Source organism: Paenibacillus sp. CAA11, from assembly GCF_003060825.1.
Lineage (GTDB): Bacteria > Bacillota > Bacilli > Paenibacillales > Paenibacillaceae > Fontibacillus.
Window position 1 is genome coordinate 4,761,716 of the sequence record NZ_CP028922.1, and the last position, 114,201, is coordinate 4,875,916.

At 47.0% G+C, this 114,201-nt stretch carries 119 protein-coding genes, 1 tRNA gene and 1 pseudogene (2 of these 121 only partly in view); 30 read left to right on the top strand and 91 right to left on the bottom strand.

Annotation, left to right across the window (positions count from 1 at the left end):
• Together DCC85_RS22175 and DCC85_RS22180 are read right to left on the bottom strand one after the other, a co-directional pair.
• Positions 1 to 2,075: the 5' portion of a GH39 family glycosyl hydrolase gene (locus DCC85_RS22175; RefSeq protein ID WP_108467525.1), read on the bottom strand. The gene continues 460 nt to the left of window position 1, outside the view; only the first 2,075 of its 2,535 coding nucleotides appear in the window; it begins with the start codon at positions 2,073 to 2,075; its stop codon lies beyond the left edge, outside the window.
• A 37-nt stretch (positions 2,076 to 2,112) separates the two neighbouring features.
• Positions 2,113 to 4,416, bottom strand: coding sequence for a glycoside hydrolase family 3 C-terminal domain-containing protein (locus DCC85_RS22180; protein WP_108467526.1), 2,304 nt, complete (start codon positions 4,414 to 4,416; stop codon positions 2,113 to 2,115).
• 201 nt (positions 4,417 to 4,617) lie between these two features.
• On the opposite strand from DCC85_RS22180, the gene DCC85_RS22185 reads away from it, so the two are divergent.
• Positions 4,618 to 5,862 (top strand): AraC family transcriptional regulator, encoded by a 1,245-nt coding sequence (locus DCC85_RS22185; protein ID WP_108467527.1) that lies wholly within the window; start codon positions 4,618 to 4,620, stop codon positions 5,860 to 5,862.
• Between the two features lie 347 nt (positions 5,863 to 6,209).
• Here the strand turns inward: DCC85_RS22185 and secA2 are convergent, their stop codons facing one another.
• The 5 genes from secA2 to DCC85_RS22210 all read right to left on the bottom strand — a co-directional run bounded on the left by secA2 (position 6,210) and on the right by DCC85_RS22210 (position 12,179).
• The gene (gene secA2 / locus DCC85_RS22190) at positions 6,210 to 8,504 is read right to left on the bottom strand and encodes an accessory Sec system translocase SecA2 (RefSeq protein ID WP_108467528.1); all 2,295 of its coding nucleotides are present in this window, start codon (positions 8,502 to 8,504) and stop codon (positions 6,210 to 6,212) included.
• A gap of 92 nt (positions 8,505 to 8,596) precedes the next feature.
• Complete coding sequence (locus DCC85_RS22195) at positions 8,597 to 9,307, bottom strand: ABC transporter permease subunit (protein WP_108467529.1); 711 nt, start codon at positions 9,305 to 9,307, stop codon at positions 8,597 to 8,599.
• Entirely contained in the window at positions 9,304 to 10,149 is an 846-nt protein-coding gene (locus DCC85_RS22200) for an ABC transporter ATP-binding protein (RefSeq protein ID WP_108467530.1), read from the bottom strand. The genes DCC85_RS22195 and DCC85_RS22200 overlap by 4 nt, the downstream gene beginning before the upstream one ends.
• 138 nt (positions 10,150 to 10,287) lie before the next feature.
• The gene (locus DCC85_RS22205; protein WP_234414276.1) at positions 10,288 to 11,127 is read right to left on the bottom strand and encodes a LytTR family transcriptional regulator DNA-binding domain-containing protein; all 840 of its coding nucleotides are present in this window, start codon (positions 11,125 to 11,127) and stop codon (positions 10,288 to 10,290) included.
• A 173-nt stretch (positions 11,128 to 11,300) separates the two neighbouring features.
• Positions 11,301 to 12,179, bottom strand: coding sequence for a helix-turn-helix transcriptional regulator (locus DCC85_RS22210; RefSeq protein WP_108467532.1), 879 nt, complete (start codon positions 12,177 to 12,179; stop codon positions 11,301 to 11,303).
• 280 nt (positions 12,180 to 12,459) lie between these two features.
• On the opposite strand from DCC85_RS22210, the gene DCC85_RS22215 reads away from it, so the two are divergent.
• Complete coding sequence (locus DCC85_RS22215; RefSeq protein WP_108467533.1) at positions 12,460 to 13,203, top strand: SDR family oxidoreductase; 744 nt, start codon at positions 12,460 to 12,462, stop codon at positions 13,201 to 13,203.
• A 91-nt stretch (positions 13,204 to 13,294) separates the two neighbouring features.
• Here DCC85_RS22215 and DCC85_RS22220 read toward each other — a convergent pair whose 3' ends face one another.
• Entirely contained in the window at positions 13,295 to 14,032 is a 738-nt protein-coding gene (locus tag DCC85_RS22220) for a histidine phosphatase family protein (RefSeq protein WP_325048396.1), read from the bottom strand.
• Positions 14,033 to 14,188: 156 nt separating this feature from the next.
• Here DCC85_RS22220 and ant(6) point away from each other — a divergent pair, with 156 nt between their 5' ends.
• Positions 14,189 to 15,043 carry an aminoglycoside 6-adenylyltransferase gene (gene ant(6), locus DCC85_RS22225; RefSeq protein WP_108468016.1) on the top strand — a complete coding sequence of 285 codons (855 nt, stop codon included), beginning with the start codon at positions 14,189 to 14,191 and terminating at the stop codon, positions 15,041 to 15,043.
• Positions 15,044 to 15,216: 173 nt separating this feature from the next.
• Here the strand turns inward: ant(6) and srtB are convergent, their stop codons facing one another.
• The 3 genes from srtB to DCC85_RS22240 all read right to left on the bottom strand — a co-directional run bounded on the left by srtB (position 15,217) and on the right by DCC85_RS22240 (position 23,049).
• Positions 15,217 to 15,996 carry a class B sortase gene (srtB, locus tag DCC85_RS22230; RefSeq protein ID WP_108467535.1) on the bottom strand — a complete coding sequence of 260 codons (780 nt, stop codon included), beginning with the start codon at positions 15,994 to 15,996 and terminating at the stop codon, positions 15,217 to 15,219.
• Positions 15,997 to 16,015: 19 nt separating this feature from the next.
• A complete protein-coding gene (locus DCC85_RS22235) occupies positions 16,016 to 22,039 on the bottom strand; it encodes an MSCRAMM family protein (protein ID WP_108468017.1) in 6,024 nt (2,007 codons plus the stop codon).
• Between the two features lie 428 nt (positions 22,040 to 22,467).
• A complete protein-coding gene (locus DCC85_RS22240) occupies positions 22,468 to 23,049 on the bottom strand; it encodes an NAD(P)H oxidoreductase (protein ID WP_108467536.1) in 582 nt (193 codons plus the stop codon).
• A gap of 247 nt (positions 23,050 to 23,296) precedes the next feature.
• Between DCC85_RS22240 and DCC85_RS22245 the strand changes: the two genes are divergently transcribed.
• Positions 23,297 to 23,677, top strand: a complete 381-nt coding sequence (locus DCC85_RS22245; protein WP_108467537.1) for a winged helix-turn-helix transcriptional regulator — start codon at positions 23,297 to 23,299, stop codon at positions 23,675 to 23,677.
• A gap of 217 nt (positions 23,678 to 23,894) precedes the next feature.
• Positions 23,895 to 24,710, top strand: a complete 816-nt coding sequence (locus DCC85_RS22250) for an AAC(3) family N-acetyltransferase (RefSeq protein WP_234414278.1) — start codon at positions 23,895 to 23,897, stop codon at positions 24,708 to 24,710.
• 131 nt (positions 24,711 to 24,841) lie between these two features.
• On the opposite strand, the gene DCC85_RS23510 is transcribed toward DCC85_RS22250, so the two are convergent.
• From DCC85_RS23510 to DCC85_RS22275, 6 genes are all read right to left on the bottom strand, one after another.
• Positions 24,842 to 25,843 (bottom strand): 5'-nucleotidase C-terminal domain-containing protein, encoded by a 1,002-nt coding sequence (locus DCC85_RS23510; RefSeq protein ID WP_234414279.1) that lies wholly within the window; start codon positions 25,841 to 25,843, stop codon positions 24,842 to 24,844.
• The gene (locus DCC85_RS23515) at positions 25,821 to 26,972 is read right to left on the bottom strand and encodes a metallophosphoesterase (RefSeq protein ID WP_234414280.1); all 1,152 of its coding nucleotides are present in this window, start codon (positions 26,970 to 26,972) and stop codon (positions 25,821 to 25,823) included. Before DCC85_RS23515 ends, DCC85_RS23510 begins: the two co-directional genes overlap by 23 nt.
• A 129-nt stretch (positions 26,973 to 27,101) precedes the next feature.
• Entirely contained in the window at positions 27,102 to 27,935 is an 834-nt protein-coding gene (locus DCC85_RS22260; protein ID WP_108467538.1) for a DUF6544 family protein, read from the bottom strand.
• Positions 27,929 to 28,411, bottom strand: coding sequence for a MarR family winged helix-turn-helix transcriptional regulator (locus tag DCC85_RS22265; RefSeq protein ID WP_234414281.1), 483 nt, complete (start codon positions 28,409 to 28,411; stop codon positions 27,929 to 27,931). Before DCC85_RS22265 ends, DCC85_RS22260 begins: the two co-directional genes overlap by 7 nt.
• A 213-nt stretch (positions 28,412 to 28,624) precedes the next feature.
• On the bottom strand, positions 28,625 to 29,581 hold the full coding sequence (locus DCC85_RS22270; protein WP_108467539.1) for a hypothetical protein: 957 nt from the start codon (positions 29,579 to 29,581) through the stop codon (positions 28,625 to 28,627).
• Entirely contained in the window at positions 29,578 to 30,135 is a 558-nt protein-coding gene (locus DCC85_RS22275; RefSeq protein WP_108467540.1) for an RNA polymerase sigma factor, read from the bottom strand. The genes DCC85_RS22270 and DCC85_RS22275 overlap by 4 nt, the downstream gene beginning before the upstream one ends.
• A 294-nt stretch (positions 30,136 to 30,429) precedes the next feature.
• Here DCC85_RS22275 and DCC85_RS22280 point away from each other — a divergent pair, with 294 nt between their 5' ends.
• Positions 30,430 to 31,965: a serine hydrolase domain-containing protein gene (locus tag DCC85_RS22280; RefSeq protein ID WP_108467541.1), complete on the top strand. Its 1,536-nt coding sequence runs from the start codon at positions 30,430 to 30,432 to the stop codon at positions 31,963 to 31,965.
• Positions 31,966 to 32,178: 213 nt separating this feature from the next.
• Here DCC85_RS22280 and DCC85_RS22285 read toward each other — a convergent pair whose 3' ends face one another.
• The 5 genes from DCC85_RS22285 to DCC85_RS22305 are packed head-to-tail and all read right to left on the bottom strand — an operon-like array spanning position 32,179 to position 34,497.
• Positions 32,179 to 32,475: a spore coat protein gene (locus DCC85_RS22285; RefSeq protein ID WP_108467542.1), complete on the bottom strand. Its 297-nt coding sequence runs from the start codon at positions 32,473 to 32,475 to the stop codon at positions 32,179 to 32,181.
• Positions 32,476 to 32,488: 13 nt separating this feature from the next.
• Entirely contained in the window at positions 32,489 to 32,692 is a 204-nt protein-coding gene (locus tag DCC85_RS22290; protein WP_108467543.1) for a hypothetical protein, read from the bottom strand.
• A gap of 31 nt (positions 32,693 to 32,723) precedes the next feature.
• A complete protein-coding gene (locus tag DCC85_RS22295) occupies positions 32,724 to 33,860 on the bottom strand; it encodes a zinc-dependent alcohol dehydrogenase (RefSeq protein ID WP_108467544.1) in 1,137 nt (378 codons plus the stop codon).
• Positions 33,857 to 34,243 (bottom strand): spore coat protein, encoded by a 387-nt coding sequence (locus DCC85_RS22300; RefSeq protein ID WP_108467545.1) that lies wholly within the window; start codon positions 34,241 to 34,243, stop codon positions 33,857 to 33,859. The genes DCC85_RS22295 and DCC85_RS22300 overlap by 4 nt, the downstream gene beginning before the upstream one ends.
• Before the next feature lie 11 nt (positions 34,244 to 34,254).
• A complete protein-coding gene (locus tag DCC85_RS22305) occupies positions 34,255 to 34,497 on the bottom strand; it encodes a spore gernimation protein GerQ (protein WP_108467546.1) in 243 nt (80 codons plus the stop codon).
• 187 nt (positions 34,498 to 34,684) lie between these two features.
• Here DCC85_RS22305 and DCC85_RS22310 point away from each other — a divergent pair, with 187 nt between their 5' ends.
• The 3 genes from DCC85_RS22310 to DCC85_RS22315 all read left to right on the top strand — a co-directional run bounded on the left by DCC85_RS22310 (position 34,685) and on the right by DCC85_RS22315 (position 36,484).
• Positions 34,685 to 34,975, top strand: coding sequence for a hypothetical protein (locus DCC85_RS22310; protein ID WP_108467547.1), 291 nt, complete (start codon positions 34,685 to 34,687; stop codon positions 34,973 to 34,975).
• Positions 34,972 to 35,133, top strand: coding sequence for a hypothetical protein (locus DCC85_RS23520; RefSeq protein WP_234414282.1), 162 nt, complete (start codon positions 34,972 to 34,974; stop codon positions 35,131 to 35,133). Before DCC85_RS22310 ends, DCC85_RS23520 begins: the two co-directional genes overlap by 4 nt.
• Before the next feature lie 256 nt (positions 35,134 to 35,389).
• Positions 35,390 to 36,484: an L-dopachrome tautomerase-related protein gene (locus tag DCC85_RS22315; protein WP_108467548.1), complete on the top strand. Its 1,095-nt coding sequence runs from the start codon at positions 35,390 to 35,392 to the stop codon at positions 36,482 to 36,484.
• Here DCC85_RS22315 and DCC85_RS23770 read toward each other — a convergent pair.
• Positions 36,474 to 36,674 carry a JAB domain-containing protein gene (locus tag DCC85_RS23770; RefSeq protein WP_442789506.1) on the bottom strand — a complete coding sequence of 67 codons (201 nt, stop codon included), beginning with the start codon at positions 36,672 to 36,674 and terminating at the stop codon, positions 36,474 to 36,476. The two genes, DCC85_RS22315 and DCC85_RS23770, sit on opposite strands and share 11 nt — an antisense overlap.
• Before the next feature lie 197 nt (positions 36,675 to 36,871).
• Here DCC85_RS23770 and DCC85_RS22325 point away from each other — a divergent pair, with 197 nt between their 5' ends.
• Positions 36,872 to 37,270 carry a nuclear transport factor 2 family protein gene (locus DCC85_RS22325; RefSeq protein ID WP_108467550.1) on the top strand — a complete coding sequence of 133 codons (399 nt, stop codon included), beginning with the start codon at positions 36,872 to 36,874 and terminating at the stop codon, positions 37,268 to 37,270.
• Positions 37,271 to 37,305: 35 nt separating this feature from the next.
• On the top strand, positions 37,306 to 38,196 hold the full coding sequence (locus tag DCC85_RS22330) for an NmrA family NAD(P)-binding protein (RefSeq protein ID WP_108467551.1): 891 nt from the start codon (positions 37,306 to 37,308) through the stop codon (positions 38,194 to 38,196).
• A 64-nt stretch (positions 38,197 to 38,260) separates the two neighbouring features.
• Here DCC85_RS22330 and DCC85_RS22335 read toward each other — a convergent pair whose 3' ends face one another.
• The 3 genes from DCC85_RS22335 to DCC85_RS22345 all read right to left on the bottom strand — a co-directional run bounded on the left by DCC85_RS22335 (position 38,261) and on the right by DCC85_RS22345 (position 39,776).
• The gene (locus tag DCC85_RS22335) at positions 38,261 to 38,881 is read right to left on the bottom strand and encodes a TetR/AcrR family transcriptional regulator (RefSeq protein WP_108467552.1); all 621 of its coding nucleotides are present in this window, start codon (positions 38,879 to 38,881) and stop codon (positions 38,261 to 38,263) included.
• A 65-nt stretch (positions 38,882 to 38,946) separates the two neighbouring features.
• Complete coding sequence (csaA, locus tag DCC85_RS22340) at positions 38,947 to 39,279, bottom strand: chaperone CsaA (RefSeq protein ID WP_108467553.1); 333 nt, start codon at positions 39,277 to 39,279, stop codon at positions 38,947 to 38,949.
• Positions 39,280 to 39,323: 44 nt separating this feature from the next.
• Positions 39,324 to 39,776 carry a MerR family transcriptional regulator gene (locus DCC85_RS22345; RefSeq protein ID WP_108467554.1) on the bottom strand — a complete coding sequence of 151 codons (453 nt, stop codon included), beginning with the start codon at positions 39,774 to 39,776 and terminating at the stop codon, positions 39,324 to 39,326.
• Between the two features lie 176 nt (positions 39,777 to 39,952).
• Between DCC85_RS22345 and DCC85_RS22350 the strand changes: the two genes are divergently transcribed.
• The 3 genes from DCC85_RS22350 (at position 39,953) to DCC85_RS22360 (ending at position 42,751) form a co-directional block, all read left to right on the top strand.
• Entirely contained in the window at positions 39,953 to 40,804 is an 852-nt protein-coding gene (locus DCC85_RS22350) for an aldo/keto reductase (RefSeq protein WP_108467555.1), read from the top strand.
• A gap of 246 nt (positions 40,805 to 41,050) precedes the next feature.
• Complete coding sequence (locus DCC85_RS22355; RefSeq protein WP_108467556.1) at positions 41,051 to 41,593, top strand: GNAT family N-acetyltransferase; 543 nt, start codon at positions 41,051 to 41,053, stop codon at positions 41,591 to 41,593.
• 150 nt (positions 41,594 to 41,743) lie between these two features.
• Complete coding sequence (locus tag DCC85_RS22360) at positions 41,744 to 42,751, top strand: carbohydrate deacetylase (protein WP_108467557.1); 1,008 nt, start codon at positions 41,744 to 41,746, stop codon at positions 42,749 to 42,751.
• A gap of 38 nt (positions 42,752 to 42,789) precedes the next feature.
• Here the strand turns inward: DCC85_RS22360 and DCC85_RS22365 are convergent, their stop codons facing one another.
• From DCC85_RS22365 to DCC85_RS22420, 13 genes are all read right to left on the bottom strand, one after another.
• Positions 42,790 to 43,194, bottom strand: coding sequence for a VOC family protein (locus DCC85_RS22365; protein ID WP_108467558.1), 405 nt, complete (start codon positions 43,192 to 43,194; stop codon positions 42,790 to 42,792).
• Positions 43,195 to 43,326: 132 nt separating this feature from the next.
• Positions 43,327 to 44,028 (bottom strand): alpha/beta hydrolase, encoded by a 702-nt coding sequence (locus DCC85_RS22370; protein ID WP_108467559.1) that lies wholly within the window; start codon positions 44,026 to 44,028, stop codon positions 43,327 to 43,329.
• A gap of 94 nt (positions 44,029 to 44,122) precedes the next feature.
• Complete coding sequence (locus tag DCC85_RS23215; RefSeq protein ID WP_199909952.1) at positions 44,123 to 44,491, bottom strand: hypothetical protein; 369 nt, start codon at positions 44,489 to 44,491, stop codon at positions 44,123 to 44,125.
• A gap of 82 nt (positions 44,492 to 44,573) precedes the next feature.
• Positions 44,574 to 45,185, bottom strand: coding sequence for a hypothetical protein (locus DCC85_RS22375; protein ID WP_108467560.1), 612 nt, complete (start codon positions 45,183 to 45,185; stop codon positions 44,574 to 44,576).
• Between the two features lie 269 nt (positions 45,186 to 45,454).
• Complete coding sequence (abc-f, locus tag DCC85_RS22380) at positions 45,455 to 47,365, bottom strand: ribosomal protection-like ABC-F family protein (protein WP_108467561.1); 1,911 nt, start codon at positions 47,363 to 47,365, stop codon at positions 45,455 to 45,457.
• 97 nt (positions 47,366 to 47,462) lie between these two features.
• The gene (locus tag DCC85_RS23220; RefSeq protein ID WP_199909953.1) at positions 47,463 to 47,606 is read right to left on the bottom strand and encodes a hypothetical protein; all 144 of its coding nucleotides are present in this window, start codon (positions 47,604 to 47,606) and stop codon (positions 47,463 to 47,465) included.
• Positions 47,607 to 47,960: 354 nt separating this feature from the next.
• Positions 47,961 to 48,284: a putative quinol monooxygenase gene (locus tag DCC85_RS22385; RefSeq protein ID WP_024629571.1), complete on the bottom strand. Its 324-nt coding sequence runs from the start codon at positions 48,282 to 48,284 to the stop codon at positions 47,961 to 47,963.
• 116 nt (positions 48,285 to 48,400) lie between these two features.
• Positions 48,401 to 48,688, bottom strand: a complete 288-nt coding sequence (locus DCC85_RS22390) for an FAD-dependent oxidoreductase (protein ID WP_108467562.1) — start codon at positions 48,686 to 48,688, stop codon at positions 48,401 to 48,403.
• 53 nt (positions 48,689 to 48,741) lie between these two features.
• Positions 48,742 to 49,593 (bottom strand): SDR family oxidoreductase, encoded by an 852-nt coding sequence (locus DCC85_RS22395; RefSeq protein WP_108467563.1) that lies wholly within the window; start codon positions 49,591 to 49,593, stop codon positions 48,742 to 48,744.
• A 360-nt stretch (positions 49,594 to 49,953) separates the two neighbouring features.
• On the bottom strand, positions 49,954 to 50,529 hold the full coding sequence (locus DCC85_RS22405) for a TetR/AcrR family transcriptional regulator (RefSeq protein WP_108467565.1): 576 nt from the start codon (positions 50,527 to 50,529) through the stop codon (positions 49,954 to 49,956).
• 60 nt (positions 50,530 to 50,589) lie between these two features.
• Positions 50,590 to 51,543, bottom strand: coding sequence for an alpha/beta hydrolase (locus tag DCC85_RS22410; protein ID WP_108467566.1), 954 nt, complete (start codon positions 51,541 to 51,543; stop codon positions 50,590 to 50,592).
• 72 nt (positions 51,544 to 51,615) lie between these two features.
• Positions 51,616 to 52,254 (bottom strand): peroxiredoxin-like family protein, encoded by a 639-nt coding sequence (locus tag DCC85_RS22415; RefSeq protein WP_108467567.1) that lies wholly within the window; start codon positions 52,252 to 52,254, stop codon positions 51,616 to 51,618.
• Between the two features lie 18 nt (positions 52,255 to 52,272).
• Positions 52,273 to 52,704: a MarR family winged helix-turn-helix transcriptional regulator gene (locus DCC85_RS22420; RefSeq protein ID WP_108467568.1), complete on the bottom strand. Its 432-nt coding sequence runs from the start codon at positions 52,702 to 52,704 to the stop codon at positions 52,273 to 52,275.
• Positions 52,705 to 53,183: 479 nt separating this feature from the next.
• Between DCC85_RS22420 and DCC85_RS22425 the strand changes: the two genes are divergently transcribed.
• The 4 genes and pseudogenes from DCC85_RS22425 to DCC85_RS23530 form a co-directional block, all read left to right on the top strand.
• Positions 53,184 to 53,867: a response regulator transcription factor gene (locus DCC85_RS22425; RefSeq protein ID WP_108467569.1), complete on the top strand. Its 684-nt coding sequence runs from the start codon at positions 53,184 to 53,186 to the stop codon at positions 53,865 to 53,867.
• Positions 53,860 to 55,230 carry a sensor histidine kinase gene (locus DCC85_RS22430; RefSeq protein WP_108467570.1) on the top strand — a complete coding sequence of 457 codons (1,371 nt, stop codon included), beginning with the start codon at positions 53,860 to 53,862 and terminating at the stop codon, positions 55,228 to 55,230. The genes DCC85_RS22425 and DCC85_RS22430 overlap by 8 nt, the downstream gene beginning before the upstream one ends.
• Before the next feature lie 88 nt (positions 55,231 to 55,318).
• The gene (locus DCC85_RS22435) at positions 55,319 to 56,686 is read left to right on the top strand and encodes a S41 family peptidase (RefSeq protein WP_108467571.1); all 1,368 of its coding nucleotides are present in this window, start codon (positions 55,319 to 55,321) and stop codon (positions 56,684 to 56,686) included.
• A 287-nt stretch (positions 56,687 to 56,973) separates the two neighbouring features.
• Positions 56,974 to 57,138 (top strand): annotated as a pseudogene (locus DCC85_RS23530) (DNA-binding protein); the annotation flags it as partial.
• Here DCC85_RS23530 and DCC85_RS23535 read toward each other — a convergent pair.
• The 3 genes from DCC85_RS23535 to DCC85_RS22455 form a co-directional block, all read right to left on the bottom strand.
• A complete protein-coding gene (locus tag DCC85_RS23535) occupies positions 57,135 to 57,257 on the bottom strand; it encodes a helix-turn-helix domain-containing protein (protein WP_234414497.1) in 123 nt (40 codons plus the stop codon). The pseudogene DCC85_RS23530 and the gene DCC85_RS23535 overlap by 4 nt on opposite strands.
• A gap of 154 nt (positions 57,258 to 57,411) precedes the next feature.
• Positions 57,412 to 58,971, bottom strand: a complete 1,560-nt coding sequence (locus tag DCC85_RS22450; RefSeq protein WP_108467572.1) for a hypothetical protein — start codon at positions 58,969 to 58,971, stop codon at positions 57,412 to 57,414.
• Positions 58,972 to 59,070: 99 nt separating this feature from the next.
• Entirely contained in the window at positions 59,071 to 59,955 is an 885-nt protein-coding gene (locus DCC85_RS22455) for a TetR/AcrR family transcriptional regulator (RefSeq protein WP_159081952.1), read from the bottom strand.
• A gap of 140 nt (positions 59,956 to 60,095) precedes the next feature.
• On the opposite strand from DCC85_RS22455, the gene DCC85_RS22460 reads away from it, so the two are divergent.
• The 3 genes from DCC85_RS22460 (at position 60,096) to DCC85_RS22470 (ending at position 62,373) form a co-directional block, all read left to right on the top strand.
• Positions 60,096 to 60,689 (top strand): isochorismatase family protein, encoded by a 594-nt coding sequence (locus tag DCC85_RS22460; protein WP_108467574.1) that lies wholly within the window; start codon positions 60,096 to 60,098, stop codon positions 60,687 to 60,689.
• A 387-nt stretch (positions 60,690 to 61,076) separates the two neighbouring features.
• Positions 61,077 to 61,442 (top strand): RidA family protein, encoded by a 366-nt coding sequence (locus tag DCC85_RS22465; RefSeq protein ID WP_108467575.1) that lies wholly within the window; start codon positions 61,077 to 61,079, stop codon positions 61,440 to 61,442.
• Positions 61,443 to 61,566: 124 nt separating this feature from the next.
• Positions 61,567 to 62,373: a class I SAM-dependent methyltransferase gene (locus tag DCC85_RS22470; RefSeq protein ID WP_108467576.1), complete on the top strand. Its 807-nt coding sequence runs from the start codon at positions 61,567 to 61,569 to the stop codon at positions 62,371 to 62,373.
• Positions 62,374 to 62,574: 201 nt separating this feature from the next.
• Here the strand turns inward: DCC85_RS22470 and DCC85_RS22475 are convergent, their stop codons facing one another.
• Positions 62,575 to 62,910, bottom strand: a complete 336-nt coding sequence (locus DCC85_RS22475) for a winged helix-turn-helix transcriptional regulator (protein WP_108467577.1) — start codon at positions 62,908 to 62,910, stop codon at positions 62,575 to 62,577.
• A gap of 105 nt (positions 62,911 to 63,015) precedes the next feature.
• Between DCC85_RS22475 and DCC85_RS22480 the strand changes: the two genes are divergently transcribed.
• Complete coding sequence (locus DCC85_RS22480; protein WP_108467578.1) at positions 63,016 to 63,399, top strand: RidA family protein; 384 nt, start codon at positions 63,016 to 63,018, stop codon at positions 63,397 to 63,399.
• Positions 63,400 to 63,449: 50 nt separating this feature from the next.
• Here the strand turns inward: DCC85_RS22480 and DCC85_RS22485 are convergent, their stop codons facing one another.
• Positions 63,450 to 63,758, bottom strand: coding sequence for a YbaK/EbsC family protein (locus DCC85_RS22485; protein ID WP_234414283.1), 309 nt, complete (start codon positions 63,756 to 63,758; stop codon positions 63,450 to 63,452).
• 133 nt (positions 63,759 to 63,891) lie between these two features.
• Positions 63,892 to 64,368, bottom strand: coding sequence for a MerR family transcriptional regulator (locus DCC85_RS22490; protein ID WP_108467580.1), 477 nt, complete (start codon positions 64,366 to 64,368; stop codon positions 63,892 to 63,894).
• Between the two features lie 176 nt (positions 64,369 to 64,544).
• Between DCC85_RS22490 and DCC85_RS22495 the strand changes: the two genes are divergently transcribed.
• A complete protein-coding gene (locus DCC85_RS22495) occupies positions 64,545 to 65,402 on the top strand; it encodes an SDR family NAD(P)-dependent oxidoreductase (RefSeq protein WP_108467581.1) in 858 nt (285 codons plus the stop codon).
• 75 nt (positions 65,403 to 65,477) lie between these two features.
• On the opposite strand, the gene DCC85_RS22500 is transcribed toward DCC85_RS22495, so the two are convergent.
• Positions 65,478 to 66,302: an NAD(P)-dependent oxidoreductase gene (locus tag DCC85_RS22500; protein WP_108467582.1), complete on the bottom strand. Its 825-nt coding sequence runs from the start codon at positions 66,300 to 66,302 to the stop codon at positions 65,478 to 65,480.
• Positions 66,303 to 66,361: 59 nt separating this feature from the next.
• Positions 66,362 to 66,748, bottom strand: a complete 387-nt coding sequence (locus DCC85_RS22505) for a MerR family transcriptional regulator (protein ID WP_108467583.1) — start codon at positions 66,746 to 66,748, stop codon at positions 66,362 to 66,364.
• Positions 66,749 to 67,075: 327 nt separating this feature from the next.
• Between DCC85_RS22505 and DCC85_RS23225 the strand changes: the two genes are divergently transcribed.
• Positions 67,076 to 67,741, top strand: a complete 666-nt coding sequence (locus DCC85_RS23225) for a hypothetical protein (RefSeq protein WP_199909954.1) — start codon at positions 67,076 to 67,078, stop codon at positions 67,739 to 67,741.
• 257 nt (positions 67,742 to 67,998) lie between these two features.
• Here the strand turns inward: DCC85_RS23225 and DCC85_RS22515 are convergent, their stop codons facing one another.
• On the bottom strand, positions 67,999 to 69,396 hold the full coding sequence (locus tag DCC85_RS22515; RefSeq protein WP_108467584.1) for an MFS transporter: 1,398 nt from the start codon (positions 69,394 to 69,396) through the stop codon (positions 67,999 to 68,001).
• 114 nt (positions 69,397 to 69,510) lie between these two features.
• Between DCC85_RS22515 and DCC85_RS22520 the strand changes: the two genes are divergently transcribed.
• Positions 69,511 to 70,398 carry a LysR family transcriptional regulator gene (locus DCC85_RS22520; protein ID WP_108467585.1) on the top strand — a complete coding sequence of 296 codons (888 nt, stop codon included), beginning with the start codon at positions 69,511 to 69,513 and terminating at the stop codon, positions 70,396 to 70,398.
• Between the two features lie 281 nt (positions 70,399 to 70,679).
• Here DCC85_RS22520 and DCC85_RS22525 read toward each other — a convergent pair whose 3' ends face one another.
• From DCC85_RS22525 to DCC85_RS22540, 3 genes are all read right to left on the bottom strand, one after another.
• Positions 70,680 to 70,871: a MerR family transcriptional regulator gene (locus DCC85_RS22525; RefSeq protein WP_159081954.1), complete on the bottom strand. Its 192-nt coding sequence runs from the start codon at positions 70,869 to 70,871 to the stop codon at positions 70,680 to 70,682.
• 593 nt (positions 70,872 to 71,464) lie between these two features.
• Positions 71,465 to 71,746, bottom strand: a complete 282-nt coding sequence (locus DCC85_RS22535) for an alpha/beta-type small acid-soluble spore protein (protein WP_442789507.1) — start codon at positions 71,744 to 71,746, stop codon at positions 71,465 to 71,467.
• 390 nt (positions 71,747 to 72,136) lie between these two features.
• Entirely contained in the window at positions 72,137 to 72,571 is a 435-nt protein-coding gene (locus tag DCC85_RS22540; RefSeq protein WP_108467588.1) for an Lrp/AsnC family transcriptional regulator, read from the bottom strand.
• Positions 72,572 to 72,741: 170 nt separating this feature from the next.
• Here DCC85_RS22540 and DCC85_RS22545 point away from each other — a divergent pair, with 170 nt between their 5' ends.
• Both DCC85_RS22545 and DCC85_RS22550 read left to right on the top strand, forming a co-directional pair.
• Positions 72,742 to 73,206, top strand: coding sequence for a VOC family protein (locus tag DCC85_RS22545; RefSeq protein WP_108467589.1), 465 nt, complete (start codon positions 72,742 to 72,744; stop codon positions 73,204 to 73,206).
• A gap of 706 nt (positions 73,207 to 73,912) precedes the next feature.
• A complete protein-coding gene (locus DCC85_RS22550; protein ID WP_108468021.1) occupies positions 73,913 to 75,361 on the top strand; it encodes a serine hydrolase domain-containing protein in 1,449 nt (482 codons plus the stop codon).
• 100 nt (positions 75,362 to 75,461) lie between these two features.
• Here the strand turns inward: DCC85_RS22550 and rlmH are convergent, their stop codons facing one another.
• From rlmH to DCC85_RS22570, 4 genes are all read right to left on the bottom strand, one after another.
• Positions 75,462 to 75,941, bottom strand: a complete 480-nt coding sequence (rlmH, locus tag DCC85_RS22555; protein WP_108467590.1) for a 23S rRNA (pseudouridine(1915)-N(3))-methyltransferase RlmH — start codon at positions 75,939 to 75,941, stop codon at positions 75,462 to 75,464.
• Positions 75,942 to 76,114: 173 nt separating this feature from the next.
• Positions 76,115 to 76,840 carry a hypothetical protein gene (locus DCC85_RS22560; protein ID WP_108467591.1) on the bottom strand — a complete coding sequence of 242 codons (726 nt, stop codon included), beginning with the start codon at positions 76,838 to 76,840 and terminating at the stop codon, positions 76,115 to 76,117.
• A 102-nt stretch (positions 76,841 to 76,942) separates the two neighbouring features.
• The gene (locus tag DCC85_RS22565) at positions 76,943 to 77,110 is read right to left on the bottom strand and encodes a CxxH/CxxC protein (RefSeq protein WP_108467592.1); all 168 of its coding nucleotides are present in this window, start codon (positions 77,108 to 77,110) and stop codon (positions 76,943 to 76,945) included.
• 98 nt (positions 77,111 to 77,208) lie between these two features.
• Positions 77,209 to 78,510, bottom strand: coding sequence for a S1C family serine protease (locus tag DCC85_RS22570; RefSeq protein WP_108467593.1), 1,302 nt, complete (start codon positions 78,508 to 78,510; stop codon positions 77,209 to 77,211).
• Positions 78,511 to 79,087: 577 nt separating this feature from the next.
• Between DCC85_RS22570 and DCC85_RS22575 the strand changes: the two genes are divergently transcribed.
• The gene (locus tag DCC85_RS22575; protein ID WP_108467594.1) at positions 79,088 to 79,294 is read left to right on the top strand and encodes a hypothetical protein; all 207 of its coding nucleotides are present in this window, start codon (positions 79,088 to 79,090) and stop codon (positions 79,292 to 79,294) included.
• On the opposite strand, the gene DCC85_RS22580 is transcribed toward DCC85_RS22575, so the two are convergent.
• The 25 genes from DCC85_RS22580 to rpsF form a co-directional block, all read right to left on the bottom strand.
• Positions 79,263 to 80,069 (bottom strand): MBL fold metallo-hydrolase, encoded by an 807-nt coding sequence (locus DCC85_RS22580; protein ID WP_108467595.1) that lies wholly within the window; start codon positions 80,067 to 80,069, stop codon positions 79,263 to 79,265. The genes DCC85_RS22575 and DCC85_RS22580 overlap by 32 nt on opposite strands.
• 20 nt (positions 80,070 to 80,089) lie before the next feature.
• On the bottom strand, positions 80,090 to 80,833 hold the full coding sequence (gene yycI / locus DCC85_RS22585) for a two-component system regulatory protein YycI (RefSeq protein WP_108467596.1): 744 nt from the start codon (positions 80,831 to 80,833) through the stop codon (positions 80,090 to 80,092).
• A gap of 19 nt (positions 80,834 to 80,852) precedes the next feature.
• The gene (locus tag DCC85_RS22590) at positions 80,853 to 82,130 is read right to left on the bottom strand and encodes a YycH family regulatory protein (RefSeq protein WP_108467597.1); all 1,278 of its coding nucleotides are present in this window, start codon (positions 82,128 to 82,130) and stop codon (positions 80,853 to 80,855) included.
• Entirely contained in the window at positions 82,127 to 83,959 is a 1,833-nt protein-coding gene (gene walK / locus DCC85_RS22595) for a cell wall metabolism sensor histidine kinase WalK (RefSeq protein WP_108467598.1), read from the bottom strand. The genes DCC85_RS22590 and walK overlap by 4 nt, the downstream gene beginning before the upstream one ends.
• A 1-nt stretch (position 83,960) precedes the next feature.
• The gene (yycF, locus tag DCC85_RS22600) at positions 83,961 to 84,671 is read right to left on the bottom strand and encodes a response regulator YycF (RefSeq protein WP_108467599.1); all 711 of its coding nucleotides are present in this window, start codon (positions 84,669 to 84,671) and stop codon (positions 83,961 to 83,963) included.
• 164 nt (positions 84,672 to 84,835) lie between these two features.
• The gene (locus DCC85_RS22605) at positions 84,836 to 86,344 is read right to left on the bottom strand and encodes a M23 family metallopeptidase (protein WP_108467600.1); all 1,509 of its coding nucleotides are present in this window, start codon (positions 86,342 to 86,344) and stop codon (positions 84,836 to 84,838) included.
• A 349-nt stretch (positions 86,345 to 86,693) separates the two neighbouring features.
• A complete protein-coding gene (locus DCC85_RS22610; protein WP_108467601.1) occupies positions 86,694 to 87,359 on the bottom strand; it encodes a hypothetical protein in 666 nt (221 codons plus the stop codon).
• 109 nt (positions 87,360 to 87,468) lie between these two features.
• A complete protein-coding gene (locus DCC85_RS22615; RefSeq protein WP_108467602.1) occupies positions 87,469 to 89,202 on the bottom strand; it encodes an ABC transporter ATP-binding protein in 1,734 nt (577 codons plus the stop codon).
• Between the two features lie 167 nt (positions 89,203 to 89,369).
• Positions 89,370 to 89,699, bottom strand: coding sequence for a hypothetical protein (locus tag DCC85_RS22620; RefSeq protein WP_108467603.1), 330 nt, complete (start codon positions 89,697 to 89,699; stop codon positions 89,370 to 89,372).
• Between the two features lie 143 nt (positions 89,700 to 89,842).
• Entirely contained in the window at positions 89,843 to 91,126 is a 1,284-nt protein-coding gene (locus DCC85_RS22625; protein WP_108467604.1) for an adenylosuccinate synthase, read from the bottom strand.
• A 400-nt stretch (positions 91,127 to 91,526) separates the two neighbouring features.
• Entirely contained in the window at positions 91,527 to 92,888 is a 1,362-nt protein-coding gene (gene dnaB, locus DCC85_RS22630; RefSeq protein WP_108467605.1) for a replicative DNA helicase, read from the bottom strand.
• Positions 92,889 to 92,890: 2 nt separating this feature from the next.
• Complete coding sequence (rplI, locus tag DCC85_RS22635) at positions 92,891 to 93,334, bottom strand: 50S ribosomal protein L9 (protein WP_108467606.1); 444 nt, start codon at positions 93,332 to 93,334, stop codon at positions 92,891 to 92,893.
• Positions 93,331 to 95,307, bottom strand: a complete 1,977-nt coding sequence (locus tag DCC85_RS22640) for a DHH family phosphoesterase (protein WP_108467607.1) — start codon at positions 95,305 to 95,307, stop codon at positions 93,331 to 93,333. The genes rplI and DCC85_RS22640 overlap by 4 nt, the downstream gene beginning before the upstream one ends.
• Positions 95,308 to 95,318: 11 nt before the next feature.
• Positions 95,319 to 96,236: a DUF2232 domain-containing protein gene (locus DCC85_RS22645; RefSeq protein ID WP_108467608.1), complete on the bottom strand. Its 918-nt coding sequence runs from the start codon at positions 96,234 to 96,236 to the stop codon at positions 95,319 to 95,321.
• A gap of 6 nt (positions 96,237 to 96,242) precedes the next feature.
• A complete protein-coding gene (locus DCC85_RS22650; RefSeq protein ID WP_108467609.1) occupies positions 96,243 to 96,545 on the bottom strand; it encodes a MazG-like family protein in 303 nt (100 codons plus the stop codon).
• A 104-nt stretch (positions 96,546 to 96,649) separates the two neighbouring features.
• Complete coding sequence (locus DCC85_RS22655; RefSeq protein ID WP_108467610.1) at positions 96,650 to 97,078, bottom strand: CBS domain-containing protein; 429 nt, start codon at positions 97,076 to 97,078, stop codon at positions 96,650 to 96,652.
• Positions 97,079 to 97,243: 165 nt separating this feature from the next.
• Positions 97,244 to 98,260 (bottom strand): LCP family protein, encoded by a 1,017-nt coding sequence (locus DCC85_RS22660; RefSeq protein WP_108467611.1) that lies wholly within the window; start codon positions 98,258 to 98,260, stop codon positions 97,244 to 97,246.
• 309 nt (positions 98,261 to 98,569) lie between these two features.
• Positions 98,570 to 99,535, bottom strand: a complete 966-nt coding sequence (locus tag DCC85_RS22665; RefSeq protein WP_108467612.1) for an ABC transporter ATP-binding protein — start codon at positions 99,533 to 99,535, stop codon at positions 98,570 to 98,572.
• Entirely contained in the window at positions 99,532 to 100,521 is a 990-nt protein-coding gene (locus DCC85_RS22670) for an ABC transporter ATP-binding protein (RefSeq protein WP_108467613.1), read from the bottom strand. The genes DCC85_RS22665 and DCC85_RS22670 overlap by 4 nt, the downstream gene beginning before the upstream one ends.
• 13 nt (positions 100,522 to 100,534) lie before the next feature.
• Positions 100,535 to 101,458, bottom strand: coding sequence for an oligopeptide ABC transporter permease (gene opp4C, locus DCC85_RS22675; protein ID WP_108467614.1), 924 nt, complete (start codon positions 101,456 to 101,458; stop codon positions 100,535 to 100,537).
• 12 nt (positions 101,459 to 101,470) lie between these two features.
• Positions 101,471 to 102,433 (bottom strand): ABC transporter permease, encoded by a 963-nt coding sequence (locus DCC85_RS22680; RefSeq protein WP_108467615.1) that lies wholly within the window; start codon positions 102,431 to 102,433, stop codon positions 101,471 to 101,473.
• Positions 102,434 to 102,503: 70 nt separating this feature from the next.
• A complete protein-coding gene (locus DCC85_RS22685) occupies positions 102,504 to 104,252 on the bottom strand; it encodes an ABC transporter substrate-binding protein (RefSeq protein WP_108467616.1) in 1,749 nt (582 codons plus the stop codon).
• An 814-nt stretch (positions 104,253 to 105,066) separates the two neighbouring features.
• Positions 105,067 to 105,339, bottom strand: coding sequence for a 30S ribosomal protein S18 (gene rpsR, locus DCC85_RS22690; protein WP_108467617.1), 273 nt, complete (start codon positions 105,337 to 105,339; stop codon positions 105,067 to 105,069).
• Positions 105,340 to 105,360: 21 nt separating this feature from the next.
• Positions 105,361 to 105,843, bottom strand: coding sequence for a single-stranded DNA-binding protein (ssb, locus tag DCC85_RS22695; RefSeq protein WP_108467618.1), 483 nt, complete (start codon positions 105,841 to 105,843; stop codon positions 105,361 to 105,363).
• Positions 105,844 to 105,882: 39 nt separating this feature from the next.
• The gene (gene rpsF, locus DCC85_RS22700; protein ID WP_108467619.1) at positions 105,883 to 106,167 is read right to left on the bottom strand and encodes a 30S ribosomal protein S6; all 285 of its coding nucleotides are present in this window, start codon (positions 106,165 to 106,167) and stop codon (positions 105,883 to 105,885) included.
• Between the two features lie 219 nt (positions 106,168 to 106,386).
• On the opposite strand from rpsF, the gene DCC85_RS22705 reads away from it, so the two are divergent.
• The gene (locus DCC85_RS22705) at positions 106,387 to 106,584 is read left to right on the top strand and encodes a YjzC family protein (RefSeq protein WP_108467620.1); all 198 of its coding nucleotides are present in this window, start codon (positions 106,387 to 106,389) and stop codon (positions 106,582 to 106,584) included.
• A gap of 526 nt (positions 106,585 to 107,110) precedes the next feature.
• On the opposite strand, the gene DCC85_RS22710 is transcribed toward DCC85_RS22705, so the two are convergent.
• From DCC85_RS22710 to DCC85_RS22735, 6 genes are all read right to left on the bottom strand, one after another.
• The gene (locus DCC85_RS22710; RefSeq protein ID WP_108467621.1) at positions 107,111 to 107,464 is read right to left on the bottom strand and encodes a hypothetical protein; all 354 of its coding nucleotides are present in this window, start codon (positions 107,462 to 107,464) and stop codon (positions 107,111 to 107,113) included.
• A gap of 402 nt (positions 107,465 to 107,866) precedes the next feature.
• Positions 107,867 to 108,070 carry a hypothetical protein gene (locus tag DCC85_RS22715; RefSeq protein ID WP_108467622.1) on the bottom strand — a complete coding sequence of 68 codons (204 nt, stop codon included), beginning with the start codon at positions 108,068 to 108,070 and terminating at the stop codon, positions 107,867 to 107,869.
• A gap of 137 nt (positions 108,071 to 108,207) precedes the next feature.
• Positions 108,208 to 108,298, bottom strand: a tRNA-Ser gene (locus DCC85_RS22720).
• A gap of 67 nt (positions 108,299 to 108,365) precedes the next feature.
• On the bottom strand, positions 108,366 to 108,590 hold the full coding sequence (locus tag DCC85_RS22725) for a DUF951 domain-containing protein (RefSeq protein WP_108467623.1): 225 nt from the start codon (positions 108,588 to 108,590) through the stop codon (positions 108,366 to 108,368).
• 19 nt (positions 108,591 to 108,609) lie between these two features.
• Complete coding sequence (locus tag DCC85_RS22730; protein WP_442789508.1) at positions 108,610 to 109,512, bottom strand: mechanosensitive ion channel family protein; 903 nt, start codon at positions 109,510 to 109,512, stop codon at positions 108,610 to 108,612.
• Positions 109,513 to 109,515: 3 nt separating this feature from the next.
• The gene (locus DCC85_RS22735) at positions 109,516 to 109,758 is read right to left on the bottom strand and encodes a putative Se/S carrier protein (RefSeq protein ID WP_108468023.1); all 243 of its coding nucleotides are present in this window, start codon (positions 109,756 to 109,758) and stop codon (positions 109,516 to 109,518) included.
• A 213-nt stretch (positions 109,759 to 109,971) separates the two neighbouring features.
• On the opposite strand from DCC85_RS22735, the gene yyaC reads away from it, so the two are divergent.
• On the top strand, positions 109,972 to 110,583 hold the full coding sequence (yyaC, locus tag DCC85_RS22740) for a spore protease YyaC (RefSeq protein WP_108467624.1): 612 nt from the start codon (positions 109,972 to 109,974) through the stop codon (positions 110,581 to 110,583).
• Here the strand turns inward: yyaC and DCC85_RS22745 are convergent.
• The 5 genes from DCC85_RS22745 to noc form a co-directional block, all read right to left on the bottom strand.
• Positions 110,558 to 111,058, bottom strand: coding sequence for a DUF4446 family protein (locus DCC85_RS22745; protein WP_108467625.1), 501 nt, complete (start codon positions 111,056 to 111,058; stop codon positions 110,558 to 110,560). The genes yyaC and DCC85_RS22745 overlap by 26 nt on opposite strands.
• A 64-nt stretch (positions 111,059 to 111,122) precedes the next feature.
• Positions 111,123 to 112,283: an aminotransferase class V-fold PLP-dependent enzyme gene (locus tag DCC85_RS22750; protein ID WP_108467626.1), complete on the bottom strand. Its 1,161-nt coding sequence runs from the start codon at positions 112,281 to 112,283 to the stop codon at positions 111,123 to 111,125.
• A gap of 76 nt (positions 112,284 to 112,359) precedes the next feature.
• A complete protein-coding gene (locus tag DCC85_RS22755) occupies positions 112,360 to 113,199 on the bottom strand; it encodes a ParB/RepB/Spo0J family partition protein (RefSeq protein WP_108467627.1) in 840 nt (279 codons plus the stop codon).
• Positions 113,192 to 113,953 (bottom strand): ParA family protein, encoded by a 762-nt coding sequence (locus DCC85_RS22760; protein ID WP_108467628.1) that lies wholly within the window; start codon positions 113,951 to 113,953, stop codon positions 113,192 to 113,194. Before DCC85_RS22760 ends, DCC85_RS22755 begins: the two co-directional genes overlap by 8 nt.
• A gap of 125 nt (positions 113,954 to 114,078) precedes the next feature.
• A protein-coding gene (gene noc, locus DCC85_RS22765) for a nucleoid occlusion protein (protein ID WP_108467629.1) crosses the window boundary here: on the bottom strand, positions 114,079 to 114,201 show its end. The gene runs 693 nt beyond the window's last position; only the last 123 of its 816 coding nucleotides appear in the window; its start codon lies off the right edge, out of view; its stop codon occupies positions 114,079 to 114,081.

The following is a 114,201-nucleotide window of genomic DNA, read 5'->3' on the forward strand; positions in this document are numbered from 1 at the left end:
GCGAGCATTGCGGGCTTCGGTATGCCAAATTGAGTCATTAAACCAAGACCTCCATGGAATAATTTTGGGGATCCTGCTGTCTCCTCAATATTGTCGCTTAATACCCAGTAGCCGAAGCCGGAAATTTGGTCAAAATTTTCTACGATATTCTTAACAATATAAGAGGATTTATATAAGGTATCATTCGTTAAGTCCCGATGGTAAGTTGTAGAGTTCCATTCTGTTAAATAAACATCGAGATGAGATAAACCCAGCTCAGCTACTCTCCCTTTTTCCTGTTCGAGCGAAGTCTTTAGGAAATCAGGGTTAGGCGATATACCTGAAAAATTGCTCAGCATATTCTCATAGGTTTGAGTAATGAACATTTGATTCGCATTATCTGAATTCAAATTCAATTCTTCGTGCGGATAGAAGTGAATCGGGAGGAAATCCGGGAGGCAGGAATGTTCCTCACAATAAGCGAAAAAGTCAGCACCATACTCGTTGGACTTAAAGGTAATGATTCGGCCAGGGGCCCCAATTTGGAGCTTTGGTGATATTCCTTTCAGTGTCTCATAAGTCCTCCGGTAAAATTCCTGATATTCCTCTTTGCTCCCCGACCAAAATACATAAAATTCAGGTTCATTCCAAAACTCAAACCGCCAGCTTTCGACTTCCCTTCTTCCATATCGATTAAAGCAGTTGTAAATAAACGCCTCTATTAATTTGCACCACTTGTCTAATGACCTTGGAGGACTCGTATAACTCGGTTTATAGAATACGGTCTTTGTCGGATCACTTGCTAATGCTGAAGGCATAAATCCAAGCTCAACGAAGGGTTTCAAACCCATCGATAATAAGAAATCAAACAGCTCATTGACATAACGAAAATTAAGCAGAGGATTCCCTTTGGAATCCTCCTGATAAACCAACATGTCGTCATCAAAGATCCCATGGAAACGCAGATACTCAAAGGGACACTTCTCCTGAACATAACGTAATTGCTGCTGCACATCCGCATAAAGCCCTTCTTTAGCCTTACCTATCGTAATCAAAGCCTTCCATGTGTGCCTCAGCCTCTTGGCCGAATGAGAAGAGACCATCACCTCATGACTTTTGGTGGTCGTGGCAGGTAAATAAGGTCCTTCAAAAGACGTCTCCCGCTGCAAGTATTTACTGATGATCCCCAGCGCATTGGATTGGTTGAAGGCCAAGTAATTGGGCATTCCATGATTTTGTTGCCTTTTCCGGGCATGATCCGGTAACGAGTATTGTTGTCTCCTATAGTCACTTGGAGTCATATGGTATTTATTCTTGAAGGCTTTATAAAACGACTTGGTTGTAGGAAAACCATGTTTCTCCGCAATCGTAGTGATAGGAAGGTGTTCGTTATAAAAGAGATCCTCAACAGCATTCTTTAGACGTATATCTGTTAAGTAGGTTTGAAAATTCAACCCGATATTGTTTTTTATAAAGTTGGACAGATATGGCACAGATAAATACTCTTGTTCGGCAATGGTTTGAAGGGAAATGGGCTCTTTGTAATGCTCTTCAATATAGCTTACAATTCTCAGCATTCTGTCTTTATTCTTTTCGCTGATGGAACCCTCTGCATTCAAGCTTTTAAATTGATGGATCAAAATGGACAATACACTTAGCATTCGTGAAGACATATCCAGGGAATAGGTTTCTTCGTGTTTATATTTGAGCTGGACCATTTCCGCAATAAGCTTACGGATTGCATACAAGGCCACCTTGTTATCTTTGTCTACGGAGTTAGAGTTGAGTTCAAAATTAAAGGAGTCAGCACCTCTTATATTTTCCCTTAGATAAGGCAGCGGAAGCTGAATAGTCACAATAATATTAGGCTCTTTCTCAATGACCTCATGGACATGGCCAATATTAATAAGGAAAATATCCCCCTCGTATAAATGGGCTGTATCGTTATTTACATTGACCTCAAGGGAGCCTTTCAGCACAAAGATAATTTCTATACTATTGTGCCAGTGGCTTGGAACATAATTGACCGAGTGAAGGGCCAAATCAAAAGGGAGATTGTTATCTTTCTCAACTAGCTCAAAAATCGAATTCTTCATTTCTTCATGGCTCCTCACTCGTTTTTTCTTGTTGTTCTTACTTCGCCGTGCCCTGGCTCTCCTTGACATCGTTCAGTTGTTGAATCATTTCAGTCAGCATTTGTTCCGTGAAATGCCCCGCACTAAAGTTGGACAGCGCGCGCAGCGGCATATATTTCATCATGGCTGCCGTCATTTCGGCTGCCTCATCATCCTCATCCGGAATATTGGCCAGAGGGTTATTTTCATTGACCTTAGCCAGTAATTCAGTGGCTACGGGGTTGAGAACAGGATCATCTAATAGATCACCGACAGTTGTGTTACGGTCAATCTTTTGCTCAATTGACACAGTAGAGATAACGGTAATACTTTCACTTAAGCGGATGTCTTTAGAAGAAGCACCCACTAACAGTTCGAATTCACCGGATTCGACATGCCAATCCTTCAGGCCCGTGTTATAGTAAGCAAACGCCCTTTTATCCAATGTAAAAGTGACGGCCTTTTCTTCCCCTGGCGCAAGGTCAACTTTGACAAAGCCTTTTAATTCCTTCTCCGGGCGAACAACCGTACTTTCTACGTCCTTTACATAAAGCTGTACAATTTCTTTGCCGGCTGTCGTTCCTGTATTTTTGATGGTAAGCATAACTTCTACCGTATCCGTATCACGAATGGTTTTCTTATTCACAGAAAGGCCGCTATACTCAAAGCTGGTGTAGCTCAATCCGTGGCCGAACGGGAACAGCGGCTCCACATGTTTCGTATCGTAATAACGATAGCCAACAAAGATGCCCTCTCTATATTCCACTTTGTCGCCTTCACCCGGGAAGAATAGGTAAGAAGGATTGTCGCTTAATTTTCTCGGAAAAGTTTCAGCCAGTTTCCCGTTTGGGTTAGCATCCCCGAATAACAGGTCCGCAACTGCCCCGCCGAGAGCTTGCCCGCCAAGATACCCTTCAATTAATCCCTTCACCCGGTCAACCCACGGCATTTCAATCGGCGCCCCGTTGCTAATGACTACAACAAGATTTTGCTGTACTTCAGAAACGGCTTCGATTAAGGCGATTTGATTGGCAGGAATGCTTAAATGCTCACGATCATACCCTTCTGATTCATAGCGATCAGGCAGACCGACAAAGAGAACCGAAACATCAGACTTCTGAGCAGCTTCTTTGGCTTCTGCCAGCAAGTCAGCATCGATCTTGTCGCTTTCCACATCAAATCCCGGAGCATACAGGACTTTTCCCTTGCCCTCAAGTTTCCTTTCAATCTCTCCCAAGCTATGTTCAAGTTGAGTTGGATTGACGTGAGAGCTGCCGCCGCCCTGATAACGAGGGTTTTTCGCAAACGCACCAATAACAGCAACGGTACCCTTTTTTTCAAGAGGAAGAATCTGAGCCTCATTTTTGAGAAGGACCATACTCTCCCGTGCGACTTTACGTGCAAGCTGATGATGGCCTTCTTGATCATAGGTTGCATTAGGCTTCTTCTCATCCACTGCGTTAAAAATAATGCGAAGCAGACGCTCTGCAGCACGGTCCAGGACTTCCTCAGGAAGCTCACCTGCCTTAACAGCCGCTATGATCTTCGCTTCCCCAATTCCGAAGCTTGCAGGCATCTCAAGCTCCAGCCCGGCTAGCAAGGAGGCAACGCGCTCGTTAACCGCCCCCCAGTCGGAGACCACAATGCCTTCAAAGCCCCATTCTTCTCTTAAGATATCACCAAGTAAGGTTTTACTCTCTGAAGCATAGACACCGTTAACCCTGTTATAGGAGCTCATTACGGTCCAAGGCTGAGCCTCCCTGACAGCGGTTTCAAAGCTGGCCAGATAAATTTCTCTTAAAGTCCGCTCATCAATCTGAGCATCTACAGACATCCGCCGGTGCTCCTGGTTATTGGCCGCAAAGTGCTTCAGGGAAGAACCCACCCCCTGACTTTGAACACCCTTAATGTGGCTTGCTGCCATTTGGGAGGATAAATACGGGTCTTCGGAGAAATATTCAAAGTTCCGACCGCAAAGCGGGGAACGTTTAATGTTGGCACCAGGTCCAAGCAGAACAGCGACATCCTCAGCCTGACACTCCTCACCAAGCGCCTGCCCGACCTGATAAATCAGATCCCGATCCCATGAACAAGCAAGACCAGCAGCTGATGGGAAACAAGTTGCTGGGACACTGGCATAAATCCCTAGATGGTCAGCACCTTCTGCTTGCTTTCTGAGGCCATGGGGACCATCCGTTACCATCAAAGATGGAATCCCTAATCTTTCAATTCCTTTCGTATGCCAAAAGTCCAGTCCGGAGAAGAGGCTTGCCTTTTCCTGCAAAGTCATTTTTTTTATGAGGTCGCTAAGATTACGGGTCATTTTTGAATCCTCCCTGTCCATAGATGAGTACTAATTAGAAAGAAAGCGTTTTCTTTTGTTAAATTTTAATGATTTTTAGACTTCATTTATGGTATCTTTTTTATAAAATTTGTATTAATTTTAGATCATTTACTTACAAAAAGACGGTTTAACTTAGGGCGAGTCCAGATTTAGACTTTAACCTTTTAGGAGGAAAGTTCAATGAGCTTCGGATTTAAGAGCACTCATAAGGTATGGGAGATTTGTCAGCTGCTTTCAGAGTCTTTTGATATTCCCTATGCCTTTTTTGATAAAAATAAGGATCTGATCTTTAAATGGCCGATAGGAAGCAACCTTCCATACTTTGAGTCAGCAATCACCAAAACCCATCCTGAATATTTAACCATGGAAGTTACCTGGCCGGTCATTGTAACCCTGAATCATTTTGAGACCTTTATCTTTTTGCGATTAATTGAAGATACCAGAGATTTTGGTACCCTTGTTATAGGGCCAACCCTCCCTTTTAGACTTCGGGAGGACCAGCTCACTGGATTTTTAAATGATCTCGGGGGCCAATTGAATAAGGTAACGTACTTTTCTTATTACAATTCGTTAACTGTGATCGGTCAGGAACAGCTCAAGTCAATCGGGATGATGGTCTACTACATGATCTATGGGAAACTCATTACTAAAGACAAGGTGGAGACGCGGAAAATTACTGAGGAATTTGAAGCGCAGGTAGAAAATCCGGATGTTGTGGTTGCAAGAAATCGGGAAAGGAACACCTTACATCATGACCCGGCCTATGACGCAAAGCTTTTTCAGACCATTGAAAGGGGAAATAAGGAGGAACTGCTGAGCTTAATCAACCGGCTCCCTGAAGGCCAATTAGGTACGTTATCCAAGAGCAGCTTTTTGCGGAGTAAAAAAAATCTCGCTATCTCTGCCATAGCCATAGGAACTAGAGTTGCGATCCGCGGAGGGCTGTATTCCGAAATTGCTTTTACTCTTAGCGACCTTTATATACAGAAGGTAGAAGACGTTACCCACCCTGAAGGGGTAGATCAGCTGTTGGAAGAGGCTTTATGTACATTTGCAGACCGGGTCAAACAGTCCATCGAACATCTCTACTCCAAGCCCATTTCAAAGTGCCACAACTTTATTTTCACCCACTTATATGAGCCTATTTCGCTTGATGATCTGGTCCACCATGTCCATCTTCATCCGAGTTATCTATCCACCTTGTTCAAGAAAGAGGTTGGGATGACCGTCAGTGAATACATTCAGGAAGCCAAAATTAAGGAGGCGAAGCATTTACTGGATTGGACAGATTATTCATTAACGAAAATCAGTACCTTACTCAACTTTACAGATCAGAGTCACTTTACAAAAGTATTTAAAAAAATTACAGGCATTACCCCTAAAAAATACCGGCTAACGGGCAATGAGCGTTCTATCTCTAATTAGAACTAAAACCTATGTGGTGTCAGGCTATTTAGAATTGTTTAGAACTCATATTCATGTTACAGAGCTTAATACACTCTTGGTATCTTCCAATTCAACTGTGCCTTTATTGGATATTAGAGTAATTGTGACCAAAATATTACTGTGGTTCCAGAAATGAAAGGATGCCATATGCAATGAAAAATCTTGCACTTGACCGCTACTCGGATATATCCGCCTTCCTATACAGCCATCACTTTGCCGTCCGGTTTCAGCGCAACGTATAACGGCGACCCGCCCCTAGGGTAACTTTAGGCCCTCGTTTCACCTTTAGCATCGCTTCTTTCAGTGAATTGTCTTTCAGACCTGCATCAAAATTTTGACCACCGGAATACCGGCCTCAACATCTTGCGTATCCAAAAAGCGATGATCGTCCCTGGGCCCCATGAACTGGGATTCTGCAAGTACTCCTTGTATTGATCGTTGATGATATAAGTTCGAGTGGAAGCAGGATTTCTCAGCCCGAACTTTTCCCACATCCCCGGATCATTCGAACCTCGGAGCTTTGCAAGCATATTCGCCGACTCTCTTTCTATTTTAGCCTCGATTTGCTCATAGGCTTGGATGATTTGCGCATGGAATTCGGCGATCGGATTGCGATTAACAAGGCTCGTCAAATGAATGCCTTCGCGAATGTAAGAGACGTATGCCAGATGGTCAGCCCAGAACTTGTCGATATAATAGAGCCGTACCCGCTGCTCCGAAGGGCTCATAGGCATCTCCCCTTTCAAAATTCCGAGCCGCTCCTTGTATAGCATCCGCCTCTGTTCCTCCACCATATCCGAATAACAGTTCAGTTCCTGGTGGATATCGAAGTTTTGGCCCATAATCACGCGCTGAATATGGTCAATTTTGCTGCGGAGTACCGGCTCTTCGAGAGCCTCATCCTGCCTGAGATTGCGATAGGCAGGCGGAATCGCCTTATCGATGCCGAACTGAAGGAGCAGCTCGTCCTCCAAGCTTACGAAGATAACGGAAGCTCCCGGGTCGCCTTGGCGGCCGGATCGTCCGCGCAGTTGGTTGTCGATCCGCACGCTTTGGTGCATATGTGTACCAATCACGTACAAGCCGCCCAGCTTGGCGGCAACTTCCGCTTGCGTAGGGTTGCCCCCGCCGAGCCGAATGTCAACGCCGCGTCCCGCCATATTTGTAGACACCGTCACGGCGCCGATTTCTCCCGCCTTGGCGATGATCTCTGCTTCTTTTGCGTCGTTCTTTGCATTGAGAACGTGGCAAGGTACGCTGGCAACCGCTAGCGCCTCCGCCAGCATGTCAGACTCTTCGACGCTTGATGTACCAATCAGAATCGGACGTCCCGTCCTATGGACGGATGATATTTCTTGTACAAGCGCCTTGAATTTGGCTTCTTTATGGGTATAAATCCGATGCGGATGATCGATCCGTATGTTTGGCCGGTTCGGTGGGATTTGCACGACTTGCAGCGCATAAATAGCTTCGAATTCCATTGCAGAAACTTGCGCGGTCGCCGTCATTCCACAAATCTTCGGGTATAGACTAAGGAAGTGTTGAAGGGTGATCGTACCGAGGATTTTCCCGCCAGCTAAGGGCTGCAGCCCCTCTTTGGCCGCGAGCGCAGCTTGCAGCCCGTCCGGCAGATGCCTGTTCTCTGCCACACGGCCGGTATATTCGTCGATCAGCTCAATTTTCCCGTCCCGAACGATGTAATCGGCGTCTTTTCTTAATAGCAACTCCGCATGCAGCGCGCAATTTAACGACGATAACAAATGACTATTATGGCTTTCGTACAAATTGCCACATCCCAGCAGCGACTCCACTCTTGCAGCGCCCGCTTCATTCAAATAAACATTCCGCTTGAATTCATCGAAGTCGTAATGCTCGTCTTGCTTAAGCTGCTTAACCACTTCTGCGAAGTGAATGCCATCGCTCTTGGAAGAGCCCGGCTCACCGGCGATGACCAGCGGTACTCGCGCTTCGTCGAGAAGCAGCGAATCCGCTTCGTCGACGATGACGTAGTGAAAAGGACGATGCACAATATCGGCTTCATCCATTGCGATCGAATCGCGCAAATAATCAAATCCCGCTTCTTTGGCTGTAACATAGGTTATATCCGCGGCGTACGCTTCCCGTTTATCAGACAAACTCATACCCGCTTGCACCGATTTTACCGTTAACCCGAGAAAGCGATAGATCGGGCCCATCCAATCCGCATCTCGACTTGCCAAATAATCGTTAAAGGTCAGCACATGAACGCCTTCTCCAGTTAGCGCATTTAGATATGCAGGCATAACTGCAGAGAGCGTTTTTCCTTCGCCCGTATGCTGCTCGATCAAAAATCCCTCGTGCAGAGCGATGGCAGCTATAATCTGGACATCATAGGGCTTCAATCCGAGCGTTCTCTTGGCTGCCTCACAGACTAGCGCATAAGCATCAACAAGCAGCTCGTCCAAAGGCGTACCCGATTTCGCTTCCTTTCTCAGCTGAAGGGACTCCGCTCGCAGCTGCTTTTCGTCCCATGCTTCTAAATTCCGTTTCCTGATGAGCTCCACTTTATCCCGATAGCCTTTCAGCTTATACTGGTTGCCACGGTCTTTAAGTTCTCGCATGAACTTGACGGCTAAATTCATCTGAACTGGCTCCCTCCTCAGTAGAAATGCACGATTCTATAGATATAGAGGCTACCCAGCATGAAGTCAGATGAACTTTTGTATTCTCCCCTCTACTCATCCTTTAACCGTCGTTGGTACAGAACCACAGATACAACCGTTAGCACAACCGCCCATACCAAAATAATAAGGAGGGATTTTAATAAATCTCCCATCGTAAAGACGGTACTACGTATTTCTAACAAATGCACAAGTTGGACGCTTGGCGCGTACTCCAGCATTTTGAAGATCGGAAAATGATCCGCCAGTAACACCCCCCACGGTGCCCCAGTAAATACGAGCGCCACAGGCATTATAGATAATGAGGCTTCAAGAACCGTCTTGGAGAATAAACCACAGATCGTCCCGGCGGCTATGTATAGAATAATCGAAAGAATTACTGCTGCCACAAACGCCCACATACTAGCTGGCTCATAGCCCAAGATATACGTAGAAACTGCCAGAACAACAGCAGACATTACAAAGACTAAAGCACTTTTACCGATTAAAACATCCATGGTCGTGGCCGGCGTCATCATTAAAGATCGTAAAGTGTTACGCTCCTTTTCCTCCGCAATCAAGCATGCTTGTGCTAAACTCGTTAGTATCACAAACGAAGTATTTAGGAGAAAGCCGATCGCTCCTGGCAAGGACGGGCCTGCACTTCGAAAAAGAAATGCGAAGAGAATAGGAAAAATCAGAATAATGGAGATCGCATAATTGCGTGAAAATTCTTTGTAATCCTTCACGAATATCGCACGCATACGTTTTATTGAGATACTCATAGTAACTCACTTCCTGTCATTTTAATGAAGATATCGCCCAGGCTTGGCTCTTTCGTTTCCAACCGATCAATGAATCCTCGCTTCATCCAATCAGCGATTTGATCGGCCGTTCGCTCATTGATTGGAAGCTCATAGGCCTCCCCATTGAGTAGCTCAACACAAATTACGTTCTCCCGATGCTGCTTCTTAAGTTCCTTTGGAGAGCCGATGGCTTGAATTTGTCCCTGATACAAAATCGCTACCCGGTTACATATCAATTCTGCCTCAGCCATATCATGCGTTGTTAAAAAAATTGTTGTCCCCTTCTCATTTAAGTAGCGTAAGCCTTTATAAATATGTGCTGAGTTTACTGGATCTAAAGCCGAAGTAGGCTCATCCAAAAATAATAACTCCGGCTCATGAATCACCGCACATGCCAATAAGACACGTTGACGCATCCCTTTCGATAAGCGATTGACTTTCTTGTTGCGCTCTCCGCTTAAGTTAACAAACTGCAGCACCTTATCAATTGAAGATTTAGGAAGATCATATAACCTACGATACAGCTCCAGATTTTCCTCGATCGTTAATCGCTCATATAAACCGCTGTTATCCGTCAGAATCCCAAAGCGCATCTTCTGTGCAGACTGATGCATCCTCTCTGCCGGCTGGTTAAATACGCTTGCCTGTCCGCTTGTCGGATTTAATTGCGCCGTTAAAATCTTAATTAATGTCGTTTTCCCCGAGCCGCTCGGACCCAGGAAACCAAAGACTTCCCCTTTCGGAATGGAAAAGGTCACGTCTGCTAAGGCATCCTTATTTCCAAATCTCTTTCGAATACGTTCTACTTGGATAACATCCATGAATACCACTTCCTTGAAGTTGATGCCTTAAGCATATAAAGACTGCATGCTTCCAGCCATCAAAACCCGCCGAAATGTAGCTGAAATCGCCTGAATGGTACCCTGGAATGCTTGACCGGTTCGATATTGCCCCGGAAATTAAATGTTAAGCAGTGCTTTTAATTCCTGCAATTTTGAACGGGATAACGGAACCACAGCATCTTTCCCCGTATTTAATCGCAAGCTGTAGCTATTCTTCGTCCATGTAATAATCTCTCTTACTTTTTGCAGATTAACGATGTAGGATCGATGGCACCTAAAAAATCCGAAGTTTAATAATCTCTTCTCAAGCTCGGTTAGCGTCAAAGCACAGACATAATTTTCTCCACCTACATGTACAAGGATCGAACCATCTACACTCTCTATGTAATCAATTTCAGGTGGATCAAATAAAATCACTTTGTCATTTCTTTTCGTATGAATCTTCTGCAAGGTAATATTGGCCCGATCTTGTTCCTGCTCTTCCTGCTTATCCTCTTCCGAGTCCCGAATATCCAGTGGATGAAATCCGAGCTCGTTCAATCGATAAATAGCAGCACAGGAAATCATGGCATCCTCTAAATTCGAAGTTAATATTAAAATCTGCTTTTCTTGTGAGAGGTCATCCAAAATCCGTATAAAATGACGACGTTCTTCTTCCTCCAAGTAAAAATAGGGTTCCTCCAACACAACTGTAGGCTGATGCGCAAAAAAGACACGCAGCAATGTCACATACATCCGTTTCGAGGGACTTAGATTCTTGACTTTTACTTTACGCTCTTCCCTTAGGGCAAAATAGTCCAATAAAAAAGCAACGCTCTCATTCCTCTCCGTCACATGGATTAGAAAAGTAACCAGCTCTTCCACCGTTAGACGCATATACTCGTTTTGCCCAGCTCGGAATAAATAATATTGGGAATGATCTGCTAATTGGTTCATTAAAAGCTGCTTGCGCTTCAAGTCTGTTATAATGCCAATCGATTGGTTTGATGTCATATTTAATTCGATCTTCGGTAGAAGTAATTCCCCGTCATCATATATAGGTTGTAATTGCATGCCGTCCTCCTAGTCAGTGCCGCTATAGGATATATATAACAATTATAATCTTACCTAAAATGACCGATTGCCTCATGCTAAACTCTTTGAGAGGATTCAAGCTGCTCTGAAAGCTGGACTCGATAGTCCATTAACAGCCGCTGCATCTTTTCCACCGTGCCATCTTGATGGGGGACATGGATAGAAACGGTCAAATTGGAATCGTTCAAATACTGGAACGATACAAAATCAAAGTTCAAAATCCCAAGATTCGGACACTGCAGTGCCTTTATAGCATCAATGGCATCGAGAACCTCATGGGCGTCCCAAAATTCCCGAAACTCGCGGCTAGCCTGGCAAAGCGCCTCGAACTGCTCAGACCACCAAGGGTCGTCCACATGCCTGGCATACCCGGCATGGAATTTTGCAGCGATCCGCCGTGCATGCAGCTCCCATAGATCCCCCTTGAGGAAGCGAAAACGGGGAGAAGTAAAAGTCATCCAGACAAAATTCCGCTCCCTCTCAGACATAGCCTCAAGGTCCCCGTTCAATGCGCAATAGGCTTCATTCCAAGCAATAATGTTCATACGCCCATCCATAGCATTCGCTGGAGACAGATTTTGGCTATCCAAAAAATGTTGAAGCGCAGGTGTTATCTTAGAAGGCTGCTTTGTTTCGATCAAGGGAATCTGCTTACGTGCAAGATAGAACAGGTGCCTGCGTTCCGATTCATCCAACCGCAGCACTTCCGCTATTCGTTCCAGAACCTCGGTAGATGCGTTAATATGACGCCCTTGTTCCAAGTAGGTGTACCAATCCAATCCTACATCTGCCAACATAGCAACCTCGCCACGGCGAAGTCCGGGTGTCCGTCGTCGTCCGCTCTCCGGCAATCCTGCTTGCTTAGGCGTTATTCGTTCACGGCGTGTGCGTAAAAAACGGGACAATTCCTCGTAACGATCTAATTTGTTAGACATAATCCCCAATCCTCCTATCTATTCATGAACATAGGATTCCCGATCCTACGATAACCAGATCTCTCCCTAACCTCGTTATATCCCTATACACTAGTCTATGTTCACTTTAAGGGGAATAGCAAGAATGGACCATTCAATCCAATCTCATTGAGGGAGAAAGAAGATGCGGTAAAACGCGCGTATGATTTCAAAGGGGACATTTCGGGGATCGTAGATAATGGATTACCCGATTGCTTAACGCGCGCCCCTTATAAATTTTTTAACAAAGGAGATAACAGAAATGGATAAGAAGCTTGCCGGTAAAGTTGCTTTGGTCACCGGAGCATCCAGAGGAATCGGCAGAACCATAGCCGAGTATTTAGCCCATCATGGCGCCAAGGTGGTCATCAATTTTGCCAATCGTGCAGATCAGGCCGCAGAGGTTGTACAGCATATTCAAGAAAATGGCGGAGAAGCGGCGGCGATTCAAGCCGATATTAGCCGTTTGAGCGAGTTGGAGAGACTCTATCAAGAAACACTTGAGACGTTCGGAAAGCTTGATATTGTGGTGAATAACGCGGGGATTATCATCACAAAACCTATAGGCGATATTACGGAGGCGGATTACGACCAGCTATTTGCGATTAATGTCAAAGGGACCTATTTCTCATGCCAGCTTGCCGCCAAGCATCTAAGTCCCAATGGCCGCATCATCAATTTCTCCACATCAGTGGCAGGTCAGATGTTCCCGGCCTACAGTCTGTACGCTGGCTCTAAAGGAGCCGTCGAACAATTCACGCGTCAATTGGCTAAAGAGCTTGGAAAGAAAAATATCACGATTAATGCTATAGCGCCAGGCCCTATTCATACCGAGCTTTTTACGGTTGGCAAAACACCCGAACAAATCCAGGGGCTTGCCAACATGAACGCATTCGGGCGTATCGGAGAAACCGAAGACATTGCAGGTATAGTCCTCTTTCTGGCGAGCGCAGAATCACAGTGGATTACGGGGCAAACACTCCGCGTGAATGGCGGTTTTATTTAAATGGCCCGATAGCTCAAATTGAGCTGTCGGACCACGTCTTGTCACACTGAAGTCTTGGATTTGCTGAACAGCAAAATAACGGCAGCTATGCCTATCTATAAAGTAGACCTAACAATTCGTCTAAAGTGAACCTGCCTACAACTTCAAACCCATTGCCCTGCCCTCTTGGTTTTATAACTACAGTGCCTAAGTTTGGGATTTCCCCTAATCCAATACCTTGAGGGAAACTGTGAGCAACGATCACCTTGTTGGTCTTAGGAGGCGGTGATGCTTCCAATTTAGAAGTTAAGTCATTCAAAGTCGCTTGCTGCTCGGCAGGAGGCAAAGAACCACTTAAATTATATATTTTAACCCAGAATGGATCAGCCTGAACTTTGTCCTCACCAAAAGCCAATGCTGCGGTTTCCTTTGTCCGGCAGAAGGGACTTGCGAGAACAGGGGTCTGGATCGGAATTTGCAAACTACGCAGTGCCTCGCCAAATTTTACAGCCTGCCTTCTTCCAGCCTCGGGGAGATTTCTTTGGGTGGAGCAATCATTGAAATTGATATTCGGTGAATCCTCTCCTACTGTGGCATCCCCATGCCTTACATAAAGAATATAACCTCCCTGTCGAAGTGAATTTAGCAACGAGGGGTCTACTGGCCTTGACTTCAAAGCACCTCCTGACGCTCCAATCGGTTGTGTGAGAATCATGAGGAGTACACAAAAGATACTTATGGAAAAAAATCTTTTCATTTCTTCAAAATCTCCTTTAGGCACGTATTTACCATGAAATAGTGTCTGCAAAAGGGCGGAAATTAAAACAGGTACAGGAATATAAGCAACCAAGGATCTGGAACCTTATTTAGCTTGGTTCCATTACTTTAGAACAGCAAGGAGTACGAGAACACCATGTCGAATAAGGAAGGCATGATCGTGGGTTCATGCATGTCTTTTCACGATAAATTTCACAAAAAGAACACGTCTAGAAAGGAGCTAACTGTATTGAGAAGTGAACAAGAAATGATGAATATCCTTCTAGACTTTGCTAAAAATGATGATAGGATTCGATTGGTGACTTTGGAAGGGTCACGTACTAACAAAAATATTACACCTGATACATTCCAAGATTATGACATTTGTTACTTTGTAACAGATATGGACTCTTTCAAGATGAATGATCAATGGCTTCAGGTTTTTGGGAATCGTGTTATGATGCAAAAACCTGAGGATATGGAGCTCTTCCCCCCGGAATTAGGTACTTGGTTTTCATATTTAATGCTTTTTGAGGATGGAACTAAAGTGGACTTAACACTTATCCCCATTCATGAGGTGGAAGACTACTTTACCCATAACGACGGGTTAGTCGAGGTGTTGCTCGATAAGGATGCTCTAATCAAAAATGAAGTGATCGCAACTGATCGCCAATACTGGATTAAGAAGCCAACTGCAAGGGAATTTGATGATTGTTGTAATGAGTTCTGGATGGTTTCGACTTACGTTGTAAAAGGATTAGCGAGAAAAGAAATACTGTTTGCTATTGATCATTTAAACGAAATTGCAAGGCCAAATTTATTGAGAATGATGGCTTGGAAAATCGGATCAGAGCAAGGATACACCTTTAGTTTAGGAAAGAACTATAAATTTATAAATCGTTACCTCCCAAATGAGGATTGGGAGAAACTCCTATCAACCTATTCTGAAAATGGGTATCAGAGAATGTGGAAGTCTTTATTAACTTGTTATGAGTTATTTAGAAAATATTCAAAGGTTGTATCAGAAGATCTCGGATATAAGTATCCAGATTACGATGAAGCCATTACCAAGTATACGGATCGTGTCAAATCGCCTTACTTATGAAAGGTTCAGCTTAACGGATCCACCGGCAAAAAATAAGGGCACCTAAATGGGCGCCCAGATGGATCAAAAGAAGCTAAAAAAAACGCGTCCTCCAAGGGAGAACGCCTTTTTTAAACAGCTATATAGAATGAACTATTGAAATGAATGTTGTAGACTCCAATGTTTCAACATCGTCATGTAAGCTTTCGGGCAACCACCGCTAACCGGCCGTTCTCGGTCGAGTACTCACACGTGGACAGCACAATAAGCTTGTCGCCATAACGGGGTGTTATACCCGTTTCGTAAAGAGCAAGTTTTTTGATGTTCTGAACATACGAATCGAACTCGGCAGGCGTACTAACCTTCTCAATCTGGTAGTATTTAAATACATCATCCGATTTACGATAAACTTGTGACACAATAACGGCAACAATCTCATACTCTTCCTTTTCGTAAAGCGTACTGAACTGGAACGTAGCATGTTCTTTATAGAAGCTTTCTTCTTTATACTTCATCAAATCCTTGAACATCCAGCCGTTTTTCATATGATGTCCGTGAATCAGCAAAATGTCAGAACCGTTGATCCGGCTGTGCTCGTCCAAAAAGGGGAGACCGAGTTTGCTCTCCTGTTTATCGAAATCATGATCGAGATAGTACTGCTCATCTTGTGGGTTCTGCATGACCGGATACTCAATTCGAGTGCCGTCCATCTTCAACCAACCGACGATGTCCGGGTTTCTCTTGTAAAGCTCTCGAAATTCGGGAAGCATCACCAGCTCATTTCCTTTTGTAATCAAAGAGGAGGGGACTTCCTCCCCTCCTCCTTTGTCCGACTTTTCCTCCCAAACCTTTGCCAGCTCTTCGATCTTCTGCTGATCCGTATAACCCCACAGAAGAATTCTCGCTATATTAGCGAGGGAAAATACCAACACAAGGAAGGAAACGGCGATAAGAACTTTTTTCATTTTACTCATTTTCTTACCGCCTTTCCGGTTACTGAATGTGCTTCTTCTTGCTGCTGTGTAGACAGAATCCAATTGTAATCAAGGACATCAGCGCCAATACCATATAGAGGGTTGGCGACGGACTGCTATCCCCTGTTTTCGGAGCATCATCCAGCTCGTAATCGACACTCGCGGCTTCATTGTCGACGTTGCCGCCTGCATTGTTGCCTTTGCTGTTATCGCTGTCGGCGTCATCCATTCCGTTGTCAATGTCACCAGCTCCGTTGTTAACGTCATCGGTTCCATTGTCGATGCTGCCGATTCCGTTATCAACGTTGTCGGTTCCATTGTCAATGTTATCGCTGCCATTGGCGACTTGGTCGGTTCCATTATCGGTGTTATCGGTTCCGCCGTTGACACTGCCGGGCTTAGGACTTTCAGGTTCCGGTTTGCTTGGCTCAGGCACCGGGGTCACCGGAGCTGGCCCAGGATCTACGGGAACCGTACCTCCACCGCCGCCGCCGGAACTTATCGGCTTCAACTGTAAATCGTGGCGTACGACATCTGTATCGACCGAGAGTATCGGACTCGTATACGTCTCATAGCCAGCTTTCGTTACAACTAGATAGTAATCCGTATACGGGAACACCATGTATGCATAGGCACCATTAGCGTCGCTGTTCTGACTTGGGCTGGCGTTATCGTTTGGTGCAAAGCCCGGAATCGCTGGCAGCGTTACTTTCGTACCTGGTACAATGCCGTTGGCCTTGTTTCTCGGCGTATCCGCATAGTACAGCGTCACTTCTGCACCTTCAATCGTCCTGCCGTTTGTTGCATCCGTAATGATACCATACGGGTCAACGAGCCCTTGGGAAATATTCAATTCCCCATTCGCCTTCACATCCAGATCCGCATGAAGGACCGTTAATTCTTGGCCTGGCGCCACTTCGTAGCGCACTTCCATCTTGTACTTCTCCGCAGCTAAACCCTCCGCTGAGAAGACACCGTTCGGCTGCAGGCTGAACGCTTTAGGCTTGCCGTTCTCATCCGTCACATATTGACCTCCGGCATTCCGCAGGTAAATGCGCATCTTGCCAGCCAGCTCGCTGCCGAGCAGCGAATCCTGCCCGTCAGGCTGCTTCAGAAGCACAATGCCTACGGCTGTAATATTCGCCGGAACGGTCTCGTTCGTCACACTGCTGTTCACATTCGCTTTTTGCGTGAACTCGACAGGCACATCTTTCCCGCCTACCTGATATCTCTTCGTAAATGTGATCGTATAGTCGGTATCGGCCTCGGCAATGACCGAATATTCACCCTTCTCATTCGTCCGAATCGTCTGCTTCTCGCCTGTCTTCAGATTGGTCACCGTGATGGACGCATTCGGAATGACTTCACCTGTGTTGTTGTCCCGCAGCACGCCTTCCAGAACCGGAAGCTGCCTTTTATTGACAAAGCGGGCTTCAGCCGCATCTTTCGCCGGAATGGTACCCGTGCGATTGAGACTTTCAGGATCCGTCTCATAGCCGTCGTTCGTATAATTATCCTCGGTTACCTTATACTGCAGATTCGTAGGAAGTTCTTGTACAAGGAACGTCTGGCCGTCTCTAAGCTCAAAGGTATCTCCACTTGTGATGGTGCCTTTGCTGCCATCCGACTTCTCATAAGGATAGGAACCATCCGCTCCCTCACCTGTAAAGGTGACCTTGTACTTGAACGCCTTCGTCTTGTCGCCGCCATTCCCTTGAACCGTGTTGCCGATTAACAGGCTGCCTGTCAAGACGCGTACGTTCGTGAACGGGGCAGTTTCATCCTTACCCTTCATGACTCCGGTATAATACCGCTCCACAGGAGTAGTCATGTATTCATCGGTTGTGTAGTCTTTCTGGGTAACTGTATATTTTAGATTGTTAGGCAGGTCCAAAATATCCAGTGTCTCCCCGTCCTTGAGCCGGAAGATACCGCCAGACTTGATCAGACCTTTATCCCCGTCCGACTTCTCGTAAGCGTAGCTTTCGTCCTTACCTGTACCCTCAAAGCGGACGGTGTACTCGAACTCCTTCGACTTGTCGCCGCCGTTGCCCATAACCGCATTGCTGATGGTCAGCTTGCTGACGATCCGTTCGTTGATGAAGTCCGCCTTGTGATCGCCTTTATTCACAATGGTGCCGGACCATTCTCTCGTTCCCGGATCAGTCGTGTAACCATCAACGGTCGTATAATCGCCTTCGGTTACGGTATAAACCAGACCCGCAGGCAATATCGGCAGCGTGGCAGTTTGTCCGTGCTTGAGGATAATCTTGTCCCCGCTCTTAATTTTGCCATCCGTATGATCTGGCTTCTTGTAAGTGTACTCTCCATCCTTGCCCTCGCCGCTGAAGGTCACGGCGTACTCGAACTCTTTGTTCGGATCGCTCCCGTTACCTTCCACCTTATTGCTGATGGTCAGCTTGCCTTGGGCCGGTGTAGGCACAATCAGCGGAGTGTTTGAATCCACCTTTATACCGTCTACAAGGACAGGCTTGCCCGGCGAATCAATGACACGCACCCGGTATACTGTAGTCGTAGGCAAGTAAGTGTTGGTATCAATATACGTCTGCTTGAGCAAATAATCCCCAGCCAGCTGAATAATGAAATTCGTCTTACCGTCTACACCTGTTGTTTTTTCCTCCATTACATTTCCATCTTTATCCTTGGCCGGTGTACCGTCAGAATTAAACAACTTGAACTTTACGTCCTTCAACACTGTTGTGCCGTCGGGCCCAACCTTCTTGAGATAGAGCAGGCCGTTTTCATTTGCACTTCCCGCCACATCGTTCGCGTCCAGCGTAATGCTGCTCTGCGCTCCGATTGGCGGAAGGGTATTATCGCCCATCAGCTTGATGGAGTTCCCAGCCGTTCCCGGCTGCATGCCCTGGGATTCGGTCTGGTAAACGAGCTGATAGAGCTTATTCGGATCGGCAAAGTCAAACCTAAGCGTCGATCCCCCTGTTGCTGGGTCTGTGCCTGCAGTGACCTTCACTTCACTATTCGGATCCGCAAGATTTAGCGGACCTCCTTCACGCTCCAAAGTGCCATCCGGCTTTAACTTGCCAGGATAGACAGCGATGTCGGAAGGATCGAGAGATAGGCCACCTGCTGCATTCTGGCGCAGCTTCAGTCCCTTGCCAAGGGTATCCAGCAAATAGACACCTTTCTTCATCTGGAACGGAGGCGTGTAATTCACCGTCCATTCCTGTACCCCTGAAACAGGCTTTTGTACTGTCTTGCTCAGAGACTGCACAGGCACAATAATTTTGTGGACTTCGGTCGCGCTGTACGGCTTGTCTCCCCATTTCATGGAGAACACAGCCTGATTCTCACCGGCATTATTGTTACCCAACTGGTAGGTCGCAAGCGCGGCATGGGTCGGACGCGCCTTCACCAGAATGACGTAAGGACTCTCCAGCTTGGAGAAAGTGAAGGTGCCCTTATTGCCATTCTGGGTGAAGCTCACTACATGCTGAGGCGTACCCGGATCAATAACAGAAACGGCCTGAGCGTACCTACCATTTCCGCCTTTACCATCCGTTCTATAGCCCGTACTACCTTTATAAAGTCTATAAGCCTCGCCAGGAGCATAATCTACAAACTCCCAGCCCTCCGGCAACGTATCCACCAGCTTGATGTCGCTGGCAACACGGGTGCCGCCATCCTTGGCCATCTCCTCCGTATTGAAGCCTGGCATGTTCACCGCCAGCCGGAAGGTGACCGTTTGATCCTTGCGGTCATAGCCTGCCAGGATGTAATTGTCAGGACGAGAGTTGTCCGTATACCAGTTTGGATCGTTGGCAACGGGCGTTCTTTTCCATATGCTGTCACTCCATTGGCCTGAATAGTTGCGGTTCCAGTCGGCTGCAACCCCTTCTAAACCCGCCGTGTTCGCATACAGCATTTCCTTGTTCAGCATCCGCACAAAATTCGAGGTGTTGGCCTCTGCGCGGCTCATATAATCGTCCCCATCGAAGAGCAGCCCCCGGTTGCTCCATGTGTTTCCGACATTATCCTGTCGGAACAGGTTATCCGGGTTGGTTGTGACGGCCTCAAAAGAAACGCTCCCCGATACATCTCCTTTGTACCCGGTCACTTTGATCAGGTCCGCCACCCGCTCGCCGTTGACCGTCAAGGGGATCACTTCACCCGTTAACCCATTACTCACGGTCAGCGTATTCTCGCGGTACTTCTGCCACAACTGCTTGGTGTCGATTTGACTCTTAATAGCATCCAGAGTTGTCGACGTTACCTTAGGATTGGCGTCCAGATTATCCAGTACGTCGAGAGAACCGCCGTAAACTAGCAAATCATAGACGACCGGAGCATCCAGATCGTATTGCAGCTTCAAGTTGATCGTCCACTTGGTGCCTGCAATGTTGTGCAGCGCGGTGGTTGTAGTGGCACTTTTCGTGAAGGCATGTGCGCCAATTCTAACCTGTGCATTTTCCATAACGGCAGCGGGAGCGGTCCATTCGGTCGCATCGTTGTTTTGGATGGCAGTTCCTCCATCCTTGACATCCAACTCCCAGTTAGCGCGCGCTTTGTAATCAAAGGTTGACTTGCTGCTGTCTGTCACCTTAGTCACAACTGTCATATAGAGAGGGCCGTTCAGATCCCCGCCGATGGCGGTTCCGATCTCGTACTCCCCTGCAGCGTTTCGGGTAATTGGGGTATCCGTACCGCTGTCCCCATTCTTATAAGTTGCAGACACAAACTCCGTCCCCGCAGGCAGGATGTCTGTGATCTTAACATTCTGCAAGCCGGTTCTGGACAGCACGCCATTATTGTTAATCCTCTTGTTGACCTCAACTGTCCATGTGATGAGCGTATCGTTTCCGCTCTTGCCGGGCTTGCCCGTCACTGCAATCCAGTTGGGTCGTATGGCAATCCGATGGGTATTGGATGAAGCTTTCACATCGGCAGCGTCATCTACAAGGTTTGCAGCATTATCAATGCGGGCCCATCCATACTGATCAGCAAAATTGCCGTTCTTTTCATAGTAATAAATATTGCTAGGGATCCACGTTTTGAAAGTGATCGTCGCCGTGCTCCTGACATTATCTACCGTGGATACGGCTGGGAACTTGTAGGAAAGTGTGCGATCTGCAGCAACATCAGGATCTGCCGCACTTCCATCCACCGTGAAAGACCCAGGCACATACACGCCTACGTTCGCAAGCGCATCCGAGAAGGTCAGCCCGTCCAACTTCAGGGGAACGGTTTTATCGTCCCTATCCGTCGCAGTCACTACCGCTTTCCACGTAATGGTACCCTCTTGAAAAGAGGGGCTGTTAATCCCAGTGTCATAGCCGCCGTTGCTTAAAGAGCTAACAATGATGTTGTACTCCGGCACTAAGTCCGAGTTTTTAAACTTATAGCCATCTCCAAAAATGGTCGTATCCCCACCGCCGCCAGGGGTTTGATCTGCGGCTTTAGCAGCAGCGGAAAAGCCAATTTTGACGTCGCGTCTACTGCCGTCATATACCCCTGTGCCATCAAATGTAATTTTGATGGAATCGGCAAAAAACTGGACGGTCGCAATCTTCAGTCCGCCCTGATTGATTGACATAGGACCTGCAGGCGCCAAATTCAAACCAGGGAAGTAGACCGCCTTGTCCAGGATGGCATAATCCCCCTGCTGAATCACGCCTTCAGGCGGAGCATTGAGATCGTCCCCCTTGGTCGGCACGGCGATACTTTCCAGCTCAAGGGTAAAGTTCTCCCGGCCGTTAATCTCGCCCCCAGGCTGAATCACAGCCGCAGGGTTGCCCTGCTTCACTGTGAGGTTAAACGCCGGATTGGCACTGACCAGCACCGTCGTTTTGTCCACCGGGTTTGTCGCCAGCGCCGCTAATGTCGACGGCCGAGCGTACACCGCCTGAGTTGCCGATGACGGTTGGCCTGGCGCGCCGTACACCGCCTGAGTTACCGACAGCGAATCGACCGCGTTCGGCGAGCCCGGTACGCCATTCGCATTTGCAGCAGCAGGGAACACTACTGTCTGCAAGGCAAGCAAAACTGCCAGGCAGAAAGATAGCATCGTTTTACCTAAACTGCGTTTTTGTTTCAATACGAAAATCCCCCCATTTCTTAAGTTTTGGAAGCTGACAATGACTTTCTTCCTTTATCCTTTGGTACCTTCACCACTTAGACAGAAAGTTACCAAATTCGCCATATTTATATGGCGTGCCCGACCATTGTATTACAGAGACCTATACAAATTCTGAACAATTACTAGACCATAGACCCGAGTTGGCTGCAAGACTAAAGGACTAATAACAGTAAGCTATATAAATTGAACTAAAGTTTTACATTGAATTCTCTGTTATCACGGCCTAATACGGTCCTATAACGTTCATTTCTTTGGTTCATTCTATATAGGTATGCCCATAAAAAAATACGCCACGAGCATGACTGCCAACCACTACATAGCAGGCGCTCGGGCGTTTTGACTAAGTATGCATTATATTAATTTGAAGATTTAGCATAATTGAGCCCCAAGTGATGAGCCTCGTTAAGCAGCATCTCATAATGCTTGGGAGGGGAATCCAAAGTCTCATATAAAAATTCAACCTTGGAGCTGGAGACACCGCAATAATCGGCAATTCCCACATTGAGCAGATGGGTAATCATCTCGTCATAATTACGCTTTTTCATCTGTTCTTCGGAAACGCCCGCCAAACCCATCCACAAGACATGCTGATGATGAAGCTGGTTCGAACCGTACGCAACCCCATTGTTCCACACACGGTCAATATAACCCTTTAGCATGGCTGGCAAATTCCACCACCAAATCGGAAAAATAAAGGCCAAAGCATCATGCTCCTTCATTCGTCTTATTTCCCTTTCCACCTCAGGGGAAAAAGACTGCTGTGCTGCTGACCAATCAGGTTCATCTGCTCCTTTTAGAACCGGGTTAAAGCCAATCCCGTGTAAATCCAATATCTCATAGTCGTGGCCAGCCTCGGAAAGACCTTGTACGAAACGATCTGCAACCTTAAAGGTCAGGGAATCTTTCCTCGGGTGTGAAACAACGCATAATACTCTCATCCTTGTATCATCACTACCTTTCTTGAGCAGCTAACTTTGTAGCCATGATTCATGGCTGATGCTATTATAAATAGTACTAGAATAACCTGGAAGTACGCACTTTGAGGTTCTATAGGATAATATGGGTGCCCTAGGAACATGGAAGTGCCCTAGATAGTTGCCCCATCTATATAGACTGAACTAAGGTTTTACATTGAATTTTCTGTTATCACGGCCTAATACTGTCCTATAACGGAGGAATGACAAGATGACTGAAAAGAGGGAGAATAGCGTTCAAAAGAAGTATAAAGTTGGAGTAGAAGCGGCATTAGAAGTCATGGGAGGGAAGTGGAAGCCCTTAATTATCTATCATTTGATGACAGGACCGAAACGGACTTCTGAGCTTCGCCGGTTAATCCCTGACATTACGCAGAAAATGCTGACCACTCAACTAAGGGGCCTGGAAAAGGATGAGATCGTTGCACGAGAAGTTTATAAGGAAATCCCTCCTAAAGTGGAGTATAGGTTAACCCCCTACGGCTGGGGATTAAAGCCCGCCCTAGACCACTTATGCTATTGGGGAGAGGAACACCTGGAGAAAGTTCATGGTGACAAATCCAAGGTCCTGGAAGAGTTTGAACCCACTTGATGTGCTTTGGCAGCTAAGCTTCGGCAAGTAATTTACTATCATTTTTATGTCCACCTCGCTCCTTGCCTCTTGTATAGTCCAAACCCTTTTATGTATAATTCAGGAAGAAACTTCATTCCACAACATAAGGGCTATGCTTTTCTGGCAAGCAGCCAGTAACAACCCCGCCTCATGCAGCGGGGTTGTTTTTTATGTTGTCATATCGGGAGGGAATCACATGGAAGAGATGAAGGAGCAGGCAAAACAGCCGCGAAAGATACTAACGAAGCAGGACCTCATGGAACAGCTCGGACGATGTGGGGTGTCAACAGGACAGACCTTAATCGTCCATACTTCTCTGAAGAGCCTTGGTTATGTTGTAGGCGGAGCGGAAACGGTCATCCGCGCGCTGCTCACGCTCATTGGAGAACAAGGGACGGTGATGATGCCAGCGCAAACATGGAAAAATCTTGATCCGGTGACCGGCGTTCACTGGGATGCGGAAGAGGCCTGGTGGCCGATTATCCGGGAGCAGTGGCCTGCTTACGATAAGGCGGTCACCCCGGCGATCGGGATGGGCGTTGTCGCCGAGATGCTCCGCACATGGCCGGGAGCAAAGCGCTCCGACCATCCGGCGCGGTCTTTCGCAGCCGTCGGCAAACACGCGGAATATTTGACGGAGAACCATGATTTAAGTCAAATTTTTGGCCAGGGCTCCCCTCTTGACAAGCTGTATAAGCTGGATGGCTATGTACTGCTCATCGGCGTCGGTCATGACAAGAACACCTCGCTCCATCTCGCAGAGACTAGGGCCGACTTCCCCGGAAAGACGTATGCCGAAGAAAGCAGCGCCATGACCATTGACGGCGAGCGTAGATGGGTAACCTATTCAACCCAAGCGGTCGACGATCGGGATTTTGTCCAGCTGGGCGCCGAGTTCGAGCAGGAACAGCGTATCACCGTACATCAGGTAGGGAACGCGTCTGTCCGGTTGATCCGCCAAAGACAGCTGGTTGACTGGACAGCGGCATGGATGGAGCGTAACCGGGTGTAAGAATAGGCCAAAGGCAGTTGCGGAGGGGGCCACCATGGCGGCTTCTCTGCATCTGCCTTTTTCAAATGCCTATGATTCTGCCAACTTCCTGCGTTATAACCGCTAAGAAAGAGGTTTGAATAATTTCTAAATTATGAAGCTTTTGCTGTAACCGCCTTTTGAATCAAAGCCTTTGCATCGCTATTAGAAAGGCCTTGTTTAGGTTGAAGCAAATGGTTCTCTGCTGCACTAAGAATACCTTTGTCAATCAGCTCAGCCATACATTTAACCGCATAGGCAGAGACAGTGTTGCCATCTCCGAAACCTGCAATGATCGTAGCGGCATTTTTATCGGAAAGTTGACTATTCAACAATTTAGCCAGAATTGTAGCAGCTTCTTCACGAGTGATATCACGATCAGGATTGAAGTTACCGCCGTAGCCTTGAATCAATCCAGCATGAGCAGCCTCGGTAATTGCATCTGCATATGCAGCGTCAGCAGCAACATCCTTGAATCTAGGTGCTGTCGACACTTCGCTTAGTTTCAACATGTCTACTAGAGCACTTACAAATTCAGCACGGGAAATGACCTCTATTGTTACAGGTGTTTGTGTTTCTGTTTGCTCTTTCGATGCAGCTAGGTTCGTGATACGCCCTTCTGTTTTAGCTTGAATAGCGCCGCCTTTATACGTATCTACAATGTACTGGTAGAATACATCAAGGTCGATAGGACCTGCTAAGGATGATTTAGCATCCAATAGCACTTTATAGTTATCTCCACCGGCGGCCATAAAGTTGTTAACTACAGCCGTATATGTTTTTCCGAGATCAATAGGTGTGCCATCTTCAAGACTAAGACTAGTAACACGTTCTGCAACTGGTTTATTGAAATCTGCAGTATATTTCAAACCAGAGATTTGTAGTGTCTTTGTGTTTGGTGTACCGTCAGCATTTGTACCCCATTGTTGCTGCAACAAGGTTTTAACTTGTTGACCGGTAAGGCTTAATTTTACTAACGTATTTCCAAATGGCTGGATCTTAGCAAGATCAGCAAAGGTCACGTCACCTTTAGGAAGATCCGCACGAATACCCCCTGGATTCATAAATGCAAAGTCAGCAGCGCTTGCTTTATCACCAAAGTCTGCTTGACGCATCGCATCTGCAATTGATGTTTCCTAGAGGAGCTTCATTATTATAAGCATCTGTACGAGTGACAGAACCATCTGTAGTACCTACTGGCTTCGTTAGCTCAGGATGCTTTTCTAATGATTTTTTAATAATAGCTAAAGATGCAGGGTCTTCTTGAACACCCTCTTGAAAAGTCGTTGTAACTGTAGCTGATTTCTCGGTTACATCCCCAGTAGTAGGGTCAATCATCAACTTAATATCTTCAAATGCCGTACCGTAAGAATAGGCCTGAACGATTAATTTTCCATTCACCTCGCCGTTAGCTAAAGCATGATTGTCACCTGCAACGATAACGTCAACAGGGGAATCGGTAGGTAAAGCTTTTGCTAAATCAGCTGCTTCTCCAGTGGTTACGCCTTCTTTGGTTGTGGCTGGATCATGCGCCAAGACGATGATCGTCTCTACACCTTGACCTTGCAATTCTTTTGCATATTTATTAACGGACTCAACTTCTTCTTCTGCGCTTAAGAAACGCACACCTGCTGTACCAGATGGCGATACTTTAGCTGGTGTAGCCTTCGTTACTAATCCGATAAATCCGATCTTAACTCCGCCCACTTCTTTGATCACATAGGGCTTAAGCAATGTTTTGCCAGTGGAGGTTTCAATGACGTTTGCATTGACATAATCAAATTTTGCTCCAGCATGAGTAACCTTGCCCTCCTTTGGATCAAGGCCACCAAAGATCTGTGCCTTCAATGCAGCGATACCTTGGTCGAATTCATGATTGCCTAGCGAAGCTACATCAAAGCCCATCATGTTCATCCATTCCATAGTAGGCTCGTCACGATCTAGAGATGAGACCGGAGCAGATGCTCCCACAGAGTCTCCATTATGGAAAAGTAGGGAGTGTTCATATTTTGCCTGAGCATTCTTTAGATAGGTTGCTAGAATTGGAGCAGTTCCTACCTTCTTATCACTAACCATCGAGGTGGTATCTAACTGACCGTGCAGGTCATTGATTCCGATCAAGTGTACTTCTACATCTTTGCCTGCTGCAGAGACAGAACCTGCTGCGCCAAATAGTTGGGAAAGTAGTAGTGCTGCAGCAGCCACACGAATTGTGCTTTTACCCACGCTTTTTCTCCATGACATGAGTTACAAAACCCCTCTCAAATTTCTGTTCCTGGAGTATATTAGCATGATTAAATTTATATAAATCGTAGAGTATATAAAATCTATGTAAAAAGGCTGACTTCTGCTGCACTACGATTGTATTTATCGCTATAATCTATCGATTTGAAAATCACTACCATCAAAGTAAATCATGTCGCCTTCTGGAACATGCCAAATCGCCTGTAAACGAGACGGTTGCTTACGGCCATCCTTAGTTTGATAATCGCTAAATAACGCCGTCCACTTCACTTGCTGTCGATCGCCATTCGTCGAAGTATAAATTCGGTCATCCGTTGAAAATGAGAGTAATTCCCCGGTTTCGCTGAATGTAAATAGACCACTAGCTTCTATGCCACCATAGGTAATGATTGCTTTAGCGCTTGTTTTATTCACCTCTTTCCAGGTAATATAGCTTTGCAATGCTGCATCAGGAATCAATAACGATTCGGATAGAAAAGTTACCAAGCAAGCCTGATCCATATCTGCTCCCGTTTCGTTGAACAAGGGAATCCCTTTGGCCAGAACCCCTTTCATGCCTCCTACACCCTCCAGAAGAGAGTCATATCCTTGAAATGGAATTCCGTACATCCGTGTATTGATGAATGCAACTCGATCTGGTTTCTGCACAAAATTAACCTGCGAGTAATCAATTTTGATCATTGGCTTTTCCTGCGATAGCTTAAAATCCACATCTTTAAAACTAATCTTCATGTATGAGCTCTTCAGCCTGCCGATATAACCACAGGTCTTTAAATATCGCTTTACAGGCATGGGTAAATCCTCGACATCTTCATACGTAAGCACCCCTGTCACTTGGCTGGAGCGCTCTATACGCTCCTTAATATCTCGATTAAACTTTGCCTTCAGAGGCGAATACGGAATAACAAAATAGACGACGACGGCAACAACTATTAAAGCTAGTAAAAGCAATCCGATCAACATGAGTTTTCACACTTCTTTCCTTGTTCTCGGTATTTCTCTTCTATTCGTCCCAGATTGTCTGCCAACTGTTGAATGCCGTAAAATAAACCGTCTGTTAACTTCCCATCAAAATGATGAAATAGATCCTGGATAAACTCACTCTCAAGATTTTCTCGTTCCTTAAAATAAGCGTGACACTTGGATGTCAATTGAACCCGAACCACTCTCGCATCCTTTTCATCTCTCTTCAGGGTGACAAACCCCTGCTTCTCAAGAATACTGGCAAGTTTCTTTATGTTTTGTCTGGAACAACCGAAGATGGCCGCAACTTCACCTAGTGTGGGAGATGGATTTCCATTCTTTAAAATAATGGCGATAAGGAGCCACTGCTTTAAGGTGATGTTTTTATCTAATTTATCCCCTACGATTTGCAACCGATTCGCTAATGTCAGCATAGTAGCAAAAATGTAGGCCTCTTTCTCCTCTTGGTTCAGCATTCTAAACCTCCCCCGCAAATAAGTAACTAGTTACGTTTCCTATTTTACTTAATTAGTTACCTATTCTTCAGTGAGGTATGTTATACAGTCATTGTGCAGCACTCTTTTGCGTAAGAACCAAGCCAGACGTCAGCAGTTCATACCTTGCTCCCCCAAAAAAGGACAGCCCCATTACTCTAAGGCCATCCTCCGGTCATGTCTATATTGGTTATATCACTTACCTTGGTTAAGCTCGGTCACTGCAATATCCTTTTTACTGAATTCATAGGCTACTTTAACATCCTTGATAATTTCCGTATCCTGATAGGCAAGGGAACCCTCAAACTCCAACGTATCGTTGCCCTTCCACTCTATATTATTTGTATAACTATAATTCTCATGATCCGAACGGATCCATGTATCTAAATGGTTTTGTGCACCAAATTTGACTCTTGCCGATTCAACTAATTCCGGGCTGACTTTATCTTCTTCAGTATTTAGGATTTCAATGAATTCACTTTTATTCGAACAGGTGACTACAGCGACCAGCTTTCGATCCGGTGAAGGGATCAGCTCTTTAATATACATGGATGGTTCAGAATAACTTAGATACGCTTTAAGCTCGTTGTCTTTTATTCTCCATAATACATTTTGGCTCCCATAATCCGAGTAGTTGTTAAACAGCGTAAATATCATACTGCCGTCTGCCAATTTATAAATATTGGGGCTTTGATAACTTTTCGAAAGAACATCGATGGCGAAGGCAGCCGCATCAGCAATTTTTTTATTATCCTTTGCTACAAACGGCTTCAGCTCGTTTAACGCTTTTATTCTTAATTTTGGATCATTAAAGCATTCTACTAACCTGTTAATGGCAATATAGACATGCTCGTCATTATCACTTTTTAGAGCTCGTAGAAACTTCTCAGCATCATACTCCTCGGAAGGCTCTAACTTCATGTCTTCTGCCGTTAAATATCGAATGTTCATCTCATTATTTTGATGTTTATAATATTCCATGGCTAATAAAGCTGTCGAAGTAGAACTATATAAAACAAGACATGCAACCAAGGCAGCAATCCACTTTTTCGAAGTTCCTCTTTTTCCTTTCACTTTTTCACAGTTCCCAGCTGCTTCAATTAAATCCTCATCAATCGATCCGATCTCCCTAAACAGCTCTTCACGCTTCACAGGTAACCCCCCTCTTTGTCCAGATAAGCTCTCAGTTTTTTTCTTGTTCTAAATAATATAGACTTCACTTTACTGCTGCTCATATCAAACCTCATGGCGAGGTCCTCGATGGAATCGGAGTACCAATACCTCCGAATAAATATATTTCTTACACGTACTTCTGTGTCATATAAAAACTGACTTATCAAATTTGCTAGTTCACCCGCTTCATACTCTCTCTCCACGGTACGTGGGGAAGCCAAACATTCCTCCAATTCGGTTAGCATGACTTCAAATTTACGATTACGCTTTTTCGCTGTATTATAGCCGTGTTTATCCAGCGCAATATTGCGTGTAATCCTCCCTAGAAATACAGGAAGCTTCCTGGGCAGATGCGGCGGTATCGCATCCCAAGCTGCTAAGTAGGTATCGTTCTCACACTCCTCAACATCGGAATAATTGGAAAGTATGTTCCTTGCAATTACTCTGCAGTATGCCCCATACTTATTCTTGGTCTCTATAATGGCATGTTGTGAACGTTGTAAGAATAAGTGGACTATTTCTTGATCCTCCATCCTGTCTTCCCCTCTTTTCAGTCTTAACCGCTACAGTATTAGGCCGTGATAACAGAAAATTCAATGTAAAACTTTAGTTCAATCTATCTATGTAGTAGAAATTCCGCAGAATGCGTTGCATCTCCAAGACAATAAAACTGCCCCCAGACCTCAGTCGAGGATAACCCTCACCCCCCGCCCAGTCTATTAACTATCTCTTGGACTGTTCCAGATGGTTAAAAATTCCTTTATGGTTATGCTTATAACCTAAAGGGAAAGCGAGTGATCTTTGTGAGGAAGAAGATTCAAATATGGATGGTTGTACTTTTTTTGATAGCAAGTAGTGTACTTATCCCTGATTCATCGGTCTTAGCCAACAGCAGTTCTACTGCAACTCCAGTAGATTCCGCCAAAATTGATAAGCACATCGAATCTATGATCAAGCAGCTTCAAATTCCGGGTGTTGCTTTGGGCATTGTAAAGGGCGATCAGATTGTTTATTTAAAGGGTTACGGAACTTCTGGACCTGACGGGGATCCCATTACTCCTCAAACCCCATTTGTACTTGGCTCCACCTCTAAATCGTTCACCGCTCTGTCCATCATGCAATTGGTTGAACAAGGGAAAGTCGATTTGGATGCACCTGTGCGGAAATACCTGCCTGATTTTAAACTGGCAGATCCAAAAGCCGCCGAGGCTATTCTAGTAAAAGACCTGCTTCACCAGGTCAGTGGCCTCTCTACCTATGAGGGACGGCGTGTTTTTAACAACAAATTTGATTCTATTGATGAGCTTGCCACCCATCTTGGTGATGTATCTTTAAGTGACCCAGTAGGCAGTACATATCATTATTCAAATCTAAATTATGATCTCCTTGGAAGTATCATACAGGCTGTCTCAGGTCAATCTTATGCTGAATATGTTCAAGAGCATATTTTTAACCCGCTGGATATGAAAAATAGCTTTACCTCCGTAACAGAAGCGCGCCAGAACGGGTTGGCCAAAGGATATCAATCTATTTTTGGCTATATGATGCCAGTGGACTTTCCAGACAATCCATCCATACTGGCTTCTGGGTACCTCATTTCCAGCGCGGAGGATATGGCTCACTATCTAACGGCCCAATTAAATAACGGAAGTTACCGGAACGTCTCCATCGCTTCCCCTGCCAGCGTCTCAACCATGCATCAGCCTTACGCCGAAGATCCCTCGACAGGACATTATTATGGCATGGGTTGGGAGATTAATGACAATATTATTCAACACAATGGGGCTGTAGAGAACTTCCATTCAGATATGATATTGGATGGGGATACCGCTATCATAGTCTTGATTAATGCCCAGGACTATCTTGTGCGAGGTATGAACTTCAGTAAAATTGCTTCAGGAGTTCAACAGATCATGAATGGACAAGAACCCACAGGCGTTGAAATTACCAATGTCACCAGAACCTATGCAATTATCGATTCTATATGTGTTATTATTGTCGCTCTTATCGCATGGTCTATTTACAAGCTTTTTTTATGGAACAAAAGGTTCACTCCATCTCCGCTGCGAACAACTGTATCTTTGTTATCGCTGCTTATATTTAACCTGATCATTCCGGTTGGAGCATTAATATTATTGGGCGGCATAGCTCCTTGGAATGTTTTCTTCACATACCTACCTGGGATTGGACATTTTATTTTCATTATTTGTATCCTGCTGTTAGGCATCGGAGCGATCAAAGCCTTTTTGCTTATCCAGAGCCTAATCAAGCATAAGTTGAAGCAGAGCAACCCAAGACTACCGGAGTCTCATATCCAGGGGCACGAGAAGCAACAAGCAGCCTCGCCAAATCCGGAAATCTGATTGTAACAGTAGTTGGATTTTTGACACGGGGAACATTTTATTCTCTAAAGTCTTCGGCTATATAGAATGAACTAAAGTTTTACATTGAATTTTCTGTTATCACGGCCTAATACTGTCCTATAACGTTCATTTCTTTAGTTCATTCTATATAAAATCAAAAAACGCGCCTAAACCATGGTGGTTTGCGCGCGTTATGTCGGGATGAATACCGAATCAGGACGGAATGTTCATGGCGGTCTGAATATTTTTCAGATCGAGTTGAATTTGCTCCGGAATATGGTAGGGATGGTATAGGGCCCGCTGCATCATGTAGTTTGTTATCTTTTCATGGGAGTCGATAGCTTCGTCGAGCTGTTTCATCAAAATTTGCTTGATTTCGGGGGTGGCGCATTCGGTTAAGGCCATGGCGTAGTTTCTGACTCCGCTCTTGGCATTCATCAAAAAATCCATTGCGATCACATCGTCGGTCAGCGTATGGAGCCCTGTCATATGTTCTATTAAGGTGTTCATTTTTCTATCTCCTTTAGGTTAGGGTCACTTTAGACAGCACTCCACCGAGCTCCTGAAGCTGCTGTTGTGATAATGTCACATCTTGTTGCAAAATTTGCATGAGCTCCGGGTCGGTTACCAGAGCTTGCATGGTCTTGGATTTAGTCATGCAAACCGTCTTGAATGCAGCTATTTCATGTACCTCGAGCATCTCATGTAATGCGTAATTGGAATTCATTCGGATTGTCCTCCCATGTATCTATCCATATTTAAGGCTTTAAGATGACTTTAATGCAATCGTCCGTTTTCGTATCGAAAATTTCATAGCCCCGCTTGGCCTCGCTGAGCGGAATGACGTGCGTAACAATGTCGCCTGGGTCCACTTTGCCAGACGTAACCAACTCGTACATATACGGCATGTAGTGAATAACCGGAGCTTGTCCGGAACGGATATTCACGTTTCGCTGCATGATGTCACCGAGCGGGAATCCGTTATAACGTCCGCCGTATACCCCAGTGACTTGGATGGTGCCGCCTTTGCGGACAGCCTGAGATGCAATGATGAATGCGCTCATGGTGCCGCCTTGCAGTTTCAAACCGCTGGCTAAAAATTCAAGATCGCTCATCTTGCCGTCCATTCCTACCGCATCAATCACAACATCGGCGCCGCCTTTGGTCATTTCCTTGAGATTATTGCCAATGTTCTTATCTTGTTCGAAGTTTACGATTTCGACTTTGTTCGTTCGCTTCGCATGCTGTAAGCGGTAATCGACATAGTCAACGGCTATGACCCGCTTTGCTCCTTTCAGCCAGCAGAATTTCTGGGCCAGGAGTCCAACAGGACCGCATCCGAGAACGATGACCGTATCTCCATTTTTTACGCCGGCATTATCTACGCTCCAGAATGCCGTGGTCATGGCATCAGCAATCAAGCTTAGGTTTTCGTCCGGTTGTTCGCAGTTTTCGGGAATCTTGAAATGGGTAAAATTTGCAAAGGGAACCCGTAAATACTCGGCTTGCCCGCCAGGATATCCGCCGGTCGTTCCGGAGTAGCCGAAATATGCGCCCATATCCCCGTGTTGGTTTGAATTGTCACATTGGCTTTCCAGCTGATTTTTGCAAAAAAAGCATTCTCCGCATGCGATGTTGAACGGGATGATCACACGGTCGCCTTTTTTTACCTTTGTCACGTCGGGGCCCACTTCTTCTACGATCCCTATCGGCTCATGTCCGATAACATAGTTCTCTTGAAGGTTAGGGATCATCCCGTGAATAAGATGAAGGTCAGAACCGCAAATGGCGGTACTGGTGATCTTTACGATCATATCGTCCGGTTTCACAATCTTCGGATCCGGCACCTCTTTGACCACGACATTTTTAATCCCTTGATACGTTACCGCCTTCATGCTTTATGTCCTCCAATATGTTCATCTGGGGTCCGATCAAACATCCCTTTACGGGACGTATCATCCGGGAACAGATTCATCTGCCCGATCATCACCGTATTCTTTGCCGAAAGCTGATCGAGTTGATATTGTTCGTTCAGCTCGTAAGGATGGAACCATTTTTTGCGAATCATGAGCTCCGTGATTTCCTGGTGCATTGCAATTCCCTGCTTAAGGTGTTTGTGCAGCAGGGCTCTTACATCCGGTGAAGCCGTTTCCGTCAGGGCGATGGACAAATTACGCACACCCTCTTTGGCACGAATAAGGAAGTCCATGGCAAAAGTCATATCTGCCATTTCCGGCATATTTAATGAATTAATCGGGTCTAAATAATCGGTATTCATTTGAGCTCCCCTTAATGTGTTATAGGTGTCGGACTATTCGGAACAGACGCTTGGAAAGGAGCTTTCGCGTAAATGGCTTGCAGCTCGGCGATCTGTTGTATGGATTGAATTACGTCTTTCTGCATTAGGGCTTTTAACTCTTGGTCAAAGACCAGGCCTTGCATAAGTTTTGATTTAGCGAGGCACAGCGTTTTAAAGTTTAACGCTTCATGCAGTTCCATCGATTCGTGCGGCGCTAGCGTTGGATTATTCATTGAGAAATGATCACCTCCGTGTTTTTCATCAACATTAGATTTTCCAGCGAATCGGATCTTATACTAGAATGGATTGCGGGAGAATAGAAGATCCGAATATTCCCATACAGTTGCAGGAATATAAACAAATTCTTAATCCGATACTTATTTTTGTTTATATGATCTTGCAAAAGGGAGGAGGACTCATGTGCCCAATAAAAACAAAATTGATCTAGCCACCGAAAATGCAAGAAAACCGGCAGAAAGCACACTTAACTCGAGTGGAAATACACTGGAACAGCATGCATCTAACGCGGTTTCTGAGGTGCAGACGGCTTTAAATCAAGCAATAAGCTCGATAAATGAATCTAATGCGGCAACAAATTCACAACCTTTAGAGACGGCCCGGCAGCAATTAACCCAGGCAGAGGAATTTTTGGATCAAGCGCAAACTTCAGCAAACGCATTACGTCTGCCGGACCAGCGCAGCAAATTATGACAAATGAGAGGGAGGCCCTTAAGGGGCCTCTCTCTTTCGTCTGCTTCCTTGTTAAAATGCCGACGTTCCTGAAGCACCATTCGCGGCGGCAGCAGGAGCGCGGCCAGCGTAAGCTGGGCAACGCCTTCCGGACCAGAACCCGCTCGCTAGGCCGTTAACGGATAGGAATATAATCTATAACGCGATCGCCATCAAACTCCAGTGAAAATGTACATAATCCACTAAGTTGGTAATTGCAGCTAGCAACCCGTCGATTCGTCAAAATATTCTCACGGGGTGGCGTCCATAACTCGTTGTCCGTCATGGATACGAACTTGCGGGGTTCCCGTAAAATTATTTTATTATCCAGGCAATTGAACCACATTCAGTCATATAAATAGTGATAGCAGTTTTGAACCTGTTGAGGAGGATTCTATACAAATGATGTTACCGAGTGAAAGGTATTTCGGTAAGTTTGAAGCGGTTTTTTTATTTTACGGAGCCATGCCTACAGGCGTTACTGTTTCTGAAACCGGGCGTATTTTCATTTGCTTTCCGAAATGGGGAGACGACGTTAAATTTACAGTGGCAGAGATCGTTTGCGACACATTACAGCCTTATCCTAATTTAGACGCCAATGTGGTAAACCCATCGAATATCACAATGTCCCTCATTAGTGTCCAAAGTGTCGTTGCTGATGGAAAGGGTACGCTTTGGGTATTGGATACAGGAGCTCCTAATTTCTCAGAACCCATTAAAGGGGGGGCGAAGTTAGTCGCTGTAGATTTAAATTCAAATACTATAAGAAGGGTATATACATTTACGGAAGATGTTGTCCTGCCAACCACTTATCTGAATGACGTCCGAGTTGACTTTCGTGTGGGTAAAGCAGGTTATGCTTATATAACGGATTCGTCTTCCCGAGGACCAGGAGCCATTATTGTCGTTGATTTAGAGACCGGTTATGCCTGGAGACGGTTAAATGGGGCATATTCAACTTCGCCCGATCTCTATTTCCTGCCGAAAGTTGAAGGTAAAATCCTGATGAATCGAAACAAAGACGGATCTACTTCACCCTTTAGATTGGCATCCGATGGTATAGCGATTTCCCCAGACGGCAAGATGTTGTATTTTTGTCCTCTCTCCAGTCGTCATCTGTACTCGATTTCAACGGAAGCCCTAAGAGACCGAACAATACCGGATATGAATCTACAGTATCACGTGAAGTATTGGGGAGAAAAAGGTGCTTCAGATGGAATGATCACCGATGCAAAAGGAAACATTTATGCTGGAGACTATGAAAACAATAGTATTCGAAAGATATTGCCGAATGGAATAATGGAAACTATCGCACATGATCCGAGAATTTTATGGCCGGATACTTTTTCTATTGGTCCAGATCAATACTTATATTTCATCGTGAACCAATTACATCGGCAGTCAAGATTTCATTATGGAAATGACCTGCGCCAGAAGCCTTATAGTTTACTCCGTATGAAAATAGACGAACCACCTGCGCCTACCTTTTAGTAAACCCGAGACAGCCGTCTTGAAGACTTCGCGAAGGGTGTACAACACTGGCGTTCAAGGTACCGATGTGGCAAGTTGTGATGGAATTCACTTTATTCTTCGTGTCAAGGCATACAACGAGGAAATGCTCCCGATCCGCATCCAGAAGCAAAGGGCAGTCCTCACCATAACCATGTAAACACGGTGCCACAAGAATAACTCTTAGAAATATCTCTCCCTCCTATAAGCCTTTTATATTTTTATCAAAGTAAAGAGATTAGAAACAACTTTTTAGATCAATCAGTCCGAATTTATTTGACCGTTCAGTCCGGAAAGTGATATAGTGAGCATAACCCTTCCACCATTTGGATAGGGCACCCATTCTCTTAAGAAAGCGAGGCTACTTAAATGAGTACTTTGTCTTACGAGCAAGCTGAGCAGCTCATTCAACTTTTCGCAGACCACTACATTCATAAGGATTATGCTGCATTTTTCAATTTGTTTGCTGACGATATCGTCTTCGAGTTTCCTTATGCCCAGGAACCCAACCCTAAACGTCTGAACGGGAAGGCGGCGCTGCAGCAGTATCTGAAGGAGTTGGGGAAGGTACTTGAAATCACCTCATTCACCAAACCCGTCATTCATATAGCGGCCGACGCCCCCGTGTTCTTTGCTCAGTTCGAAGCGAGCGGCAAAAACATGGCCACAGGCAGACCTTATGAACAGAGCTATATATCTGTAGTCGAAGTTCTAGATGGCAAGATTGTCCGCTACCAGGACTACTGGAATCCATTAGCAATCAGTTGAACCAGACATAAATGAGAACTAAAGGAGATATCCGTATGCATAATGAATCATCCACTCGTATTCTACTAACTGGAGGACAGGGCAAGACTTCCTCCCGCATTGCACAGCTGCTGCACGATCGGGGTTATCTGATTCGAAGAGCCGGACGCAGTATGCCCAATCCCGAGGATAAACAGGTCGGTGAACATGTCCCATTCGACTGGTTCGATGACTCCAACCACGATGACCTCCTGCAGGACGTTCATGCCGTATATCTGGTTGCACCTGCGAGTATGCATCCTGAAGAAGTCATGATTCCTTTTATCCGCAGAGCACTTGACGCTTCAGTAAGGCGCTTCGTCCTGTTATCAAGTGCCTCGATTCCGGAGAATGGCCCTGTCTTCGGACCCGTTCACCGTTACCTGCGTGAGCATGCCCCGGAATGGGCTGTACTGCGTCCTTCCTATTTCATGCAGAACTTCACAAATCCTGAACACGGGCACGGGCATTCCTTGCGCCATAGCGGGCACATCTATACTGCAGCCGGAGACGGCAAGATCGGCTTCGTCGACCCAGATGATATTGCAGCTGTTGGCTTTCATGCCCTGACCGACAAGGAGCCCCATAACCGGGAGCTTATCATTACTGGACCAGAATCTCTCACCTATGACGATGTGGCCGAAGTGATCCGCAGCGTTACCGGCCTGAACGCCAAGCATATTCGTGTTACACCAGAGCAACTCACAGAGAGGCATAAGGCCGCCGGCTTGCCGGAGAGCTATGCCGAATACCTGGCCGGCATGGATGTCCGTATTCGCCTCGAAGGAATGGAGGATCAGGTAACGGACACGGTACTTCGTGTAACCGGGCGAGAGCCGCGTTCCCTGAAGCAATTCATTTTGGAGCACAGACATGGTTTCCATTTAATTAACCAAGGGGTATTTTAAGATCAAAGGCTCTCCTGTCATCACCGTTTAAGATGACTACAGGAGAGCCTTTATAGGTTTTCATTTAGCTTGGATCTGCCGCTTTGCTGCCTTGTCCTTGCATGGTCAGGAAGATCGCCATGACCATCTGTAGGATGCCAAACAGCCTCGACTCATCCATTCCCAGCTTGGCTGACGTGATCAGGGCGATCCGCTCATGCACCAGGAACCGGGCCAGGTCTCGGATGTTCACCTCATGGCCTATTTCCCCTTCTTCCACCGCGCGTTCCAGCATCGTGTAGAAGATCTGCTCCGACAGTTCGGTATTCGCCTGCAAGTAAGCCGCCAGCTCCTCATTATGAGGCGCCTGCTCGATAGCGCTGCTAATAATGAAGCACTGCAGACGCAGCTCCGGGTCTATAAGGACTTTAATGATTGTGGTGAATGCTTGTTCCACCTTGCTGGCGGCCGTTCCCGGCCCATCACAATACTCCTTCAACTCCTGATTCTTCTGATCCATATAATGCTTAACTGCTGCGAAAAACAGCTCCCACTTCGTTCCATACGTATCATATATGCTTTGGCGGGCAATGCCCAGCCCAGCGATTAAATCCGGCAGCGAGGTGCCCTCATAGCCACGGTTCCCGAAGATATTCATAGCTTTATGCAGAATTTCATTCGTATCAAAGGCCTTCGTTCTTGCCATCACTCCTCCCCCTTTCTTCAGTTATTCATCTAAGCAATTATACTATAGCTATTAGAGTCTTATTTTTATGCAATAGGAGTACCATTAGGGATTTCAGTATCTGGCTTCAATAGAATGACATCCCCTTTTTCCGGGACGCCTCCCAGAACTAATACCTCCGATTTAAATCCCGCAATGCGCCGAGGAGGAAAATTGACGATTCCTATAACTTGCTTTCCTACTATTTCTTCAGCTTTGTACCGCTTAGTTATTTGTGCGCTTGAAGCTTTCATTCCAATCTCCGGTCCAAAATCAATCTTAAGCTTGATCGCCGGAATTTTTGCCTCTCCAAAAAACTCCGCTTCCTTAATCGTTCCGACACGAATATCTAGTGCTGTAAAATCATCGATCGTTGCCAATGTTTTGCCTCCTCCACTATAGTCTTTAACCGCCCACGAAATATCTAATATGACTCACGAACAGAGGGCGAGTAAAATACGTCACTATGCATATATTGAATTTTGCCCCAGTTACCAGGGTTGGTTGTGTCTGGGGAACGGTGCTCCAGAATGGCCTGATATAGAGCAGTTTTCTCCTCCAAATGGGCAATATGCCGTTTGGCTTCTTCGAGCTTAATGAGCGCCGCTTCTTTATGCTCCATCATGAGTGCATAGCGCTGCGGGATCGTCGAATCCCCTTCGAGACATAAATCGATGTACATTTTAATGGCTTCAATCGGCATTCCGGATTGTTTGAGGCATTTGACGCCATGCAGCCAGTTGATTGATTCCTCGTCGAACAACCGAATGTTGTTTTGATTGCGCTGTACGCTCGGTACCAGGCCCTTATCCGTGTAAAAACGTACGGCGTGCTCCGTGAGTCCCGTGATCTGGGCAGCTTCTTTGACCGTATGCATTTGAAATCCCCCTTAGAAAATAAATTTCTGAAGGCCCCTTGACTTCGTGTAACACGAAGGTCCTAAGCTGATTGTAATGCAAATTGGCTATAAACGGAAATCCCCACGCTGCAAGATCGACACCCCGGGATTCGCAGCCATTTGCCTCTACAATTTAAGCAATAGGAGGAATTAACATGCAAACCGTAACATTGAACAACGGAATAAAGATGCCGATCATCGGCTTCGGGGTCTACCAGGTTCCCGATGCGGAAGAATGCGAGAACGCCGTATATGAAGCGCTGATGGCCGGTTACCGCCTGATTGACACCGCCTCAGGTTATCTGAACGAGGAAGCAGTCGGACGCGCGATCAAGCGCAGCGGCATACCGCGTGAGGAACTGTTCATCACGACCAAGCTCTGGGTTCAAGACGCAAGCTACGAGAGTGCCAAACTGGCATTTGCCAAATCGCTGAATAAGCTGCAGCTCGACTATCTCGATCTGTACCTTATTCACCAACCGTTCGGCGACTACTACGGGGCTTGGCGTGCGATGGAAGAGCTGTACCGTGAAGGCAAAATTAAGGCCATCGGGGTTAGTAACTTCCTGCCCGATCGTCTGATGGACCTCATCATGCATAACGAAATCGTGCCCGCCATCAACCAGATCGAAACGCACCCATTCTACCAGCAGACGGAGAACGCTGCTTTTATGAAAGAGCTGGGAGTTCAGCATCAGTCATGGTCGCCGTTCGCAGAAGGACGGGGCAACCTGTTTAGCAATGAAGTGCTGGCCTCAATCGCAGAGAAACACAACAAGTCTATCGCCCAGGTCGTCCTTCGCTGGCTGGTCCAGCGTGAAGTCGTTGTCATTCCAAAATCGGTGCGCAAAGAGCGGATCGTTGAAAACATCGACATTTTCGACTTTGAGTTGAGCACAGGCGACATGGATCAAATTGCGAGCCTTGATACGGGGGAAAGTCTATTCTTATCGTACCACGATCCGGAAGTGGCCAAGAGGATGGCCAACTGGAAATTCGACCTGTAAACCTCGGTCGAAAGACTACCTCATTACGGGTGAATCCTCATCTATTAGGAAAGGACAGGAGAGCATGATCCCCTGTCCTTTCCTTACTTGAAGTGACAGGACGGTTAATGATTTCATATAATTTTTTTAGATCCGTAATATACTCTTGGCTCCAAGTTTCAAATGACTCAAATTCCTCCTTAGAAATTTGATAAAATAATAATCCGTGCCTTAGTACAATCAGCTTGACATTAAGGAGGCTTACCCATGCAAGAAATTAAAACCGATCGATTAATATTAAGGAACTTTTCTGAGAAGGATGCCTCAGGCATGTTAGAGTATTTGGCCAATCCAAGGGTCAATTGTTTCCTTGACGACAGAATTTCAACTTTGAATGACGCCATCTGTAGCGCAAAGAACAAGAGTCAAGATGACTCACATATTGCTGTATGCCTGAGGGATAACGGCAATCTGATTGGAGAATTATTTTATTTAAAAGAAGAGCCCGATACCTATAGTGTAGGCTGGAATTTCAACCATAACTATGAGGGGAAAGGATATGCCAGTGAAAGTGCGGAAGCTTTATTACAGTATCTCTTCACTCAAAAAGAAGCAAGGAGGATTTATGCATATGTTGAAGATGATAACCATAAATCCCAGAAGCTATGTGAGAAATTAGGGATGCGTAAAGAGGGCTGTTTCATGGAATTTATCTCATTCACCAATTACGACGACGGAACGCCCAAATACGAGAACACCCTGCAATATGCTTTGCTCAAAAAAGAATGGTTAAAAGCCATGAATATCTAGTCGTGATAACTCTCGAATTACCTGAATGAGCTATCTATGTAAATATTTATTCGAAACAAATAATAAAAAAGCCAGGTATATGCCTCACTCCATCCGCCGATCCGCTGCATTCAATATTGCAAACGGGTAAGAGAACGGAGCGATCACATCATGAAACATTTGATCATCAATGCCGACGATTTCGGCCTGTCTCCAGGCGTGAACAGAGGAATTATCGAGGCTTACCAAGCTGAAGGGATCAGCAGCACAACATTAATGGTGAACATGCCCGGCTTTGCGGATGCCGTTCGGCTTGCAGGCTTGCATCCTGAGCTCGGAGTGGGCCTGCATGTGAACCTGACCTACGGCCGGCCTATATCCGATCCGAGGCTCGTCCCGTCTCTCGTTCAAGCAGACGGTCAATTTCTTCCTGCCAGCGAGATATACTATAGAGAACTGCGCGATATTGAAACAGAATTATCGGCCCAATGGGAGAGGTTCATTGCCACAGGTCTGCGTCCGACGCACCTGGATGCACATCACCATCTGCATCAGATTTTTCCTAACGTGTATGAAGCTATGGCGCGGTTGGCAGTCAAAGAAGGCATCCCTATGCGGCGGCTTCAGAAGCCGCAGGTCAGGAGTGGAAACGCCGCTTTGCTGCCGCTAACTACGAAGCAGGTCTTACTGGATACTTATGAAGGCGATAATGGGCTGCAGAAGCTGCTCTACTATCTCCGCAATCTACAGCACGGATCGACTGAAATTATGTGTCACCCCGGATATGTGGACGAGCCGTTACGAGTAATCTCTACACTAACCAAAGAACGAGAGGCCGAGCTGGCTGTGTTCCGCAACCCGGCGATCAGCAGAGCCATTCGAGCTCTCGGCATTCGCCTGATCCATTACGGAATGCTCGGGTCTGTCGAGAACAGATTTGATCTCGCACAGACCGAGGCTGTCCCCCATGAGGACACCATCCCTCCAGTCGTACCGCTACAGCCGCTGACGCCAAAGAGAACCCTAACGCAACGAAAGAAACCTGGAAACCGAAAGCTCAAGTCCAGCTCATTGGCATGGAGAAAACAGCGCCGGCCGGCACTCCCAAGGAAGAAGCCTCGGGTCGCTGCGAGGAAGAAGAAGAGAACCTTAAAACCGCAGCACTCACGAACATACTAGGACTATGAAGATCAGAAGAAGCCATCCTTTGCTGCCCATCAATGTCTACCTCTAAGCCGTTTAATCGCATCCTCGGTCACCGGCTCGAAAAGGTTAATAAGGTTGCCATCGGGATCGCGGAACAACATAGAACGGTTCCCCCACGGCATCGTGGTCGGTTCCATTACCCAATTATCGACAAATGGCTTCAAGCGCACGTATTCGGCTTCGATATCTTCGACCCGGAACTCAATAATAACAGTTCGATTATTGGCCCCCACTACGGAACCGGCACCGAATAGCTGCGTCGTCTGGGAGTGGCCAATGGCAAGGGTGCATGATGACAAGGCGAGTTCGGCAAATACGGGCGCGAGTCGCTCCGCCGGGACTCCCATGACTTTTTCATAGAACTCGACGAGACGATCCACGTCGTCAGTAATGATGCGTACAGAAGCGAAATTCACAAGCTACCATCTCCTTTACATTTACATGTCCAATTATAAAAAGACGCTACTGACAACATGATGTCAGCAGCGTTTTAGAATTCTTTGAGCTTCCTCACAAATTCGATTGCAGAATGATTCAGGTGAGACTCCTCAATCTGTTACTAGTTTATCTACCCAGTCCGAAAAGTAGGCAAGTTGATCTTCCGTGTGAAACCAATGTTCCCCATTCTTCATCAATTCCAACCCGCAGTCAAAACGATCTGCAAAGTCGGTTACAATCTTATATTCGGATAAATTATCGTGTTCACCATACAAAATTTCTGTTGGCGTTTTCCATTTGGTTATTGGATGTGCCATGACGTACTTATAGTAATCATCGTATAGTGTGATCCCTGCCGGGGTGGGGATCTCCCCTTTTTCCATAATTTCTGCCTCCGTAATGTTGTATACGGACATCAGATTCCAGATGAGCCGCTGAAGATCAAGAATTGGTGAAAGAAACAGAGCCTTTTCTAATTTGATCTCCGAAAATGTTAATAGGCTCATATAGGCACCCAGGCTTGAGGCAAATATGCTGATGTTAGGAGAAATACTCTGAGCATAACGGTATACTTTCTCGATTTCTTCTATGCAGTTCCAGGGCCGCAATGTATTTTTTTCGTTGATCCTTTCCCCATGTTCAGGCATATCGAAACTAATAACCCCATAGCCCTTGGTTTCAACGATTCTCGCAAATAACTCGGCCTCTTCTTTATTAGAACCTACGCCATGAATTGAAATAAAGGTCTTCTCAGTGGGATTGCCCCAATAGATCGAGGGTACTCCATCAATGTAACAATACTGTTTTTTCATAAACTATACACCCCAGATAAGATCGATTTCCTGATAATTTGAAACAAAATAGCAGGGACCTTTCTTGCCCTAAGACCACCTTATGTATAGCATTCTACAACTCTTCTTCTTGTGAGGTGGCTGTCCCGCCTATGAAGCAGGGGAGCTCAATATCATCAATTTCTATCATCTTACCTTTCTCCGCATCATAGTACTCCCCAAATAAAAATAAGGACTCCATTTTCCTACTCAATAAATAAGGAATAATTTTTTCACAGAATTCTGTAACGCTTTTAAACATACTCTCCGGTGCAATCCCTGATTCATCGATAACTAACAGTTCTTTGTGTTCAGTAAGAGCAGGGTTGCGATTTAAGTGGTACAGTTGAAAAGAAGTCCCTTTGCGATACCATTCATAAATTGGAACTTCTACGTTGTCAATGAAATCTCCATTCGTATAATTCAAGGTAAACTTTACAGTCATCTCCATTCTCCTTTCAACAAACCTCATTATTGTTATAGTTGTCGCTGCTTTTCAACTTCTTGGACTCAGCTTATCGAAGATTTTATGATTCATAGAAACGATCTATCATTTGCTTTATTTTCATCGGAGTTCTGAGCATAACTTGCTTCCCATCTTCATTAAAGGTCAAATGCCCCTTAAATGCTTCCGGCATATCGTGATACTGTTTCTCGACTTGTTGCAGTGCTCTTTCAAAACAGGGATAACCGTATTTTTTAATAAGGGGAGGCAGCCCGAAAGCAGATCTTAAAAACTCATATTCGTAATAGTTATAAGGGGTCGTCTCCGGTCTTTTCATTAAAATCTTAAGGAAATGATCCATGACCTTGTCGATCTCTTCTTCTGAGGCATAATAGGTTAGTCCATGAACCGCGAGGAGTCTCATGTCCAAGTATCGTTCCTTTTTATAGGCTTTCTGAAAAAAGTCTTTCAACTCTAATTCCTTGCACCGGATAAGACCTCTCAGAATTTTATTTCGCCATGCGGCATTCTTCGATTTAAAATACAAGGCTTCTATCAACTCTGCCTCTTCTTTTGTTAAAGACTCATAGACTACATCCTCTAATGCGCTTATAAACTTAGGATCATTTTCGCGAATCGGCGCAGTTGTAAGGTACCTCATCGATTCTTTATGAAGCTGTTGTTTTAAAGACATAGCGTCATAGCTCCTTTGTTAAAATTTAAACAGCGATTTCCCGAGTTTGCCATTAGTCGATACTAGCCCAGATAATATATAACCTATTTCCATTATAAGGATCCCCCGTCCTGAATCTACCTACTTTTCACCTGATTTCTTATTTTGAATGGGGCCCCATGTGAAACGGTTCACCGCGCTATCTGTAGCGGTAAGTTATATGGGGGAGGGGCCATCTTTACGTTTCTCCTTTCAAACAGCCCCCTTCTTCTAAACGCCAGCTATTCCTCCTATTCCTCCATCCACTGCTCAATCAGGTGATCCAGTTGTTCCCGAAGAATCTCTCTTTCCGTCCAGACCCTCTCCAATCGGGATCCCCCTTCCGCGTCTTGCCCCAGTTCACCTAGCGCGGCTTCAAGCTCTGCAAGTCGTCGTTCCGCCACTTCGATCTCTTCTTCAAGCTTCCTACCGCGCTGTTTATCCTTCTCTCTTCGGACTGGGACCGAAGACGTTCGACTCGGCTCCGACCGCGATCGCCCTGGGTCCTCCACCTCTCCCTCGACGGATACAGACATCCTGCGCCGGCTTTCCGCCCTATATTCATCAAATCCGCCCAGATAAACCGTGAGATGACCACGATTCAGTTCCCATATTTTCTGTGTCAGACGGTTCATGAGATACCGGTCGTGGGTCACAATCAGAATTGTACCCGGATAATCCTCTAACGCTTCCTCAAGCGCCTCCCTCGACGCGATGTCCATGTGGTTCGTTGGTTCGTCCAGAATGAGCAGGTTAGGCTTCTTATGCACTAGCAGTGCCAACCTTAGACGAGTCCATTCTCCGCCTGAGAGCAGACGAACAGGCCTAAACACGTCAGCACCATAGAAAAGATAAGCAGCCAATCGGTTTCGGGCTTCGCCTTCCTCCAGCCCGGCTCCATCTCGGTAATAGTCCAATACGGACTGTTCCGGATTGTCCGGGAGTTGCTGCTGCGCGAGATAACCGACGTCTACTCTTGATCCCAGCCGCGCTTCTCCCCCGTCCGGGGAAATCTCTTCAAGCATAATCTTCAGAAGGGTTGACTTGCCGGAGCCATTGTCCCCGATCAATACCACTTTCTCGCCATAGTGAAGCTCTCCCGTTACACCCGCAAGAATGGTCTTTGCCCCGTATTTCTTCTTTACGCCATCAAGACTGACAACTTGTCTCCCGGACCGCTCGGATGGTTGCAGTTCGAACTCCGCTTCCTTGCGATGAATTGCGGGACGTTTCAGTTTCTCCATGCGGTCGATCGCTTTCTGCATGCTGGCCGCCCTTCGGAAAAATTTCCCGTTATCGCCGATTCTCCCCCATTCCATCAATTGCTTAATGGTCTCCCGCATTTTCTTGATCTTCTTCTGTTGTTCCTGGTAATCGGCAAACTGCCGGAGAAGCAGCTCCTCCTTCTCCTTCACATATTGCGTGTAGTTCGCATGAAAGACAGTCGATTCCCCATCTTCGATTTCCACGATCTTTGTAACGACTCTATCAAGAAAGTAGCGGTCATGGGAAACAAGTAAGCAAGCCCCTCTATATTTCAGTAAAAATTCCTCTAGCCACTCCACGGCAGCCCTATCGAGGTGGTTCGTCGGTTCGTCGAGCAGCAAAAGTTCAGGCTCCGTTAGAAGCTGTGAGGCAAGACCTACTTTCGTTTTCTCCCCTCCGGACAACGAATCGTATGCGCGGGAATACCATTCCCGAGGGATGCGTAAGCCATCTGCAATCTGATCGACCCGGGCATCCAGCTCGTAGCCCCCGCCCCGCTCATAGCACTCTTGCAGCTTCGCATACTCTATGAGCAATGACTCTAAACGTTCCGGAGTCAGATTAGGCGATGACATCGCCGATTCCAAACCGGTCATCCGCTCCCGATACTCGAGCAATTCTCGGAACCCACTCACCAGCACTTCCAGGACTGTAATTCCAGCTTCCAGGTCCGGTATTTGCTGAAGATAACCGATACGCGCATTCTTACGAACAGCCAACATTCCTTCATCAGGTTTGTCCAGCTTGGCGATCATGCGTAGCAGCGTGGTCTTGCCGCACCCGTTGCGGCCGATAAGCCCTGCCTTTTCACCATGATGAAGCTCAAAGGTTACATTCTCTAATACGAGCTGCGCAGCGTTGTATTTCTTTACGTTTTGACAATTTATCGTTAACAAGTCGGTTCCTCCTAATGCGAGACCCTACCCGTTTTAGCCCAATAAAAAAGGACGCAGGGAAAATTCCCTACGCCCATTCCGGTTCAATCCGTTCAGGTTAAGGTAGGATTCTTTTCGCGAGTTGTGTAATCGTATGGTTAAAAATGGACAGACTTCTCCCGTCTTGCTTATAACCATGAACGATGCCAGCCATCGCGATGGGCAGCCGGCTTACTTGATTATTTACACACTCCCAATTCATCCTACCTTCACCTCCCTTTACCTAATTAATTCCAACTATACTACAACCAAACACGTCTCGGCAACGTTTGCCCGAACATAATTTTTGACACATGTCCAAACGCTGCAAGGAAATACACAAGAAACTTGCTGTTATTTGTGATACGGTTCACCGTACCGCCAAATAGAACGAAATCTTCCTAGGCCTTTAAGGTTGCTCTTTATAATTTATATCGTCTGCATGGAATGTCATTACGATTAACAAAAGATAAGCCAGTTATTGAGTTATATTTGAAACTCAAATTCGATAATTTTGACTGCGCTTATCCTTTCCCTCAGCTAGAACTTAATGAATTCCGCCCGGTGTTGCATCATTTTACTGCGCTGGGCGAAACGGCTTCAGGAGTCGAATCCCTTCCTCAATGGATCCCTCCATCAATTCTAAGAGCTGAGGTACCAGTTCCTGCATCCGGGGAGCGTTCAGGTGCCGGTCGAGAGCATCCTGGTTTTCCCAGCGTTCGTAGATGATGAATGTCCCAGGCTGGCCTTCTACCTCGTGAGCCTCGTAGTCAATGTTGCCCAGGTCGTTGCGCGACGGGGTGACAGCAGCCGTCATGAATGCCTTCATTTCAGCTTCTCTCCCTGCCTTAGCTCTCGCCTCCCAAAGTACAGTAACGTAACGGTTCTTTGTATCGTTCATGCGAATTCCTCCTGATTTATATAGACTTCGTATTTTTTGCTTTATCATTTTCTCAAAATGGATATCACCTATTTATGCATGAAATTCTGGTGTATCAATGGCTTAGCTTAATGCTGTTATAAGCGTCCAAAAGAACGATTAAAGCCTTGGCCCGCAAGAACATCTTGACGAACCACATCTAGACGACGTGTTTGGTATTCACCCAAAGCTTTTGTTATCGAATTTGGATACTGTTTAATGGAGTCCATAATGGCAACCGTATCATCAAGTGAGTCATTAAAGCCTGCGCCCGTCATTGGTGACATGGTACGAGCTGCGTCGCCGACCATGGTTATTCTTCCTTTTGACAATATATTAGGGATGTATTCATTAACAGGTGCCAGTTCAAACTTGTTTTGTGGCATATTTCATTCCCCCATTCTAGCCTTCTGTCCAAGAGAATTCGTGAAACGACCCGTTACTGCAGCTTCATCTGGCTGCGGAGCATCCAGTCGAGGACTTTGTCCGGGAGAATACGGACCAGTCGGGTCAGCAGTGCCGAATCGCGACCGACCGTATAGCGAGTGCGTGGCTTTCTTTCGTGGATTGCGCGTGAAATCACTGCTGCCACTTTCTCAGGGGGGATACCGTCCTTTGCCCATGCTTCAGCCTGAGCCTTCACGGCATCAAAAAGACGATCATGGCGCTTGTGCTGATCAGGCATCATCAACTTGGCCAGCCGCTCCGCTGTCGTAATCCCTTGCTCCGACATGCCAGTGCTGACACCACCCGGAGTGATCATGATTACCTTGAGGCCAAACGAGGACATCTCCCTCCGGAGGCTGTCATTGATTGCTTCCATGGCAAACTTTGCTGCCGAATATATCCCGAAACCAGGCATGGAGACCTTGCCGCCAAGTGAACCAATATTAACTACGCGTCCGCCGCTGTTCAGCAAGGCCGGTGTGAGCGCCTGAATAACCGCGACCTGTCCGATCACGCTGACTTCGATCTGGCGGCGAAACTCATCGAGCGGAACCATCTCAAGAGGTGCATTAACGGCGATGCCTGCATTGTTGACCACGGCCCGCAAAGGGCGACCAAGCGGATCTTGCTCCACCCGTTCGGCCAGCGCCTTTAGTGTGTCGATATTGGTAACATCGACGATCACTGGCTCGATATTTTTGCGTTTCATTTTGTTGGCGTCTTCCTGACGGCGAACCCCAGCTAAAACATGAAATCCTTCAGCAGCGAGCTTCTCCGCGGTAGCCCTGCCGATGCCGCTGGACGTACCTGTTACGACGACGAGCTCCTGAGTTTTGAATGACATAGTACCCCTCCTGAGTTTGATAAGTTATGGATCACTGTATAGCACTGTTATATGGTTATTATAGCACCGCTATACAGAACTGTATATAGCGGTGCTATACAATTTGCATAGTGTTGTCCTCCTACGGCTTGAACATCATTTTGGGCGGGCGCTGCGTGATGTACTTCGACGCTCACGAGATACCGTGGCGTGAGGAATGAGATCATCGAATCCCTCAGAAAATAAAAAAGATCGCCATCCTGCTTGGATAGGCGATCTCTCTTATGTGCCACTATTTGTGGTCCTTCATCTTTACCATGAAACAAAACAAAGCCCACATTGGGGCTTTGTCTGGAGTCTCCAGGCTCTGTCATCGATCCCTCATTTTGAATCGGCGTCCGGCCTTTGGATCAAAATGATCTGCATTACGCTTTCCCGAATGAGATCAACGACGTCGGGTTGGGGTGGGGGGACCTTACGAACCTGGGCCGTCACATAGAGCCAAGAGGCCGTATTGGCGGAAGCCCAGACCAGATCGGCCGCAGCTTCGGCTGACACAGCCAATTTGCCTTCGGCAGCGACTCTCTGAATATTTTGCACCAGTGCTTGATACGACTGATCTGCCGCCTCGATATGGGCGCCCTCGAGCAACCGCCCCATCATTGCCGCATAAATCCGCGGACGGGCTGCCGCGAAGCGGACATAGTCATCCCACCCTTGACGAAGGGCCATCTCTGGAATGGTCGACTCTACTGCGGCAATCTTGCTTTCAAATAACTGTTTGAATGCTTCCACTATAGCTGCACTTAGGAGTCCATCTGCATTGCCGAAATGGTGGTAGAGCGTAGGAGCCGTAACCTGTGCGATCGAAGTTACGGCTCGCGTCGAGAATTGGGCTCCGCCTTCCTCTTCGAGTACCTTAAGTGCAGCTGCTAATATTTTGTCATATGTGTTCATACGTACATTATAGCAGTGCTATATGCGTATGTCCATTAGGTTCTCCCTCTCCCTGATCCGTTATTGAAATCCATCTTTCAGCCAAGCGCTGGCTAATGCAGTCGCACCACGGGCGGCCAACGTATCCGCCAAAGCATTCAACATGACGAAATCATGAATGATTCCTTGATAACGTACCGTTGTGACCTCCACACCAGCCTCCCGAAGCTTATTCCCATAGGCCTCGCCTTCATCTCGAAGAACGTCGGCTTCCGCCGTAATGATGAGAGCTGGAGGAAGATCGCGAAGCTGGTCGATGGAAGCCCTCAGAGGAGAAGTATAGATTTCATTTAACTCTTCCGCTTTGTTGATGTACTGTTCCCAGAACCAAGCCATCCCGTCACGGCGAAGGAAGTATCCTTCGGCGAATTCATGATACGAGTCCGTATCCATTCCCCCATCCGTAACCGGATAGAACAGCAGCTGTCGTTTAATCGCAGGTCCCTTTTTTTCCTTAGCCATCAACGTGATTGCCGCAGTCATGTTGCCGCCAACGCTATCGCCACCGATGGAGATATGATCCGAATCCAGGCCATGAGCCTTGCCGGAGGAAGCAATCCATTGCAGCGTAGCATAGATCTCTTCAAGAGCTGTTGGGTATTTGACTTCAGGAGACAAGCTGTAATTAGGAAATACGATAGCGGATCCGCTTCTGACCGCTAGCTCACGAATCAACCGGTCGTGGGTATGGGCATTACCGAACACCCATCCTGCACCATGGATGTACAAAACCGTTTTAAGCAGTTGGCCAGCCGTGTTCTTCGGACGCAGGATCCGAACGGACACTTGACCGCTTGGTCCGCCTGGGATGCTGAGATCCTCAATGTCTACATCTTTTTTCTTGGTATCTCCCGATTGAACTTCGTCTACCGCAGCTCTCCCCTGCTCAGGTTCAAGATGGAATAAGTAGGGCGGATTCGCAGTAGCCTCAACAAATTGTTGTGCGGCGGACTCAAGAATAATCTTTTTGGTCATTTTCAACATTCTCCTCATATCATATTAGTTTTAGAAAATTTAATTTTGCGCAATCATTATGGGTAAAAAAAATTATAACTTTCGCAGCTCCCAGAGAATATCCTCCGGTTCCATTCTCTTGGTAAAGTCAGGATTCACGTATGCTGAACGGATAACGGAGTATTCGTCAATCATGAACGTTCCCGTCACCGGAAGCAGCCAATGATCTGTCCCATTGTACTCGTGAAGATCAATATTATGGCTTAAGTACATGCCCCTCAGATAGTCAGGCACTTCATACAACAGGTTATATTTGGCGGCGACGATTCCCTTAGGGTCGCTGAGAACCTTAAAGGACAATTCTGCTTTCTCTTGGTCAGACAGTGTATAATCTGGCAATTGTGGACTGACTGCGATAAGCTGCGCGCCTAGAGCCTGAATGTCAGGGAGAATCTCCTGGTATGCTCTTAACTGCCGATTGCAGTAAGGGCACCATCCTCCTCTGTAAAAGGTAAGGACAACGGGACCTTTTGCCAATTCGTCGGCTAAATTTATTTGGTTCCCAAGTGAATCTGACAGTCCAAAGTCCTTGGCTTTTGTCCCGACTGGCAGCCCTGTGGCGGTACCTCCCTCTTGAAGTTGCTGGATAACACGTTGGTGTATCGCCTGCACTTCAAAAGGGCTTGCTGCCGTAATCTTCTCTAACGCTGAAGCTAAGGTCGTTGTTGACATGGTCACACCTCGAATGGATTATTTTCCGCTAGTCTGAGCGACTTTCTCCGCTAACTCTTTGATAGTTTTGTTTAATTCCGAGACATCTTCGATTGACATGCCGCTAGCTGAGAAGAGTGCGGATGGAATACAATCGGATTCCCCCTTAAGGGCCCACCCTTTCTCCGTGAGCAGGGCCAAGACGACCCTCTCATCTTCCGTCGATCGTACTCTCCTAATCAGTTCGTTCGCCTCCATCCGTTTCAGCAGCGGCGTCAAGGTGCCTGAGTCGAGGTCTAAATGTTCTCCCAATTCTTTCACCGTCCGCCCGTCGCTTTCCCAGAGGGATAGTAACACGAGATACTGAGGATAGGTAATTCCCATCTCCTCTAATAGCGGCCGATACAACCGAGAAATAGCTCGGGAGCAAGCATATAAGGAAAAGCAAAGGTGTTCGTTAAGTTGCAGCATGTGAGGTCAACCTCTCTATAATATTGTGCACAATTTACTAGAAAAAATGGTGATTGAATGTTAACCCCTTCTTCTGGTAGGTGATCGCTTACTCTGCTAACTCCCGTTGCCTCGCAAGTTGCACCTGCATGTATTTCACCTCAATTTAAATTGTTTACAAATTACTTGTGCACAATCTTTATAGGACAATAATACCCACTCTTGATTTGGATGTCAACAATTTAATTTTAGACAATTTAATTCAGAGGGGGGTGTCGAGCATCACAATCTGCTCCCATCACTTTTCTCTCAGATATCATAGCGATTACGGGGTATTGAATCGTTTTGCAACAGCCCCCCCTTTCTGTGTAAGATAATAGGAGACTTGTCATTATGACGATAGAGCTTCCGTTCAATGGAATCTTAAATGATCGCGCGGAGCGGACTTCGAATAGATGCTTTTCTCATGGCAGGGAAAGTTAGTACGAGGTGAATGAACATTGCCGACGATTATGGTAGTGGATGACGACGTCTTTATCCGCGAACTGGCAGGGCTGTTATTAAGAGACGAAGGTATGGACGTCGTAGAGAAAACGGATGGTCTCGAAGCCTGGGATTATTACTTGCATCATTCCGTTGATTTAATCATCTTGGATATTATGATGCCCGGCATGGACGGTTGGGAGCTGTGCAGAAAGCTGCGGGAGGCCGGAGACAAACCGATGCTGATGGTCACCGCCAAAAAGGAGTCGCTGGACAAAGTCAAAGGCTTTCGATTGGGGACGGACGATTATCTGACCAAACCTTTTGATCCGATGGAGATGGTTATGCGGGTCAAGGCGCTGCTCAAAAGGTATCGGATCGCTACCTCTCATATCGTGAAGCTCGGCCGAGTCATTCTCGATAAAACGAGCTACCAGGTTCACTTTTCCGACACGGGCGAGGAATGGGCTCTTCCTTTAAAAGAATTTGAGCTGCTTTACAAACTGGCCAGTTATCCCGGGCAAATTTTTACGCGCGACATGCTAATCCGCGACATCTGGGGTTACGCGTTCAATGGGGATGAACGCACCGTGGACACGCATGTCAAACGTCTGCGCGACAAGTTTGAGCAGTATGCCGAAGATTTCCGCATCGTAACAATGCGCGGCATGGGCTACCGTCTGGAGGCGTATCGTGATTAACTCGCTTTATGCCCGCGTTGTGTTGACGTTTCTGGGGGCCGTCATAGTCAGCCTGCTCTCGGGATTCATCGTTCAAAGCTATTTCTACAAAAGCCATATTGGAGCGATCGTGGAAGAGAAGATGATTGGCAATGCCCAAATGATCATTCAATTATATAAGAAATTGGCCCCGAAGGATGCGAAGGCTTTCGGGGAAGTAAGCAATTCTATGCCCTTTTATAAGATACGGTTTTATGACAGCGCGGGAACGCTGCTGAACCCGGGGAGCGCTACTTCAGACCAGCAGAAGGATCAATCGTATCTGCAGCAAGTGCTCAAGCAAAACAAAATTTATCACAACGGGTCCAGCGAGGATGACGAAATTACGGTTGGCCTGCCTTTTGCGCTGAACGGTTCACCGCACGTTTTGTTGGTTACGACCGAGACCGTTTTTCTCTTCGACGAAATCGATTCCTTGATCCGGTATCAGCAGCTCTTTACTCTCGGCTTGGGAAGTATTCTGGTATTGATCGCCGCGCGGTATATGGTCAGGCCCCTTCGGAAGCTGACACATGCAACGCAGAGAATGGCCAGGGGCGATTTTAACGTTGGTCTGTCTACCAAACGTCGCGACGAAATTGGACAGCTCACCCTAAGCTTTAACACGATGGCGGATGAATTGGGAAGACTGGATATGCTCCGTCGGCGGTTTGTTTCCGATGTATCCCACGAAATCCAATCTCCTCTAACATCGATCAAAGGATATACCCGTGTGCTGAAGATCAAGTCCATGGACGAGAAAACCCGTATGCAGATGCTGGATATTATCGACGAGGAGAGCGACAGGCTATCCCGGCTGTGCGACGATCTGCTGGAATTGACCAGCCTGGAGCACGAGCATACAAAGCCCGCCCCGCAAAATTTTCGTCTCGACGAGCAATTGCGCAAAGCTGTCATTCGCCTGGAACCGCAATGGTCTGCCCGCAATTTGGATATGCAGCTTATGCTGGAGCCGATAACTATTGTGGCGGATGAAGACAAGATGAATCAGGTGTGGAACAACTTGCTTGGCAATTGCATCAAATTCACCGCCGATCATGGAAAGATAAGGGTGGAGTCCTTCAAGAAAAGCGAAAGCGTAGTTGTCCGAATGACGGACAATGGAATCGGCATACCTGAGGAGGAAATCAGCCAAATTTTCAAACCGTTCTACAAAGTGGATAAAGCGAGAAAACGCAGTATTAGCGGTAATGGAATCGGTCTTTCCATCGTGAAGCGGATTGTCGATCTTCATCATGGAAAAATCGAAGTGTCCAGCAAATTGGGGAGCGGAACCTCCTTCTCAATCACACTTCCCCTCGAAGATATAAAGCCCGAATTGTAATCCTCCGTTCAAACTGAGGACAAATTCGGGTTTTATACTATCCTCGAAAAGCCAATTTTGTATGTTTTGATCAGAAGGAGGAACAGAAATGAAAGTAATGATTGTCATCTTGACACTCCTGACATTCAGCATGTCGGGAACCTATGTCCAGGCGAAGGAGAACCGAAAGCAGCCGCCCCCCGCAACCGTAGCCGCCGAGCGACAGCTTTGGCAATCGAAAGGGTATGGACATATATTCGATATAGAAGGCCAATCCGTTAAGGTCTACAGCTACACCAAGGACAGCTTGGTACCGTTCGGGAAAGGAAATATCGACAACAACGGCGACATTTATATTAATGAAATTCACGACAACAGCAAATTCCAGGAGCAATTTGATGCCCCGCGATTTCCGATGGGCCGCTTCGTTAACGGCAGCTTGACCGATGGCTTGGGATACGTGCAGCATTTCAAACGGATCGATAGTCTTCCCAAGGTGAAGTATAACGGATTCAGCAAGGATCCCGTGCAGAATTTTGAAGTATTCTGGCAATCCTTTGAAGAGAATTTCAGTTTCTTTTCGCTCGTCAAAGTGAATTGGAAAGAGGTGTACAAAGAGTATCGGCCCAAAGTTAGTGCCGTTACCTCCGAAAAGGAATTGGAGGATATTTTGACGCAAATGTTCCAAAAGCTAAACGACGGACACAGCATCATATTCGGTAAAAAGGGGTTGATCTTCTCCAAGTCCAAAGTTGAGCGGGAGGAATTTTTCGAAGCGAATTCGAAGTCGATGCAACGAAATGTCGAAGAGAGATATATCAAAGGGGCGGTAAAAAGCAAGCTCGACGGGCGCATTGTTTATGGCCAAACGAAAAGCGGCGACGCTTACATCAAGCTGATTGGTTTTGACGAGTTCGATCCGAAGAAAATAGACCAAGCGCTGGCGGAAATGGTGCTAGATTTGGCGAACTGCCGCAACTATATGATCGATATGCGCTTTAATGAGGGGGGCGAGGACTTCTTCGGGTTGAAAATAGCCGGCTTGTTTGCCGAGAAACGCAAGCTGGCGTATGCCAAACAGGCCCGAACAGGCGGATACGAGGAATTCTCCAAGCCTACGCAGGTATATATCGAGCCGGGAGCAAAGCAGTTTTCAGCTGACAATATTGTGGTGCTGACCAGCCCGATGACGGTAAGCGCCGGCGAGACAGGGACGATGGCTTTAAAAGCATTGGACAAAGTAACAGTTATCGGAGAAACGACGGGCGGATTCTTTTCGGACATGCTGCTTAGACTGTTGCCGAACAAACAGTTATTCTCCCTGAGCAACGAACGCTATACCTCGCCTGACGGCACTAATTACGAGCAGCGCGGCCTGCCGCCGGACGAAAAGATCATGATCAAGCAAGCCGATATTGATGCCGGCAAGGACCCGGTGATGAACCGGGCTTTGGAATTGCTTAAAAAGAAGCCATAAGGGATATCCCTTTCACTCATCGGGACTCCTCTAATGGGATAAAACACAACCCCTGGCAAATGTAAATGCCGGGGGGAATGCCCGTAGTAGGGAACAGTTTTCACCGCCCCGCTTTATTTATCCTATATCCCCCATATGAGTTCCTCATACATAAGCCACAATCGCTTTGCACTTCTTCATCAAAATTAGCCTTAACAGAAATTATAATGATCGTATACGAAGTGCTCGAGTCCATTTGGTTAATAATGATACGTATTCTTCCATATAAGTAATTAGAGGTGAGCTGCTTGAAAACAAATCGTTCCTCATCCGCATTGGGTGAGTTCATAAAATCGCGCAGAGAACGCTTGCAGCCCTTAGAGGCAGGGATCCAGCCCCTGCCCGGACGAAGACGCACTCCGGGACTTCGGAGAGAAGAAGTCTCTTATCTTGCCAACATAAGCGTGACTTACTCGCCCGGTGATATGTTCAAACCCTCAACAAACTTATCCAGCGTATCAATGGAGAAATTTCGCTCTCCGCACTCTACTGCCCCAGTATAAGCACCGTCCAAGTTAGAACGTTCAGCCAACAGTCGATTATGACCTTTTTGTGCTTCATAGGCGGCAAATTGTAAAGCAATAGTCTTAAATTAAATTTTTCACCGTCACTTATGGTAGGGTTCACCGTAACGTCTAAAGAGCGAAATTTAAAGGCACCCGTTTGGGTGCCCTATGGTCCAATGCCTATATGTTTCTATCCAATTGGCTTATCAATGCCAATGCCTCTTCATGATCAGGCTCAACTTCCAATAATTTTCTGACGTACGTCCATGCATCTTCTTCGATCTCTAACTCGAAACAACAAATGGCCAGACAATAATATACCGTCGATACGACCTCATCTAGGTTTTGCTGTACCGATATTTCCAAATACCGTTTGGAGTGTTCATACATCCCCATTTCAAACAGAATCAGTCCGGCGTCAAGCGCAAGATCATAACGCTGTTCCATGACATAGTACGATGACCACATCTGCTGGATGCCCCTCAACAGGTCCTTCTTTTCATCGTCGTCTACATCCGGCAACAAACTGGATATCTGCTTCAGGCTCTGAATAAAAAACTCTGCATCATATCCGCCCAAACGCCAAAAGCTTAATAATTCCTGCATTCCCATGCTCTCTACATGACGATCTATCCATACCTTCATATTAAAAAAATCGTCCGGACCAAAACGTTCAATACATCGACGGTAAGCTAACCTCGAATTTACATATTCCATTGGTTTGTCCAAATGGAGAATACAGCCGACATTGATATTTTTATAATGGTGCGGAGGAAATAACGCCATGGCTCCCCTTTGCTCAAAGAAATATTGAATCGCATGATAGTTCGCCGTCAAAGAAAAGCTTCCATGCAAGATCAACTCCGGCGGCTCTGCAAATTTCCATTGATCCAGCAAGTGATCCCCTTTGTCAGCCGATATCAATAAGAATCCCGCCTGCGATAAAAGATTCAATCGCTCTAAACAAGTTAATCCAGCAGCAGGAAACAAAATGTGTGAGTCTTCCAGGTGCTCCTGATAGGTAGAAATCACATCGCGGTAAGGATACGTTTCTTGTTCGTATTCGGGTGCCCGCCGGTGCTCATAGCGTAAATTTATTCGTTCTAACGATTCTGATGGTTTTAGCGACTCCAAATGCTCGAGACCGTGGATACAAACGTCGGCTTCATAAATTTTTCCGTCACCTACATAAATCAACTCTTGCGGAATGCTGTCAAAAAAATAGTTCGCAATGATGATTAACGGTTGCTTTAAATCCCTTTCACTAATCGTTGTGCCTGATACAACGAGATTCAGTACAGTATCATGAACGGCATCGTACCTCGCAAAATCCAGTAATCCCTCGGCAATAAAAGGTTGCAGAGCGGGATGTTCCTTCCACGCCAGTATATTCTTAAGCGCCAAATCCGTCATCACATAGCGGAATGGAGGCAATGAAATTCCCGCGTAGTCTCTAAGCCGGCACAACTCATACAACAAATGATAAGCAAAACGGCCCGCTCCTGCTCCAAGCTCCACAATAACAACGGGTTCGGAACCCGTTTCCTTATTTGCCCGATCTTGAAGAAACCCAAAGATGACTTCCGCATAGGCGGCAGCGATCATCGGATTACTCGTTATATACTGAGGAACTTGATTGTTGTTCCAGGCCTTCGTTCCTTGTTCCTCATAATATTGGCGCTGGATATTCCATATCGGCGCCTCACTGAATCGGTAACGTTGTTCAATGTTGCTTGTCATTTAAGCGACCCTGCTTTCTAAAGTTAATTCGATTTCATTTAAAGAGACTCGATCGGATGCCTTTTGCAGAAACTAGTCTCTATGTAATATAAGCCTTCCTCACTCTTCCAGGACAATTTGCTTTAACTGAATAACCGGACTTTTCAGATCCTGTTCTTGTTCTAAGTACGCGCAAAGCGCCTGAATGAGCGATCTCTTGGGCTGAGTCCGAGCGATCTCCGTCCCCAGCAATTGAACAATCTCCTGCAGCTCCCTCCGCCGGGCGAGCCCGCCGGGCCAAGCCTCAAGCAGTGCGGTCACTCTGCCGAACAATTCTTCGACAATTCTTTCTTTTTCGTTACTCCAGTCCTTTGAATCTGAGTGAACAAATTTTGTGAAAGCACTTTGTCCAAGTAGCCCCTTCGAACCTGATCTAGACATATGTTCGACTAGCGCATCCATTTTATCGACGATAAACCAAGCTGTATCCTCTATCGGCAGCTGCTTCACTTCGAAAATGATGCGCTGCAGATAGTCCTTCAGGATCGCACGGTAAATAAAAATTAGATCCCAGAGAAACGATTCAATTCTCTCACCATAAACTTCAAGTAGCCAAGATTTATGCCACTCCATCATACGGGCGCGAACATGATTCCTTAGTGAACGGAAAGTTGCGTACTGCGTAATAGGAAGATCTACGAAGTCAACCATAATGTGGCTATATTCAATAAAATACTGAAAGCGAAATACAATTTGATTGACGAGCCGCTCCTTGGGAGTGCCTGTCCCGGTTTGTTTCAGGTGCTCCGCCCGATCAAAATAAACCGTCTGGCACTCGTCGAAAACCGCGCACAATAAGTCCTCTTTGGACGGGAAATATTTATACACTGAGCCCTTTGCAATAGAACAGTCCTGAGCAATTTCCTGAATTGAGGTCGCCAGAAACCCTTTTTCTTTAAACATCTTTGAAGCCGAACGAATAATATCCTGTTTGGTTACACTCATCCTCATGTATCCCCCACTTGACAACTTTAAACTCATAGTACAAAATCATGAACATAGAGTCAAATGACCTTTTCTTCAAAATATTGAACTACAGGTCACGCTGAAGCAAACTCAATTTCTTAGTTGGAGTGTGATTGATCTTGGAAGAACTTTTATTTCAATTTTCTAAGACGGCATTAATCGTAATCGACTTGCAGAAGTGGCTTGGAACCCAGTATGCCCCCCACTCGGCAGAACAAGTCGTCACCCGCGCCGCCGCTATGGTTCAAGCATTCCGTAAGGCAGACGCATTCGTTGGGCTTGTTCGCGTATCCACGAAAGACTTCAAAGATATGCCTCGTCCGTTACTGGATCAGGCTCCCCCAACCTTCAACCTGGTGCCTGGATGGGATGAAATTGTACCCGAAATCGGAGTCACTGACACCGACCATTTAATTACCAAGCGCCAATGGGGAGCATTTTACGGAACGGACTTGGATCTGCAGCTCCGCCGGCGGGGCATCACGACGATCGTGCTTTGCGGCATTGCTTCGGGTATCGGCGTAGATACCACTGCGCGTGAAGCCTTCGCCCATGGATATCAGGTAATTTTTGCGACAGATGCCATGACCGGCTTCAGCGAGGAGGAACATAACCACGTAATTAAAGCCATCTTCCCGCGTATTGGTAGAATCCGCTCGACCGAGGACATTCTTGCTTGCGCTGCGCTTCAATCTTATCCTGCATCTATATAATGGTAGCGGTAAAAATCCATTAAGAAGGGCTGCGACAGGCAAGATCCTAACCTGTCACAGCCCTCTCTCTTCTCTTCTCTTCTCTTCTCTTCTCTACTCTTCATCATCTTTTACCAAAAAAGCTCGTGTCATTTGTGATACGGCTCATCGCAACATAGTTAGGGGCAAACGAATAAATGCAATCAAACTTGAGGTGAGTTTTGAACACTACCCACCGTCTTTGGACTATTTTTATCTCATGATTGTTTCGATATAGCAGAGCCAAGAGGGGTTTAAGTTAATAATCATATTGAAATATATGGAAATGTATAGTATCATCACAAATAAAGAACGTATGTTCTTAATGTTTTTCATTATAATGGCTCTTTATGCTAAGGAGAGAAATATATGAGGGAAATTGTACGAAGTGATATTAACGAAGATTGGGTACATTCTGGCATTGTTGAAGCTGGGGATTTTGCATTCATAAATTACTGTGTTGGAAATATTGGTCAAGCTATTGAGAATCAAATTAATGGTGCATTCGACCATTTAGAGAGACGGCTGGAATCAATCGGTTTAACTTTAGAATCAGTCGTTAAGATTGATTGTATGTTCAGAGATATTTGGAATATACCTGTGATGGAAAAGGTAATCAAAGAGAGATTCAATGGTAAGTATCCTGCACGAAAATCAATACATACAGAATTTGCACATCGTGACGGAGAGGATGGACTTCAATTCCAACTTGATGCTATAGCATTTAAAGGTTAGTCTCACAATTAAACAGGCAGGCTGTGAAGTAGGTCACTATCTATAATGAGTGGGAGATTTGATTTCATGCCTAAAAAAGTCAAGCGGGTTGGTTGTGAAATTTATCCCTAGGGAGGGTATCTGCATGGACAATAATTCTGTTAGTAGAACAAACATCATAGGTGCTGGCGAGGCTGGTATCGCCGTCTCGGTCGATATGAATAAAAATGTTATTCATAAAACGAACAGCTTATTTTGGGATACAAAAGGAATTGATATTTTGGGGGCAACCTCACTTCCCTTATATGGAGCATTTGTCTCAGAAGAAAAATGCCAACTCTTTGGCGATGTCTCGGGGAAAAAATTGCTGGAGATAGGCTGTGGAAGCGGTCAATCTTTGCAATATATGGGGGGACGAAAAGCATCTGAACTATGGGGTATGGATATATCAGAAAACCAAATCGAAAAGACGAGGCAACATCTGACAGCTTACGGTCTTTCAGCAAATTTAATTTGTTCTCCGATGGAAGAAAAATGTGGGATACCAGAGGACTATTTTGACTATGTTTATTCAATCTACGCCATAGGATGGACCACTGACCTTGAGGGTACTTTTTGCAGGATCGCTTCTTACCTAAAAAAAGATGGCGTATTTATTTTCAGTTGGTCTCACCCTATACACAAATGTGTTGTTGCAGAAAATAATATGCTTACTTTTAAAAAAAGTTATTTCGATGAATCTTGGTATTCGGTATCTCTTGAAGAGAGTGAGCTAACATTATCAGATCGTAAACTATCAACTTATGTGAATGCGTTATCAAAAGCGGGGTTTGTCATTGAGCAATTGATTGAGGAATCTGACGATGAAATTATACAATCACAGGATAGCGGCTTTGCAAGAAAAGCAAAGATGCTTCCTGTAACGTTTGTCATCAAAGCAAGAAAACTATAACCCCCTTGAGATTGCGTTGGCGAAGCCTTAAACATTCTTTGGATTCCGTCATTCAAGACTTTTTACAATTGTTCGAAGAAGCGGACATCGAACCTAAAAAGAGACTTTCTCCACTCAATTACACTTTACGTACCGTAAACCAGATGCGTTCAGATCTGGATGCTGCCAAAATTTCTGGCACCTTGCAAAAATCCGTGAACCTCACCGATTCTGTGCTCCCCACTCACACAGCTGCTCCAATACAGGCAGCAGCGTCTGCCCTCTCGGTGTCAGCGAATACTCCACTTTGGGTGGAATCTGCGGATACTCCATGCGCTTAATCAGCCCGTCGGCCTCCAATTCCTTAAGCTGCGCGCTGAGAACCTTGTACGTCACCGCTCCGAGCTGTCTCTGCATTTCGTTGAATCGAATCGGCTGCTTGGCGGACACCAGATACAGAATTGCCATCTTCCACTTGCCGCCGATCACGGACATCGTATAACCGAATGGTGTGTCTTGGATTACCGTTTCCTTGCCCTTCAAATCGGAAATGCCCATGTTCACACTATCCTTTCGGATAGTAGCCCACTTCTTTGTGCGTACTATCCTTTTATTTTCGTCCAGTCTATACTAGCCTTACTTTAATGTAAAGGGGCTAAAGCAATGACGACCATTCAAACATACAACCATAATCTCTGGGATCACGGAATTTCGCAGGGATACCTTGCCGACAACACGCTGTATATCTCAGGACAGTTCTCCCATAACGCCGAAGGCGAGTTCGTCGGAGCAGGCGATATTCGGGCACAGATGAAGCAGACACTGGAGAATTTGGATGCCGTGTTACAAGAGTTCGGAGCAACGAAGCATAATCTGACCTACGTGGAGCTGTATCTGACGAATGCGCAGGAGCACGGGGAAACGGCGATCGAACTGTTCAAAGAGTATGTCGGAGAGCATCGGCCGGCGGGGAGCATGATCGGGGTGACTTACCTGGCATTTCCAGAACAGTGGGTAGAGGTTCGGGCTGTGGCGCATGTAGGCTAATCATAACCACCCGTCCAACGGGTGGTTTTCACTAGGGGTGTAACTCCCTGTTACCAAACTGCGCCTAAAGACGCTAGCCTGACCACAAAGCGTTCAGGCTCAGTGTACACGCCCTCAACCGTGAAATCCCGACCTGGAACGACGTTCCTTATATGAAAATCGCTTTCTTTTGCACCAGCTGCGCCACACTCCATTCGGGCTACAGCTTCATGTACAAGAAGGGGGATCGACAACCCGATCGGATCTGCAAACCCTATTGATGCACGTATAACCGATACGGTCGTCTCTGCATTCATTTCGTTAAACCGACTCCTGCTCTCCATGAACAATTCTACGCGTACCCAGCAACGACGTCCCACAACTTATCGCTATAAATAAGCGATTCTATGTGCATAAATACTTCCTTTCAAAACAAGCGTTCGACTCTCCTATCCAACAAACTTGCCGTTATTGTGATGCGATTCATCCCTTTTCCCCATTGGTATTGCTAGCTTATCTTGCAGAGGAAAAATAATTCATCTGAACAGCTGAGACCGGCTTTGATTTGGGTTCTATCATCATGTTTTCCGACACGCCGTCCTGATTTTCATCTGTGCAGTCCCGCCGGTATCTTCCCTCCTCCAACTTCACGTCGATAAAATCAACGACCTGCTGCAGAGAGGCGATTTGGCTGACGATGGTTTCCCGGTGGCTCCTTAATAGTTCCACCAGATCGGGATAATCCGCGGGGTCGGCATCGGCGGAGACCGCCAAAAAAGGCCGCATTTCTTCCAGCGGCATCGCGGTCTTTTTCAGACATGATATCAACTGGATCGTATCGATGTCCTCCTGTCGGTAGACCCGGTGCCCATTATCCCTCCGTTTTGCCCGGGGCAGTAGCGCAATCCTTTCGTAATATCGGATCGTATCTTCAGAAATCCCGGTCTGCTTGGCGGCTTGCTTTATCGTAAAAGTCGGCTCCTCCTTCATCCTGTACCCTCCCAGAGGCATTTTTTTTGTACATTATACATCTTGGTGCTGGCTCCAAGTCAAATCTCTTATCCTTTGGGCAAAACTTGGTCTTGCCGACTTGACTTGGTGTCAACTCCAAGTTATAGAGTGAGCATGATTAGAGGAAATAACCCGATATCAGGAGGAGATATGCTATGAGTAAGGGACAACGTGAAAATATCGCTGCGATAACGGGCGCAAGTGCCGGGATCGGACTGGAATTAACACGGAAGTTGCTATCGGAGGACTGGCAGGTGATTGCTTTGAACCGTTCCGACTTTCCACCGGACGATAGGAGAATCCAAGAAGCAGTCAAAGAGGGATGGCTTCGCATTTATAAAACGGCTGATCTTGCCGATTATGACAGCCTGAGTAGAGCTTTGAAGGAAATCAAACGCGAGGAGCAGCGGATCGATATTTTGTTCAACAACGCCGGCGGGTCCTTTCCGGAGCTGAGCTATTCGAAACAAGGACGCGAAAAGCATTATGAGCTGATGACGGTCGTTCCGTATATCATTCTAATGGAATTGAAGGAACTCATAAAAAACAGTCGCTTAAAAACGGTGATCAATACCTCATCTTCAGCGCTAAAATTCACGAAAGAGTTTACTATCGAAAGTCTGGAGCGCCCTAGAGTCTTCCGCAAACTGATTGGTCCTTACGCTACCTCCAAGCTAGCGCTCTCGCTGTGGACTCAGGCCATCGCGCCGCAGCTTGCCAAGGACGATATCAAGATCCGCAGCGTTGACCCAGGCAGCAACAATACGCTAAGAAAAGGGAAAAAAACGGGACTGCCTCTATTAGTTGTCCCGTTGATGAAGCTGTTCTTCTCTCCGCCAACCCACGGAGCAGGCAGGCTGTATGAAGGTGCCCTCGGGGAACACCGGAATGAAACCGGCGTATTTTTGCTGAAAGGTCAGGTTGCGGAAGTTAAATTTATAGATCAAGCCCGAGACGTTCTCGAAAGGGTGAATACGATTTATGAACATGAGTTTTTACAACATCATATTTAACTCTCATGGCCTTCTTTGCTTCTGAAACTTGACTAGCAGGGTTATATAAGCGTGCGAATAACATCGACCGCAGTCTTAGGATCTGCTCCGATCTCTATTCTCTAGCATATCAAGCAGCAGGCTGGCAAGCGGAGCCGGGAATTGTGTGCTTTGCGCCGCCGACAGAAAGAGACCGACATCCTTCTGCGGAATTTTGCTTTCAGATACGGATGCTGACTTTTCGGCAATCATATTGCCGTAGCTTTGATAGATTGGGGCGGTAAACATTGTGCTCGTAAGCATATTAACCGCAGCAGTGGGATCAACACCGCTGCGCTCAGCTATTCCTAGTGCTTCTTCCAGTGAACGTGCGGCAGAGACAATAAGAAAGTTACCGATCAGTTTGATGATTACAGCCGAACCGGCTTCCTCGCCAAAGTCAAAGATCCCCTTAGCCCCCATCGCATCAAGTATCGGCCGGACCCGCTCCTTTGCTTCCTTGGGACCCGCTATTGGAATCCACAATTGCCTGGCAGCGGCTGCCTCCGGCCGTCCAAAGATAGGTGCCTCAACATAGACGGAACCATGCCGCGCGTGCAGATCCGCCAGCTTCCTGCCCGTATCCGGCGACACGGTGCTCATTGATACATGAATACCGCCTATGCCCAGGCGTTCTAGAAAATCTTCGCTTTTGACGACGTCTTCCAATGCCTCATCGTCCCAAACCAAGGTGACGACGATGCCACCGGTTGTCACGGTGTCAGCTGGACGAACCGCCTGCAGCGCACCTTGGGCCAAGAGCGGCTCCGCTTTTTCTGGGGTTCGGTTGTATACGGTCAATGCATATCCTGCTTGGAGCAGATTGGAAGCAACTGGAAAACCGAGCAGTCCGAGTCCGATAAATCCAATGTTTTCTCTCATGAATTTAACCTCCTTAGGATACTAAACATTACCTTAACGTCATGTTTAGGGTAAAAAAATTAATCGCTATCATTGGCCTCGAGCCATCGCTCGAAACGTTCTATATGTGACTGCAAATCGCTTCGGAACTGCCCGAGCGCTTCAAGCTTCTGGTCCGTGTCGGCCAGATGCTGGCGCAGTATGCCGAGGACTTTTCGCTTTGGCAGCACCCCGCTCGTATCCGTAAAGTAAAGCTCGATTACATCCCGAATTTCCTCCAAACTTAGGCCAATCTTCTTCAACTGATCGATCTTATGCAGACGAGCAACCGTTTCTTCCGTGTAGTAATGATGACCATTGCCTTCGCGCTCGCCAGATGGAAGCAATCCAATGCTCTCGTAATAGCGAACCGTGCGCTGGGTTACCCCTGCTCGTTCTGTCAAATCTCCAATGCGCATGCGGTTCATAATGTATCACTCCTTTCAAGATATAACATGACGTTAACGTCATGTTTGCATGATAGCATTGGAGATGAAAAAAGTAAATACACCTGAACTTCGCCCTACTTGTGATAGGGTTCTCCATAACATCTATAAGGCGAAGTCGAAAGGCACCCATCGGGTGCCCTCTACTCCTTACTATATCATAACGAATTGCTTCAGGCGTTTCTTGTTATACCTGGTAGACTATAATAGGATATATACGGGAACTAAAAGCTTGGAGACAAATGAAAATTGCTGTGTAGTTATACCTTTTTAGATTAATCAAAATAAGAAATATGGAGGTGAAGCGATATGACAGATTATCCAACTGGCAAGGAAATTTTCCAGGAATGTTGTTCCAGGATTGCAGCGGCCTGCGCGCCATGCGGTTTCAAATACAATAAATCCAGAAGAAAGATGATTAAATCAATCGGTCCCTTTACAGCTGAGATACGTTTTTTAAGTCACTCTTCCAATATAGCCGGCAGTTATTTGGAGTTTAATACCAATTCCCGGATCCTAAATACGCACAGCGGAAAAGTATACTGGGAGATCAGCTTGAGCAGCTTCCGGGATAAAGGCAAGGTATGGAATTTGGCCACGGAAGCCACTCGAGAGCGGGAACTGGCAGAAATAATCACGTTGATTCAAAATAAGGTCGCTCCATTGATGAACAGGTACGAGACTAATCTTGAGGAGATCCTCGAGGAGGTCATCCAGAATGGATGGTTTTTGCCGAAGGCGTATCCAATGGAATTCTATGTGCTTGACGTTCTAGACCTAGTGGTTGATTTCGGCTCACCTGAACAAATACGTGAATGCGCGCATCGATACATCCGCCACTTACCGGAAGAAATGCAGAAAACCTTCGAGAACGATTATAATGCATATCAACGGGAAGGACAGGCTGCAAGCACAATACAATTTCGTAAATTAATCCCTATTATGACCGAGCGCAACATTTCACTACCACTATAAAATGAAAGGATACCGGCTAGCGCAATCCACGGCTCATGCCGATCCTTAAATGCAATAACTTTTCACTTGCTGAAGAATCTAAAGCGACTGGATCAGTCGCCAAATTCAGCAGGCTTTGAAACAATTGTTTTTTTGACAATAGTCATTCGTAACGCATAATGCCTCAAACAGACGTTTTTTAAGGATCTCCAGGCAGTAAACAGCAGTTTTCGCCCTTACTTATGATACGGTTCACCCCACCAACTCCTATTTTTGATTTACTTGCCTGTGCTCGGTTCGTTCAATTGCCCTGAATACCGGAGCCACACACTCATCAATACCAATACCAATGCGATTACCGTGAGGAAAACCCCAAGCAGTCGAAATCCTGCGAAGTTGAAAGTACCCCCCATAATAATGCTTGTCAATATTGAAGATAAAATCGTACCGAAATACCTCGATGTATTGAATAGTCCGGATGCCACACCGGCTATCTCTTTTGGAGAGCTCTTAAATAAAGCTGCCTGCATACCAACGGCGTTCAGCCCGTTGCTAAAACCGAATACAGCTAACGCCAGGCTCACAACGATAACTGGAGAAGTTTCCGTCCATGTCACGATCCATACCGAACCCAATACCATCAGTATTGCCGATACAATCAATGACGGTCTAGGTCCCGATTTATCGACCCATTTTCCCGCTATGGGAGATGCCACGATCGAGCTCAATCCCAAGGTGAGCATCAGAATCCCTGTCTGGAATTCACTGACATGGCGTACCATTTGCAAGTAAGATGGAATCCCGAAAAAGAGCGCATAATAAAGCAAGTTAACGAGCATGTATTGAATATTGACCCAAGTCATCGCCGGATATTTGGCGAAAGTGCGAAAAGGAATAAAGGGCGACGTCGTTTTTAACTCATGTCGAACGAAAGTCCCCAGCACCAGAAGGCCGATCAATCCGATAATTATATTCCACATGGAAGCATATCCAGATGATTTCACCGACAGCAAGCTGACAAGCAAGGCAACCAAACCAACTGCGAAGAGTAAAGTACCTGACACATCAATCACACTCAGCCATTTGCGAAACGACATGTCGCGCGAGACCGACGTTGCCGGTCCATCCTTGGGAATCATCTTCCAGGCCAGCAGAAAGCTTGCCACCACGAACGGAATGTTGACGATAAAGATCGCTGGCCAGTCCCACCATTGAATCAATACCCCTCCGGCAAAGGGGCCTATTGCCGCCGCGCCAGATAGGAAAATCGACAAGCCGGCCAGCGCAGACGCTTGCCTTTCTGTAATATGGACGCGTACAATCGCCGTTCCTACCGCTATCAGCATACTCGTTCCGATCGATTGCACAATTCGGGACACGATAAGCCATCCAAAATTCGGCGAAAATGGAGCCAGTATAGAAGAGAGCAAAGAAACAACTAAACCCGCAAGAAATATCTTCCTTCGGCCGAATAAATCACTAGCCTTGCCCATGACAGGCTGGGCAATCGCACTGGCAATGTAAAAAGAAAAAACAATCCAGGAAACTGCCGTATAATCAATGCTATACACATGTTGCAGTCTGGTGATAGCAACAGAAATCATTGAGGAGTTTAACGGGTTTAGTAATATTCCCAATCCAACAGATATCATTAGCCACCTGCTGCGAGTATTCATTTTTGTCCCCCCTTATGTTTGTTACATAAATATCTTACTTGAAATCAATCATTTACTCTAACGCATTATAAGTTATGATATCATTGATTATAAGGAATGATAGGGGGTTAGAATGTGGAGCTGTTGCAATTGCAGTATTTTCTGGCGGTAGCTCGATTGGAACATGTGACCGAAGCTGCGCGAAGTCTACACGTAACCCAATCGTCGCTAAGCAAAACGATTCAACGCCTCGAAGAAGATTTGGGAGTCCCTCTATTTGATCGATCAGGAAGGAAACTGCGATTGAATGAGTTTGGAAACAGATTCCTTCGCCGAGCGGAAAGAGCTTTGTTTGAATTAGAACAGGGGAAACAGGAGATTAACGATTTGTCCAATGCAGAATTTGGCACACTCGAGCTGGCGGTAACTGCTGCAAGCAAATTGCCCCAGATTCTACGAGAATTTCTAAATAACCGGCCTAATATTCAATTTCATGTGCAAATGCTGACCACGCAGGAAATGATCACACTCTTACATCGAGGTGAAGTCGATTTTTGTTTGTCCTCCCCTCCGATCCAAGGAGAGGATATCGAATGTCAAGTTGTCTTTATAGATCCTATCCTTGTAGCTGTCCCTCTTGGGCATCGTTTGGCGGATCGAAGCAGCGTAGCCTTGACAGAACTTAAGGACGAATGCTTTGTCGGTGTAAAAAGAGGCTACGGCACTCGCGATTTAGTGGACTCTATATGCAAATCGGCTGGATTTTATCTTAAATATGTGTATGAGGGGGATGAACCTACAAGGTTAGTCAGTCTGGTAGAAGCCGAAATCGGCCTTGCTTTTATACCAAGCACAGCCAAGATGTCATGGGAAAAGATCAAATATATACCGGTTGAAAATCACGAACTGGTACGCGAAATCGCTTTGCTATGGCATAAGAGTCGGTACATGTCACAAGCTGCTCTGGAGTTTCGCAAGGTCGTTCTGGATTATTTCGAGGTGCTATCCAAGCAGTCCACTTAATCTTACAGTCTACCCTTTCATGATGAGCCACACCGCAAGGATCACTTCATTGGCGATCTTCGTTAGAAGCCCCAAAATTTCACCCTACTTGTGGTACGGTTTTCCGCGTTGCCTGAAACTGCAAGTTTAGGCCACCCCAAATGGGCGGCCCTTTTTTCGGATAGGCGGAAAAGGAACGGAGTGCGCAGGACGTTCGACCGCTTGCTCCAGTAGCGCTTTGAAGTTCGCTAGCCGGGTGATCTTTTCGTCGATTTCTGCGATTTTAGCAACCGTGTGAACCTTCAACTCTTCCGAAGAGAAGTAGCTCTCTGCTTGATCAACCGGATATCCTCAACGGCGGACTTGGTATACAACCGATACCCCGACCCGCTTCTGGCCGGCTTTGGCAGCAGCTCGCGCTTTTCGTAATATTTGACGGTTTCCAGGTTGACGTTTGCCGCTTCGGCCACTTGACCGATCGTGAATCTTTCCATCGCGTTGCCTCCTCCCTTCATTTAGGATAAATCCCGGACTATGGTACCAGGTCAAGCGATTAATGGCCGAAGAAAAAAGCTTGCCCTTATTTGTGATATGGTTCAGCTTAACGGATTCATCGGCGAAAAATGCTCTGCGGGCGCGTAGCCGCCAACCCTTTATAACTATTCAAGGGCTATGATCAAGTCATAATTCGCATAAATCGTATGGAATTAACGGTATAAATAAGTGTAAAGCGGAGATGTTTGTTGAGGGGAAGCCTCTTCCACCTGGGTTTTGGTGGAAGAGGCTTTCTTTCACCGTTCATCGTACAAGAAACTTTAACCAGAGTAGAACCGCCATCTACCACAATGATCTGACCGGTGGAATATTTCTCGCGCATTCCTGCCTCAATCCCTAGCAGATTATACATCACGTCGACCCCAAAAGCACGTCGGTCGGTGCCATCTCCTTACTCGGATTCCCCACTTGGTTTGACAGTGTAAAATGAAAGACAAGACAAATACCCCTTCTTGTGAAAAGGGGTAAGTTATCGTCATAAAAACCACCGGATGTTATTTCAAGCCAGTGCTCAGAAAGTTTCAGTTCAGGATTACTCCCTGTTCGCTATTTGCTCCTGAGAGAGACGGATCAATTCCCTAACCATGGAACCGCCAATTTTGCCACCGACATGGCCTGCTGATTCTGTTGTCAGTTGACCATTGTTTCCTGGGTAAAGAGGCACACCAAGCTCCTTCGCCACTTCGTATTTTACATCGTCTGGTTGATTCGGATTTACGATATATCCTTCGCGCTTCATTACATCTGCTTTGAACGCTTGCATTCCCTGTTCGACCCCTGGCACCGCATATTTTCTCCTTCTTCTTGCCATCATACAGCACTCCCCTCGATGTTATTCCATAACATGCCCGGAAGCACAAAATTTCATCCCTATTCCCTAAAATTTATGAGTTGAATCATCATCACCTCTTAATCTCCCGATCAAAGAACTTTTGATTAATTTACTAAAGACGAAGAAGCTGTTTTTGCACTTCTCACTTGCTGAAGAATCTGAAGCGACTGGATCAGTCGCCAAATTCAGCAGGCTATGAACAATTGTTTTATTGACAATAGTCATTCGTAACGCATAATGCCTCAAACAGACGTTTTTTAAAGATCTCAAGGCCAGGAAACAGCAGTTTTCGCCCTACTTATGATACGGTTCAGCCCGCTAACTATTACGGCAGGTTTGATAAGCCATCATTCCAGAATAAATTTGGCAGATTTAGAGTAAAACCCTGTGTTCCAATATATTTTTCAAACTGATATGAGACTTTGAGGGACCCAGCTTTAAAAGGGAATCTTGAAATTCGGCAAGTTCCTCAATCGATGCCGTTTGTACCTTGATAAGATAATTATATTCTCCGCTTATTCGATATAAATCTGTTACTTCCCTAGCCATTTCACAAAAATCAACGATCATCTGGCAATGTTCTGTTTTGACTAGTATAAACGTAGTCATGCCCCGATTCAGATTCTTTAAATTTAATTCTGTGGAATACCCGGAAATTATCTTCTTATCTTCAAGTTTCAAAATCCTCTCTTTAACTGAAGGTTGGGACATACTGACTTCTTTACTGATTTGAGAGATAGACATTCGTGCATTGTGTTGAAGCAGCTGCAAGATCTTTTTATCCATATCATCGATTAGATGATCCATACCCATCACTCCCTTGAATTGAATTTTAAAAAACTAAGCCATATCCATTAAAATAGCTTATATTTAATTACCATCCTTTCATTATATCCTCATATAACATATGTAATTCAACAAGTTAGTAGCTGTATACTATAAACAACATTCAAAATATACACAAGGAGAAATCAAGAATGAGCATAAAGGGTCTTTCACATGTGGCGATCCAAGCCAAAAACTATAAAGCTACTATTACATTTTATATTGAAGTTCTAGGGTTCAAGGTTGGTCATCATTGGTCTCTGCCATCCTTTCAAATCAAAGAAGCCTCCATGCTAGTTTCACCTGACCAAAGAACCTGTATTGAGATCTTTGATAACGACGCTGTCATCCCTGCTCAAGGGAAGAAAGCATCGTCTGAAGAAGATATAACTTACGGAGCGTTATTACATTTAGCCTTCTACGTGAATAATGTGGATGAAATGTATCAAAAAGCCCTTGCTCATGGAGCAAAGGCTTTTATAGAACCGGATTACCTTTCACTTGGCGAACCCCCACTTGTAGTGAAGAATGCTGTCATTCACAGTCCCAACGGAGAAGTTATCGAATTTATTGAAGAGGTCGATTTTGATATGTCTACCAAGACTCATGCAAATTAAGCTTTATAACGAAAACTTGTCCTTATTTGTGATACGGTTCACCTCAACGGGTCTATCGGCGAAAAATGCGAAAAGGAGCTGTCGCGGCCAGCTCCCTTGTACTGTAATCAATCCAATTTTGCGCGAGAGAATAAATCCCTGATGACAGTGTCATCCTCGCAAGCATCTTTAAATCCGATTGCAAAACTTTGTAATGCCACGCTCGATTTATTTGATACCTCATTTTTCCATATGTTAGACGTAATAATTAATCAAATAGTTGCATATCCTGCCCATTAGCTGAACGCCCTCTCGCTCTACTACCGATAACGGTCAAAGCCCAAATATTTCACCTTATTTCTACCTTCATAAATATACACAGAAAGCCACCGAAGTAATCGGCAGCCTTATTATCGATGATTCAACTATCGTTCCGTTAGAACTATGGAGCCATTTAACGAAACGATACCAAAAACTTTATTCGAGTTTTTTCCAACTCTGTGTAGTGGCTGATCTACCATCATCATCTTCATCATTGACTCTTCCAAGTTGTTCAAGGGGGCTTTTTGTGTTCCTAGCAAAATAGTTCGTAGTAAGTAGAAGATTATGATAGCAATCTAATTTTTTATATCGTATGATTCTTCACATACAAAAAGATTTTGCAATAATAAGCTACTGCGGATTATTTATATTTTCCGAACGGGAGTTTTTTCGGAATGGAGAGACTATGAAAAAAATTATTGTCTTTATGATTGCATTACTTATACTGTGCACCGGATTCGCAACACCAAGCTATGCATTATCAGATTCGCAATCTGATTCAATACAAACATTGTTGGATGATGCAAGCCGTATATCAGGTGTACCGGGAATATCAATCTCAATACTTGCGAACAATGAAGTACTTTACTTTTCTTCCGGGTACGCAGATCGTGAAAAGGGACTGCCGGCAAGCGAAAATACTCTATATGAGCTGGCTTCGGTAAGTAAGGCTTTTACCGGCATGGGTATTCTGCTGATGGAAGAGCAAGGACTGCTCTCAATGTCAGACTCTATCCAGAAATATTTGCCTTGGTTTACGTTAAAGTATCAGGGGAAACACGTTGATATGCAAAGTATTACACTCAATAACTTTTTACACCATACTAGCGGCTTAACAAATGGCAGTCACATTCAAAACATTCCACAAGGCAATACGCCGGATATGTTGCAAAGAACCGTAGAAATGCTCGTAGATTCTGAATTGTCGTTCTATCCTGGTGAGCAGTATAATTACGGAACTGTTAATTATGACGTATTAGGTCTGGTTATTGAGATTGTGTCGGGACAAAGCTATGAAGACTTTATGAGGGAACAGGTATTTCAGCCGTTGGGTCTTCACCAGACGTATGTTTATAAAGAAGATGCTCAAGCCACCGGACAGTTGGCACAGGGCTACCGTTCTTCCTTTTTTATGACAACCCCATATAACGCGCCGGATTTTTCCGGGAATAAACCCGCAGGCTACATCATTTCTTGTACAAAAGATATGGCGCGTTGGATGGGCATACAGATGGGTATTGTGCAGGACATACCCGAAATATTCCATACGGTTATCGAAAAATCACATCAGGGTGATATGTCTGTTCCTGCTGTCAACGAAATGTATTATGCGGCGGGCTGGTCGGTAAACGCCAACCAAACGATTATAGAGCACCCCGGGGGCAATCCCAATTTCGGAACCGAAGTGGTCATACTGCCAAATGAACGAATAGCCATCAGCTTGCTGACCAACGGCGAAAATATCAATAGAAGCATGGTACTAAAAATTAAAGATATATTAGACGGCAATCTGACGCAGTCATATGGAATAAGCGGCACACAGCTTTTGGACATCATTTTGTCGTCTACCACAATTATTCTTTGCCTATTGGCTGTTCTGTTCTTTCTCTTGGGATTACGTAGAAGGAAAACGAATGAGCGGCAGCCAATGACCAAAAAGCGAATAATCGTAACAGCTATTTTGCTGTTTGCTACGATTGTCCAGTGTATACTGTGCTGTGCATTAGATTGGTCAACGATACTTATTTGGCGAACATATAGTGTTCTTACAACTTTGATTTCGTCGGCATTATTAACAGCAAGCATTACATGGTTTGTATACACTCACCGATATAATGCCTCGCTCCGAAAATAAGCATTTCATTCGTTCACTTATTGAAAAAAAGCCAAGGTTTCTTTTAATGAGAGAACAATATCAGCAAAAAGGAAGTGCCAGGCACCCCCTATTTTTCGCTCTACTTATGATAAGGTTCCCCCCGATTTATCTTCACGGCCCGATAAATCTGCTCCACCATCACCAGCCGCATGAGCTGGTGCGGCAGCGTCATGCGCCCGAAGCTGAGCTTCTGCTGGGCGCGGCGCAGCACGTCATCGGAGAGCCCATGGCTCCCCCCGATGACGAACACGACATGGCTCGTCCCATAGGTGCCGAGCTTGTCGAGTTCGGCGGACAGCTCCTCCGAGCTCCAGAGCTGTCCGCCGATTGCCAGGGCGATGACATGCGCATCGCCCTTCACATGCGCGAGGATGCGCTCGCCCTCGCGCTCCTTGACCTGCCGCACCTCCGCCTCACTCATCGTCTCCGGCGCCTTCTCATCGGGGACCTCGATGACCTGAAATTTTACATAAGGCGTGAGCCGCTTCGCATACTCCGCGATCCCCTGCACCAGATACTTTTCCTTCAACTTCCCCACACCAATCACCTGAACCAACATCTTGGTGCCCCCTTGTCCTCATATTCTATGTACATCTAGCTTACCCACTTCACTAACGCCCCGCTCATGATCTGGCGACCACTGACATCGCGGCCTCCCCCACTTTCCCTGCCGCACCTTACCTGCTCCATCTTCGTATAAGCTAACCCTTCTGCCCCCAACTCACCCAAGAATTATACCGAATCTGCCGATTCATACCGATTGCCTTCCCTCGCTTGCTGAATCCACGCCTCAATCTTAAGTCTAGGCAGCAGGATATTACCTCCATAGACATTGTTCGTGTGATGGTCCCAGTCCCCATAGACCAGCAGATAATATTCCCCATCTATGATCTTAACAAGCCCCCATACCCCGAGGTCGCCTTGCGCTCCGGCATGCATCCACAGCCATTCTTGGTAGGCATAGAAGGAAGGCTTCCCGAACATGTCAAAGGCGTCCAAATAACCCCGGCTCCCATCACGGGCTGCAAATAAATCACTGAACATGCCTAGCGGAAGAACCTCATGGATCGAGACACTCACCCACGCCTGGGACTTCCCTTCCGCCAATACCCGTTCAATCGCACACTGGACAAAGGCAGACTTCTCAATCTCTTCCGGATGTGAATCCCACCCATTGAGGCTCGACATGACCGGCGTATACAAGATCCAGAATCGCTCTCCTACAGTCATATGAAAGGGATGCTTAATCTTAACCGTCCGCAGTGCTCCCTTCACCGGAGCCTCATCCGAGCGCATCCAATGATCCTCCTCCAGCGCCGGTACCTCCTCCTCATACTCCGACCATTCCATGATTTCGTCAAAGCCAACAAGATCAAAGAGCTCGCTCTCCATCTTTACACGTTCCGACACATGACCGCATGTAGGACACGTTAGGGCGATCACCTGCTTATCCGCCATCATCCAACCCCCATTCCTCTTCCCCTCACAAGCAAAAAGTAAAAAAACAAAAAAGCCGCCCCTCCCCCAGGGAGGAAGCGGCCTCGCTTCATCTCAAGCCCATTACACTACCAGGAACTGTCCTGCCTTCTCGCACTCCTGGCATTTTGCCGGCGGGTCCCAGTCCGCAAACTCGGTCTCCTCCAAATTCACAATATCCGGAGCTTCCTCGTACTCATCCACGAACTTGTCGATCGCCACTTCAACATGGTCTTTACATACTACATACATACCTTCAAGCATCCTTTCTTATGTAGCCCCCGGAGAATCCTCCGTCACAGGGCAGGCCCGCGCACTACTAGCCCGGGCAGGGCTTCGCTATAGCCCTCTTACTTGTTCGAATCCGTATCGCCTTCGTCCGCACCCGTTCCCTGGTCTTCGTCAATATCAGCATCCGCTGGCTTGTCGGTAAGCGTCACCGTGACGTGCTGAAGCTTCCCGTCCCGATAGAACCCGACTTCCATATCTTCGCCAATCTTCTTATCCTCATACAGATATTTGCGCAAATCCAAGGTCGATTCAATCGGATTCTTGTCGAGCTCGGTGATGACATCATTGAGCTCCAGCGCCGCCTTCGCTGCTGGGCCATGGGCCTCAAGAACGACCACGCCCTTCTTCACTGAGTCCGGCAGCTTCAGCTCTTTACGCTGCTCATCTGTAACCGGTGAATAAGGGTTATCGAGGTCAAGGGAATACACGCCCAGATAAGGGCGGGAAACCTTGCCGTCTAGCATCAGGTCATCGACGGTCTTCATAACCTCATTTACCGGAATGGCAAAGCCAATCCCTTCAACGCCCATATCGGAAATCTTCATCGTATTGATACCGATCACCTGGCCGTCAAGGTCTACCAGAGCGCCGCCACTGTTGCCTTCATTAATGGCCGCATCGGTCTGAATCACTTCCTGCTCCCAATCATAGACGCCGTCCTGATTGATCGAGACCGGAATAATCCGGTTCGTATAGCTGATAATGCCGGAGGTCAGCGTGTCGCTAAGGCCGAGCGGATTGCCTACAGCAATTACAGTCTCGCCCCAGCGCAGCTTCTTCGAATCGCCAATCTCAGCTACAGTATCAATACCTTTGTCCTCAATCTCAAGCAGTGCAATATCTGATACGGGGTCCTTACCGACAACTTTCGCTTTGATCGAGCTGCCGCTCACCGTCACCACTTCCAGATTATCGGCATCCGCGATCACGTGGTTATTCGTAACCACATAGGCTTTGCCCTTCTCCTTCTTGATAACCACACCCGACCCCAAAGCCGCAGCATCACCCTTGGCATTCTCTGCTTCCTCTGCCGAAGCCTGGTGGTTCACAATGCTGACCACAGCCGGACGGACCTTGGCCGCAGCTTGAATCAACCGTTCATAAGGATCTCCTGAGCTGTGGATACCGGAACCTGAACGTGCACCAGCCTCTTGTGTCGTGGAGGGGAGGCCCGTAACGAAGCTGAACAGCAGTACAGCTACAACCGAGCTCAGTATGGAGCAGATCACGGCTATTTTCACAGTGGATGAATTTCTGGGTCTGGACCTTCGCGGCGACCGCCACTTATGATCCGTCTCCTGGGCTTTGACGGCCCTTCTAGATACCTTGGTGGAATAAAAATCGTCGTCAAACAATCCCATCTTTAACCTCTCCCCTCCGTACTATGCCCCGGTCTTCTTCATGTAAAGCAAGTGCTTCCTGCCTTAGTGGACTGTCCGACTGTTTTCAATACCCTTACATGTATTTCAAGCGTATTTTCATATTCTTGGGCGTTAATCTGCCTCGCTTCAACCGTGAAATCCCTCACCATTGTATGCGGGAAGGTTCATGATATGCCCTAGGTTTATGGAAGTCGTCAAAACTCCCGAAAGACGCATGATCCAAGGTGCTTCATCTCTTGATTGTAGACGTGATCTTTCCCGAATAAGTTACATGTAGCTTAAAGATTAAGCGCAGGAACTTATGGAATATTTGGAGCTGCTGAAGACTATACTAGTAACGTTTAATAGATTTATTTTAGCATAGCTTCCATATTCTTAGATGCCCTGGACCATCCGGGAAATAGAGGAAATTATCTTACATTCAACTTTACTCTCTTTTACCCTGATTTCAAGCGTCTCACCCGGATAAAATGATGAAAGACCAATTTTTTTATCGGAAGGGGTCATTATGCTTCAGAAAAATAGATAGATCATATTCAATTAGGAGGTTAACAAAATGGAATCTTCATTCTCTCCAATCCGTGAATTGCAGGTGCTCGCTAAGCTGGCCGATCTTAAGGATGACCATTACCACAATCTGCTGACCCTCAGCGCCTTGATGGAGCTGCTAGTTGATAAGGGGATCCTCACCCGTGAGGAGATCCAACAGAAGCTGGACAAGCTTGACGAATTCAGAGATCAGCCACCGTATCCCACGGTGTAGGCCGGTCATAATACGTGTCACACAGCTTGAATTCGCTGTCCTTATAGAAGCAGCCGCGGTCTTCCATGGCGTCCCGCACCGCCATCTTCGCCAGATCCAACATGTTGTGTTCCCGGCTGAGATGAGCGAGATATGCTCGCTTGGTGCGCCCGGTCAGGAGCTGGCTCATCACTTCCCCTGCCGCTTCGTTGGACAGATGCCCCATATCTCCGAGGATACGGCGCTTAATGTTCCAAGGATAACGGCCCATCCGCAGCATCTCAATGTCATGATTCGACTCCAGCACGAACACATCCGAATCGGCAATGGTCTGCATCACCCGGTCACTGGCATATCCCAGATCGGTAACCACGCTCAGCTTGGATTTGCCGTCATAGAAGCAGTAACCGACCGGCTCAGCGGCATCATGCGAGATGGGGAAAGACTCCACTCTGAGCGAACCGAAGTCCTTCGACTCCCCTGTGCCGAAGATGCGCCGATTCTCCTCGGCAATCGCCCCTACTGGCTTCTCTATGGCTTCCCAAGTCTTCTCATTTGCATAGATGGGAAGGTTATATTTTCTCGCAACCGCACCCAGACCCTTAATATGATCTGAATGCTCATGCGTTACTAGAATTCCGTTTAGCTGCTCGCCGGTTAGCTCCCGCTCCCGCAGAAGTTCATCGATCCGGCGGGCGCTAAAGCCTGCATCGATCATCAATGTCGTGTCCCCGTAGTTGACCACCGTTGCATTGCCGGTAGATCCGCTCGACAGGACGGTAAAGCGTATACCCATATTCCCCATAACTCCTTTGCCTAACTCTTGGATTTGTCTGTGCCTGGACTGATCACGTCCCCGCTGATGCCTTGTACATAATAAATTTCTCCGCTCTCCAGAGTGAACCGCCATGCCGGGGCAGCGACCTGCGCATCGGAATTGAACATTTCCCCATAATAGCCGAGCTCAATCGACTTAACGACCGAGCCCTCCGGCAAATAATTGTCGACCAGATTGCCCAGCGCCTTGGATGCCGACAGCACCCGCTGCCGCTTCTCCTCGCCGAGCGAGTTGATCTCGATCGACTGCTGCCGATAAGAGGTGATCCGCTGATCGCTGTAATGCAGCTCCAGATTAACCCGGAAGAGCGGCCAGCCGTCCTCCACCAGTGGATGCAGTACAAAGGTCCCCTCCCGGCTCTCCACCGGATCATACTGATAGTTAGCAATCCCCGGTATGCTCGCAGACAGCTCGGAGACCAGCTCCTTCGGCGAGAAGATCAGCTTGCTGTATACCGGCTGCGGAAGGGTCGTCTCCTTCTGTGTATCCTCATCCAAGAAGCGATAATTAATCTTCTGCAGCTCCGGCGTCTCGGTCGGAATCTGCGCCGTTACCTTGATATTCTTGTCTTCCATCACCCGCTGTGTATTTTCCGCCAGAGAGGTTAGGTCGGGATTGGCATCCGCCTGCTCGCGCAGGTCCATCCATAGCTGGTAGCCAAGCACCAAATTCAGCAGGAGGAACGCATATATCAACACATTTTTGGCTCTGCCCCAATCCATGTCTTCCTACCCTCCTGCCTTATGGCAATATTCGTTCGCTGCCATCATGCAGCTTAACTACCCATACCGGGGTCAGCGTTAAGCCTGACTTGTCCAGCTTCGGTTGATATGCAGGGTACAGCTTGATGACCTGGCCCTCTTTGGCTGCAGCCGCAATCCGGCGCTTAAGTTCTTCCCCGCCGGGCAGTCTCACCACCTGCTTTGCCCGATTCTCTTCCTTCAAGTACAGCAGCGACCGTTCATAGCTTGTGGTTGTACCCTGACGCATCTCAAGCTGCATGACACCGTAGTGAAAATCCGGCATATCAATAATCGGGTATGCTCCGTAATACTGTTGGAACAGTACCGTCTGGCGCCCGTCCGTCTCGTCACTCAGCCTGATCAGATAGCGTCCGCTCCAGCCGCCATGCTGGTTCACGAACTCCACGGCAGACAGTGCGTTCTTCTCCGGACTGTTCTCTCCGGCAGACGCAGCCGCGGGATCCGTGTAATTCATCCAGTTCTGATCTTGGCGAACCTGAAGGCTTCGCTTCGAATCCGTGTAAATTTCCGAATTGTCCTTCTCCCTAATATTTCGAGTGATGCTCGGATCGAAGAACAAGCTGCGCTGCATCTGCTCTACGGTGTATTTTCCAACCTCCAAGCTAACCTTGGCCGTATCCAGCGGCTTATCAGGAATGTAGTACGTTCCGTTCACCAGCGTATAAGGCGTCCAGTTCTTGCCGAAGGCCACATGCTGCTTCAGATCCTGTACTGTAAAATCCGCCTTTGTAGCTTCGTACACCACATCACCCTGTGCGCTGAAGAAGAACACCCGCACCTTGTCTTCCCCTTTATCGGTATATATGAAAATTCGGCTAATACTCTCTCCATCAAGCAGCGGATCATCTGCAATCTGCATCACCTTCTGCAGAAGCGGAACTGGAATACCGCTGCCGAATTGCAGCTCGATCCCCTGATCCTCATTGCGAATTCGGGACCAGTCGGTATTCATCGTCACCCCCCGCTGAAATCCATCCATCAGCCGGCCCTGAAGCCGCCCGAAGATCAGATTATAGAAGGTCGAGTTAGGGTAGAACACCGTATGCTTGCTGTTGCCCATATGAATGATCATCTGCTCCGGGTAGACCAAATCAGCTGCGGCCAGCTGTGTACCCATATTGTCTGTCGCCACATAGTCTTCCCCTGACTTGACGACAGGGTTGCTGCCCGGCAGACGGTAAATGAGGAAGTAGCTCTGCAGAAGGCTGATCGCGATGAGCAGTGCAAGTATCCCTGTCTTCACGGTCTCTTTCATGCCTCCTCACCTCCCTCTTCCAGCAGAGGCAGCGTGAAGGTCACCTTCGTGCCCTGGCCAAGCTCAGATTGAAGGAAGATGGTGCCTCCGTGCGCTTTCACAATTTCCCGGGCAATGGATAGGCCGAGTCCGGTGCCGCCCATATTGCGGGAACGGGCCTTGTCCACCCGGTAGAAGCGCTCGAAGATGCGCTCCAGGTCCTTCTTCGGAATGCCGGTACCGGTATCCTCCACAGATACCTCCAGGTAGTCCTCCGTTCCCTTGCGGGCCTCAATGGTAATCCACCCACCATCCGGTGTATATTTCATGGCATTGGAGATCAGGTTATCGAGCACCTGGTCAATCTGGTCACGATCCATCCAGGCGGCCCCAACCCCTTCACCCACTGAAATAACGGATTGAATGCCCTTCTGCTGCATTTGAAAAGAAAACCGGTCAGCCACATCCTCCAGCATCTCCATCAGGTCGGTGCGCTGCTTGCGCAGCGGCGCCTCCTTAGAGTCCAGACGCGACAAGTGCAGCAGATCCGTAACGAGCCGGATCATCCGCTCCGTCTCATTCTGGATGACGCCGATGAAGCGCGAGCCCAGCTCCGGCTCCTGCATCGCTCCATCTTCAAGAGCTTCCGTATAGCTCTTGATCGTAGTCAGCGGCGTCCGCAGCTCATGCGATACGTTCGCAACGAACTCCCGCCGCGATGCTTCCAGCTTCTCCTGCTCCGTGACGTCCTGCAGCATGACGATCGCGCCGATCATGCCGACCTCGCGCCGGTGCAGCGGCGTAAAGGTGGCGCGAATGATCGATTCGCCGCCCTCGGGCGTGCCGCGCATAAGCAGTCGCGGCGGCAGCGAGCCTCTAGCCAGGTCTGCCTGATCTTCCTCCGGCAGACCCAGCAGCTCGGTCACGCTGCGCCCAAGCTCTTCGCCGCCTGCTTCCAAGAGCGCGCTCGCGCGGCGGTTCATCAGGATGACCTTCCCGGTCTCATCCGTTGCAATCACGCCGTCGCTCATATTAGTCAGGATCGAAGCGAGCTTCTCCTTCTCCTCTTCGTTCTGAGCCAGGGCATCGCGCAGCCGGCTTGTCATATAATTAAAGGCCTTGCTAAGCTGGCCGATCTCGTCATTGCCCAGCACAGGCATCTGCTGGTCGAACTTCCCCTCTGCCACAGCTGTTGCTCGCCGGGTCAGCTCCTTGATCGGCGAGGTTATCGTATGGGCAAGAATAACGCCCAGCACGGCGGTCAGCCCCAATGCAAGTAGAATGCCCGAGATGAAGATTCCGTTAATGCGCTCCATCGTGCTGTACAGATCGCTCATTGAAGCGGCAATATAGATTGCGCCTACGATCTTCCCATCACTGAGCACGGGCTTGGCGACAACCTTCTTGCGAATGTTATCGTCATCAATAATGTATTCTTCATTATCACTGATTCCCTGCAGTGCCCGGCTGACCACGGTCTGTGTATTCTTACGCCCGACATAATCGGCATGCGACGGCTTGGAAGTCGTCAGCACCTTGCCTCCCGGGTCCAGCACCTGAATTTCGGCCCCGTTAATATTGAACAGATTATTTACGAGCACCCGCAGGTTATCCAGCGATTCATCCCCTGAAGCGGTAGTGCTGGCAGCAGCCCCGCCAAGGTTCTGCGCAGCCAGCACGGAGAGCAGCTCGGCCCGCTCCTGCAGGTCCTTCGTGAAGTTGCTCGTCAGTGAGTTCTTCATAGCGCTGACGAAATACACCCCGATCAGCTGCATCGCAATCAGGATCAGGAGAACATATATCATGATCAGCCTGGCCTGAATGGTGCGGAAGAATGAGCGAAGCCGCATGCTAGAACCCACCTGTCTTGGTACTGCGTATCAAATAGCCAAGCCCCCGCCGGGTCAGAATGACCTCCGGCTTGCTCGGATCATCTTCAATTTTCTCGCGCAGACGCCGGATCGTCACATCCACCGTCCGCACATCCCCGAAATACTCGAAACCCCAGACAGCCTGAAGCAGATGCTCCCGGGTCATGACCTTGCCCGCGTTGCGGGCCATATAATAGAGAAGCTCATACTCTCTGTGCGTCAGATCCAGCGGCTCTCCATTCTTATACACCGTGTACATATCCGTGTCGATAAAGAGATCGAACAAATGAAGTCCCTGTTTCGCATCTTCCCCACTGTCCAGCAGCTTGCTCTGCCGGCGCATCTGTGCCTTGACGCGTGCCAGCAGCTCCCGGGCGCTAAATGGCTTGGTCACATAGTCGTCAGCGCCAAGCTCAAGACCGAGCACCTTGTCGATCTCCCCATCCTTCGCCGTCAGCATAATAATAGGCGTCTCAAGCTTGGTACGTACCTCGCGGCATACATCCATGCCGTCCTTCCCCGGAAGCATCAGATCCAGCAGAATCAGGTCAGGACGCTCCGAGAAGGCCAGGTCTACCGCCTGAATGCCATCAAAGGCCAGAATGACCTCATAGCCCTCTTTTTCCAGATTAAATTTCAATATATCCGCAATGGGTTGTTCATCGTCTACTACCAGGATTTTTCCCTGCATTTCTCTCAATTCACCTCATCATATCAGGCGTTGATTCACTTGTATTTATTCTACCATACCTTGAGGGTGCATCCTAAGCTATCCTATAAATCACCAGAAATACCGGACGATAAGTGCAGCCATAAACAAGGGGCATGGCTTCTACGAGCCATGCCCCTTGTTTATTATAGATATTTCATCGGGTTCTGCAGCTGCCCACCCTTGTGAATTTCGAAATGAAGATGCGGGCCTGTCGAGCGCCCGGTACTGCCCATAACGCCAATGGAAGCACCCTTCTGCACCTTGGCTCCCTGCTTCACCGTAATTTTGCTGAGATGTCCGTACAGCGTCTCATATCCGTTCTTATGATCGATAATAATGACATTCCCATAACCGCTCTTCGTTCCAGCGAACGTGACCACTCCAGCATCCGCAGCCATAATTGTGCGATTGGAGGAAACAAGGTCTACCCCCTTATGCAGCTTGCCCCAACGCTGTCCATAGCTGCTGCTCATCGACGCACTCGACAGCGGCCAGGCGAACTGGCCGGAGCCCTCGCCCAGCACAAGCGTCCCCTTGACCACAATGCGCGGCTGCGGCTGCTTGACGACCTCTTGACCCAGCCATTCCTCCTGAATGACCTGACCGTTCTCCTTCGTCACGCGGTAGCTCATCGTCTTGAGTCCACTTTGGCCCTGAGAGGCGACAATCGTCTTCCCGGCCTTCAGCTTCGCATTCTTGCGCACAATCACTGTCGGTTCCGTTACGATCTGCTCCTGCACACGCTCCACCGTTTTAACGGTAAGCGACGGCTTGGCCGCCTTGATCGTCAGCTGGGTTCCGATCTGCATCGTCCGTTCCTCAACCCCCGGATTCTGGTGGAAAATAGACTTGTAGGACACGCCAAAGCGCTTGGCGATGGAAGTGATCGTGTCCCCCTCCTGAACCTCATATACAATCGGAGTGACTTCACCTTGTAGGATGCGGGCCACCGCCGCCTTCGTATCCAGTACCTTGTCCGGGGTAGTTTCTACCGCAGCCTGTTCAATCTTCTCTTTAATCACAGCGGATTCAAGCTTCGGGGATGAAGCCGCCGTGGCAGCCTTACTGGAAGAAGTCGATACCTTTTTCACTTTGGACTCCAAAGTTGTCTGCTCTCCAGCCGGTATGTACTTATTCTTTACCTGCTTAAGTACCGCTTCCGCCGTGGCCTGATCCTTAACGACTCCAATCACTTTTCCATCCACCTTCAGCGCCACACCAGAAGCATGGGACTTCAGCTGCTTATCCAGCTTGGCAATGGCCGTGTGACCGTCAACCTCGGCTTTGTAGGCTTTGTCCAGCACGGTGGATACGCCTTCTGTCTCCAGTACCATATTGGCCCCTGGGTACTTCTTCGCGAACTCCTCCTGCTTCTTCTCATATAGCGCTGTAAGTTCCTTCTTATCCTTAATCGTTCCAATCTCTTGTCCATCCAGATAGACACGATAGAAAGGAACCTTATTCGCTTCGACATACTGCTGTCCCACGAGCAGCAGGCTGCCTGCAAGCAATACACCTCCGGCTGTGATCCACAGTTTGCGTGAATTCCGCTTTATCCAAGACGACGCTAACACTTTGCCCTGCGCTGCCTCTTGACTCTGCAGGTCTTGATCCAGGTCAACTGCCTTACCCTTCTTCTTGAACCCTTTCATGCTAATCTCCTTTATGTTCCCATACTTTCGCACAAGGATTGCCTTTCGCCGACCCAATTCCCTGTGCCAGACCCGGCACTTTAGCCGGATTTCCTGCTGGGCGGGTGACAGTTCACCCCTAGCCCAATCTCTAATCTATGACAGAAAATAGTTTCAAAATTTTAACCTTTTACGACACTGTTCTACTTTATCATAGTCGCTTTATGCATTTCAACTTTTGCTAATAACGCCAAAAACCCGCGCCAGGCGCGGGTTTGATTGACTTTTGGGCAATTCGCCTCTATTAGATTTTTCCTGACAATGCTGTGAAATAGTAGTGACTTAGGAAGGTGCAGCTAATATGGACTTATTATTTAAGCATATTCATCACCTTAGCATACTCCTCCTTGCTCAAATACTTGGAGAGAACCTGCTGCGCCTGAATCATCTCCTCCTCCGTCAATCCGCCTTCCATGGCAGCGGTCAGCGACTGCACCTCCTGCTCAGGTAGTTTCTTCATCAGCAGCTGAAAGATTTCGGCCTTAGCTTCAGCAGACAGGCCCTCCTTGGTCGCCTGAAGCTCATCTGAAGAGACTACAGGTGCATCCTCAGCCTCCTTCTTGCTTTCCTTGCCCATAACGGCTATAGAGTCCTCCGGCGCCTCTTCCTCTTTGTCCCCCTTGCCCGGATTAACCTGTTCCTGGCCAGCAGGCAGGCTAGTGTCTTTGTCCTGCTTCTTGTCCGCTGCCTCGAGATTCGATGCAGTGGTCCCGGCTGCCGAATTATTGCGCTCTGTCTCCTGATTTTGCCCTGCCTGACCTTCTTCGGCGTCCGCCTTACTGTTCTTGCTGCTACTGCCTGCGGAGAGCCCCAGCAGACTAGCCAGCCCCGTAGGCTGCCCCTCCCACTTGATATTTAAGCTGGTCAGCAAAGACTGAACGTAGGCATTCACCACCATGCCTGTCGTCAGCATACTCAAGCCGCACACCAGCACGGTCACCAGAACCAGACTCATGATACGGGTCATCCATCTCATTTCGGCGTTCTCCTTTGCTCCTGGAATAATAAGTCCTAGAATAGGTCTCGTACCAGTATGCCCGCCGAAGCATCATTTTCTACCTTCCCTATGAAAATCTATCCCTGCTTTAGAGGGCGAGCAGCCCCTCTCTTGACCGCGCCGGCTCTCGGGACGTTTTATTTTCAATAGAGTACAGGCTGTGGAAATACCCGCGCTGATCCATCAGCTCCTGGAAAGTCCCCCGTTCAATAATTTCACCGCCCTGCAGCACATAGATGGCATCGTACCTCTCCAAGAGGCGTTTAACCAATCGGTGGGTTACCACAAGGGCCGTTACTTCCTTCATGTTCAGAATCGTCTCTTCAATCGCATAAGCTGTCTCATTATCGAGTGCAGAAGTGGCTTCATCCAACATTAAGATCGGCGCCTTTCGAATCAGAGTCCTTGCAATCGCAATCCGCTGCTTCTCCCCGCCGGAGAGCAGGCTGCCATTCTCGCCAACCAAGCTATCCAAGCCATCTGGCAATCTATCTAGAAACCGGGTCATTCCCGAATGCTCGGCTGCCCTGGCTACATCTTCATCCGTATAGTCGCCAAACAGCTTAATATTCTCGTTGATGCTGCTATCGAACAAGAAGGTGTGCTGGTGCAATATGGATTGGAAGTGATATACGTCATCTGCAGAAATGTCTTTTAGCGGAATGCCGTCAATCAGGATTGCCCCATCATAATGCTCATACTGCTTCAATAGCAGCTTAAGCAGTGTGGATTTGCCGGAGCCGCTGGCCCCTACGAATGCCACCTTTTGATTTTTACGAATGAGTAAATCAATCCCGCTGAGTACCTTTTTCTGATCATCATATCCGAAGCTGACATTCTTCCACTCAATCACCCCATCGAAGTGGTCCTTCGCCGTGTACGTTCTCTGCTCTTCCCGTTCATTCAGCAGGGTGATAATTCGCCCTGAGATCTGCTTCAACGACTTGATCCGGGCCAGATACTGAACACTGGAGTAGATCGGATTCACCACATTGTTCGTCAGCTGTACACAAGCCAGCAACATGCCCAGCGTCAGCTCGCCCTGAATCGCAAAGATCCCGCCGATAATGAACACCGAATTGAACATAATGCCGCCAAAAACCTCACTGATGGCATCTACCCCGCAACTGACCACATTGAATCTGAACTTCCGCCGCTCGACGTCCTGATTCACCTTCGTATATTCCTCTTCAATTTTCCGCTCGATTTTGAAGCTCTTAATGACCTGAAAGCCTGAGAACAGATCATTTACCTTCACCATAAAATGCTCCAGACTCTCAGCATATTTGTTCTTGCTTCCGCTGAGACTCCGCTCAAACAAACGAGGGATAAGGATGGAAATGACCGTCATCATGAGAAGGCACAGCGAGATCTTATAGCTTAAAAAGAACATGGACGATAAAGCACCCGTGAAGGCCACTACCGTGCCAAACAATTGAAAGAGGTTGCGGAAGTAATCCTCCTCTACCATCTTCAGATCATTGTTAATTACCGACAGGTATTTGGCACTGTTTGACGAGGAGAATTCTGCAATACTTTTCCCCATAATTTTGCGGAATACCTCATCCTTCAAATAAACCATCGTCTTGCGGATATAAGCGGACTTCGCCCATTCGGCCAAAAAGTGCACCACCGCACCGAATACAATAAAGCCAAGCGCCAATGCAGCCACTCGATAAAATTCCGTGAGGCTCCCGCTCCCGATAGTATCCGTAATGGCCTTAAATACAAACGCTAATCCTACATTCAGCAGACTTGCCAGAAATACCGTGATTGCAACAAGCGCCAGTCTCCCTTTATACCTGAACAAATAAGTGCTCATCGACGTTCTCCCTCCCCATGCCTTCCCCTGTCACAACCCTGCGTTCATCTTTGTCTTTCCAATATAATCAATATAGTAAAAAACCCCTTCCACAAGGAAGGGGCGCAGGATTGAAGTATCGATCCGTCTGAGGACGGAGAGGCAGTCAGACTCCATGCTGGCTTGCTCTACGAATTCTCCGACGACGCACGGCCATATTTTCGCCGATATAAAATCCAGATTAGTGCATTGGTCGCTATGTATACCGCAGGCATCACCAGCAGCATGAAGATGAACCAGGTCACATTGCCCGGACGGGATATTAGCTCACCAAGCAGTTCAGCAGAAGCCACCAGGCCTGAACCGATCGAGCCGATGACAAAAAATAAACCGAAGAGCACGACATCAATGAACAAGCCCATCAGCAAGGGGCGGATGAACAGAAAGTCCAGTTTTCCGCGCTGCTGCATATACTGCCAGCGTTCCTCCGGGGTCAGATTACTGTATTTTTTTCGCATATTAAACTCCTTAAGCTATAGTTCGGAATATTCAGCTTTTCCTGTATTTTTAGAATACCATGTCTACCGTAAAAAATCCCCTTCTGCCTATAAAGCAGAAGGGGATTCCCCTTAAGGCAGGCCTGTATATAGCCTGCTTATAATTAATAGATCGGAAGCACTTGGTTCGTCTGCTCCCGGTTGCGTCCAACGGAGAAGATTGCAATCGGAATGCCTGTCAACTCGGATACGCGCTTCACATAGTTCCGAGTAGTCTCCGGCAGGTCCTCCAGCGTCTTCGCTCCGGTAATATCCTCAGACCAGCCTGGCAGCTCTTCATAGACCGCTTCGCATTCTGCCAGCATCTTGAGGCTTGCCGGATAGTGTGTAATGATCTCGCCGCGGTATTTATATCCTGTGCAGATCTTTACGGTCTTCAAGCCAGTCAATACGTCAAGCGAGTTCAGAGAGAGTCCTGTCAGACCGCTCACCCGGCGGGCATGGCGGACTACAACACTGTCGAACCAGCCGACACGGCGCGGGCGTCCGGTAACTGTGCCATACTCATGGCCTGTTTCCCGGATCATATCGCCGACTTCATCATGCAGCTCGGTCGGGAATGGGCCATCTCCTACGCGAGTCGTATAGGACTTCGCTACGCCGATGACTTGATTGATCTTGGATGGTCCTACGCCGGACCCAATGCAGACGCCGCCAGCAGACGGGTTGGAGGAAGTCACGAATGGATAAGTACCTTGGTCGATATCCAGCATGACGCCTTGAGCACCCTCGAACAGCACCTTGCGGCCCTCATCGATTGCATCATTAAGCACCACCGATGTATCCGTCACATAATGACGAATGATCTCTGCATACTCCAAGTACTCCTTCAACACGGTTTCAACATCCAGCGGCTCCGCTCCATAAACCTGCTGGATGATATGATTCTTCTCCTGCATCAGATGACGAAGCTTCAGCTCGAACTCTTCCGCATCCATCAGATCAGCAATCCGGATTCCTGTACGTGCCGCTTTATCCATGTAAGCCGGGCCAATGCCTTTACGGGTCGTACCAATCTTGTTCGGACCTTTACGGTCTTCCTCCAGCGCATCCAGCACCATATGATATGGCATGATGACATGCGCCCGGTCACTGATCACCAGATTGTCCGTGCGAAATCCGTTATCATGAATATAGTTAATCTCTTCTATAAGCGCCTTGGGATTAATGACCATACCGTTGCCAATGACGCACTTCTTATCCGAATAAAAAACACCCGACGGAATCAGGCTCAGCTTGTACTTCTTGCCGTCAATCAGTATGGTGTGACCGGCGTTATTACCACCTTGATAGCGTGCCACCACATCTGCGCTTTCCGCCAGAAAATCCGTGATTTTGCCTTTGCCTTCGTCTCCCCATTGTGTTCCCACAACGACTACTGTTGACATGTACATTACCCCCGTGGGTGCGTCTAATAGCGCACCTGAATTTTTGCATAATAATGAAGGATTCCATGCGCCCACTAATAGCGTATAGACTCCCTGATTCTTAAGAGAGTGGTTATTTCACACCACAGCCATTTTACTGCCCTAAAGCAGCACTATAAGTTTAACAGTCCATGTGAGCAAAGTCAAATTAAAAGCGAACAATTCCACGCATGTAATGCTTATTGTTCGTTTTTATGTCAAACTCCATTCGAATATTTCGCGAAAAAAACACCCTTTCCGGCTAATCCCTCAAATACTTGATCATTCTACCTTCATTTCGTATTTTTTGAGACTTGCCTGGTTAGGGTGGTTATCCATAAAGCATCTTATAAGGACATATTATGCTTAAGCTGCTCCGTGCTTATCCAGCAAAAGGATCGGCATGAGCCCGCTCATAATTGGCAAATTTATTGTAATTCTTCAAGAAGACCAGTTCAACGGTACCAACCGGGCCATTCCGCTGTTTCGCAATAATGATCTCGATGATGTTCTTCTTCTCGGTCTCCTGGTTATAATAATCATCCCGGTACAGGAACGCTACGATATCGGCATCCTGCTCGATCGAACCGGATTCCCGAAGGTCGGACATCATCGGCCGTTTGTCCTGCCGCTGCTCAACGCCCCGGCTGAGCTGGGACAAGGCAATCACCGGCACTTCCAGCTCCCGCGCAATTTGCTTCAGTGTCCGGGAGATCTCGGAGACCTCCTGCTGTCTGTTCTCGCCGGCTTTGCCCCGGCCGTGAATCAGCTGAAGGTAGTCAATGACGATCATGCCGAGGCCCCGTTCCTTCTTCAGGCGCCGACACTTGGCGCGGATATCCGCAACCGTCACACCAGGCGTATCGTCAATATAGATTTCCGCCTCGGCCAAGGCGGCGATGCCCATCGTCAGCTTCGCCCAATCCTCATCACTCTTGAAGTCACCTGTACGCATTACACCTGCATCCAGGTTGGCCTCCGCACAGATCATCCGCTGTACCAGCTGGGCGGCGGACATCTCCAGACTGAAGATCGCCACCGTCTCTTTGCTGCGTACAGCAGCATTCTGACAGATGTTCAGGGCGAAGGCCGTCTTACCTACGGAAGGACGGGCCGCCACAATGATCAGGTCATTGCGCTGGAAGCCTGAGGTCATCCGGTCAAGATCGACGAAGCCGGAAGAGATTCCGGTCGTATTGCCGCGATTCTGGTGCAGCACCTCAACCTTCTCGAATACCTCCATAAGCACGTCGCGAATATAGATAAAGCCTGTTCCCGAGCGGCGGTTGGAGATCTCCAGGATGCGCCGCTCCGCATCGCTCAGCATGCCGGCGACATCTTCCCCGCCGGTATAGCCATCGCTGACAATCTGCGTGGCGGTGCGAATCAGACGGCGGAGCATCGACTTCTCTTCGATAATGCGTGCATAGTAATCCACATTAGCCGCTGTAGGCACGGCATGGGCCAGCTTCGCTAAATAGCTGACGCCTCCGATGCTCTCCAGCTGGCCTTTATCCTGCAGCCGGGCCGTCAAGGTTACAAGGTCTATCGGCTGGCCGGCTTCACCGAGTTCCACCATGGTCTCATAGATCAGCTGGTGGGCCGTACTGTAGAAATCCTCGTCCCGCACCCGCTCCATCGCGGTAATGAGAGCTTCGGATTGAAGCAGAATCGCACCGAGCACGGCTTGCTCTGCTTCTAGGTTTTGCGGGGGGATCCGATCAAGAAACAGATCGCCGCCCATTCTTATTCCTCCGTAACTTGGACCTTCAGCGTCGATTTGACTTCAGGATGAAGCTTTACCGGCACTTGGGTCACGCCGAGGCTGCGAATAGGTTCATTCATTTCAATCTTGCGTTTGTCGATCTTAACGCCAAGCTTGGCAAGCGCTTCTGCAACCTGTTTGCTTGTAATGGCTCCGAACAGGCGTCCGCCTTCGCCGGCTTTAGCCTTCAGGCCCACGGTCATCTCTTCAAGCTTCTTGCCGAGCGCAATCGCTTCTTCCTTCTCCTGCTGCTTGCGCTTCTCCTCAGAAGCCGTCTGCACTTCGAGCGTCTTCATATTGCCGTCCGTAGCCGGCTTCACCAAGCCGCGCGGAATTAGGAAGTTCTGTGCATAACCTTCAGATACATTTTTAATCTCGCCTTTTTTCCCCTGGCCTTTAACATCTTTCAAGAATATGACTTTCATTCGAATAACCCCTCTTCCCTCTCAATTTCTTCAAGCACCTCAAGCAATCTCTTCTCTGCTTCCGCCTGAGTGCCTTCCAGCTGAACAGCGGCATTGGTTAAATGTCCGCCTCCGCCTAGACGTTCCATAACAACCTGTACATTCATGCCCCCGAGCGATCGGGCGCTGATTCCAATGAGCCCGTCCGGCCGTTCACTAATGACGAACGAGGCGAGCACATTGGTCATATTCAGCAGCGTATCCGCCACCTGGGCGATCAACAGCTGCGGGATTTTGCGGTTTGGCTCGGTTACAGCGAGCGCGATATGCCCGTAAATCATCCGGGCATGCTTGATAATTTCAGCCTTCTCGATATATTCCTGCAGGTCTTCCTTCAGGATTCGCTGCACCATGACGGTATCGGCTCCATTGCGACGCAGGAAGCCGGCCGCTTCAAAGGTACGTGAACCAGTATGAAGGGCAAAATGCTTCGTGTCCACGGTAATTCCTGCAAGGAGTGAAGTCGACTCCAGCGGGCTCAGCTGGACCTTCTCATGAATATACTGCAAGAGCTCTGTAACCAGCTCACTGGCAGAGGATGCATAAGGCTCTAGATACACCAATACCGCATCATTGATAAACTCTTCCCCCCGGCGGTGGTGATCGACCACGACAACTCGCCGGGCAGCTTCTACAAGCTGAGGCTCCATCGTCATGGAAGCCTTGTGCGTATCGACGACCACAAGCAGTGTGTGCTCCGTCATCAGGTCAAGCGCCTGCTCCGGTGAGATGAACCGCTTGCGAAGCGCTTCCTCCTGCTCGATCCGCTCCATCATCCGCTCGATAGCCGGATTGCTATCCTCCAGCACGATATGCGCCTCTACCTTATACATATCGGCGGCCTTCATGACCCCGATCGAGGCGCCGATCACGTCCATGTCGGGGATCCGGTGCCCCATGATCAGCACGCGGTCGCTCTCCTGCATCAGATCGCGCAGCGCATGCGCGATAACGCGGGCACGCACCCGCGTGCGCTTCTCTACGGCGTTCGTCTTACCGCCGTAGAAGGAGAGCCGCTGACCGGCCTTCACCGCGGCCTGGTCTCCCCCGCGCCCGAGCGCCATGTCCAGACTCGACTGGGCGAGTTCACCCAGCTCGCTGATGCGCTCGGTGCCAAAGGCAAGGCCGATGCTAAGCGTCATCGGCACCTTCAGGTCCGCGGTCATCTCGCGGACCTCGTCCAGAATCACAAAGCGGCTCTGCTCCATCTCCTGGAGCGCTTTGTGATTAAACATCATCAGGTAACGCTCCGAGGAGAGGCGGCGCAGATACACTTGGTACTGCTTCGCCCAATCGGTCAGAAGCGTCGTTACCCGCGCAATCAGCGCGGCCCGCTGCTGGTCATCCATTCCCTGAGAAGCCTCATCCAGATTGTCGAGCATCACAATCCCCAAGGCAAGGCGTTCGTAGTCATAACGCTGTCTCAGCGTCGCCAGCTCGGTCATATCATGGAAGTAAATCATCCGCTCTTCCGGCTGGGCAAAGACCTCAAAGTATCGTTCGCCCAACTTCACCTCGGCGGATATCCCTCCCCCGTCGGCCTCCTTCTTAAGCAGCTGCGGAAGCTCCGGCAGCAGCTCATTCAGCGGAAGCCCAACCACCGTCTCTCGGCCAAGAATACTGGCCATGAATCGGTTATGCCATTCCACGGTCCTGTCCTCACTGTACAGGATCAGACCAAAAGGCAGACGGCTAACGGCCTCGCCTTCAATCCTCTTGATCCGGTACGTCAGGCCGGTCACATAATCCATCAGATCGCTGCGGAACCTTCGTTCCGACTGCAGCATCGTAAAAGCAAGCACACAAACCAGAACCAGCCCCAGTAGACCTACAGCCCAGTTATAGTACGAGACGAATATGACAAGCAGGAGCTGCAGCATGAACGCCCACACGGTGTAATATCCGTGCCAGCGCTTTTGGAGTAATTTAGGCATGCCTTCTCACCCTATCGTCTAGTTCTCGTGAAGAATTCGCGCAGCGGAAACAGAATATCGATAATGCCGATAATTCGAAGCGGCTGGAAGAATACCAGCAGAATCGTGAGAAAGATCGGAATTACCGGATTCCACTTGCGCACATGTGCGGCGAAGAAGAAGAATCCTGCCGTCTGTACCATAAAGCAGAATAACAGCATCGGCATCAAATTCAGCAGAATCGTCCCTAGGAAGCCTTGGCTGGCATAGCCAGTAATCAGGCTCAGCAGCAGACCCACAATATAATACCAGACGAGTGACCGCGGCAGCTTCCACTCCCTAATCGGCGCAAGCTTCGGTGTAGTGATCCCCATGCTGCCTAGCGTAGGCCAGGCCAGCGCATGAGCCACGGTAGCCATAATGAGCGAGCAAATAATCAGCGTGAACGGAATCAGCCTTACTGTCAGACTAGAGAACTCCTGAGCCGCTTCAGCGGACCATCCCAGCGTATCCGCCAGCGAAGTTCCGCTGACCCCCTGAATCGGAGCCGCTGTCTTCGTAATGGTGTCTTCAATGGTGCTCGCAATATCAAAACCAAATAATGTAGTACTGACGAATAGCATCACCAGGAACTCAATTAGAATAGCTGCTGCGCCAACGGCGACGGTTCGGAATGCCGCTGCCCTCTTCTTATACATATACCCCATCAACATCGACGGGATCAGGAAGAAGATCGCCAGCAAAATAAACGTTGGCCCCAGCAAAATACTGACAATCGCCAGCACCGGAACAACATGCCACAGAAAAGATTGTGTCGATAGCATGGTATAGAGCACCACACCTGGAAGCAGCATGAAAAAAGCCGTGATTACAATCAGCGGCGTTCCCATAGACAGGAACAGCAGCAGATAGGCAGCGCTCCAGGCGATAGATGTCCAGCGTATTTTCAAATGTGTTCACCTCTTACGCATATGTTCTTCCAGCGCGGAAATATCCTGATACCAATCCTCAAGCTGGTGTCCTTCTTGCTTATGTTTGCGTAGCTTCTCAAGAATGCTCTCATCAAGATCACGGTAACTGATCCCTAATCTGCGCCCTAGAATATAACTGCTGACAATAAGACTTGCCAGACTGTCGGTTACCCGCATCGTGCTGCCTTCCCATAGAGATTTGAACAGGCGGGATACATGATCAACCACTTCCGTTTTCAGCCACTCAATGACTTTGGCGCGTTTGGCCACATCCATCTCCTTCGGCATATTAAACGCTCCCTCTCTCTTGGACAAAGCTTTATTCCCGATTATAACATAAAAGGGAGGGGCCACACGAACTTGGCTTCAAGATGAAGCCATAAGGCGGCCATTTACACTTCCGGTAAGGAGCCCTCCTTGGAGACAAGCTGTTCGCAATATTCAATGATCTGGCTCCGCCGGACAATGCCGATGAACCGATTCATATCGTCCACAACGGGCACAAAGTTCTGCACCTTAGCCAGATTGATTAAGTCCTCCATATCTTCATCAATCTGCACTGGCTTAATGTTCAAACGCAGAGGAACATCCTTAAGCAGGAACTTTGAAGCGTTCTCAAAGGTAACCTTGCCATTCGAGTTCTTCATGTACCACAGCAAGTCGCCTTCAGTAACTGTACCGGCGTAACTTCCGTCCCGTCCTATAATCGGAATGGCCGTATAGCGATGATGCTCCATTCTTTCCAGTGTCTGTCTAAGCGTTGAATCCATCGTAACTGAGGCCACGTCGCTCTTGGGCAGCAGGAAAAATGCAATATTCACTTTGCCTCGAACCTCCTCCATGCTTCTGAATGCTTCTATTTGTTACGCCTGAAGATTTGAATTGTTCCGTTTTTGTTAGCGCAAAATCGGCAGCCGGTGTTCCGGACTGCCGAAGAATTGCCTACCCTATCTGTCATTATATAATTTATGTTCGTGCACAGCCAATCATTCGATCTCCTGCTTCACAGGCCGCAGCAGCTGCTCCGGTGTATTGTCTGGATTTGTCCAGCTGTCGATCAGCTTCTTCGCCTGGTCAACATCTTCTTCATTGGCTAGATCATAGAACACTTTATCGATCCGGGTTCCCTTGCCCATGATCGTGAAGCTGCTGATTTGCGGACGCCCACTGGTTAAAATTTGCTTAGAAAGGTCAATAATAGAAGATGGGGGCATATCGGTCTTGAAATTCTGTCCCATAATATCCATCAACTCAGGAATTTTACCCACTTGATCCAAGGACAAAACTCGATCAACAAAAGCATTTAAGAAAATTTGATGCCTTTTGGTCCGGTTGAAATCACTGTCTTCCCGGTATCTTACATAATTCAGCGCTTCTTGGCCGTTATAGAGAGGCTTATTTGCCTTAATAGTAAACTTCTCATGTTCCTTCTGCTTGTTAACGATATCCTTGGTGATCGGAAGTGCGATCCCATCAAGTGCATTAACTACATCCTTCAGTCCATTGAAATTGATAGCCGCGTAATACTCTGCAGAATGACCTAAAAATGCCTGAACCGTATCCTTGGCCATCTTCTCACCGCCGAAGGCATACGCATGATTGATCTTGTCCTTCTTGCCTTTGCCGATAATCTCAGTATACGTATCCCGAGGAATCGAGATCAGTAGAACCCTAGAATCTTTAGGACGAACCACAGCGTAGATCATCGTATCCGAACGGGCCGGCTCATTATTGCGCTGATCCACCCCGAGCAGCAGTGCGGTAAATGGCTTTTCTTGTACAACTACTGGCTTAGGAGCCTCGCCTTCCAGCGGAGCATATGATTTCTCAAGCTTTTTCTCGACATGATCGGACAAGAAGAGGTCGAATGCCGCTATCGCCAGATCCTTGCGGAAGGTGTAGCCAAGCGTGCCCGCGATAAGGAGAACGATCAGTGTTATGCCTAAAATCTTACCTGTCTTTTTCTTCTTCTTTCTTCTCTTCCGGCTGCTTCTTTCTAACATACTTCGTCCTCCAATGCTAATCAGTTAAGCTGCTTCACCGCGATCTATGAACTGAGCTGCCCTTTAGAACAGACGTATTTTCAATATATTAACAACTATGAACCACCCTATTGTAAGCCTTATGCTTCATCATTTCACTACAAAAAAGTTAAAATTTCGAACTTCTTTGCGTCCCTCGAACAATATAACCGATTTTATGCATTTTCTCAATGCATTTAAGCATGAGTTCCCTGAGCTGACATATACATGAAAAGCGGGCACCCGAAAAAGGGTACCCGCACATTTATTGTAAATCTTGATATTTAACAATTATGCATAGTGGCAGGCAACAAAATGGTTGTTACCTACATCACGATACTCCGGATTCTGCTGCTTGCACAGATCGGTTGCCAATGGACAGCGAGTATGGAACTTGCAGCCTGAAGGCGGGTTCGCCGGGCTCGGAATATCTCCTTGCAGCACGATACGTTCGCGCTTCAAGGTTGGATCTGGAATTGGAATGGCAGACATCAATGCCTTGGTGTAAGGATGAAGTGGATTTGCGTATAACTCTTCCTTGCTGGCCAATTCAACCATGGAACCAAGGTACATTACGCCTACACGGTCGCACAAGTGCTCTACGACACTAAGGTCGTGAGAGATAAACAGGTACGTCAGCTGCTTCTCGCGTTGAAGATCGCTCAGCAGGTTAATAATTTGCGCTTGAATGGATACGTCCAAGGCAGATACAGGCTCGTCTGCTACGATGAATTCTGGATTCAGAATCAATGCGCGAGCAATACCGATCCGCTGGCGTTGTCCACCGGAGAATTCGTGTGGAAAGCGGTCATAGTGGTAAGAAGCCAATCCACAAATGCGCATCGTCTCCATAACACGTTCGCGTACATCCTTACGGTCTACCAAGCCATGGTCAATCAGCGCCTCGCCAATGGCCTCGCCTACCTTGATCCGCGGGTTCAAAGAACTGAACGGATCCTGGAAGACGATCTGCAGCTTCGGCCGAAGGCTGCGCATTTTGGACTTAGGCAGTTTATGAATGTCTTGTCCTTTGAACAGTACAGTACCGTCTGTCTTCTCATTCAGACGAAGAAGAGTACGGCCAATTGTACTCTTACCGCAGCCCGATTCACCTACGAGTCCAAAGGATTCGCCTTTGTTAATGGTAAAGGATACATCATCTACAGCTTTAACGTTACCAATTGTACGTGAGAAGACGCCGCCTGTAATCGGAAAGTACTTCTTCAAATTCTCAACTTGGATCAACGGTTCACTCATTGTACTTTCCCCTCCTCCTCATACAACCAGCAGGCTGTCTTATGTTTGCCATTGCCATGCGAGCGGAGCGGAGGCTCTTTGGTCTTGCAAATTTCCATGCAGAACTCACAACGATCATGGAAGTGGCAGTTATCGCCAAGCTCAACCGGGTTAGGTACTTGCCCGGGAATGGAGTACAGGCGATCCTGTTTTTGGTTAATAATCGGCTTCGCTTTCAGCAGGCCTTTCGTGTAGGGATGCTGTGGATCCTCGAACAGGTCAAGAACTGGAGCTTCCTCAATAACCTTACCTGCATACATAACAACTACGAAGTCAGCCATTTCAGCTACAACACCCAAATCATGCGTAATCAGCATGATCGACGTGTTCACTTTCTTCTTGATATCACGCATCAGATCGAGAATCTGTGCTTGAATCGTTACGTCAAGAGCGGTTGTTGGTTCATCTGCGATGAGCAGTTTCGGATTACAGCTCAGTGCAATCGCGATCATGATCCGCTGACGCATACCGCCGCTCAGCTCATGCGGGAAAGAGTGGAAGATTTCTTCCGCGCGAGGGATACCGACCATAGTGATCAGCTCAATCGCACGTTTCTTTGCTTCCTTGCGGTCCAGTCCCAGATGAAGGATAAGCGGTTCACAAATTTGTTCACCGATCGATAGAACCGGGTTCAAGGAGGACATAGGCTCTTGGAAGATCATCGCTACGTCGTTACCACGCAAGCGGCTCATATCTTTTTTACTTAGCTTAAGAATATCTTTGCCTTCAAAGAGAATTTCCCCTCCGACAATATCTCCAGGCGGGGTCTCAATCAGGCGCATTAATGACATGGCGGTAACACTCTTGCCGCAGCCGGACTCGCCAACTACGCAAAGCGTCTCGCCCTCACGTATAGTGAAGCTGACATCGTCAACTGCTTTGACAATACCAGCGGAAGTACGGAAGTGGGTTTTTAGGTTGCGAAATTCCACTAGTTCTTTTGCCATAGAATTGTATCTCCTACTTTTTCATTTTAGGATCGAGAGCATCCCGCAGACCATCACCGATCAGGTTAATCGCCGTAACGGTAATCAGAATACACATACCCGGTGGAATCCAAAGCCATGGACGCTTACGGAAATCAATCAGATTGTTGGCAGCAGAGATCATATTCCCCCATGATGGCGTTGGCGGTACAACACCAACCCCGAGGAAGCTCAGTGCTGATTCTGTAATAATAGCCCCAGCTACACCAAGGGTAGCGGATACGATAATAATTGGAATAGTATTAGGCAGCAGGTGACGGAAAATCTTGCGGCGGTCATTCAGACCAAGCGCTTCTGTTGCCTGCATGAATTCCTGCTCGCGGAGCGTCAGAATTTGGCCGCGGACAAGACGAGACAAACTCACCCAGCCCAGTGCACCGATAATCAGCATCAAGAAGTAAATCCGTTTGGACGGCTCTACTTTCAGTTCGGAGAGAATAGCTCCCAGCGTAATCAGAATCGGCAGCTGTGGCAAAGCCAGAAAAATATCCGCTATACGCATGATCACCGTATCTGTAGCTTTGCGGTAGAAACCAGCTAACGCCCCGAGGGTAGCGCCAATAATAACAGCAATTGCCGTAGCCACAAGGCCTACGGTCATAGAAATACGACCTGCAAGCATCGTACGCAGCAGAATATCACGTCCGAGCTTATCTGTGCCGAACCAGTGCGCAGCACTTGGCGGCTGATTCTTATCAATCAGCTTATATTGATATAAGCTGTATGGCGATAGAAAAGGTCCAATAATACAAATAAGCAACATCACTATCAAGATCAAAAGCCCCAGCAGAGCCAGCCTGTTGCGTGAAAAACGTTTAAAGGCTGTTCTCCACGGTGAAGCTGGCTTCACTACCGGTGCTTCTATATTCGTCTCTACAGGTGCAACCTCAACGGACAACTAAATCTCCTCCTACTTTAAGCGAATTCTTGGATCTGCAACTCCGTACAGCACATCGGAGAGCAAATTACCCAGGAGAGTAAGTACTGAAAGGAACATCGTAAAGCCGAGCATAAACGGATAATCCCGCATATTAATCGATTCCAGATATACTTGACCGATACCAGGCCATACAAACACTTTCTCCAAAATCATAGCGCCGCCGAACAGTGCCGGCAGTTCGAAGCCAAGCAATGTAATCGCTGGCAATAGAGCATTACGAAGTGCGTGCTTAAAGATGACAGTACGTTCTTTAAGACCTTTCGCACGAGCTGTGCGGATGTAATCCTGACGAATAACCTCCAGCATGCCGGTACGGAAATAACGAGTCAAGCTGCCTGTGCTCAGCATTACCAGTACAACCGTAGGAAGGAACATATGATTCGCTAAGTCTTTAATATAAGCCCAGCCTGTCAGAACCTGGCCGGATGTCGTCATCCCCGCTACAGGGAATATCTTCCAATCCAATGCAAATAGCTTAATAAATAGCAGACCTATAAAGAAAGAAGGTAAAGACATACATAGGAAGACTAGTAAGGTAACTATCCTATCAAATAGTGAATACTGGAACTTAGCAGAGAAGACACCCACAAAAACAGCAATAATCCAGCTGATGATCAAACTGGCGAATGCAATAATGAATGAATTCCAGACATAACGGTTAATAATTTTGGTTACAGGCTCTTTGTGTTGAAACGATTCACCTAAATTGCCTTTTACCATATTGCCAGCCCAATCGATGTAGCCTTTAAAGAAAGGCTTGTCGATACCGTACAATTCGCGAAGCTCAGCCTTTTTCTCAGCAGTCATATTCGGGCTGGCTTTCCCAGAAATATAGTCCCCCGGTACCATCTTCGAGATTGCGAACACGATCAGCGAGATGCCAATAAGCGTCGGAATCATTTGCAGAAGCCGCCGGATGATATATTGCCTCATCAAAATTCCTCCTGGCTACAAGTCGATATGCCCAGCCCTCCTAAGGGGGCTGAGCATATCCTGTGATGTTTTATTGTTGCAATTGAACTTGGTACAAGCTGTAGTTAAAATCTTTGTACGGGGAAAGATCAAAGCCTTGTGCACGAGCGTTGATTGCATACATGTTCGTTCTTTGGTACATGAAGATCAACGGAACGTCTTTGTTCAATTCACGGTACATATCAGCATAGATTGCTTTACGCTTCTCAAGATCCAGCTCTTTCTTACCTTTAGCCATCAGCTCGTCGACTTTCTTGTTAGAGTAACCGGAATCGTTCTGAGCACCGCCAGTAATATATACCGTGTTGTCCGGATCTGGAGTCAGACCCCAAGCAGCGAAGTACATGTCATAGTCGCCTTTGGTTTTCTTATCCATGATTGCGTTGAAATCAAGGGTATCAGCTTTTACATCAATACCAAGATCCTTGTAGTTCTGGGTCAAGATTGGAAGCAATGCTTCTACAACTTCGTTATCGGCTGTTGCAGAGAAGTTAATTGTGAATTTCTCACCATTCTTCTCACGAATTCCGTCAGAACCAACCTTCCATCCAGCTTCATCCAGGAGTTTTTTGGCTTTCTCTAGATCAAAGTTGTAATGAGTGATACCTTCATCTGTGTAAGCCCAAGATACTTTGGATTCTGGAATATCAATAACATCAGCATAAGTGCCGTATACGGACTCTACAATATCTTTACGGTTCAAACCATAAGTCAGCGCTTGACGTACCTTTTGGTCTTTGAACTTGTCACGTTTCAAGTTCATACCGATGTAACCATAACCATTGTTAGGCAGAATTTGCAGGTCGAGGAAGCCCAAATCTTTCAGCTCGTCTACATTATCCTGAGTTACAGAGATGTTATCCATATCTGTTTCACCAGTTTGCAGCAGGGACATGTTCGTGTTAGGTGTTGTCGCTTTGTAGATAATATTCTTCGTCTTAGCAGCACCCTTGAAGTAATCTGGGTTTGCTTCGAAGTCAACCTCTTGGCCTGCTTTGTAGGCCTTCATAATATAAGGACCGCTGCCGAGCGGCTTGTCGTTCAATGCTTTTACAGTATCAAGGTTGCCCTTCTTATAGCCCTTACCATAGTAATGTTCAGGCAGGAATTCAACTCCACCAAGGTATACTTGAGTCAGAGCGGTATAATCACTTACAGTAATTTGAACGGTGTTATCATCAATGATCTTAACACCGGAAATTTCTGTAGCTTTGCCTTCATGGTATTCTTTAGAACCTACAATGTTGGCTGCCATCAGATCGGACTCACCGTCATAAGCAGGATCAAGGTATAATTTCAAAGTGAAGTACCAGTCTTTAACAGTTACTGGAGTACCGTCTGTGAACTTCACGCCTTGTTTTAAATGGTAAGTATAAGTTTTCTTGTCTTCGGAGACATCTACGGAGTCAGCCAGGCTGTTCTCATATGTTCCGTCCGCTTTAACAGTTGAGAACGTATCGAAAATAATTCTGTTTACATATTGGTCATAAGATGTTTCTGCAAACAGTGGGTTGAACACGCCCTTAGGAGCAGTCATACCAACGATCATGGTGTCTTTACGAGCAAGTGCTGGTGCTGGGTTCTGGGATGGGTCAGCCGCTTTGATCAAGCCGCTCTCGTTCTGGCTCTTGTCAGCCTCTCCCTTGTTTGCACTTGTGTTCGTGTTCGTGCCGGAGTTCGCAGCGTTGGTAGCGCTCTTGTTGTTGCCGCTGGAGCAAGCCGAAAGTACCAGGGTCAGGGCCAGTACGGTCGCCAGCATTAGGTTCCATTTCTTTGTCATGCATGATCCTCCTCTTTTTAAATACATACTTCTGAAAATATATTATAGAATAATATATCCGACGGGTTACCCAGAACAGCCGCTGAATGACTAAGAGCCGTCCTGCTTCGAAAATGTGTCAGTTTTCTTAACAAGTAAAAACCTATTAGCTTACTCGGTTTTAACTGCTTCAAACAAAACTCATTCCCGGCTTGACCAGGGGTGATTTAGGATCAAATGTATGAGCTATACTTTGAATAAATAACCACAGGTCAATTAGTTGTAAAACAGATTCCGCTGCTCAGCGGAAGGGACTTAATTTAACACAGGGATCATGAATGACTGCCTCGTTCCTTCTGTGTTTTGATTTAGTAAATAATATACCTGATTACTACCAAAATTCCAATACTTTTTATTCAATTTTATTAAGAACTTTTTTTAATACCCGTATAAAAACTTTTTGGCATGGACGGATCATTCGTGAATGCATCAAGGAGTTGTCATCGAATGTTAAATCATATCCAATTGCAATTATGTATATTTATAATCAAAATCGTAAATTTATTCTCCGGGAGTTTAGTATATTTTAACGATAAAATTCATCATTTTTGCTGTAACTAACCTCAATTTCGTCCATAATCGGAACATCAATGTCCACTGGACACGCACAAAAAGGTGGGTCGTTTTATCCGTTTAGTTTCCCTATTTTATACGTCACTTATTGCAATATATCTTGATACAATCCTGTATCTACATGACATCAGTAGGCAGCTCTGTATAATACAAAAGCCGACAGTGGATAGCCACTGTCGGCTCTGTCTCCCTCAGACGGATATTATTCCGTAGTGTAAGGAAGCAACGCGATTTGACGAGAACGCTTGATAGCGATCGTCAAGAGACGTTGATATTTTGCACTGGTGCCAGTCACACGACGTGGCAAAATCTTGCCGCGCTCGCTGATGAATTTCTTCAGCAGCTCAGTGTCTTTATAGTCAATGTGAGTAATTTTGTTCACAGTGAAGAAACAAACTTTACGACGCTTGTTACGTCCGCCACGGCGTGCCGGTCTTTTGTCGTTGTCTCCGCCTTCTCTTTGCTTGAAAGCCATGTTTATTCAGTCCTTTCCAAGTTAAAATGGTAGATCATCATCCGATATATCAATCGGTTTCCCGTCGTCAGAGAATGGATCCTGATTGCCGCGCGAGTAGTTGTTGCCACCACGGTTTGCACCGCCGCCGCCGCCTCCATTAAATGGAGATTCTTCCCGCTGCTGTCCGCCTCCTCCGCCCTCACGGTTAGACTCCAAGAAACGGACATTATCGGCAATCACTTCGGTCACGTATACACGTTTACCTTCGTTATTCTCGTAATTCCGTACTTGAATACGTCCTTCCACTGCGGTCAAGCGACCCTTGCGCAAGTAATTGGCACAGGTCTCTGCCAGCTGTCTCCACGTAACGACCGGAATGAAATCCGCTTCTCGCTCTCCACCTTGCGATGTAAACGGTCTGTCCACGGCCAGCGTGAACTGGGTAACCGCAACACCAGCTGGTGTATAACGAAGCTCGGGGTCCCGGGTAAGCCGTCCGATCAGAATGACACGGTTCAACAATCCAATTCCCTCCTTTGGGCGATACTTTACAAACGGTTATTAAGCAACGTCTTTCGTGATGAGATAACGGATGATCTCGTCAGAGATCTTCAGGATCCGCTCAAGCTCGTTCACAACATCTGGCGTTGCAGTAAAGTTTACGAGTACGTAAACTCCATCACGGAACTTGTTGATCTCATACGCAAGACGGCGTTTGCCCATAACGTCATGCTTTGTAATTTCTCCACCGTTTTGGATGATGCCTTGGAATTTTTCGACAGTTGCTTGAACAGCTTCCTGCTCAACGTCTGGACGAATAATGTACATCACTTCGTATTTGCGCATATCTTTCACCTCCTCTTGGACTCACGGCCCCTAACTCAAGGCTAGGAGCAAGGAGCGAGCGTAAACTCGCACCATATTAATATAACAAATCGGCGATGTGGGCGCAAGTTTTCTTTTTTAAGTGTTATAAACAGCCAGTTTTCCCCGCTTATTGAGGGTTTAGGAATGGAGCATAATAGGAGGGCAGTCCAAAAATACTCTAAAGGAGGTATCGGGATCGTGGGTGAACGCACAGAGTTCGAACCTGGAGATAAGGCGCCGAATGACGGAATCTACACTGAAGTCGGCGAAGCCCGCAGCTTTCATACTCAGATTACCAATCCTAAGCGCATTAAGCTAAAACGGGGCGAGACTTTCCCAGAGACAACAAACAAGGATCGCAAGTGGAAGAAGGCCGAGAAAGCTTTGGTGCACTAATCGCCGGATTTATTTCTTCGGAGCATGTATAATCCTGTTGTTACGGGACATAATACTTTATGACGGTGCACGAAGGAGAGGTGTGGTTCCGTTGGATCAAGCCGCTGCAATACCGTTAGGAGTCTTATTCACGATTCACTGAGACAAGGTGCCTGTTAGGAAGTATCCTTTTCGGTAAACTGCCTTAAAAAAGCAGTTGTCCTCGTTTCCTGGTTGTGAGAGAAGAATTCCAATATGGTGTGCACCGTCAACCAGGGTCCCCTGACGAGGGGGCCTTATTTAAACAAACAAAAGCACGTAAGTTATTAAGTAAACATTTCTTTTTTGACTAGGATTTCTTTTTTGACTAGGATTTATTTTAGGACTTTAATTGTTCATAACTGCTATTGTTGAACATAGCTTCATCTTAGTATTTTAAATTTATATAAGCAGCCAGTCACTAAATTCCGCGACTGGCTGCTTATATAAATAGTTACTGCAAATCCTAGCTAACCGTCTTTAACTGCCACCTAATGTAAAGTTCCATTTAATTTGTCCCGTAAAAATATACGGTTCCTGTATAAACCGCATAGTACCAAACAACACCAGTGTTGTCACCCACTTGTTTTTCAACACTCTCTAGTTGTAGAGTACCCCTCCATGATCCATCCGCCGCAGGCTCTTTATAAGATTTTGTAGGCGGAATTTCCTTCCCTGCGACAATTCTATCAACAAACCTTACATACTTTGATTGCGCTGATTCAATAAAAAAACTAGATTCTCCGATTGTCGACGTCGAATTAGTTGAGGCAGAGGCTGAGGCTAAAGCCGATCCAGAAGTCATCCCCACTAAAAGCGATAGTGATAAAACTGACATACCAATAAACTTTTTAATCATCATTCTCTTCAACTCCAATCTTAGATTTTATGTACACTTGTAATATTATTCTATAATTTCAACTTATTGAATAGGTCGACAGTTAGGAATTATTAGTAATTATCTACCATTTTTTTGTTTTTTTGGCACATAATATGAACGTAATAAAGCTAGCTACGATATTTGGATCGCTCCCCGTCAAGTAGACAGTACAAATTTAGTTTTAGCGGCCTTGGTCCTGATTCCATTGTCTAAGGTCATTTAGTCTTGCTTGTAATCGTTCCTAATTGTAAAAGTATATGTAGTCATTAATATCCTTTTTGAGTTTCTCTTTAGGTCATTCATCAATTCAAATTTTTAGGGATGCCCTTCGCAATAGCTTCTCATTAGGACACCATATGACATACTCCCGTAAAATCGACGATGTCACATCTTTGAGCGTCGACTTCTCCAATAGATAAAATACTGCATGTTCTGTTTGTATCCGATAATCGTGCGTTCCTTAAGATTATTTGCTCGCTTAACTTTAATAAAATAATCCTGCGCCTCCTCTAGCGAGTACGACGGTAACGCCGTTACTTCAATCGGTACCCGCTGCCCCACCGTTTTTCTTCCCGTACGCTTATCCATAAACAAAAACCCCCTACGTTTAATTAACGTAAAGGGTTCGGAATCATCAAGGTATTATTGAATCAGTTTCCGTAAGGTCCGCTTCGTTTCCGTAAACATATCGTACTGATAACGTTACAACCATGCGGTTTTTTAAGTGGCGGAAAGAGTGGGATTCGAACCCACGCACGCCTTGCGACGCCTAACTGATTTCGAGTCAGCCCCCTTGGACCTCTTGGGTACCTTTCCGCAGCAATACTTATTTTATCATAACACTGTGCAGATTGCAATATTCCCAAAAAGACTCTACCACACCTTACCCTTCCACTGCTTCGTTGTCAATGGGCTCTACAGCAGAGCGAAGAACCTTCTTCATATTCTTCTCAAATTTAGCCCGGGGAATCAGCACGCTGTGCTTGCAGCCGACACACTTGATCCGTATGTCCATCCCCATTCGAATGATCTCCATCTCATTGCTTCCGCATGGATGGTTCTTCTTCATCTGTACGATATCACCCAATCCAAATACTTTCCGTTCCAATATGGCCCCTCCTTCTTCGCTAACCTTCACTGCCGGACTTCTGCTGCAATTGCCGCTGTTCTTCCTCTTCCAACGCTTGCTTGGCATACGTCTGAATCTCCCGCTCGACCTCTGCCTTCGTTCCTGGCGGACAGTCGGCAGTAATTCGAACAACAAATTCACTGGAGCTCAAAGACTGAATGCCTAGCACATGAGGTACTTCATTAATAGTTCCGCTGCTTTTCTGTAATTGAATCATAGCTTCTCTGAGCAGGTCAATGGCCTCCTCCAGTTTCTTTGCGCTCGCAAAGGGCAGGTCCACCACAGCCAAAGCGTTGTTAAGAGAATAGTTCGTCACCGTGGTAATGGAACCGTTCGGAATGATATGCACCTCTCCAGTCCAGCTTACCAACCTTGTTGACCTCAGCCCGATCATCTGGACCGTTCCCTTGAACGTTCCTGTCTGAATGACATCCCCTACTGCAAACTGATCCTCCAGAATAACGAAGAAGCCTGTAATAACATCTTTGACCAAACTTTGTGCCCCAAAACCAATCGCGAGACCAAGCACACCAGCCCCTGCCAGCAGTGGTCCGAGCTTAACGCCAATTTCCCCGAGAACAAGCATCAGCATAATAAAATTACTCGCAATGGAGACTACGTTTTTAAGCAGCTCTCCTACTGTAACAAATCGCCTTGGATTAACGCTCAGCCTATTGTTTTCCCGGCGTTCTAATGAACGGTCTATAAGTTTAAATATAATTTTAACGAAGAGTCTGGTAAGTAGAAAAATAACGATAATCCGTAATCCTGAGAATAGAATCGTCTCCCACATTCCCGGATCAGTGAGTCTATCCCACATATTCTGACTCCAGGTTTTTGCTGCTTCGACCGTCTCTTTAGCCCCCAGATCCTCTGTCTCCGCAAACATCATCATGCTCATGCCTTACGCCTCCTTCATGCCGATTGGTTCATAGCTGCCTGAATGATTACTATAAATGCCTCGTATTTCTACCTTCTCCTGACGGATGATCTCTATAACCTGATCCAAGCATTCCTTAGGAAATTGAATGGACAAAGCACAACCGGCCGTAATGGCCTTCGGAGTAGGGAACAAGTCATATTCCAGCTCCAGATAATCCATCAGCATTTCGGCCCTGAGCGCCTGCTGGGTCGAATCAAATGCCATAACCAGCCAGTGTTCCACAGCCCTTCCCCTCCTTTAGGGTGACAAGTATAAAATCCACTTAATTTCCATATACTAGATAGCAACTAGAATAAGCTGACCGCATAGAATGGTCCACTGCTGCCATATCTCAAATCCTGACATTAGCTCTTTATTTCCTATGTTCAAGCCTGGCCTTGTTCTTTCATATTGCTTACAGGAGAAAGGAAAGATATCATGTCACAAATTGAGCCAAAGACGCCGCCAGACAGTCAAGAAATTCCTTGTCTAAAAGTATCCCATACAGAGCCTGGCGTTCATACTGCGATTATCCACCGACTTCTTATGCACTTCTCTGACCAGGCTGCACACCGTCCTATTGTCGTCGTATGTATAGGAACTGACCGTTCTACCGGAGATTGCCTTGGCCCACTTGTGGGTACTTCCCTCTCCAAATTTGCCAAACTCCCATTTTATTTATACGGAACTTTGGAAGAACCTGTTCACGCCATGAACCTGCAGGATACCCTTACCCAGATTGAAACCAGATTCAATCACCCTTTTATTATAGGAATCGATGCTTGTCTAGGTCAATCTTCTAGTGTGGGGTGCATTCAAGTCGTAAAGGGGCCTCTAAAGCCTGGCGCGGGGGTAAATAAAGAATTACCGCCGGTCGGCGATATCCATCTTACGGGCATCGTCAACGTCGGCGGCTTTATGGAGTATTTCGTATTGCAAAATACACGGCTAAGTCTGGTCATGCGTCTATCCGAGATCATTGCCAGCAGCCTATATTCTGCGATGAAGGAATGGAATCGGGGCTTTAAGCCTCTTCTATGGCGAGAATGATTGCTTCTTGCTCTTCAGGTGAGAGTGTGTATTCAGAAGCTCCTTTGTTCAAGGGCTTAGCATAAACATAGGAACCATCACGATTGTAAATCCCTGTAACTACAACCCCATCCTTTGCTTCATTTATAATGGCCAAAGAGAAACTAAGATCACTCCCCCGCTCGGCAAAAGCGTTATACCGCTTGATGCCGATTTTGGCCTTTTGTTTTGGAATTGCCTTCTCCAGAAGCTCCAGTTGCCGCTGTTGCTTCCCATGTTCGTCTTCAACCTGATCGAGCTGAACTTTAAGATCAATTAACAGGGTCTCTAAATTCTCTACCCCTGTACCAGCCATCATGACCTCATACTTCTTACGAATTTTTTTTAGCTTGCTTCCTTGTACGATATTCCAAATGAGCAGCCATAAGATCAATACTGCAAAAATACCAACAATCCAAAACAATTGATCCATAATCAGCTCGTTCAAATCCTGCATGCCTATGTTCTTCTCCTTTACAGTTGCCCATCAAAAGCGGCTCTTGGTGTTTCATTTCATTGCACTACGATCTCTGCCTAATCTTTTGCACAGCCTCAACAAATGCAGTCAATTCTCGCTCCGTTGTCTCATAACCCACACTAGCTCTCACCGCTCCAGTAGTCTTTGTACCCGCAGTCTCGTGCCCCAGTGGAGTGCAGTGATATCCTGCCCGGACTGCAATCCTATACTCCCGATCTAATCTGAAGGCTGTCTCTGCTGGATCCTGCCCCTCAATCACGAATGATACAATCCCAGTCCGTTCTCGTCCTAATTCGGGACCGAGCAATCGGATATCAGGCAGCTTCTTAAGCTCGCTCATAATCCACTGAGTAGCTTTCCACTCCTGCTCATAAATATGTTCTATCCCCTGCTGAAGCACCCACTCTACACCTGCACCGAGACCCGCAATCCCAGGCGTGTTGGCTGTACCTGCTTCATAGCGATCTGGTCTCACTTCCGGCTGTTCCGGCTCCTCAGATTGGCTGCCGGTCCCCCCGTGCAGCAGTGGGTTTAGATTCAAGTCAGATCGTACGTATAGGCCACCTGTTCCTTGCGGGCCAAGTAAGCCTTTATGCCCTGGAAATGCCAGCATATCAATACCCATTTCATCCACTCGAATAGGAACAACTCCTGCAGTCTGCGCCGCATCGACTAATATAACTGCCCCATGGCGGTGAGCCAGCTCCGCAATTTCGTGAATAGGCAGAATACATCCAAGCAGGTTTGAGCTGTGAGTACATATAACTAACCTTGTATTTAAACGAAAAGCCGAGGCTAATTGTTTCATATCCAGGTCCCCTGAAGGGTTAGCCTGTACATATTCAACTTCGATCCCCAGGGTTCTTCTTAGATACTCCAAAGGACGCCGTACTGAGTTGTGTTCCAACATGGTAGTAATAACATGATCCCCAGGCTGAAGCCATCCTTTTATAGCCATGTTTAAAGCCATAGTAGCATTCGATGTGAAGACAAAATCATTGGGATTGGACGCTTGAAATAACTTTGCTAACAACAAACGCGTCTTCATTAAAACACGTCCTGCATGCAAAGCCATACTATGCGCCCCTCTTCCAGCATTTCCATTTATACCCACCAATGATTCGGTAACAGCCTTAATCACAGAATCGGGTTTGGGCCATGATGTTGCGGCATGATCCAGGTAAATAACTGAGCGATCTAACAAGCCTCTTCTCTCCTTTGAGCACCTTAGACCAAGAATGACATACCTGTCTTATTCCAAGACAAATATGTCATATCTTTTATTGAAGTAAATCGAGTAAACGCTGAAGATCTTGCTGACTGTAATAATTGATTTCGATTTTACCTTTTTCCTTATTTGATTTGATTTTTACGGTTGTCTTGTAACGTTCTCTAAGTGACTCTTCTACCTCTTCAATATAAGGGTCCCTTTTCTTAGTTTGAACCTTTGACTTATCCTTATTTTTCCTATCTAGCTGCTGTACAGCATCTTCCAGCTCACGTACACTCCACTCACTATCTATGCATTGTTTAGCAAGCTGCTTAAGAACTGCGGCATCCTTGATGCCCACCAAGGCTCTTGCATGTCCCATGGATAGTGTTCCACGTGAAACATATTCCTTCACTTCTTCTGGAAGTGCAAGGAGTCTTAAGAAGTTAGCAATGTGAGAACGGGATTTACCTACCTTTAAAGATAATTCCTCTTGGGTCAAATCGAACTGATCCATCAGGCCTTGGTACGCAACCGCAACCTCCATTGCATTTAGGTTCTCCCGCTGCAGATTTTCTATCAAGGCAATCTCCATCACCTGCTGATCCGTAAAGGATCTAACAACAGCAGGAATGGTGCTATTCCCACAATATTGAGATGCGCGGAATCTTCGCTCTCCGGCGATGATTTCATATCCTTTCAATACACTGCGAACAATGATCGGTTGAATCACACCATGCTGACGAATAGATTCGGCAAGCTCTCGAATGGCTTCTTCATCAAAAGTCTTTCTTGGCTGATAAGGATTTGCGCGAAGTTGACTCAGTGGAATGTCTACGACCTTATCATCCTCACTTACTGAAAGCGACGGAATAAGAGCATCGAGCCCTTTTCCCAAACGCTTACTCATAAGAAATCACTTCCTTTGCCAACTCTAGATATACCTCTGCTCCCTTGGATCGAGGATCATATGTCATAATGGACTGACCATGAGAAGGAGCTTCGCTTAATCGTACGTTGCGTGGTATAACCGTTCGGTATACTTTCGATTGGAAGTATTTCTTCACTTCTTCAATAACTTGAATGCCGAGGTTAGTCCGTGCATCAAACATGGTCAGCAGAACACCTTCAATTTCAAGGGAAGTATTCAAATGCTTTTGCACCAGCCGCACTGTATTTAACAGCTGACTTAATCCCTCAAGTGCATAGTACTCACACTGGATGGGAATCAATACAGAATCAGCAGCTGTAAGTGAGTTCAATGTCAAAATACCAAGAGACGGGGGACAATCGATTAAGATATAGTCGTAATCGTTCTTTACTAACTGAATGGCTTTCTTCAATCTGACTTCACGGGATATGGTGGGCACCAATTCGATTTCTGCACCTGCCAATTGAATTGTAGCTGGAATAACATCCAAGCCCTCAATTTGCGTGGCAACAATCGCTTCTTTAGGATGTACTTCATTAATAATAACATCATAAATGCAATTGGGAACATCCGCTTTGTTAACCCCGATTCCACTAGTTGTATTACCTTGAGGATCAATATCAATTAATAAAACCTTTTTACCTAATGTTGCCAGACCTGCTCCCAAGTTAACGGATGTCGTTGTTTTGCCGACCCCGCCCTTTTGGTTTGCAATGGCTATAGTTTTAGACAACCCTGTTCACCTCAATGTTATAAAGGAATCTTCTTGTAGTCAAAAGATGAGATTGCCTTGGCTGCAGCTACAAAAAGACGAAAAAGCGGCCCTGATTGCCGCCCCCCGTGTGCACACCTTATCCATTATCGCTTAGGAATCTGAATCACGATTTCATAATGATCCTCATGATCTTTTTCCGATGTCTTAATCTGCATCCCGGAACCAGATACCATATCAATGGATTGCCGAATTGTATTCAAGGCAAG

What these genes read in the sequence shown, in the direction of transcription:
- DCC85_RS22180 (WP_108467526.1), bottom strand. Translation starts at nt 4,416, where the DNA reads ATGACCCGTAATCTTAGCGACCTCATAAAAAAAATGACTTTGCAGGAA.
- DCC85_RS22185 (WP_108467527.1), top strand. Translation starts at nt 4,618, where the DNA reads ATGAGCTTCGGATTTAAGAGCACTCATAAGGTATGGGAGATTTGTCAG.
- secA2 (WP_108467528.1), bottom strand. Translation starts at nt 8,504, where the DNA reads ATGAATTTAGCCGTCAAGTTCATGCGAGAACTTAAAGACCGTGGCAAC.
- DCC85_RS22195 (WP_108467529.1), bottom strand. Translation starts at nt 9,307, where the DNA reads ATGAGTATCTCAATAAAACGTATGCGTGCGATATTCGTGAAGGATTAC.
- DCC85_RS22200 (WP_108467530.1), bottom strand. Translation starts at nt 10,149, where the DNA reads ATGGATGTTATCCAAGTAGAACGTATTCGAAAGAGATTTGGAAATAAG.
- DCC85_RS22210 (WP_108467532.1), bottom strand. Translation starts at nt 12,179, where the DNA reads ATGTCTAACAAATTAGATCGTTACGAGGAATTGTCCCGTTTTTTACGC.
- DCC85_RS22215 (WP_108467533.1), top strand. Translation starts at nt 12,460, where the DNA reads ATGGATAAGAAGCTTGCCGGTAAAGTTGCTTTGGTCACCGGAGCATCC.
- srtB (WP_108467535.1), bottom strand. Translation starts at nt 15,996, where the DNA reads ATGAGTAAAATGAAAAAAGTTCTTATCGCCGTTTCCTTCCTTGTGTTG.
- DCC85_RS22235 (WP_108468017.1), bottom strand. Translation starts at nt 22,039, where the DNA reads ATGCTATCTTTCTGCCTGGCAGTTTTGCTTGCCTTGCAGACAGTAGTG.
- DCC85_RS22240 (WP_108467536.1), bottom strand. Translation starts at nt 23,049, where the DNA reads ATGAGAGTATTATGCGTTGTTTCACACCCGAGGAAAGATTCCCTGACC.
- DCC85_RS22245 (WP_108467537.1), top strand. Translation starts at nt 23,297, where the DNA reads ATGACTGAAAAGAGGGAGAATAGCGTTCAAAAGAAGTATAAAGTTGGA.
- DCC85_RS22250 (WP_234414278.1), top strand. Translation starts at nt 23,895, where the DNA reads ATGGAAGAGATGAAGGAGCAGGCAAAACAGCCGCGAAAGATACTAACG.
- DCC85_RS23510 (WP_234414279.1), bottom strand. Translation starts at nt 25,843, where the DNA reads ATGCGTCAAGCAGACTTTGGTGATAAAGCAAGCGCTGCTGACTTTGCA.
- DCC85_RS23515 (WP_234414280.1), bottom strand. Translation starts at nt 26,972, where the DNA reads ATGTCATGGAGAAAAAGCGTGGGTAAAAGCACAATTCGTGTGGCTGCT.
- DCC85_RS22260 (WP_108467538.1), bottom strand. Translation starts at nt 27,935, where the DNA reads ATGTTGATCGGATTGCTTTTACTAGCTTTAATAGTTGTTGCCGTCGTC.
- DCC85_RS22265 (WP_234414281.1), bottom strand. Translation starts at nt 28,411, where the DNA reads ATGCTGAACCAAGAGGAGAAAGAGGCCTACATTTTTGCTACTATGCTG.
- DCC85_RS22275 (WP_108467540.1), bottom strand. Translation starts at nt 30,135, where the DNA reads ATGGAGGATCAAGAAATAGTCCACTTATTCTTACAACGTTCACAACAT.
- DCC85_RS22280 (WP_108467541.1), top strand. Translation starts at nt 30,430, where the DNA reads ATGGTTGTACTTTTTTTGATAGCAAGTAGTGTACTTATCCCTGATTCA.
- DCC85_RS22285 (WP_108467542.1), bottom strand. Translation starts at nt 32,475, where the DNA reads ATGAACACCTTAATAGAACATATGACAGGGCTCCATACGCTGACCGAC.
- DCC85_RS22290 (WP_108467543.1), bottom strand. Translation starts at nt 32,692, where the DNA reads ATGAATTCCAATTACGCATTACATGAGATGCTCGAGGTACATGAAATA.
- DCC85_RS22295 (WP_108467544.1), bottom strand. Translation starts at nt 33,860, where the DNA reads ATGAAGGCGGTAACGTATCAAGGGATTAAAAATGTCGTGGTCAAAGAG.
- DCC85_RS22300 (WP_108467545.1), bottom strand. Translation starts at nt 34,243, where the DNA reads ATGAATACCGATTATTTAGACCCGATTAATTCATTAAATATGCCGGAA.
- DCC85_RS22305 (WP_108467546.1), bottom strand. Translation starts at nt 34,497, where the DNA reads ATGAATAATCCAACGCTAGCGCCGCACGAATCGATGGAACTGCATGAA.
- DCC85_RS23520 (WP_234414282.1), top strand. Translation starts at nt 34,972, where the DNA reads ATGACAAATGAGAGGGAGGCCCTTAAGGGGCCTCTCTCTTTCGTCTGC.
- DCC85_RS22325 (WP_108467550.1), top strand. Translation starts at nt 36,872, where the DNA reads ATGAGTACTTTGTCTTACGAGCAAGCTGAGCAGCTCATTCAACTTTTC.
- DCC85_RS22330 (WP_108467551.1), top strand. Translation starts at nt 37,306, where the DNA reads ATGCATAATGAATCATCCACTCGTATTCTACTAACTGGAGGACAGGGC.
- DCC85_RS22335 (WP_108467552.1), bottom strand. Translation starts at nt 38,881, where the DNA reads ATGGCAAGAACGAAGGCCTTTGATACGAATGAAATTCTGCATAAAGCT.
- DCC85_RS22345 (WP_108467554.1), bottom strand. Translation starts at nt 39,776, where the DNA reads ATGCATACGGTCAAAGAAGCTGCCCAGATCACGGGACTCACGGAGCAC.
- DCC85_RS22350 (WP_108467555.1), top strand. Translation starts at nt 39,953, where the DNA reads ATGCAAACCGTAACATTGAACAACGGAATAAAGATGCCGATCATCGGC.
- DCC85_RS22355 (WP_108467556.1), top strand. Translation starts at nt 41,051, where the DNA reads ATGCAAGAAATTAAAACCGATCGATTAATATTAAGGAACTTTTCTGAG.
- DCC85_RS22360 (WP_108467557.1), top strand. Translation starts at nt 41,744, where the DNA reads ATGAAACATTTGATCATCAATGCCGACGATTTCGGCCTGTCTCCAGGC.
- DCC85_RS22370 (WP_108467559.1), bottom strand. Translation starts at nt 44,028, where the DNA reads ATGAAAAAACAGTATTGTTACATTGATGGAGTACCCTCGATCTATTGG.
- DCC85_RS23215 (WP_199909952.1), bottom strand. Translation starts at nt 44,491, where the DNA reads ATGACTGTAAAGTTTACCTTGAATTATACGAATGGAGATTTCATTGAC.
- DCC85_RS22375 (WP_108467560.1), bottom strand. Translation starts at nt 45,185, where the DNA reads ATGTCTTTAAAACAACAGCTTCATAAAGAATCGATGAGGTACCTTACA.
- DCC85_RS23220 (WP_199909953.1), bottom strand. Translation starts at nt 47,606, where the DNA reads ATGAATTGGGAGTGTGTAAATAATCAAGTAAGCCGGCTGCCCATCGCG.
- DCC85_RS22385 (WP_024629571.1), bottom strand. Translation starts at nt 48,284, where the DNA reads ATGAACGATACAAAGAACCGTTACGTTACTGTACTTTGGGAGGCGAGA.
- DCC85_RS22390 (WP_108467562.1), bottom strand. Translation starts at nt 48,688, where the DNA reads ATGCCACAAAACAAGTTTGAACTGGCACCTGTTAATGAATACATCCCT.
- DCC85_RS22395 (WP_108467563.1), bottom strand. Translation starts at nt 49,593, where the DNA reads ATGTCATTCAAAACTCAGGAGCTCGTCGTCGTAACAGGTACGTCCAGC.
- DCC85_RS22405 (WP_108467565.1), bottom strand. Translation starts at nt 50,529, where the DNA reads ATGAACACATATGACAAAATATTAGCAGCTGCACTTAAGGTACTCGAA.
- DCC85_RS22410 (WP_108467566.1), bottom strand. Translation starts at nt 51,543, where the DNA reads ATGACCAAAAAGATTATTCTTGAGTCCGCCGCACAACAATTTGTTGAG.
- DCC85_RS22415 (WP_108467567.1), bottom strand. Translation starts at nt 52,254, where the DNA reads ATGTCAACAACGACCTTAGCTTCAGCGTTAGAGAAGATTACGGCAGCA.
- DCC85_RS22420 (WP_108467568.1), bottom strand. Translation starts at nt 52,704, where the DNA reads ATGCTGCAACTTAACGAACACCTTTGCTTTTCCTTATATGCTTGCTCC.
- DCC85_RS22435 (WP_108467571.1), top strand. Translation starts at nt 55,319, where the DNA reads ATGAAAGTAATGATTGTCATCTTGACACTCCTGACATTCAGCATGTCG.
- DCC85_RS22450 (WP_108467572.1), bottom strand. Translation starts at nt 58,971, where the DNA reads ATGACAAGCAACATTGAACAACGTTACCGATTCAGTGAGGCGCCGATA.
- DCC85_RS22455 (WP_159081952.1), bottom strand. Translation starts at nt 59,955, where the DNA reads ATGAGTGTAACCAAACAGGATATTATTCGTTCGGCTTCAAAGATGTTT.
- DCC85_RS22465 (WP_108467575.1), top strand. Translation starts at nt 61,077, where the DNA reads ATGAGGGAAATTGTACGAAGTGATATTAACGAAGATTGGGTACATTCT.
- DCC85_RS22470 (WP_108467576.1), top strand. Translation starts at nt 61,567, where the DNA reads ATGGACAATAATTCTGTTAGTAGAACAAACATCATAGGTGCTGGCGAG.
- DCC85_RS22475 (WP_108467577.1), bottom strand. Translation starts at nt 62,910, where the DNA reads ATGGGCATTTCCGATTTGAAGGGCAAGGAAACGGTAATCCAAGACACA.
- DCC85_RS22480 (WP_108467578.1), top strand. Translation starts at nt 63,016, where the DNA reads ATGACGACCATTCAAACATACAACCATAATCTCTGGGATCACGGAATT.
- DCC85_RS22490 (WP_108467580.1), bottom strand. Translation starts at nt 64,368, where the DNA reads ATGAAGGAGGAGCCGACTTTTACGATAAAGCAAGCCGCCAAGCAGACC.
- DCC85_RS22495 (WP_108467581.1), top strand. Translation starts at nt 64,545, where the DNA reads ATGAGTAAGGGACAACGTGAAAATATCGCTGCGATAACGGGCGCAAGT.
- DCC85_RS22500 (WP_108467582.1), bottom strand. Translation starts at nt 66,302, where the DNA reads ATGAGAGAAAACATTGGATTTATCGGACTCGGACTGCTCGGTTTTCCA.
- DCC85_RS22505 (WP_108467583.1), bottom strand. Translation starts at nt 66,748, where the DNA reads ATGAACCGCATGCGCATTGGAGATTTGACAGAACGAGCAGGGGTAACC.
- DCC85_RS23225 (WP_199909954.1), top strand. Translation starts at nt 67,076, where the DNA reads ATGACAGATTATCCAACTGGCAAGGAAATTTTCCAGGAATGTTGTTCC.
- DCC85_RS22515 (WP_108467584.1), bottom strand. Translation starts at nt 69,396, where the DNA reads ATGAATACTCGCAGCAGGTGGCTAATGATATCTGTTGGATTGGGAATA.
- DCC85_RS22525 (WP_159081954.1), bottom strand. Translation starts at nt 70,871, where the DNA reads ATGGAAAGATTCACGATCGGTCAAGTGGCCGAAGCGGCAAACGTCAAC.
- DCC85_RS22535 (WP_442789507.1), bottom strand. Translation starts at nt 71,746, where the DNA reads ATGATGGCAAGAAGAAGGAGAAAATATGCGGTGCCAGGGGTCGAACAG.
- DCC85_RS22540 (WP_108467588.1), bottom strand. Translation starts at nt 72,571, where the DNA reads ATGGATCATCTAATCGATGATATGGATAAAAAGATCTTGCAGCTGCTT.
- DCC85_RS22545 (WP_108467589.1), top strand. Translation starts at nt 72,742, where the DNA reads ATGAGCATAAAGGGTCTTTCACATGTGGCGATCCAAGCCAAAAACTAT.
- DCC85_RS22550 (WP_108468021.1), top strand. Translation starts at nt 73,913, where the DNA reads ATGAAAAAAATTATTGTCTTTATGATTGCATTACTTATACTGTGCACC.
- rlmH (WP_108467590.1), bottom strand. Translation starts at nt 75,941, where the DNA reads ATGTTGGTTCAGGTGATTGGTGTGGGGAAGTTGAAGGAAAAGTATCTG.
- DCC85_RS22560 (WP_108467591.1), bottom strand. Translation starts at nt 76,840, where the DNA reads ATGGCGGATAAGCAGGTGATCGCCCTAACGTGTCCTACATGCGGTCAT.
- DCC85_RS22565 (WP_108467592.1), bottom strand. Translation starts at nt 77,110, where the DNA reads ATGTATGTAGTATGTAAAGACCATGTTGAAGTGGCGATCGACAAGTTC.
- DCC85_RS22570 (WP_108467593.1), bottom strand. Translation starts at nt 78,510, where the DNA reads ATGGGATTGTTTGACGACGATTTTTATTCCACCAAGGTATCTAGAAGG.
- DCC85_RS22575 (WP_108467594.1), top strand. Translation starts at nt 79,088, where the DNA reads ATGGAATCTTCATTCTCTCCAATCCGTGAATTGCAGGTGCTCGCTAAG.
- DCC85_RS22580 (WP_108467595.1), bottom strand. Translation starts at nt 80,069, where the DNA reads ATGGGTATACGCTTTACCGTCCTGTCGAGCGGATCTACCGGCAATGCA.
- yycI (WP_108467596.1), bottom strand. Translation starts at nt 80,833, where the DNA reads ATGGATTGGGGCAGAGCCAAAAATGTGTTGATATATGCGTTCCTCCTG.
- DCC85_RS22590 (WP_108467597.1), bottom strand. Translation starts at nt 82,130, where the DNA reads ATGAAAGAGACCGTGAAGACAGGGATACTTGCACTGCTCATCGCGATC.
- walK (WP_108467598.1), bottom strand. Translation starts at nt 83,959, where the DNA reads ATGCGGCTTCGCTCATTCTTCCGCACCATTCAGGCCAGGCTGATCATG.
- yycF (WP_108467599.1), bottom strand. Translation starts at nt 84,671, where the DNA reads ATGCAGGGAAAAATCCTGGTAGTAGACGATGAACAACCCATTGCGGAT.
- DCC85_RS22605 (WP_108467600.1), bottom strand. Translation starts at nt 86,344, where the DNA reads ATGAAAGGGTTCAAGAAGAAGGGTAAGGCAGTTGACCTGGATCAAGAC.
- DCC85_RS22610 (WP_108467601.1), bottom strand. Translation starts at nt 87,359, where the DNA reads ATGAGATGGATGACCCGTATCATGAGTCTGGTTCTGGTGACCGTGCTG.
- DCC85_RS22615 (WP_108467602.1), bottom strand. Translation starts at nt 89,202, where the DNA reads ATGAGCACTTATTTGTTCAGGTATAAAGGGAGACTGGCGCTTGTTGCA.
- DCC85_RS22620 (WP_108467603.1), bottom strand. Translation starts at nt 89,699, where the DNA reads ATGCGAAAAAAATACAGTAATCTGACCCCGGAGGAACGCTGGCAGTAT.
- DCC85_RS22625 (WP_108467604.1), bottom strand. Translation starts at nt 91,126, where the DNA reads ATGTCAACAGTAGTCGTTGTGGGAACACAATGGGGAGACGAAGGCAAA.
- dnaB (WP_108467605.1), bottom strand. Translation starts at nt 92,888, where the DNA reads ATGGGCGGCGATCTGTTTCTTGATCGGATCCCCCCGCAAAACCTAGAA.
- rplI (WP_108467606.1), bottom strand. Translation starts at nt 93,334, where the DNA reads ATGAAAGTCATATTCTTGAAAGATGTTAAAGGCCAGGGGAAAAAAGGC.
- DCC85_RS22640 (WP_108467607.1), bottom strand. Translation starts at nt 95,307, where the DNA reads ATGCCTAAATTACTCCAAAAGCGCTGGCACGGATATTACACCGTGTGG.
- DCC85_RS22650 (WP_108467609.1), bottom strand. Translation starts at nt 96,545, where the DNA reads ATGCCGAAGGAGATGGATGTGGCCAAACGCGCCAAAGTCATTGAGTGG.
- DCC85_RS22660 (WP_108467611.1), bottom strand. Translation starts at nt 98,260, where the DNA reads ATGTTAGAAAGAAGCAGCCGGAAGAGAAGAAAGAAGAAGAAAAAGACA.
- DCC85_RS22665 (WP_108467612.1), bottom strand. Translation starts at nt 99,535, where the DNA reads ATGAGTGAACCGTTGATCCAAGTTGAGAATTTGAAGAAGTACTTTCCG.
- DCC85_RS22670 (WP_108467613.1), bottom strand. Translation starts at nt 100,521, where the DNA reads ATGGCAAAAGAACTAGTGGAATTTCGCAACCTAAAAACCCACTTCCGT.
- DCC85_RS22680 (WP_108467615.1), bottom strand. Translation starts at nt 102,433, where the DNA reads ATGAGGCAATATATCATCCGGCGGCTTCTGCAAATGATTCCGACGCTT.
- DCC85_RS22685 (WP_108467616.1), bottom strand. Translation starts at nt 104,252, where the DNA reads ATGACAAAGAAATGGAACCTAATGCTGGCGACCGTACTGGCCCTGACC.
- rpsR (WP_108467617.1), bottom strand. Translation starts at nt 105,339, where the DNA reads ATGGCTTTCAAGCAAAGAGAAGGCGGAGACAACGACAAAAGACCGGCA.
- rpsF (WP_108467619.1), bottom strand. Translation starts at nt 106,167, where the DNA reads ATGCGCAAATACGAAGTGATGTACATTATTCGTCCAGACGTTGAGCAG.
- DCC85_RS22710 (WP_108467621.1), bottom strand. Translation starts at nt 107,464, where the DNA reads ATGATGATTAAAAAGTTTATTGGTATGTCAGTTTTATCACTATCGCTT.
- DCC85_RS22715 (WP_108467622.1), bottom strand. Translation starts at nt 108,070, where the DNA reads ATGGATAAGCGTACGGGAAGAAAAACGGTGGGGCAGCGGGTACCGATT.
- DCC85_RS22730 (WP_442789508.1), bottom strand. Translation starts at nt 109,512, where the DNA reads ATGAGCATGATGATGTTTGCGGAGACAGAGGATCTGGGGGCTAAAGAG.
- DCC85_RS22735 (WP_108468023.1), bottom strand. Translation starts at nt 109,758, where the DNA reads ATGGCATTTGATTCGACCCAGCAGGCGCTCAGGGCCGAAATGCTGATG.
- yyaC (WP_108467624.1), top strand. Translation starts at nt 109,972, where the DNA reads ATGTCACAAATTGAGCCAAAGACGCCGCCAGACAGTCAAGAAATTCCT.
- DCC85_RS22745 (WP_108467625.1), bottom strand. Translation starts at nt 111,058, where the DNA reads ATGCAGGATTTGAACGAGCTGATTATGGATCAATTGTTTTGGATTGTT.
- DCC85_RS22755 (WP_108467627.1), bottom strand. Translation starts at nt 113,199, where the DNA reads ATGAGTAAGCGTTTGGGAAAAGGGCTCGATGCTCTTATTCCGTCGCTT.